111 protein-coding genes, 1 pseudogene and 1 riboswitch (2 of these 113 cut by a window edge) are annotated in these 112297 nt (G+C 64.2%); of the genes and pseudogenes, 58 read left to right on the top strand and 54 right to left on the bottom strand.

The window, feature by feature from the left end:
• Together LB526_RS12865 and LB526_RS12860 are read right to left on the bottom strand one after the other, a co-directional pair.
• Positions 1-82: the 5' portion of a VOC family protein gene (locus tag LB526_RS12865; RefSeq protein WP_140841728.1), read on the bottom strand. It extends 311 nt beyond the left edge of the window; the window shows 82 of its 393 coding nt (coding positions 1-82); it begins with the start codon at positions 80-82; its stop codon lies off the left edge, out of view.
• A 44-nt stretch (positions 83-126) separates the two neighbouring features.
• On the bottom strand, positions 127-609 hold the full coding sequence (locus LB526_RS12860; RefSeq protein WP_224627903.1) for an SRPBCC domain-containing protein: 483 nt from the start codon (positions 607-609) through the stop codon (positions 127-129).
• Positions 610-660: 51 nt separating this feature from the next.
• Between LB526_RS12860 and LB526_RS12855 the strand changes: the two genes are divergently transcribed.
• The 3 genes from LB526_RS12855 (at position 661) to LB526_RS12845 (ending at position 2264) form a co-directional block, all read left to right on the top strand.
• Complete coding sequence (locus LB526_RS12855; protein ID WP_224602193.1) at positions 661-984, top strand: ArsR/SmtB family transcription factor; 324 nt, start codon at positions 661-663, stop codon at positions 982-984.
• Positions 985-1187: 203 nt separating this feature from the next.
• Positions 1188-1937, top strand: a complete 750-nt coding sequence (locus LB526_RS12850) for a YebC/PmpR family DNA-binding transcriptional regulator (RefSeq protein ID WP_224627901.1) — start codon at positions 1188-1190, stop codon at positions 1935-1937.
• Positions 1938-1955: 18 nt separating this feature from the next.
• Entirely contained in the window at positions 1956-2264 is a 309-nt protein-coding gene (locus tag LB526_RS12845) for a SelT/SelW/SelH family protein (protein WP_224627899.1), read from the top strand.
• Positions 2265-2316: 52 nt separating this feature from the next.
• Here LB526_RS12845 and LB526_RS12840 read toward each other — a convergent pair whose 3' ends face one another.
• Positions 2317-2793, bottom strand: a complete 477-nt coding sequence (locus LB526_RS12840; RefSeq protein ID WP_224627896.1) for a DUF1772 domain-containing protein — start codon at positions 2791-2793, stop codon at positions 2317-2319.
• A 126-nt stretch (positions 2794-2919) separates the two neighbouring features.
• On the opposite strand from LB526_RS12840, the gene LB526_RS12835 reads away from it, so the two are divergent.
• The gene (locus tag LB526_RS12835) at positions 2920-3561 is read left to right on the top strand and encodes a TetR/AcrR family transcriptional regulator (protein WP_224627894.1); all 642 of its coding nucleotides are present in this window, start codon (positions 2920-2922) and stop codon (positions 3559-3561) included.
• 298 nt (positions 3562-3859) lie between these two features.
• On the opposite strand, the gene rpmE is transcribed toward LB526_RS12835, so the two are convergent.
• Positions 3860-4081: a 50S ribosomal protein L31 gene (rpmE, locus tag LB526_RS12830; protein WP_027166741.1), complete on the bottom strand. Its 222-nt coding sequence runs from the start codon at positions 4079-4081 to the stop codon at positions 3860-3862.
• A 206-nt stretch (positions 4082-4287) separates the two neighbouring features.
• Here rpmE and LB526_RS12825 point away from each other — a divergent pair, with 206 nt between their 5' ends.
• A complete protein-coding gene (locus tag LB526_RS12825; RefSeq protein WP_224627891.1) occupies positions 4288-6090 on the top strand; it encodes an ABC transporter transmembrane domain-containing protein in 1803 nt (600 codons plus the stop codon).
• A 32-nt stretch (positions 6091-6122) separates the two neighbouring features.
• On the opposite strand, the gene LB526_RS12820 is transcribed toward LB526_RS12825, so the two are convergent.
• On the bottom strand, positions 6123-7607 hold the full coding sequence (locus LB526_RS12820; protein WP_224627889.1) for a carboxypeptidase M32: 1485 nt from the start codon (positions 7605-7607) through the stop codon (positions 6123-6125).
• Between the two features lie 144 nt (positions 7608-7751).
• Between LB526_RS12820 and LB526_RS12815 the strand changes: the two genes are divergently transcribed.
• Complete coding sequence (locus LB526_RS12815; RefSeq protein WP_224608810.1) at positions 7752-8105, top strand: DUF1304 domain-containing protein; 354 nt, start codon at positions 7752-7754, stop codon at positions 8103-8105.
• A gap of 91 nt (positions 8106-8196) precedes the next feature.
• On the opposite strand, the gene LB526_RS12810 is transcribed toward LB526_RS12815, so the two are convergent.
• From LB526_RS12810 to LB526_RS12775, 8 genes are all read right to left on the bottom strand, one after another.
• The gene (locus LB526_RS12810) at positions 8197-8625 is read right to left on the bottom strand and encodes a hypothetical protein (protein WP_224627888.1); all 429 of its coding nucleotides are present in this window, start codon (positions 8623-8625) and stop codon (positions 8197-8199) included.
• 250 nt (positions 8626-8875) lie between these two features.
• Entirely contained in the window at positions 8876-9904 is a 1029-nt protein-coding gene (locus LB526_RS12805; RefSeq protein ID WP_140841706.1) for a peptidoglycan -binding protein, read from the bottom strand.
• A 1-nt stretch (position 9905) separates the two neighbouring features.
• Positions 9906-10928 (bottom strand): MotA/TolQ/ExbB proton channel family protein, encoded by a 1023-nt coding sequence (locus LB526_RS12800; RefSeq protein ID WP_095767261.1) that lies wholly within the window; start codon positions 10926-10928, stop codon positions 9906-9908.
• A 111-nt stretch (positions 10929-11039) separates the two neighbouring features.
• Complete coding sequence (trhA, locus tag LB526_RS12795; protein ID WP_224627887.1) at positions 11040-11732, bottom strand: PAQR family membrane homeostasis protein TrhA; 693 nt, start codon at positions 11730-11732, stop codon at positions 11040-11042.
• A gap of 209 nt (positions 11733-11941) precedes the next feature.
• Positions 11942-12742, bottom strand: coding sequence for an inositol monophosphatase family protein (locus tag LB526_RS12790; protein ID WP_224627886.1), 801 nt, complete (start codon positions 12740-12742; stop codon positions 11942-11944).
• Positions 12743-12765: 23 nt separating this feature from the next.
• Complete coding sequence (efp, locus tag LB526_RS12785) at positions 12766-13332, bottom strand: elongation factor P (protein ID WP_095767538.1); 567 nt, start codon at positions 13330-13332, stop codon at positions 12766-12768.
• Between the two features lie 130 nt (positions 13333-13462).
• A complete protein-coding gene (locus LB526_RS12780) occupies positions 13463-14641 on the bottom strand; it encodes a tetratricopeptide repeat protein (RefSeq protein ID WP_224627885.1) in 1179 nt (392 codons plus the stop codon).
• A 1-nt stretch (position 14642) separates the two neighbouring features.
• Complete coding sequence (locus tag LB526_RS12775) at positions 14643-15290, bottom strand: thiamine phosphate synthase (RefSeq protein WP_224627884.1); 648 nt, start codon at positions 15288-15290, stop codon at positions 14643-14645.
• 229 nt (positions 15291-15519) lie between these two features.
• Between LB526_RS12775 and LB526_RS12770 the strand changes: the two genes are divergently transcribed.
• Positions 15520-16290 (top strand): sulfite exporter TauE/SafE family protein, encoded by a 771-nt coding sequence (locus LB526_RS12770; protein WP_224602202.1) that lies wholly within the window; start codon positions 15520-15522, stop codon positions 16288-16290.
• A 161-nt stretch (positions 16291-16451) separates the two neighbouring features.
• Here LB526_RS12770 and LB526_RS12765 read toward each other — a convergent pair whose 3' ends face one another.
• Positions 16452-17003: a DUF2269 family protein gene (locus LB526_RS12765; protein ID WP_224627883.1), complete on the bottom strand. Its 552-nt coding sequence runs from the start codon at positions 17001-17003 to the stop codon at positions 16452-16454.
• Positions 17004-17558: 555 nt separating this feature from the next.
• Between LB526_RS12765 and LB526_RS12760 the strand changes: the two genes are divergently transcribed.
• The 6 genes from LB526_RS12760 to LB526_RS12735 all read left to right on the top strand — a co-directional run bounded on the left by LB526_RS12760 (position 17559) and on the right by LB526_RS12735 (position 22807).
• Positions 17559-18089, top strand: a complete 531-nt coding sequence (locus LB526_RS12760) for a DUF1465 family protein (protein WP_224627882.1) — start codon at positions 17559-17561, stop codon at positions 18087-18089.
• A gap of 291 nt (positions 18090-18380) precedes the next feature.
• Complete coding sequence (locus tag LB526_RS12755) at positions 18381-19445, top strand: glycosyltransferase family 2 protein (RefSeq protein ID WP_224627881.1); 1065 nt, start codon at positions 18381-18383, stop codon at positions 19443-19445.
• A 104-nt stretch (positions 19446-19549) separates the two neighbouring features.
• Positions 19550-20059: a crossover junction endodeoxyribonuclease RuvC gene (gene ruvC, locus LB526_RS12750; RefSeq protein ID WP_224608830.1), complete on the top strand. Its 510-nt coding sequence runs from the start codon at positions 19550-19552 to the stop codon at positions 20057-20059.
• Positions 20060-20069: 10 nt separating this feature from the next.
• Positions 20070-20690 carry a Holliday junction branch migration protein RuvA gene (gene ruvA, locus LB526_RS12745; RefSeq protein ID WP_224627879.1) on the top strand — a complete coding sequence of 207 codons (621 nt, stop codon included), beginning with the start codon at positions 20070-20072 and terminating at the stop codon, positions 20688-20690.
• Between the two features lie 43 nt (positions 20691-20733).
• Positions 20734-21771 (top strand): Holliday junction branch migration DNA helicase RuvB, encoded by a 1038-nt coding sequence (gene ruvB / locus LB526_RS12740; protein WP_224528031.1) that lies wholly within the window; start codon positions 20734-20736, stop codon positions 21769-21771.
• Positions 21772-21904: 133 nt separating this feature from the next.
• On the top strand, positions 21905-22807 hold the full coding sequence (locus LB526_RS12735; RefSeq protein ID WP_224627877.1) for a metallophosphoesterase: 903 nt from the start codon (positions 21905-21907) through the stop codon (positions 22805-22807).
• 24 nt (positions 22808-22831) lie between these two features.
• On the opposite strand, the gene LB526_RS12730 is transcribed toward LB526_RS12735, so the two are convergent.
• Positions 22832-24082 carry a glycoside hydrolase family 5 protein gene (locus tag LB526_RS12730; RefSeq protein WP_224627875.1) on the bottom strand — a complete coding sequence of 417 codons (1251 nt, stop codon included), beginning with the start codon at positions 24080-24082 and terminating at the stop codon, positions 22832-22834.
• Between the two features lie 131 nt (positions 24083-24213).
• Between LB526_RS12730 and ybgC the strand changes: the two genes are divergently transcribed.
• The 9 genes from ybgC to ftsH all read left to right on the top strand — a co-directional run bounded on the left by ybgC (position 24214) and on the right by ftsH (position 34262).
• Positions 24214-24687, top strand: a complete 474-nt coding sequence (ybgC, locus tag LB526_RS12725; protein WP_224627873.1) for a tol-pal system-associated acyl-CoA thioesterase — start codon at positions 24214-24216, stop codon at positions 24685-24687.
• 306 nt (positions 24688-24993) lie between these two features.
• Positions 24994-25704, top strand: coding sequence for a protein TolQ (tolQ, locus tag LB526_RS12720; RefSeq protein ID WP_095767277.1), 711 nt, complete (start codon positions 24994-24996; stop codon positions 25702-25704).
• A 9-nt stretch (positions 25705-25713) separates the two neighbouring features.
• Positions 25714-26175: a protein TolR gene (gene tolR, locus LB526_RS12715; protein ID WP_411967501.1), complete on the top strand. Its 462-nt coding sequence runs from the start codon at positions 25714-25716 to the stop codon at positions 26173-26175.
• A 7-nt stretch (positions 26176-26182) separates the two neighbouring features.
• A complete protein-coding gene (locus LB526_RS12710) occupies positions 26183-27337 on the top strand; it encodes an energy transducer TonB (protein WP_224602211.1) in 1155 nt (384 codons plus the stop codon).
• A gap of 68 nt (positions 27338-27405) precedes the next feature.
• Positions 27406-28698, top strand: a complete 1293-nt coding sequence (tolB, locus tag LB526_RS12705; RefSeq protein ID WP_224528395.1) for a Tol-Pal system beta propeller repeat protein TolB — start codon at positions 27406-27408, stop codon at positions 28696-28698.
• Positions 28699-28959: 261 nt separating this feature from the next.
• Complete coding sequence (gene pal, locus LB526_RS12700; protein ID WP_095767281.1) at positions 28960-29466, top strand: peptidoglycan-associated lipoprotein Pal; 507 nt, start codon at positions 28960-28962, stop codon at positions 29464-29466.
• 232 nt (positions 29467-29698) lie between these two features.
• Entirely contained in the window at positions 29699-30853 is a 1155-nt protein-coding gene (ybgF, locus tag LB526_RS12695) for a tol-pal system protein YbgF (protein WP_224627871.1), read from the top strand.
• Positions 30847-32205 carry a tRNA lysidine(34) synthetase TilS gene (gene tilS / locus LB526_RS12690; RefSeq protein WP_224528019.1) on the top strand — a complete coding sequence of 453 codons (1359 nt, stop codon included), beginning with the start codon at positions 30847-30849 and terminating at the stop codon, positions 32203-32205. Before ybgF ends, tilS begins: the two co-directional genes overlap by 7 nt.
• 122 nt (positions 32206-32327) lie before the next feature.
• Entirely contained in the window at positions 32328-34262 is a 1935-nt protein-coding gene (gene ftsH, locus LB526_RS12685) for an ATP-dependent zinc metalloprotease FtsH (RefSeq protein WP_095767284.1), read from the top strand.
• A gap of 196 nt (positions 34263-34458) precedes the next feature.
• On the opposite strand, the gene LB526_RS12680 is transcribed toward ftsH, so the two are convergent.
• Together LB526_RS12680 and LB526_RS12675 are read right to left on the bottom strand one after the other, a co-directional pair.
• Positions 34459-34917 carry a hypothetical protein gene (locus tag LB526_RS12680; RefSeq protein ID WP_224528015.1) on the bottom strand — a complete coding sequence of 153 codons (459 nt, stop codon included), beginning with the start codon at positions 34915-34917 and terminating at the stop codon, positions 34459-34461.
• A 241-nt stretch (positions 34918-35158) separates the two neighbouring features.
• Entirely contained in the window at positions 35159-36007 is an 849-nt protein-coding gene (locus LB526_RS12675; RefSeq protein ID WP_224549289.1) for a hypothetical protein, read from the bottom strand.
• 368 nt (positions 36008-36375) lie between these two features.
• Here LB526_RS12675 and glmM point away from each other — a divergent pair, with 368 nt between their 5' ends.
• From glmM to serA, 5 genes are all read left to right on the top strand, one after another.
• On the top strand, positions 36376-37728 hold the full coding sequence (gene glmM / locus LB526_RS12670; RefSeq protein ID WP_224627869.1) for a phosphoglucosamine mutase: 1353 nt from the start codon (positions 36376-36378) through the stop codon (positions 37726-37728).
• Positions 37729-37947: 219 nt separating this feature from the next.
• The gene (locus tag LB526_RS12665) at positions 37948-38793 is read left to right on the top strand and encodes an outer membrane protein (RefSeq protein ID WP_224528009.1); all 846 of its coding nucleotides are present in this window, start codon (positions 37948-37950) and stop codon (positions 38791-38793) included.
• Between the two features lie 202 nt (positions 38794-38995).
• Positions 38996-39781: an outer membrane protein gene (locus tag LB526_RS12660; protein WP_224627867.1), complete on the top strand. Its 786-nt coding sequence runs from the start codon at positions 38996-38998 to the stop codon at positions 39779-39781.
• Between the two features lie 194 nt (positions 39782-39975).
• On the top strand, positions 39976-41151 hold the full coding sequence (locus tag LB526_RS12655; protein ID WP_224627866.1) for a phosphoserine transaminase: 1176 nt from the start codon (positions 39976-39978) through the stop codon (positions 41149-41151).
• 64 nt (positions 41152-41215) lie between these two features.
• Positions 41216-42817 (top strand): phosphoglycerate dehydrogenase, encoded by a 1602-nt coding sequence (gene serA / locus LB526_RS12650; protein ID WP_224627864.1) that lies wholly within the window; start codon positions 41216-41218, stop codon positions 42815-42817.
• 94 nt (positions 42818-42911) lie between these two features.
• Here serA and LB526_RS12645 read toward each other — a convergent pair whose 3' ends face one another.
• Positions 42912-43811, bottom strand: coding sequence for a DMT family transporter (locus LB526_RS12645; protein ID WP_224549297.1), 900 nt, complete (start codon positions 43809-43811; stop codon positions 42912-42914).
• A gap of 322 nt (positions 43812-44133) precedes the next feature.
• Here LB526_RS12645 and LB526_RS12640 point away from each other — a divergent pair, with 322 nt between their 5' ends.
• Together LB526_RS12640 and LB526_RS12635 are read left to right on the top strand one after the other, a co-directional pair.
• Positions 44134-45432, top strand: a complete 1299-nt coding sequence (locus LB526_RS12640) for an adenylosuccinate synthase (protein WP_224627862.1) — start codon at positions 44134-44136, stop codon at positions 45430-45432.
• A 69-nt stretch (positions 45433-45501) separates the two neighbouring features.
• Positions 45502-47337 (top strand): hypothetical protein, encoded by a 1836-nt coding sequence (locus LB526_RS12635; RefSeq protein WP_224627860.1) that lies wholly within the window; start codon positions 45502-45504, stop codon positions 47335-47337.
• 24 nt (positions 47338-47361) lie between these two features.
• On the opposite strand, the gene LB526_RS12630 is transcribed toward LB526_RS12635, so the two are convergent.
• Genes LB526_RS12630 through LB526_RS12615 form a run of 4 tightly spaced genes read right to left on the bottom strand, consistent with a single transcriptional unit; the run spans position 47362 to position 50419 of the window.
• Positions 47362-47661 carry a CcdB family protein gene (locus LB526_RS12630; RefSeq protein ID WP_095767294.1) on the bottom strand — a complete coding sequence of 100 codons (300 nt, stop codon included), beginning with the start codon at positions 47659-47661 and terminating at the stop codon, positions 47362-47364.
• Complete coding sequence (locus LB526_RS12625) at positions 47661-47903, bottom strand: type II toxin-antitoxin system CcdA family antitoxin (RefSeq protein ID WP_095767295.1); 243 nt, start codon at positions 47901-47903, stop codon at positions 47661-47663. Before LB526_RS12625 ends, LB526_RS12630 begins: the two co-directional genes overlap by 1 nt.
• Positions 47904-47958: 55 nt before the next feature.
• Complete coding sequence (locus tag LB526_RS12620) at positions 47959-49773, bottom strand: ABC-F family ATP-binding cassette domain-containing protein (RefSeq protein ID WP_224627858.1); 1815 nt, start codon at positions 49771-49773, stop codon at positions 47959-47961.
• A gap of 1 nt (position 49774) precedes the next feature.
• The gene (locus LB526_RS12615) at positions 49775-50419 is read right to left on the bottom strand and encodes a thiamine diphosphokinase (protein WP_224627856.1); all 645 of its coding nucleotides are present in this window, start codon (positions 50417-50419) and stop codon (positions 49775-49777) included.
• Positions 50420-50554: 135 nt separating this feature from the next.
• Positions 50555-50660: riboswitch (TPP riboswitch) on the top strand.
• A 45-nt stretch (positions 50661-50705) separates the two neighbouring features.
• Between LB526_RS12615 and thiB the strand changes: the two genes are divergently transcribed.
• The 4 genes from thiB to LB526_RS12595 all read left to right on the top strand — a co-directional run bounded on the left by thiB (position 50706) and on the right by LB526_RS12595 (position 55976).
• A complete protein-coding gene (thiB, locus tag LB526_RS12610) occupies positions 50706-51716 on the top strand; it encodes a thiamine ABC transporter substrate binding subunit (RefSeq protein ID WP_224627854.1) in 1011 nt (336 codons plus the stop codon).
• Between the two features lie 244 nt (positions 51717-51960).
• Entirely contained in the window at positions 51961-53571 is a 1611-nt protein-coding gene (thiP, locus tag LB526_RS12605; protein WP_224627853.1) for a thiamine/thiamine pyrophosphate ABC transporter permease, read from the top strand.
• Positions 53568-54356, top strand: coding sequence for a thiamine ABC transporter ATP-binding protein (thiQ, locus tag LB526_RS12600; RefSeq protein WP_224627852.1), 789 nt, complete (start codon positions 53568-53570; stop codon positions 54354-54356). Before thiP ends, thiQ begins: the two co-directional genes overlap by 4 nt.
• Positions 54357-54509: 153 nt before the next feature.
• Positions 54510-55976, top strand: a complete 1467-nt coding sequence (locus tag LB526_RS12595) for a M48 family metalloprotease (protein WP_224627851.1) — start codon at positions 54510-54512, stop codon at positions 55974-55976.
• 168 nt (positions 55977-56144) lie between these two features.
• On the opposite strand, the gene LB526_RS12590 is transcribed toward LB526_RS12595, so the two are convergent.
• A complete protein-coding gene (locus LB526_RS12590; protein WP_224527962.1) occupies positions 56145-58241 on the bottom strand; it encodes a caspase family protein in 2097 nt (698 codons plus the stop codon).
• Between the two features lie 156 nt (positions 58242-58397).
• On the bottom strand, positions 58398-59261 hold the full coding sequence (locus tag LB526_RS12585; protein WP_095767541.1) for an RNA polymerase factor sigma-32: 864 nt from the start codon (positions 59259-59261) through the stop codon (positions 58398-58400).
• A gap of 302 nt (positions 59262-59563) precedes the next feature.
• On the opposite strand from LB526_RS12585, the gene LB526_RS12580 reads away from it, so the two are divergent.
• The 3 genes from LB526_RS12580 to LB526_RS12570 all read left to right on the top strand — a co-directional run bounded on the left by LB526_RS12580 (position 59564) and on the right by LB526_RS12570 (position 61951).
• Positions 59564-60337: an amino acid ABC transporter substrate-binding protein gene (locus LB526_RS12580; protein ID WP_095767302.1), complete on the top strand. Its 774-nt coding sequence runs from the start codon at positions 59564-59566 to the stop codon at positions 60335-60337.
• 160 nt (positions 60338-60497) lie between these two features.
• A complete protein-coding gene (locus LB526_RS12575; protein WP_140841602.1) occupies positions 60498-61178 on the top strand; it encodes an ABC transporter permease subunit in 681 nt (226 codons plus the stop codon).
• Positions 61175-61951, top strand: a complete 777-nt coding sequence (locus tag LB526_RS12570) for an amino acid ABC transporter ATP-binding protein (RefSeq protein WP_224527960.1) — start codon at positions 61175-61177, stop codon at positions 61949-61951. Before LB526_RS12575 ends, LB526_RS12570 begins: the two co-directional genes overlap by 4 nt.
• A 68-nt stretch (positions 61952-62019) precedes the next feature.
• Here LB526_RS12570 and LB526_RS12565 read toward each other — a convergent pair whose 3' ends face one another.
• From LB526_RS12565 to LB526_RS12540, 6 genes are all read right to left on the bottom strand, one after another.
• On the bottom strand, positions 62020-62601 hold the full coding sequence (locus LB526_RS12565; protein ID WP_040991750.1) for a CarD family transcriptional regulator: 582 nt from the start codon (positions 62599-62601) through the stop codon (positions 62020-62022).
• A gap of 373 nt (positions 62602-62974) precedes the next feature.
• Positions 62975-63313: a ferredoxin FdxA gene (gene fdxA / locus LB526_RS12560; protein WP_095767304.1), complete on the bottom strand. Its 339-nt coding sequence runs from the start codon at positions 63311-63313 to the stop codon at positions 62975-62977.
• A gap of 202 nt (positions 63314-63515) precedes the next feature.
• Positions 63516-63902: an RNA-binding S4 domain-containing protein gene (locus LB526_RS12555; RefSeq protein WP_095767305.1), complete on the bottom strand. Its 387-nt coding sequence runs from the start codon at positions 63900-63902 to the stop codon at positions 63516-63518.
• 151 nt (positions 63903-64053) lie between these two features.
• On the bottom strand, positions 64054-67362 hold the full coding sequence (locus LB526_RS12550) for a helicase-related protein (RefSeq protein ID WP_224627996.1): 3309 nt from the start codon (positions 67360-67362) through the stop codon (positions 64054-64056).
• A 719-nt stretch (positions 67363-68081) separates the two neighbouring features.
• Entirely contained in the window at positions 68082-68804 is a 723-nt protein-coding gene (locus LB526_RS12545; RefSeq protein WP_224545542.1) for a beta-ketoacyl-ACP reductase, read from the bottom strand.
• Positions 68805-68923: 119 nt separating this feature from the next.
• On the bottom strand, positions 68924-70111 hold the full coding sequence (locus LB526_RS12540; protein WP_224545543.1) for an acetyl-CoA C-acetyltransferase: 1188 nt from the start codon (positions 70109-70111) through the stop codon (positions 68924-68926).
• A 304-nt stretch (positions 70112-70415) separates the two neighbouring features.
• On the opposite strand from LB526_RS12540, the gene phaR reads away from it, so the two are divergent.
• Entirely contained in the window at positions 70416-71009 is a 594-nt protein-coding gene (gene phaR / locus LB526_RS12535) for a polyhydroxyalkanoate synthesis repressor PhaR (RefSeq protein WP_095767308.1), read from the top strand.
• A gap of 253 nt (positions 71010-71262) precedes the next feature.
• Here the strand turns inward: phaR and LB526_RS12530 are convergent, their stop codons facing one another.
• Complete coding sequence (locus LB526_RS12530; protein WP_224545544.1) at positions 71263-72408, bottom strand: citrate synthase family protein; 1146 nt, start codon at positions 72406-72408, stop codon at positions 71263-71265.
• Between the two features lie 89 nt (positions 72409-72497).
• Here LB526_RS12530 and LB526_RS12525 point away from each other — a divergent pair, with 89 nt between their 5' ends.
• The 7 genes from LB526_RS12525 to LB526_RS12495 all read left to right on the top strand — a co-directional run bounded on the left by LB526_RS12525 (position 72498) and on the right by LB526_RS12495 (position 81554).
• Positions 72498-73598 (top strand): citrate synthase/methylcitrate synthase, encoded by a 1101-nt coding sequence (locus LB526_RS12525; RefSeq protein ID WP_224627850.1) that lies wholly within the window; start codon positions 72498-72500, stop codon positions 73596-73598.
• Between the two features lie 203 nt (positions 73599-73801).
• Positions 73802-74932, top strand: coding sequence for a patatin-like phospholipase family protein (locus tag LB526_RS12520; protein WP_224545546.1), 1131 nt, complete (start codon positions 73802-73804; stop codon positions 74930-74932).
• A gap of 123 nt (positions 74933-75055) precedes the next feature.
• Positions 75056-76477: a coniferyl aldehyde dehydrogenase gene (locus LB526_RS12515; protein WP_224545547.1), complete on the top strand. Its 1422-nt coding sequence runs from the start codon at positions 75056-75058 to the stop codon at positions 76475-76477.
• A 62-nt stretch (positions 76478-76539) separates the two neighbouring features.
• Entirely contained in the window at positions 76540-76758 is a 219-nt protein-coding gene (locus LB526_RS12510; RefSeq protein WP_224627849.1) for a hypothetical protein, read from the top strand.
• Positions 76759-76844: 86 nt separating this feature from the next.
• Positions 76845-78047 (top strand): efflux RND transporter periplasmic adaptor subunit, encoded by a 1203-nt coding sequence (locus tag LB526_RS12505; protein WP_224627848.1) that lies wholly within the window; start codon positions 76845-76847, stop codon positions 78045-78047.
• 74 nt (positions 78048-78121) lie between these two features.
• Positions 78122-81298 carry an efflux RND transporter permease subunit gene (locus LB526_RS12500; RefSeq protein WP_224627847.1) on the top strand — a complete coding sequence of 1059 codons (3177 nt, stop codon included), beginning with the start codon at positions 78122-78124 and terminating at the stop codon, positions 81296-81298.
• Positions 81299-81395: 97 nt separating this feature from the next.
• Complete coding sequence (locus LB526_RS12495) at positions 81396-81554, top strand: DUF3309 family protein (protein ID WP_040991775.1); 159 nt, start codon at positions 81396-81398, stop codon at positions 81552-81554.
• 51 nt (positions 81555-81605) lie between these two features.
• Here the strand turns inward: LB526_RS12495 and LB526_RS12490 are convergent.
• The 4 genes and pseudogenes from LB526_RS12490 to LB526_RS12470 form a co-directional block, all read right to left on the bottom strand.
• A pseudogene (locus LB526_RS12490) lies at positions 81606-81820 on the bottom strand (oxidoreductase); the annotation flags it as partial.
• A gap of 137 nt (positions 81821-81957) precedes the next feature.
• Positions 81958-83139, bottom strand: a complete 1182-nt coding sequence (locus LB526_RS12480; protein ID WP_224627846.1) for an MFS transporter — start codon at positions 83137-83139, stop codon at positions 81958-81960.
• Positions 83140-83503: 364 nt separating this feature from the next.
• Positions 83504-83812, bottom strand: a complete 309-nt coding sequence (locus tag LB526_RS12475; protein WP_095767315.1) for a DUF1244 domain-containing protein — start codon at positions 83810-83812, stop codon at positions 83504-83506.
• Between the two features lie 23 nt (positions 83813-83835).
• Positions 83836-84633, bottom strand: a complete 798-nt coding sequence (locus LB526_RS12470) for an N-formylglutamate amidohydrolase (RefSeq protein ID WP_095767316.1) — start codon at positions 84631-84633, stop codon at positions 83836-83838.
• 235 nt (positions 84634-84868) lie between these two features.
• Here LB526_RS12470 and LB526_RS12465 point away from each other — a divergent pair, with 235 nt between their 5' ends.
• Both LB526_RS12465 and pyk read left to right on the top strand, forming a co-directional pair.
• Positions 84869-85357 carry a DUF1036 domain-containing protein gene (locus tag LB526_RS12465; protein WP_095767317.1) on the top strand — a complete coding sequence of 163 codons (489 nt, stop codon included), beginning with the start codon at positions 84869-84871 and terminating at the stop codon, positions 85355-85357.
• The gene (gene pyk, locus LB526_RS12460) at positions 85354-86781 is read left to right on the top strand and encodes a pyruvate kinase (RefSeq protein WP_095767318.1); all 1428 of its coding nucleotides are present in this window, start codon (positions 85354-85356) and stop codon (positions 86779-86781) included. Before LB526_RS12465 ends, pyk begins: the two co-directional genes overlap by 4 nt.
• A gap of 73 nt (positions 86782-86854) precedes the next feature.
• Here the strand turns inward: pyk and LB526_RS12455 are convergent, their stop codons facing one another.
• The 3 genes from LB526_RS12455 to ykgO all read right to left on the bottom strand — a co-directional run bounded on the left by LB526_RS12455 (position 86855) and on the right by ykgO (position 88951).
• The gene (locus LB526_RS12455; protein ID WP_224627843.1) at positions 86855-87916 is read right to left on the bottom strand and encodes an alpha/beta fold hydrolase; all 1062 of its coding nucleotides are present in this window, start codon (positions 87914-87916) and stop codon (positions 86855-86857) included.
• A 157-nt stretch (positions 87917-88073) separates the two neighbouring features.
• On the bottom strand, positions 88074-88697 hold the full coding sequence (locus LB526_RS12450) for a tetratricopeptide repeat protein (RefSeq protein ID WP_224627841.1): 624 nt from the start codon (positions 88695-88697) through the stop codon (positions 88074-88076).
• A gap of 128 nt (positions 88698-88825) precedes the next feature.
• Positions 88826-88951 carry a type B 50S ribosomal protein L36 gene (ykgO, locus tag LB526_RS12445; RefSeq protein WP_040974291.1) on the bottom strand — a complete coding sequence of 42 codons (126 nt, stop codon included), beginning with the start codon at positions 88949-88951 and terminating at the stop codon, positions 88826-88828.
• A 235-nt stretch (positions 88952-89186) separates the two neighbouring features.
• On the opposite strand from ykgO, the gene LB526_RS12440 reads away from it, so the two are divergent.
• Positions 89187-89612, top strand: coding sequence for a lysozyme inhibitor LprI family protein (locus LB526_RS12440; RefSeq protein WP_224627839.1), 426 nt, complete (start codon positions 89187-89189; stop codon positions 89610-89612).
• Positions 89613-89619: 7 nt separating this feature from the next.
• On the opposite strand, the gene LB526_RS12435 is transcribed toward LB526_RS12440, so the two are convergent.
• From LB526_RS12435 to LB526_RS12400, 8 genes are all read right to left on the bottom strand, one after another.
• Entirely contained in the window at positions 89620-90696 is a 1077-nt protein-coding gene (locus tag LB526_RS12435) for a 5-(carboxyamino)imidazole ribonucleotide synthase (RefSeq protein WP_224627838.1), read from the bottom strand.
• A complete protein-coding gene (gene purE / locus LB526_RS12430; protein ID WP_224627836.1) occupies positions 90693-91190 on the bottom strand; it encodes a 5-(carboxyamino)imidazole ribonucleotide mutase in 498 nt (165 codons plus the stop codon). The genes LB526_RS12435 and purE overlap by 4 nt, the downstream gene beginning before the upstream one ends.
• A gap of 78 nt (positions 91191-91268) precedes the next feature.
• Complete coding sequence (locus LB526_RS12425) at positions 91269-92474, bottom strand: aminotransferase class V-fold PLP-dependent enzyme (RefSeq protein ID WP_224627834.1); 1206 nt, start codon at positions 92472-92474, stop codon at positions 91269-91271.
• A gap of 19 nt (positions 92475-92493) precedes the next feature.
• On the bottom strand, positions 92494-92955 hold the full coding sequence (locus LB526_RS12420; RefSeq protein WP_095767324.1) for a RidA family protein: 462 nt from the start codon (positions 92953-92955) through the stop codon (positions 92494-92496).
• A gap of 37 nt (positions 92956-92992) precedes the next feature.
• Positions 92993-93784, bottom strand: a complete 792-nt coding sequence (locus LB526_RS12415; protein ID WP_224545559.1) for an amino acid ABC transporter ATP-binding protein — start codon at positions 93782-93784, stop codon at positions 92993-92995.
• 3 nt (positions 93785-93787) lie between these two features.
• A complete protein-coding gene (locus tag LB526_RS12410; protein WP_140841555.1) occupies positions 93788-94438 on the bottom strand; it encodes an amino acid ABC transporter permease in 651 nt (216 codons plus the stop codon).
• 1 nt (position 94439) lies between these two features.
• Positions 94440-95105, bottom strand: a complete 666-nt coding sequence (locus tag LB526_RS12405) for an amino acid ABC transporter permease (protein ID WP_140841553.1) — start codon at positions 95103-95105, stop codon at positions 94440-94442.
• 117 nt (positions 95106-95222) lie between these two features.
• Positions 95223-96053, bottom strand: coding sequence for a transporter substrate-binding domain-containing protein (locus LB526_RS12400; RefSeq protein WP_210200001.1), 831 nt, complete (start codon positions 96051-96053; stop codon positions 95223-95225).
• A 164-nt stretch (positions 96054-96217) separates the two neighbouring features.
• Between LB526_RS12400 and LB526_RS12395 the strand changes: the two genes are divergently transcribed.
• On the top strand, positions 96218-97018 hold the full coding sequence (locus LB526_RS12395; RefSeq protein ID WP_224627832.1) for an IclR family transcriptional regulator: 801 nt from the start codon (positions 96218-96220) through the stop codon (positions 97016-97018).
• 18 nt (positions 97019-97036) lie between these two features.
• Here LB526_RS12395 and LB526_RS12390 read toward each other — a convergent pair whose 3' ends face one another.
• Positions 97037-97240, bottom strand: coding sequence for a YdcH family protein (locus tag LB526_RS12390; RefSeq protein WP_040985243.1), 204 nt, complete (start codon positions 97238-97240; stop codon positions 97037-97039).
• Between the two features lie 239 nt (positions 97241-97479).
• Between LB526_RS12390 and LB526_RS12385 the strand changes: the two genes are divergently transcribed.
• From LB526_RS12385 to LB526_RS12365, 5 genes are all read left to right on the top strand, one after another.
• Positions 97480-97659 carry a YdcH family protein gene (locus tag LB526_RS12385; protein WP_042641511.1) on the top strand — a complete coding sequence of 60 codons (180 nt, stop codon included), beginning with the start codon at positions 97480-97482 and terminating at the stop codon, positions 97657-97659.
• A gap of 239 nt (positions 97660-97898) precedes the next feature.
• Complete coding sequence (gene ispG, locus LB526_RS12380; protein ID WP_224627831.1) at positions 97899-99149, top strand: flavodoxin-dependent (E)-4-hydroxy-3-methylbut-2-enyl-diphosphate synthase; 1251 nt, start codon at positions 97899-97901, stop codon at positions 99147-99149.
• A gap of 4 nt (positions 99150-99153) precedes the next feature.
• Positions 99154-100014, top strand: coding sequence for a lytic transglycosylase domain-containing protein (locus LB526_RS12375; RefSeq protein WP_224627830.1), 861 nt, complete (start codon positions 99154-99156; stop codon positions 100012-100014).
• Positions 100015-100042: 28 nt separating this feature from the next.
• Complete coding sequence (locus LB526_RS12370) at positions 100043-100159, top strand: hypothetical protein (RefSeq protein ID WP_224545660.1); 117 nt, start codon at positions 100043-100045, stop codon at positions 100157-100159.
• Positions 100160-100396: 237 nt separating this feature from the next.
• Positions 100397-101533: a sterol desaturase family protein gene (locus LB526_RS12365; protein WP_224627828.1), complete on the top strand. Its 1137-nt coding sequence runs from the start codon at positions 100397-100399 to the stop codon at positions 101531-101533.
• A gap of 233 nt (positions 101534-101766) precedes the next feature.
• Here the strand turns inward: LB526_RS12365 and LB526_RS12360 are convergent, their stop codons facing one another.
• The 3 genes from LB526_RS12360 to LB526_RS12350 all read right to left on the bottom strand — a co-directional run bounded on the left by LB526_RS12360 (position 101767) and on the right by LB526_RS12350 (position 104842).
• Complete coding sequence (locus LB526_RS12360; protein WP_224627826.1) at positions 101767-104100, bottom strand: response regulator; 2334 nt, start codon at positions 104098-104100, stop codon at positions 101767-101769.
• Positions 104101-104285: 185 nt separating this feature from the next.
• Complete coding sequence (locus LB526_RS12355; RefSeq protein WP_141245343.1) at positions 104286-104504, bottom strand: hypothetical protein; 219 nt, start codon at positions 104502-104504, stop codon at positions 104286-104288.
• Between the two features lie 14 nt (positions 104505-104518).
• Positions 104519-104842: a hypothetical protein gene (locus LB526_RS12350; RefSeq protein WP_224627824.1), complete on the bottom strand. Its 324-nt coding sequence runs from the start codon at positions 104840-104842 to the stop codon at positions 104519-104521.
• Positions 104843-104943: 101 nt separating this feature from the next.
• Between LB526_RS12350 and LB526_RS12345 the strand changes: the two genes are divergently transcribed.
• A complete protein-coding gene (locus LB526_RS12345) occupies positions 104944-106941 on the top strand; it encodes a PAS domain-containing sensor histidine kinase (RefSeq protein ID WP_224627823.1) in 1998 nt (665 codons plus the stop codon).
• Here LB526_RS12345 and LB526_RS12340 read toward each other — a convergent pair.
• Positions 106932-107531: an HXXEE domain-containing protein gene (locus tag LB526_RS12340; RefSeq protein ID WP_224627822.1), complete on the bottom strand. Its 600-nt coding sequence runs from the start codon at positions 107529-107531 to the stop codon at positions 106932-106934. The two genes, LB526_RS12345 and LB526_RS12340, sit on opposite strands and share 10 nt — an antisense overlap.
• A gap of 244 nt (positions 107532-107775) precedes the next feature.
• On the opposite strand from LB526_RS12340, the gene LB526_RS12335 reads away from it, so the two are divergent.
• Positions 107776-108750, top strand: a complete 975-nt coding sequence (locus LB526_RS12335) for an alpha/beta fold hydrolase (protein WP_224627821.1) — start codon at positions 107776-107778, stop codon at positions 108748-108750.
• A gap of 75 nt (positions 108751-108825) precedes the next feature.
• Here the strand turns inward: LB526_RS12335 and LB526_RS12330 are convergent, their stop codons facing one another.
• Entirely contained in the window at positions 108826-109044 is a 219-nt protein-coding gene (locus LB526_RS12330; protein ID WP_095767338.1) for a tautomerase family protein, read from the bottom strand.
• A 212-nt stretch (positions 109045-109256) separates the two neighbouring features.
• Complete coding sequence (locus LB526_RS12325) at positions 109257-110174, bottom strand: polyprenyl synthetase family protein (RefSeq protein ID WP_411967486.1); 918 nt, start codon at positions 110172-110174, stop codon at positions 109257-109259.
• Positions 110175-110250: 76 nt separating this feature from the next.
• On the opposite strand from LB526_RS12325, the gene LB526_RS12320 reads away from it, so the two are divergent.
• The 3 genes from LB526_RS12320 to LB526_RS12310 all read left to right on the top strand — a co-directional run bounded on the left by LB526_RS12320 (position 110251) and on the right by LB526_RS12310 (position 112117).
• A complete protein-coding gene (locus LB526_RS12320) occupies positions 110251-111009 on the top strand; it encodes a transglycosylase domain-containing protein (protein WP_095767340.1) in 759 nt (252 codons plus the stop codon).
• 294 nt (positions 111010-111303) lie between these two features.
• Complete coding sequence (gene rpmF / locus LB526_RS12315; RefSeq protein ID WP_006203806.1) at positions 111304-111486, top strand: 50S ribosomal protein L32; 183 nt, start codon at positions 111304-111306, stop codon at positions 111484-111486.
• A gap of 229 nt (positions 111487-111715) precedes the next feature.
• Complete coding sequence (locus tag LB526_RS12310) at positions 111716-112117, top strand: hypothetical protein (RefSeq protein ID WP_224627820.1); 402 nt, start codon at positions 111716-111718, stop codon at positions 112115-112117.
• Here LB526_RS12310 and LB526_RS12305 read toward each other — a convergent pair.
• Positions 112109-112297 carry the final stretch of a winged helix-turn-helix transcriptional regulator gene (locus tag LB526_RS12305; protein WP_224627819.1) on the bottom strand. The gene runs 330 nt beyond the window's last position, so the window shows 189 of its 519 coding nt (coding positions 331-519); its start codon lies beyond the right edge, outside the window — the gene reads right to left on this strand; it ends in the stop codon at positions 112109-112111. The two genes, LB526_RS12310 and LB526_RS12305, sit on opposite strands and share 9 nt — an antisense overlap.

Below are 112297 nucleotides of genomic sequence, written 5' to 3'. Positions count from 1 at the left end.
TCTCCGGAATGGTCTCGCAATAGAGGGTCATGGCCTCCTCGGCCTTTCCCTCGAACATCAGGAATGGCGTTGCTTTCGTCATCGGGCGACCTCCTCCTGCCGAATATCGGGACCTGAATCTCGGCCTCAGATGTTGGTCTCGTTGGCCGGCTCGCCGCGCAGCTCGCTGCGGTAATAGCCGTCGCGCAGATTGATGCCATATTCGAGATAGGCCTTCATGCAGGCCAGCATCTGCGACCAGCCCTCGCAATTGAGGTAGGATTTCTTCAGGCCGGCCTCGCCTTCATGCCAGCCGGACTCGGCGATGGTGACGAAAGTGCCGCCGTCTTCCAGCGGCTCGAAATTCATTTCGATACGGGTCTTGTAGGCGGGCTTGCCGTCGGCGTCTGTCGCGTCCCAGCGCAGCACGATGCGCTCGTCCTTCGTCACCTCGTCGACTTCGACCGGTACAGACTTCCACCAGGTGACGGTGGTGCCCGACACAAGCGGCGCCGAAGCGCCGCCGATGGTGGTGAAATAGCCGCTGAGCTTTGTCGGGTTCACGACGGCATCGAAGACCTCGCCGACCGGTCTGCCGATGCGTCCGGAAATCCTGAAACCAAGGGACATATCCACAGCTCCTTCCTTGCTGCTTGAAACGATATGTTATAGAAATATAACATGTCAAGCCAAACCTCCGACGACCATGTTTTCAAGGCCTTGGCGCATGCGCGCCGGCGCGAATTGCTGGATCGCCTGAAGGATCAGCCGCAGACCACCGGCGCGCTGTGCGAGGCGTTCCCGGACATGGACCGCTGCACGGTGATGATGCACCTGAAAGTGCTGGAGGAGGCCGATCTGGTGGTGGCGAAGCGTGAGGGGCGCGAACGCTGGAACCACCTCAATGCCTTGCCGATCCAGCAGATCCACGACCGCTGGATCAGCCAGTATGCCGGCCACGCCATCAGCATTCTCGATCGGCTGAAGTCCGATCTGGAGGGGTGAACGGCCCTCTTCGGCGTTGGCATGACGGTTCGTCTGGACGAATTGAGCCGATTTATCTATAAGCCGGCCATTCCGACAAAGAGCGCCGCGCGCCTTCGCAGGCATGCCCGGGGCGTTCTGAAAATTTGAATTCGAGCATTTTGCGGATGGCGAGCGATCTCGCTTGGCGCCGCGGTGCTCTAGCCGAACACGACAGGGGTGCCATGGCTGGCCATTCGCAGTTCAAGAACATCATGCACCGCAAGGGCCGTCAGGACGCGGTGCGGTCGAAAATGTTTTCCAAGCTGGCGCGCGAGATCACCGTCGCCGCCAAGGCCGGGACGCCCGATGTATCGATGAATCCGCGGCTTCGCCTGGCCGTGCAGAACGCCAAGGCGGTGTCGATGCCGAAGGACAACATCCAGCGCGCCATCAACAAGGCTTCCGCAGGCGACGCCGAAAATTACGAGGCCGTGCGCTATGAGGGCTACGGCCCCGGCGGCGTGGCGCTGATCGTGGAAGTGCTGACCGACAACCGCAACCGCTCGGCCTCCAATGTGCGCGCCGCCTTCACCAAGGCCGGCGGGGCGCTCGGCGAAACCGGCTCGGTGTCGTTCATGTGGAACCGTGTCGGCGAGATCTATTATCCGGCCTCGGCCGGCAGCGCCGACAAGGTGATGGAAGCAGCGATCGAGGCCGGCGCCGATGACGTGGAATCGGACGAGGAAGGCCACACCATCTATTGCGCCTTCGAGAATCTCGGCGACGTTTCGAAGTCGCTCGAGGCCGCGCTCGGCGAGGCGGAATCGGTGAAGCCGATCTGGCAGCCGCAGAACAACGTCCCGGTCGACGAAGAGCGGGCGCAGTCGCTGATGAAGCTGGTCGCCACCCTCGAGGACGATGACGACGTGCAGAGCGTCTACGCCAATTTCGAGGTCGACGACGAGACGATGGCCAAGCTCAGCGCGGCCTGACCGGCCACGCGATACGATATGAGCGAGAAGCCGCTGCCCGTCATCCGCATCACCTATTGCACGCAGTGCCAGTGGCTGTTGCGGGCCGGCTGGATGGCGCAGGAGCTGCTCTCGACCTTCGGCACCGATCTCGGCGAAGTGACGCTGGTGCCGGGCACCGGCGGCATCTTCACCATTTCCTGCAACGACGTGCTTGTCTGGGAGCGCAAGCGCGACGGCGGCTTTCCGGATGCGGCAAGGCTCAAGCAACTGGTTCGCGATGTCATCGATCCCGACCGCGACCTCGGCCACGCCGATCGCAAGGATCGCAAGAAAGACCCCACCTGATTGAACTGACCCCTGGACACAACCTTCGGGGGTTGCATTCGCGGGCCGTTTTTCAGATCAATGCCATGATGAAGCAAGCCATCGCCACGATCGCAGTGACGGTGCGGACGTGATTCCACATCACCCACTCGCTCAGATGGTTTGCCCACACGGCGGCGCCCTTGGCGCTGGCAGGATCGACGGCGGCTAAGGCGTCATTGAGCGGCACGTTGAAGACCATGGTCACGATCGGATTGCCGACGAAATAGATCACGGCACCGGCAAGCAGCCAGTAGGAGCCGGACTGGCTCCAGCCGAAGAAAACGCCGGCAATCAGCACGAGGCAGATGAGGCCGGTGCCGAACAGCGCCGTCATGAAGGTCGGCGTGATCACCGTGACGTTGATCGAATTCATCGCCGCGATGCCGCTTGGGACGGGCAGCCGGGCAAGTGCTGCCATGACGAAATTCGAGAACGCGAAGAAGACGCCGCCGACGACGCCGGAGCCGATCGCGGCGACAAAGGTGAGGGTAGGAAGAAGTTTCATCATCTCAGTTGCTCCAATGCCGGGTTTTGCTCGATTCTAAAATGCGAGTAACCCTCACATTTGCAAAACGTGATAAACCCTCGTATTTTGTGAGTCAAGCCGGTTTCGGAAAATCGCCTGGAGAGAGCCATGGATGAGAAAACCGCCGCGAGGCCAAACCAGGCGGATATTGCTTCGCCGCGCCGGTCGCCGAGCCAGCAACGCAGCCGCGAGCGGGTCGAACGCATGCTCTCCGCCGCCTCGGCGCTAATTGCCGAGCAGGGCAGCGGCGCCATGCGCATGGGCGAGGTGGCGGAACGGGCCGGGGTGTCTATCGGCTCGCTCTACCAGTTCTTCCCGGACAAGCGGGCGATCGTCTGGGCGTTGGCCGAGCGCTACACGGCAGAGAGCCAGGCCTGCATTTCCGCGGCGCTGAAGGATGTCAGCGATGCTGAAGGCCTGCGCAGGTCGTTTTCGGAACTGGTCGATATCTATTATCGGCTGTTCCTGGCCGAGCCGGTGATGCGCGACATCTGGTCGGGCACGCAAGCCGACAAGGCGCTGCGCGAATTGGAGCTCGCCGACAGTCGCGCCAATGCCGGTTTCCTGGTCGCGGTGCTGAAGCGGATTCGCCCCGATGCCGATCCGATCGAATTGGAGACGGCCGCGTTTCTCGTCTGGCAGATGGGCGAGGCGGCGGTGCGGCTGGCTATCTCGGTCGAGCGGGACGAGGGCGACAGGCTGGTTGAGGCCTACAAGCGCATGGCGCTGAGAGAGCTGGTGGGCGGGTAGGAACGATTTCCGCAGCGTCGCAAGGCTTGGGTTCCTCGCCCCCGCCAGGGGCGGGGGAGAGGTGTCCGCGAAGCGGACGGAGCGGGGGCCTCGTAGGGCGCTCCCCTCTCCGTCTCGGCTTCGCCGAGCCACCTCTCCCCACTTCGTGGGGCGAGGAACCTTGAACTTTCAAGCGCCGGCGCTGCCCCTCATCCGCCCTTCGGGCACCTTCTCCCCGTAGAACGGGGAGAAGGACGAAACTGGCAACAAAAAACCCGCCTCGAAGGCGGGTTTCTTGAAATCTGCCGATGTATCCGGCTTAGAGGCCGAAACCCTCGAAACGCTTCTTGAACTTTGAGAGGCGGCCGCCGCGGTCGAGCAGGGTCTGCTGGCCGCCGGTCCAGGCCGGGTGCGTGGTCGGGTCGATGTCGAGGTTCATCGTATCGCCTTCCTTGCCCCAGGTCGAACGGGTCTGGTATTCGGTGCCATCGGTCATGACGACCTTGATGGTGTGGTAGTCGGGATGGATATCGGCCTTCATTGTCGTTCTTCCTGGCTGCCGGCGCTGGCAACGGGCCTGAAGGCCTGCGTCGATGCGCCCCTTTTTAAAACTCGAAGCCGCAGCTAATGAAAAGCCACGGCTTCTAAAACGGTCGGCGAGCCTATACATCAGCCGGAATTGAATCACAAGGCCGCGGCGGGCGCATATTGGAGCGCGGTCCCGCCAAGCGGCCAGAGGAAACGCTCATGGCGGAAATCGGTGGCAGCGCAAGCGAGCGCAGACGCTCGGTCCGGCCGCTTCGCAGCCTCGTTCCGTACGTTACCCGCTACCGGAAGCTGGTAATAGGCGCCGTCATCTCGCTGATCGTGGCGGCGGTGACGACGCTTGCCTTGCCGATGGCCGTGCGGCGCATGATCGACCATGGTTTCCAGGCCGCTAGCTCCACCTTCATCGCGGAATATTTCGCGGCGCTGGTTCTGATGGCGGCTTTGCTGGCTGCCGCTTCGGCCAGCCGCTACTATTTCGTCATCACGCTCGGCGAGCGGGTCGTGGCCGACATTCGCCGCGACGTCTTTTCGCATGTCACCACGCTGTCGCCGGCGTTTTTCGATCGCGCGCATTCGGGCGAGATCGTGTCGCGGCTTGCCGCCGACACCACGCAGGTGAAGTCGGCGGTCGGCGCAACCGCCTCGGTCGCGTTGCGCAATGTCATTCTCGGCCTCGGCGCGGTGGCGATGATGGTGGTCACGAGCCCGAAACTTTCCGGCCTGGTGATTGCAGCCATTCCGGTGATCGTGCTGCCGCTGGTCGCCTTCGGCCGCTCGGTGCGGCGCAAGTCCCGGCAAGCGCAGGACACGCTCGCCGAGGCCACCGCCTATGCCAGCGAGCAGATCGGCGCGGTGCGCACGCTGCAGGCCTTCACCAACGAAAAGCTCGTCACCGGCCGTTTTGCGGACGCTGTCGACGCCGCCTTCGAGGCGGCGCGCGCATCGGTGTTCGCGCGCTCATTCCTCACCTTCTTCGCCATCTTCATGATCTTCTCCTCGGTGGTCGCGGTGCTGTGGTTCGGTTCGCGCGACGTGCTTGCCGGCACGCTGTCGCCGGGCACGCTCGGCCAGTTCCTGCTCTATTCGGTGTTTGCCGCCGGCGCGCTCGGCGCGCTGTCGGAGGTCTGGAGCGAGCTGTCGCAGGCGGCGGGCGCCGCCGAGCGGCTGACGGAGATCCTGGCAGAGACGCCGGCGATCCGGCCGCCGGTCGATCCGCTTCCCTTGCCGGCAACGGCCAAGGGCGCGATCAGCTTCGACGACGTCTCCTTCTCCTATCCGGCGCGGCCGGACCGCGCCGCGGTGCATGGCCTGAGCTTCCAGGTGAAGCCGGGCGAGACGGTGGCGATCGTCGGGCCTTCGGGCGCCGGAAAAAGCACCGTCTTCTCGCTGATCCTGCGCTTCTACGACCCCGAGAACGGCCGCGTCGTCATCGACGGCGTCAATGTACGCGAGGCTGACCCGGCCGCCATCCGCCAACGCATCGCGATCGTGCCGCAGGACGTCACTATCTTCGCGGCAAGTGCTGCCGACAATATCGGCTTCGGCAGGCGAGGCGCCAGCGACGCCGAGATCGAGGCCGCGGCCAAGGCAGCCCTTGCCGACGAATTCATCGCCAGGCTCGACAAGGGCTATGACAGCCAGGTCGGCGAACGCGGCGTGACGCTGTCCGGCGGGCAGCGCCAGCGCATCGCGATCGCCCGCGCGATCCTGCGCGACGCGCCGATCCTTCTGCTCGACGAAGCGACCTCGGCGCTCGATGCCGAAAGCGAGACGCTGGTGCAAAGAGCGCTGGAGCGGCTGATGCGCGGCCGCACCACCATCGTCATCGCGCACCGGCTGGCGACAGTGCTCAAGGCCGACCGCATCCTCGTCATGGACGGCGGGCGCATTGTTGAGGAAGGCACGCATCAGAGCCTGGTCGCCAAGGGCGGCATCTACACGCGGCTCGCCAAGCTGCAGTTCGAGACCGGAGCCAGCGCCTTCAAGGGCGCGGCGGAGTAGGCACGCCGCACCCAGCCGGTTTCGACCCGCGGTCAGTTGCCGTAGCGCCTGCTCAAGTGCTCGGTGAAGTAAGCAGCGTTGAGCTTCTCGCCGGTGGCGCGCTCGAGCAGGTCCGGCGTCGACCAGCGCGAGCCCTGCGACCAGATCTTTGCGCGACGCCACTCGTTGATGGCGGTGAAATCGCCCTTGGCGAGATCCTGGTCGGCGGACGGATGCTCCCTTGTCAGAGCCGCCCACTGCTGCGCGGCCATCATGGCGCCCAGCGTGTAAGAGGGGAAATAGCCGAAGGCGGCACCCGGCCAATGCACGTCCTGCATCGGGCCGTCAGCCGGATTATCGATGGTCGAGAGCCCGAGATAATCGCGCATCTTGGCATCCCAGGCCTGGGGCAGATCGGCGACCTCCAGCTGGCCGGACACGAGTTCCTGCTCGAGCTCATAGCGCAGGATGACATGCAGCGGATAGGTGACTTCGTCGGCGTCGACGCGGATCAGGCCGCGCTCGACATGGTGGACATGCGGCAGGATGTCGTCGATCGACCAGGCTTCGCCGAGATGTTTTTCGACCACCGGCAGCGCCCAGCGCCAGAAAGCCGGGTTGCGGCCGATCTGCTTTTCGACAAACAGGCTCTGGCTCTCATGCACGGCCATGCCGCGTGCTTTGCCGAGCGGCCAATGCGACCAGGCTTTCGGCAGGTTCTGCTCGTAAAGGGCGTGGCCGGTCTCGTGCAGCACGCCCATCAGCGCCGACAGGAAGTCGGAGGTCTTGTATCGGGTGGTGATGCGCACATCGGTCGGCACGCCGCCGCAGAAGGGATGATGCGATACCGAGAGCGAGCCGTGGGTCAGGTCGAAGCCGACGGCAGCCATCATGGCAAGGCCGAGCTCGCGCTGGCGCTCGACGGCATAGCTACCGGAGAGCGGCTTCAGCGGGTGCTTCGCCAGCCGGGCATCCTGCACGGCCAGCGCATGCGGCAGGAAGTCGCGCAGGAAGGCCTTCAGCTCCGCAAACACCGGCGTGATGTCGGCGGCGCGGTTGCCGGGATCGTACTGTTCCATCAGCGCGTCATAAGGGGCGAGGCCGAGCGCGTCGGCGCGCAGCGCCGCTTCCTCGCGCACCAAGGTCACGACGCCTTCCAGCGCCGGCAGGAAGCCGGCCCAGTCGTTCTTGGCGCGCAGGTCGCGCCAAAGCTGCTCGGAGCGCATGCGCGCCACCGTCTGGCGCTCGACGAATTCGACCGGCAGACAGGTGAGATTGGTGTATTGGCGGCGCAGTTCCCGCACCGCCGCCTGCTGCTCTTCGCCGAGCGGCTCGGCTTCGGCCGCTGAAATCCAGTCGCCGATCTCGGGCGCGGTGGCCTGGCGGTGCAGCATGCCGGCAAGCGAGGACATCGCCTCGGCGCGCTTCTCGCCGCCGCCGACCGCCATATGCGTTGCTTCGTCGGCGCCGAGGATCGCCAAGGCATGCTCCAGCGCTTCGAGCTTGTGGCCGAGTTGGTCGAGTTTCTGGAATGACATGGCGGGTTCCGGCTGCAAAGGGGCTGGCGCGAAAAGATACCAAGGCGCGAAGCTTGGCAACCCTGGTTGGCGATCCAGGGTCAGCCTATCTTGCGCGGCGGCGTCGACGTGTGGTCAATGCTTGTCCGAAGGGCGGAGGGGACAATGGTCGGCGATATCCTGGTCGGGCTGGTGGCGCTGATCCACTGCTATATCGTCTATCTGGAGATGGTGCTGTGGGATACGCCGCGCGGCCGCAAGGCGTTCAGCCTGACGCCGGAATTCGCCAGCGCCTCGAAGGTGCTTGCCGCCAACCAAGGCCTCTATAACGGCTTTCTCGCCGCGGGCCTGATCTGGGGCCTCTATCTCGGCGCTGGCGGGTTCCAGATCAAGATGTTCTTCCTGCTCTGCGTCGCCATCGCCGGCCTCTACGGCGCCGCGACCGTCAGCCGCAAGATCCTGTTCATCCAGACGGCGCCGGCGGTGCTCGCCATCGTCGCGCTTTGGCTCGGTCTGTAATCGAAGCAGGGCGCGATCGAAAAAGGGCGCCCTCGGGGCCAGGTCCCGCGGGCGCCAGGTCGTCCCTTCCTCTGCGATCGGAGCAAATGCTCTAGCCGTTCGGGTAATTCCCGCCGTCGGAACCGTCGCCCATCATGAAGCTGCTGCCGGTGTCGTTCATCAGTCTCTGGTCGACATTGTCGAGCCTGCGCAGCAGCTCATGGTATTGCGGGGACGGTATCCTGCCGTGATCCGAAGCCGCGACATGTTCCGCGGCCTTGCTGATATGCGCGGCGCGCATATGCAGGTGCTGCGCTTCCGAGGCCGAGATGCTGTTCGCTTCGCGGGCGTCGGTGATGCCCTGGTTCACGCCCTGGATCTGCTCGATCAGGCTCGTCACGCGTGGTCCGGTCATAACGGTCGGATCGGGCGTGTCCAGGGCGCCGCCCCTGTGATGTCCGGCCGCATAGGCGCCGGCGAGCGGAGCCGCGATCAGAACCGCAGCGAGGGTTGCAGTCTTGAGAGATGTTGAAACGCGCATGGCGGCGCATCCTCCTACCAGGAAGAGAGCGGCCGCGCCGCTTCGTCTTCCGACCTTACGGGCCGTCCAGTTCCGTCGCGTCGCGATGCGGGGCATCGCCGGCGGACCCCGGCCCTGCGCGGCAAGTTAGGTGCGTCGATTTGCGATGTGTAATTAAAAAAAGATAATGTTTTCGGCGCTTGTCGCGGCGACTTGGCGCTCTAAGTATTCAGCCGACGAACAACTTCCTGTGACTTGGCGTGATAATATCTCACCGTTCGGTGAGCTTCAGTTCAATGCGGCGGTTCTTGCTGCGCGCCTCGTCGGTGTCGGCGGGATCTAGCGGCTGGAACTCGCCGAAGCCGGCGGCCACCAGCCGGTTGGCCGGTACGCCGTTCTCGATCAGGAACTTCACCACCGAGGTGGCGCGGGCGGTCGACAATTCCCAATTGTCGCGATAACGACCGGTGCCGGACAGCGGCTTGTTGTCGGTATGGCCGTCGACGCGCAGCACCCAGCTGATCTCGGGCGGGATTTCCTTCTGCAATTCGATGATGGCGTCGGCGAGCTTCTTCATCTCGACCTTGCCGGCGTCGTTGATCACGTCGGAGCCGGTCGGGAACAGCACCTCCGACTGGAAGACGAAGCGGTCGCCGACGATACGAATGTTCTCGCGGTCGGCGAGGATCTCGCGCAGCCGGCCGAAGAAGTCGGAACGGTAGCGGTTGAGCTCCTGCACGCGCTGCGCCAGCGCGACGTTCAGGCGGCGGCCGAGATCGGCGATCTTGGTGTTGGAGTCGCGGTCGCGCTGCTCGGAGACGTTGAGCGCGTCTTCCAGCGCGCCGATCTGCTTGCGCAGCGCCGCGATCTGCTGGTTGAGGATCTCGACCTGGCTCAACGCCTGCTGGCTGATCTGGCGCTGGTTGCTGAGCTCGCCCGAAAGCTGGTCCGCTCGTTTGTTGGCCGCGTCGCCGGCGCCGGCGCCCTGCGCCAGCAGTTGTTCGAGGCGGCTTTTTTCGGCTTGCGCCGCCGACAGCGACGCCTGCAGGTTGGCGAGCGAATCCTCCTTGTCCTGGCTGTTCGTGCGTTCCAGGGCGAGCAGCTGGGTCAGCTCGTTGATCTGCGAGTTGAGGCGGTTCAGCACCGCGTCCTTGCCGGAGATCTCGCGGCTGAGCAGGAACTGCGCCAGCACGAAGACGGTAAGCAGGAACATGATCGCCAGCAGCAGCGTCGACAAAGCGTCGACAAAGCCCGGCCAATAGTCGATGCGGCGGTCGGCGCGCCGTCTTGCCAGCGCCACGTCAGTGGACCCCTTGCTTCTTCAGCGCGTCGGCGATCTTTTCCAGCGTGTTGCGCATGGCCTTCTGCTCGTCGGACTGGGCTTCGACCCAGTCGCGCATGATCTGCTGCTCGGAGCGCATGTTCTTCACCAGCCCCGAGATGCCGTCGGCAAGATTGGCCATGGCGGTGGCGACGCGCGGATTGGAGCCGCCGCCATTCTCCTGCAGGCTGCGCAGCCGCTCCGACAAGAGCCGGATGTCCTCGGAGGATTCGGCTGCTTTCGACGTCTCGGACACAACAATGTCCGACGACAGATCGGTGACCGAGGACAGCCAGTTCTCAAGCTCGGTGTAGAAGCGGGTCTGGGCGCGGCCGGCCTGCAGGTCGAGGAAGCCGAGCACCAGCGAGCCGGAAAGGCCGAACAGCGAGGACGAGAACGCGGTGCCCATGCCGGCGAGCGGCGCCGACAGGCCTTGCTTGAGCGCGTCGAGCACGGCGGCAGCATCGCCGGTGCCCGGGTCCAGCGCCTCGATCGTCTCGCGGATCGAGGCGATGGTGTTGAGCAGGCCCCAGAAGGTGCCGAGCAGGCCGAGGAACACAAGCAGGCCGACCAGATAGCGCGAGGTGTCGCGGCTCTCGTCGAGGCGGGTGGCGATGGAATCCAGCATCGTGCGCATCGACGAGGTCGAAAACGCGATCGTCGACGAGCGGCCGATCATCGCCTTCATCGGCGCCAAAAGCACCGGCTCGGTGGTTTCGGAGCCGGCGCGGAAGGAATTGACCCAGCGCACCTCGCGGAACAGTCGCCCGACCTGGGCGAAGGCAAGCAGGATGCCGACCGCCAGCACGCCGACGATCAATCCGTTGAGCCCCGGATTGCTGGAGAAGGCGGTCGAGATCTGGCGGGTGAGGATGGCGGCGATGAAAGCGACGATGATCAGGAAGATCACCATGGTGAGCAGGAAGACCTGCGGGCTCGACAGCTTGTGCGGATCGTAGACCAGGACGTCCGATCGCCTGCCGAAGGATCTGAGAAAAGCCATCCGTGCCCCGTTTCCGATGCCACCGCCGCAGAATTGCCGCGACTCTAAACGGAATTGTGACCAAATTGAATGGTGCTTGGCAATATGGCCCGATAGGCCCGGGCCACAGGCCTAGAACCGGTTGACGACCAGGCAGTCTACCATGGCGGCCAGATGGAGGCCGGCGCCGGTGACGACGAAGCCGTGCCAGACGGCATTGTGAAAGCGCAGGCCCTTCCAGGCGAAGAAGACGACGCCGCAGGAATAGACGATGCCGCCGGCGACAAGCAGCGCGACCGAGGTCGTCGGCAGCGTCTCGACCAGCGGTCCGGCCAGCACGACGCCGCTCCAGCCGATGGCGAGATAGAAGACGATCGCCAGCCGGTCGTAGCGGCCGGGCAGGAACATCTTGATGGCGATGCCGGCCGCTGCGGCGCTCCACACGATGACGATCATGGGTAGCGCCAACGGCGAGTTGTCGAGCTGGGCGAGGAAGGGCGTGTAGGTCGCGGCGATCAGCAGATAGATCGCGGCATGGTCGAAGCGGCGCAGGATCCATTTCGCCGGCCACGAAACCGGCCACAGATTATAGGCCAGCGAAACCGAGAGCACGGTGAGCAGCGACACCACGTAGAACACCGCGGCGACATATTCGCCGGGGCCGGAGTGAAAGGCGGCCAGGGCCAGGAGAGTCGAGCCGGCGGCGATCGCCAGCACGATGCCCACCGCGTGAACGATGCCGTCGGCGATCATTTCGGCGCGCGAATAGTGCCAGCGCCCGACAAAGGGGATCTCAAGCTTTGTATCTGGATGCGCGTCGTTCATGAATGATCCTGCAACGCCTAATCTGGGCAGTCGCGGACCAGTATTTCAAGCTTCGGTTGCGGTTTTGCGACCAAAGCCGCGCGTCGTTTCGACGCAAAGAACGCCTTAAAGCGCGTCGCGCTGGACCGGATTCAGGCGACGCGCTTTAAGTCTTCGTTTTGATGTCGTTGTCCCAGAACCGCTGCACAGTTCTGGGCGACATGCATTAGTCAGCGAGCAGCCAATGGCTTCTTCACGGTTTTCAGCAACGCGCGCTGGATGAGCTCGTTGCCGGCGACGACCTCGCCGCTGTCCAGCATGTCCAGTCCGCCATCCATGTCGGAGACGAAGCCGCCGGCTTCGCGCACCAGAAGGATGCCTGCGGCGATGTCCCAGGACGACAGGCCGGTCTCCCAGAAACCATCCATGCGTCCGGCCGCAACATAGGCAAGGTCGAGCGCCGCCGAGCCCAGGCGGCGGACGCCGGAGACTTCGGCCATGACGTTGCGCAGCTCGATCAGGAAATTGCCGTGCTGGCCGCGGCCGAGATGCGGCACGCCGCAGCCAATCACCGCGTCGGTCAGCTTGGAGCGGCCAGCAACACGCAACCGCCGGTCGTTCATGAAGGCGCCGCCGCCGCGCTCGGCCGTGTAGAGCTCGTCCATCGCCGGATTGTAGACGACACCGGCGACGATCTGGCCCTGGCGCTCGAGCGCGATCGACACCGAGAAGAGCGGAATGCCGTGCAGGAAGTTGGTGGTGCCGTCGAGCGGATCGACGAGCCAGCGGTGCTGAGCGTCCTCGCCTTCGACGGCGCCGCGCTCCTCCATCAGGAAGGCATAGCCCGGCCGCGCCTTGGAAAGCTCGGCGAAGACGATCTCTTCGGCCTTGCGGTCGGCCTGGCTGACATAGTCGCCCGGTCCCTTCATCGAGACCTGCAGGTTCTGCACCTCGCCGAAGTCGCGCGACAACGAGCGGCCGGCCTTCATCGCAGCCTGGACCATGACGTTGAGGAGAGCGGAACGCGCCATTTTTTCTTCCTGCTTTCTTGCCGTTAATCCGCGCGGCGCACGTAGGTGATTTCGTTGGTGTCGACGATGATGCGCTCGCCGGCCGAGATGAAGGGCGGCACGAGCACGCGGATGCCGTTCTCCAGCACCGCCGGCTTGTAGGAGGAGGCGGCCGTCTGGCCCCGCACCACCGGGTCGGCCTCCGTGATGGCCAGCGTCACCTGGTCGGGCAGCGAAATGCCGATCGGGCGCTCCTCGTAAAGCTGCACCGTCACCATCATGCCGTCCTGCAGGAAGGCGGCGCGCTCGCCGACGAAGTCTTTCGCCAGCTCAAGCTGCTCGTAGCTTTCGGTATCCATGAAGACCAGCGCGTCGCCCTGCTCGTAGAGGAACGAAAAATCCTTCAGGTCGAGCCGGATCTGCTCGACGGTCTCGGCCGAGCGGAAGCGCTCGTTGAGCTTGGTGCCGTTGATCAGGTTCTTCAGCTCGACCTGATTGTAGGCGCCGCCTTTGCCCGGCTTGACGGTGTTGGTCTTGACCGCCACCCAAAGCCCGCCATCGTGCTCGATGACATAGCCGGGACGGATTTCGTTGCCACTGATCTTGGCCATGATGAACTGATCCGGAATGAGATTTTTCTGGCGCGGGTCGCGATTTGGCGCCTCCAAGACCACAAATTGCCCGGGGAGGCAAGGGAGGGAGCCCAAGGCGGCCCGGACATGCTGTCCGTGACGCCATGCGTCAAGGCAGGCGATTTGCCTTCTGCAGCGCCTGCTTGGTCTGATCGTCGTCGAGGCCCTGCAGGAAATCGTCCATCTGCGGATCGATCAGCCCGGCGCGGCGGGCGACGATGTACCAGGCGCCGGCAAGGATCAGGTCCGGATCGGTGCCGATGCCGCCCATATAGAGCTTGGCGAGACGGTTCTGGGCGGCGACGTTGCCGCCTTCCGCCGCCTGTTTCATCCAGGCAAAGCCCGATTTCAAGTCGCGCCCGCCGCCGCGCCCCTCGATCATCCAGGCGGCGAGGTCGATCTGCGCGGTGTCGTAGTTCTGTCTTGCGGCCTGTGCCAGGAGAAGACGCGCCTGGGCGTCGTCATGCGGCTTGCCACCGACGCCATTGGCGTAGAGCTGCGCCAGCGCATATTGCGCATCGGCAAGTCCGGTGGCGGCGGCGCGTTCGTAATAGGCGGCGGCCTTCACAAGGCCGTCGTCGCCGGGATCCTGCTGGACGAGCAACTGGGCGAAGTTGAACTGGGCAAGCCGGTTGCCGGCCTCGGCCGCGGCCTGCATCAGCGCGAAAGCGGCCTTTTCGTCCTTCTTCACGTAACGGCCGTCCAGCAGCGCCAGCGCGTATTGGAACTGGGCCTCCGGCACGCCCTGTTCGGCGGCCAGCGCATACCATTTCGCGGCCTCGGCCGGATTGAGCGGCACACCCAGCCCACGCGACAGGATTTCGGCCACGAGCGTCTCAGCCGCCGGATCGCCGTTTTTGGCGCGCTCCATGGCGAGGTTGTAGGCGGTCTTGTAAAGCCCGCGCTGGAAGGCGCCGTAGGCGGCGTCCGGCTGCTTGGCGCCGAAGCGGTCGGGATTGATGGCGTCGGCCGACGGCGGCGTCATGGTCGCCGGTTGCGGCAAGGTGTTTTGGATCGGCTTGTTGATATGCGCGCCGGTGCCGAACCTGCTCGGATCCGGCGCGCCGGCGTCCGGCGCGGCTGTGTCCGGTTTGCCCTTATCCGGCGTGCCCTTATCCGGCGTGCCAGTATCGGGCGTGCTTGCATCCGGCTTGGTTGCGTCGGATGCGCTCTTGTCCGATGCGCTCGTCTCCGGCCGCGGCTGCGGCAGCGGGACGGTCTCAGCCCCCATCGCGGCCTGCGCAAACAAGCCGGCCAGAACCGTCAGGCAAAGGCCACGCAGGCGCATGTCAGTCCTCGAAACGCGGCGCGGTTTCATCGAGCAACGCGTTGGCGGCGGCGATCGCGGCGCGCGGGTCGCGTCCGTCGGCAAAGACGGCGCTGGACAGCGCCACGAACTCGGCGCCGGTCGCGGCCACCGTCTCGACAGAGGCAAGCTCGGAGCCGGCCATGACGATGCAGGGGATCGAAATCATCTCCGCCCACCATTCGCCCAGCGCGAGGTTGCGGTGGTGCGGCTCCGGCTTGTTGTCATAGCCGAAACGGCCGAAGAATATATAGTCGGGCCGCTCCTCGCCGAGCCCCAGCGCCTCGTCGCGCGTCTTGGCGCCGCCGGCGCCGACCATCATCTTGCCGGCCACGCGCTCGATCGTCTCGGCGAGTTCCGCGGGCTTCACTTCGACATGGATGCCGTCGGCCTGGACACGCCCGGCGATGCGGCTGTCGCCGGCGATGATGACGGCGACGCCGGCGCTTTGAGCGATCGGCACGATCCTTTCGGCGAAGGCCTGGAAGGAGGCATCGTCCATGCCATTGTCGGGCAGGATCAACGAGGCGACGTCGCCACCGTCGAACGCCGCGCAGATTTGCTCCGCCGGCACGAGCGGCGGCGCGATCAGCACGATGCGGCAGCGGTTGGGAGGAGTTGCTTCGTTCATTGGCCTTCGATCCCGGTTTCGCCTATGCCGGGCGAAGATGGTTGCATTGCGGCATAGAGCAAAGGGAGCGGCTTGAACAGTCGGCTATGCGGCGGATGAGGTCCGGTCGAGCATCGTCGCGCACGTCGATATCGGGCCGGCAATAGCGGCGCCGGCATTAAATGACTATCCCGGCGGCGCCGTTCTGCGCTATGGCTGAATTCCCGCCCTCTCCAACCTTCCTTTGCCGATGTCAGGCCTGCTCAGCGACCCGTGGTTCTATGCTGCCGCCATTCCGGCGGTAATCCTTGTCGGCCTATCGAAAGGCGGCTTCGGCGGCGCCGTCGGTTTCGTCGGCGTGCCGTTGATGGCTCTGACCATCCCGCCGGTTCAGGCGGCCGCCATCCTGCTGCCGATCCTGTGCCTGATGGACGTGGTTTCAGTGTGGGCCTGGTGGGGCATCCACGACCGCAGGATGCTGGTCGACATGATGCCCGGCGCCGTCATCGGCATCGCGCTCGGCTGGCTGACCGCGGCTTTGGTCACTGAGGAGATGGTGCGGCTGATCGTCGGGGCCGTCGCGCTGGTGTTCGTGCTGCGCTGGATCTACCTGCAGTTCCGTCACGGCGCCGACCATGTGGCGGAACCGAACCGCATTGCCGCCGCCTTCTGGGGCACTGTCGCAGGCTTCACCAGCTTCGTCGCCCATGTCGGCGGCCCGCCCTTCCAGGTCTATGCGCTGCCGATTCGGCTCGATCCGAAAGTGCTGTCGGGCACCGCGGCAATCTTCTTTGCCGCCACCAATGCGCTGAAGCTCATCCCCTATTTCGCGCTCGGCCAGTTCGACACCACCAATCTCACCGCTTCGGCGGTGCTGATGCCGCTGGCGCCGCTGTCGACCATCGCCGGCGCGTGGCTGGTGCGGCGCATGCGGCCGGAGATCTTCTATCCGTTCACCTACGCCACCGTCGCGGTGGTCGCCGTCAAGCTGCTATGGGATGGCATTATCGGCCTGATGTGAGGCGCGTCGATATTCAGGTGAGGCCGGCCTGCAAATGGGAGATTTCCTGCGCTTCCGGTGCTCACGTACTTTAAGTACGCTCCGCTCCGGTTCTCGGAAATCACCATTTTCGACTCGGTCTGACCTGAATCTCAACGCGCCTTCGGGCGAGCGCCTTAATGTCACGCGGCGCTCGGCACCATCTGGCGGCTGCCGCCGAAGGCGAGCGCGGCGCCCAGCGCGACCACCATCGCCATGCCGGCAAGAATGCCGACGTCGTGCAAAGTGGGCTTCAGCACCATGTCGGCGATGATCACCAGCATCACCGCATAATCGAGGCGCGCCCAGTTCATCATGCGCTGGCCGATGGAGAGGGCGGCCGGCGTCACGCCCTGCTCGGCGATCATGGCGCCCATGCGCTCGCCGGTCGGCTTGAAGATCAGCATGCCGATCGAGAAGGTCGTGGCATAGCCGACGAGGCCGATGACGATCCACAGGTCGGCAAAGCCGACCCAGAAGCCGCACATGATGAGGCCAAAGACCAGCGTCAGCATCGACGTCGGCGCGAAGAACCGGCCGCCGAGCTGTCCGCTGGCGCGTATAGCCAACAGCTTGTCCTCGATGTTGCCGGCGCGCTCGGCCAGTACGCCGAGCAGGAACAGCACGAAGCCGCCGCCGACCCACAATATAGCCGAGACGACGTGAAGGAATTTGACGATCGAATACCAATCCATGGTTTGCTCCGGATATCCTGCCTGATTTCAAGCGGCGCGGATTTGCGCGCCGCCTTTGTGGAGCGGCCTTTTGCGTGGCGCGTGTTTCGGAACGATGCCGCGGCAGCAGCAAACATGTTACGGCCGCCACGATCGGCGCCCGAAATCCGGTGCTCGGACGATCCCGGGCGGCGAATCCGCTGTCCTGTTCCGGCACAGGACAGCGCGTTCGCTTAAAAAATCGGCGCCGCGTTAAGGGTTCATTAAGCTTTACAGGCGTTTACTACACCCATCCAGTTTTGCTGGATTCTTACCGAGTGGTTGGAGCCACTTTGTTTGACGCCTCCCTGTTAAACTCCTGAGAGCCGCCTTATCCGCGGCTCTTTTTTTATCCGCTGCCGGCTGGCTGATGTCATCCGCTTGCGGATGGCTGGAACCGGCGCGGCGTTAACCGTTTGTTAAACATGCGCTTGCCTTCATTTGCATCGAAGCGCATTTTCAAGCCTCAGTCATTTAGGGTGCGGGCCGCGTCGGCAAGGATGCCGAATCGGCTTGCGGCAGTGCAGGGGCGTATCGATGAACGAGCCTTCGAAGGGCAGCGCGAAAACCATCAAATTGGCGGAGCGCCGGGTTTTCTCCCAATCCTTCAAGCCGCTTTACCAGGAAGGCATGGGGCTGGTCGAACAGGCCGCCGAATATCTCGATGGCAAGGGCAGGCTCGAAGCCAAGAAATTGTCGCGCACGGCGGCGACGCTCTATGCGGCCGAATCGATGCGGCTGACCACAAGGCTTATGCAGGTCGCCTCCTGGCTGCTTTTGCAGCGGGCGGCGAATTCCGGCGAGATGACGCGTGACCAGGTGGCTTCGGAGAAATCCAAGGTGCGTCTCGACACCGCGTCCGCGCATGACGAGGCGCTTGGCTGGAACGAGCTCCCCAAGGATTTTCTGGATCTCGTGGGGCGCTCGCTGCGCCTGCAGTCGCTGGTGCGGCGCATGGACGAGGAAATCTATGGCGGCGTCATCAGCGAGACGCACGCGCCCAGCCGGCGGGCCAACCCGGTGTCCGACCAGATCAGCCTTTTGAATACCGCGTTCGCGCGCGGCTGAAACCGCGTTTGCAAAAAACGATAGCGGTAGCGGCATATCCTTGATCGGGCCGTGGTTTGGCGAGTCGTGGCTTTGGCTGCAAGTTCAACGCTTGCGACTCCGGCCGCTCGTCGAAACTGCGGCAGCCATCGCCGTATTGGAGGCTGTGCCGGCCTTCCCGACAAAGATCACACTTGCCTTGAAGCGATAGGCCCCTAGTTGGAGCCGTTCGCCGCAGCCGGGTCGACCCGAGCCGGTTCTGCAAGAAAACCACCGTCACTGTGACCAAAGCAGATTGCGAGGCTTGATCCCGTGCATTCGCCATTGGACCGCATCCCGGTATCGATCATTATCCCCAACTACAATTACGAACAGTTTCTAGGACGCGCCATCGACAGCGCGTTGGAGCAGGACCACCGAAATGTCGAGGTCGTGGTCGTCGACGACGCATCGACGGATGCATCGGTGGCCGTGATCGAATCCTACGGCGACAAAATACGTCCGTGCCTCAGGCGCAGGAATGGCGGACATGCGGCTGCGTTCAATACCGGGTTCGAGGCGAGCACCGGGCAGATCGTCCTTTTCCTCGACGCCGACGACTATCTCTATCCGAACGCCGTCTCCGAGGTTCTGGACGAGTGGGATGCGGATGTCGCCCAAGCGCAATTCAGATTGCATCTCGTTGATGAGGACCAGCATATCAAGGATGTCTTTCCACCGCCGGAACAGCCGTTCGATTCAGGCGACGTCGTGCCGGAATTGCTGCGCAAGGGGCGGTACAGGACGACGGTGACAAGCGGGCTGGCGTTCGACCGCGAGGCGCTGGAAACGATAATGCCGATGCCTGAAAGCGATTTCCGGCAAGGCGCCGACGGCTATCTCGCGACGCTGGCGCCGCTGCACGGAGAGGTGAAATCCATCGATACCTGCCTTGGCGCCTACCGCATCCACGGCGCCAATCATTCGATCTTTGCCGAAAAGCTTGCCGAGCGGGCGCGTTGGCGCGTGCAGCATGATTTCCGGCGCCTCGAAGCCTTGTCCGGCCGGGCGGCCGAGATCGGCTTGACCGTGCCGCCCGATGCCGGCCTTCGCGATCCGGTGCATCTGGAAGAACGGCTGGCTTCGCTCTGCGTCGACGAGCCCCAGCATCCGGTCGCCACCGACTCCCGGCTGGGACTGGCAAAAGCGGGCGCCGCCGCCAGCCTGGAAATGGATGCATCCTGGCGGCGGCGGGCAGCTCTGGCGGCCTGGTTCCTTTGCATCGGAATCCTGCCGCGGCGCATGGGCAATGCAGTCCTGGCGTGGAAGCTGGTCGCATCGTCCAGGCCGGCATTTCTCACGCGACTGTCGAAAACCATCCGCCGCGTGACGAATTAGGGATCTCGCTGTTTTACGGAAACGGCGCATAGCCGAGATTGCAATTGTTTCCGGTTTGTTCACATTTTGCTGACATCGCTTGCCGCCACGGCTAGACTTGGCGCATGGGGGAAGCGATTCGCATCATCGGCATCGATCCGGGCCTGAGGCGCACCGGTTGGGGTATTATCGACAGCGTGGGCAATTCGCTGCGCTTCATCGCATCCGGCACGGTGCGGTCCGACGAGAAGGAGTCGCTGGCGACAAGACTCTGCCAGCTGCATGACGGCTTGGCCGAGGTGCTGCACCAGGCCATGCCGCACGAGGCTGCGGTCGAGCAGACTTTCGTCAACAAGGATGCCACGGCGACGCTGAAGCTCGGCCAGGCGCGCGGCATCGCCATGCTGGTGCCGGCGCGCGCCGGGCTGGTGGTGGCCGAATATGCCCCCAATGCGGTCAAGAAGGCGGTTATTGGCGTCGGTCACGGCGAGAAGAAGCAGATCCACATGATGGTGAAGGTGCTGATGCCGAAGGCTGTCTTCGACACCGACGACGCCGCCGACGCTCTGGCCATCGCCATCTGCCATGCGCATCACCGCCCGAGCACAGCCTACCGCATGGCCGCGCTGGCGTGAGGGGACAATCATGATCGGCAAGCTGAAAGGCACGTTGGACGAGATCGACGAAGATAGCTGCGTCATCGACGTGCATGGCGTCGGCTACGTCGTCCATTGCTCGGTGCGGACGCTGGCCGCGCTGCCCTCGCTCGGCGAGGCGGTGGTGCTGTTCATCGAGACCTATGTGCGCGAGGACATGATCCGCCTCTATGGCTTCCAGACCGGGCTGGAGCGCGAGTGGTTCCGCCTTCTGATGAACAATGTGCAGGGCGTCGGCGCCAAGGTGGCGCTGGCCATCCTATCGACGCTGGCGCCGGCCGACCTCGCGAACGCGATCGCGCTGCGCGACATTGCCATGGTTTCCCGCGCGCCCGGCGTCGGCAAGAAAGTGGCGGAACGCATCGTCACCGAACTGCGCACCAAGGCGCCAGCCTATGCGGGCGCGGCCAGCGGTACGATCGGGCTCAAGCAGGAGCTTGGCGAAGGCGTCGCGGCCGCACCGATCACCGATGCGGTCTCGGCGCTCGTCAATCTCGGCTATTCGCGCGACATCGCGGCGAACGCGGTTGCCGCGGCGCTGAAATCGGCCGGCGAGGGCGCGGATGCGTCCAAGCTCATCCGCTTCGGCCTGAAGGAACTGGCGCGGTGAAGCGACGCTTGTCCCGCCATTGGTCCTATGCAAGGAAGGCGGCATGACCCTTTCGCCCCGCCTCATTGCTCCCGACAAGCGCGGCGAGGATGCCGACCAGACGCTGCGGCCGCAGTCGCTCGATGAGTTCGTCGGCCAGGCGGCGGTGCGCGCCAACCTCAAGGTCTTCGTCGATGCCGCCAAGAGCCGCGGCGAGGCGCTCGACCATGTGCTGTTCGTCGGGCCGCCGGGACTCGGCAAAACGACGCTGGCGCAGATCATGGCGCGCGAGCTTGGGGTCAATTTCCGCTCGACCTCGGGTCCGGTCATCGCCAAGGCCGGCGATCTCGCCGCGCTGCTCACCAATCTCGAGGAGCGCGACGTCCTTTTCATCGACGAGATCCATCGCCTCAATCCGGCGGTCGAGGAAATCCTCTATCCGGCGATGGAGGATTTCCAGCTCGATCTGATCATCGGCGAGGGACCGGCGGCGCGCTCGGTCAAGATCGACCTTGCCCGTTTCACGCTGGTCGCGGCGACGACGAGGCTCGGGCTCTTGACCAATCCGCTGCGCGACCGTTTCGGCATTCCGGTCCGGCTCAATTTCTACACGGTCGAGGAGCTGGAGCAGATCGTGCGCCGCGGTGCCCGCATCCTGTCGATGCCGCTCGGCGACGATGGGGCGGTGGAGATCGCGCGCCGCGCGCGCGGCACGCCGCGCATCGCCGGCAGGCTGCTGCGCCGGGTGCGCGATTTTGCTTCTGTCGCGGGGGACGGTCATGTCGACAGGAGGATCGCCGACGAGGCGCTGACCAGGCTGGAGGTCGACGCGCTCGGCCTCGACGCGCTCGACCGCCGCTATCTGTCGATGATCGCGCGCAATTTCGGCGGCGGCCCGGTCGGCATCGAGACGATCGCGGCCGGGCTCTCCGAGCCGCGCGACGCGATCGAGGACATCATCGAACCTTACCTGATCCAGCAGGGCTTCATCCAGCGCACGCCGCGCGGCCGCGTGCTGACCGCCAACGCCTGGCGCCATCTCGGCCTCGACCCGCCGAAGGATATCGCCCAGCAGCAGATCAGCCTGTTCCAGGAAGAGTAACGCAGATTTGTTCGCGTTTCGGCGGCGCAATGGCCCATCTGCGCAGAATCTGCGCGGCTCGGCCCGACTGAGGGCGCAATTGCATCCTTTAAGATAGGCGTATCTGACGCTATCCTAGGGCTTGGGGCGACCTATGATCACCAGACGCGCTTTCCTGCGCCTTGTCGGCGGCTCGGCCTTCAGCCTGGTGTCGCTTGGCGCCTATGCCGTCGGCATCGAGCCGATGCTGCTGACCCATGTGAAGCGCTACACGCTGACGCCGCCGCACTGGCCCGCCGGGCTCAAGCTGCGCGTCGTGGCGCTGGCCGACATCCATGCCTGCCGGCCGTGGATGACGCCGGAACGGATCGCGGCACTTGCCGAAGAAGCCAATGCGTTGCAGCCGGACGTGATCGTCATGCTTGGCGACTACCCCGCCGGGACCCGGCTGGTGACCGGCTGGGTAAACGCGTCGGAATGGGCGCCCGCGCTGTCCGGGCTCAAGGCGCCGCTTGGCGTGTTCTCGATCCTCGGCAATCACGACTGGTGGGAGGACCGCACCGCGCAGGCAGCCGGGGCAGGGCCGACCATTTCACGCAAGGCGCTGGAGGCCGTCGGCATTCCGGTGCTGGAAAACGACGTCGTGCGCCTGGAAAAGGACGGACAGGTTTTTTGGATCGCAGGCCTGGCCGACCAGATTGCGCTGTTGCCGAACAAGGCCAAGGGCCGCAGGGGCCTCACCGGCCTCGACGATCTTCCCGGCACGCTGGCCAAGGTCGGCGACACTGCGCCCATCATCCTGCTTGCGCATGAGCCGGACATTTTTCCAAAGGTGCCGTGGAGGGTTTCGCTCACCTTGTCCGGGCACACGCATGGCGGACAGGTGCGGCTGTTCGGCTATTCGCCAGTCGTGCCTTCGGCCTATGGCAATCGCTACGCCTACGGCCATGTCGTCGAGAACGACCGCAACCTGATCGTCTCGGGAGGACTGGGCTTCAGCATCGCTCCGATACGTTTCGGGGTGCAGCCGGAGATCTTGCAGATCGATCTCGGCTGAGGCGCGTCGCCCCGGCCCGCCGTCTCAGCGCAGCGACCTGATCACGTCCATCACGTCAGGTTCCGCCTTCTCGCCATCGAAGGCGTCGACCACGCCGAAGGCGCCGCCATAGCTCCACACCGACCATGAAAAGCCATGCGCCTCGGCGCGGACGATCATGTCGCGCATATAGGCTGCGCGATATGCGGCCGGCATGACGAAGCTGTTGCCGTATTCCTTGCGGATCATGCCGAATTCACCGAGCGTGATGTCCTGCGGCTTGACGCCGTTGGCCTTCGCCCAGGCGTCGACCGTCGCGAACGGCGCATCCATCACGCCAAGCAGCTTTTCAGGACTGTCCGTCGTCGCCACCTGCTCGTCGAGATAGCTAAGTAGGCCGCTTCGCCGCGCCCAGGGCGCCTCGGCCCTGATCCGGTCGCGGATCGCGTCCAGCGCCATGTCGAGTTGCGCCTTCGGGACAGCCGTCAACGGATAGGGCAGGCCGGTTACGTAGGGGATGAAGTCGCCGGCCCAGCTTGCGCCCTGATGCGTCAAAAGGAACGGATCGTAGGAATGGAAGGTCCAGATGATGTTGTCATCGGCGATCGTCTTGGGGTCGATCCTGGCCAGCGACTCCGCGTTCGAATAGCAGCCGCCGGTCAGGATCAGCGTCAGCCTGGTGGCGGAGGCGCGCGCGGCGGCGAACAGCTGCTTCTGGCGGTCGGGCCAAAGGTTGGTGCCGTTCGCCTCGCAATCGGCCAGCGGCTCGTTCATCAGTTCCAGCGCGACAAGCTTCGGATCCTCCTTGGCCAGCGTCCGCGCCATCTTGCGCACCAGCTCGGCATAGGCATCGAAGACGGCCGCGTCATGCATCACCTCGCTCATGCCGATCTTGCGGTTGCCGCCGGCGGGGATCAGATGCAGGTCGACGATCACCTTCAGGCCGGCACGGTTGATCATGCGCGCGGAGGCCAGCACGCTGGCATAGAGGTCGTCGCGAAGGGCCGTGGTGCGGTCCGAAAGAAAGGGCGAGGGATCGACCGGCATGCGCAGGAAATCGAGACCGGCACCCTTGAGTGCCTTGAGGTCGCCCTCCTTGAGGAATTTGCGCCACTCCGGATAAGGCAGGATCGCCTGGCGCTCGCCCCATCTATCCTCGACCGGCCAGGTGACCCACTGGTCGAGATTGAGGCCGCGCTTCATCGAGAAAGTCGCCGCTGCGGCGGGCAACGCCAATGGGCCAAGCGCAAGCAGCGCCGCCATCAAGGTCTTGATCATCGTGCCCAACAGTGCCATCCCGTTCCCGCGCGAAAACAGTGCGTGTCGCCCAAAAGTGTGCAGCGGTTTTTGGGACAACGACACGCATAGAAAAATGCCTAAAGCCCGAGGGCTTTAGGTGCCTGTTCGGGCCTGAAAAGGAAAGCGCGATGGACGATCATGGTGAATCGGCGGCGCTCGGCGCCGGGCTTTCCGGCGCGCTGACGGAGTTCGGCCACCGGCTGATGGCGAGGGTCTACTATGCCGACACGGATTTCTCCGGCGTCGTCTATCATGCGCGCTATCTCGAATTCCTCGAACGCGGCCGCTCCGACTATCTGAGGCTGACCGGCGTCCACCACACCGAACTCCTGGACGGCAAGCATGGCGAGCGGATCGTCTGGGTGGTGCGGCGCATGGAGATCGACTTCCGTTCGCCGGCGCGCATGGACGATATCCTCACCATCGACACGCGCACCGACGATATTTCCGGCGCCCGCATCTTCATGGGCCAGCAATTGAAGCGCGGCGGCGACGTGCTGGTCGAGGCCAAGGTCGAGGCGGCGATCGTCGGCGAAAGCGGCCGGCCAAAGCGTTTCCCAAAGGAATGGATCGCGGCTTTCATGCCGAAGGCAAAAGCCTGAAGCTTCCACGCGAGGCCCATCTTGAAGGCTTCAACCGGACGGCTCCGGTTGCCGGCCGCCCCAGCCATGCGCGGCAATGCGCCGCGCCTGATCCCCTAACCCATCCTTAACCATAACGGTTCATGAAGGAATTGGCGAAGATTGGCGCAATCCGTGCGCCTTCCTTTCACCAATATTTGCCTCGAAAAGGCCGCGAAACGGTGCATTCGGGGCTATCCGCAAGCTTCTAGCTTCGCGCGATCGGACCAAAGGAATGCCCATGGGCCAGCCGCCAGCGATGCCCGGAAAATCTTAAGGACGTAAGTCATGGAAAATATCGCACTCGCCGAACCGGGCGCGCATCTGTCGCTCTGGGCCCTATTCATGCAGGCCGGCTGGGTGGTCAAGCTGGTCATGATCGGCCTGCTCTGCGCCTCGATCTGGACCTGGGCGATCATCATCGACAAACTCGTCGCCTATAGCCGCATGCGGCTGGCGCTCAACCGCTTCGAGCAGGTGTTCTGGTCGGGCCAGTCGCTGGAGGATCTCTACCGCACGCTGGCCGATCGCAAGACCACGGGGATGGGCGCGATCTTCGTCGCCGCCATGCGCGAATGGAAGAAGAGTTTCGAAAAGGGCGCAAAATCGGCGCTGGCGCTGCAGACCCGCATCGACAAGGCGATGGACCTGGCGCTGACGCGCGAGATGGAGAAGCTGGAGGGTCGGCTCGGCTTCCTCGCCACCACCGGCTCGGCCGCACCCTTCATCGGGCTGTTCGGCACCGTCATCGGCATCATGACGTCGTTCCAGGCGATCGCCGCCTCGAAGAACACCAGCCTTTCGGTGGTGGCGCCCGGTATCGCCGAGGCGCTGCTCGCCACCGCGATCGGCCTGCTCGCGGCCATTCCCGCGGTCATCGCCTACAACAAGCTGTCATCGGACGCGAACAAGATCGGCATGCGCATGGAAGGCTTCGCGGACGAGTTCTCCGCCATACTCTCGCGCCAAATCGATGAAAAAGTAGCGCAGAAGGGCTGAGGATCGACAATGGGGATGTCTGCTGCAGGCGCAAGTGGCTCGGGGCGAGGCGGACGCGGCCATAGGCGGCGCGGCCGTCACCATGCCCTGATGTCCGAGATCAACGTCACGCCGATGGTCGACGTGATGCTGGTGCTGTTGATCATCTTCATGGTCGCGGCGCCGCTGCTCACCGTCGGCGTTCCAATCGACCTGCCGGACACGCAGGCCAAGGCGATGAATGTCGACACGCAGCCGATCACCGTCTCGATTGACTCGACGGGCAAGATTTTCCTGCAGGAGACCGAGATCCCGATCGAGGAGCTGGTAGCCAAGCTGCAGGCGATCTCGAAGACCGGTTACGACGAACGCATCTTCATCCGCGGCGACAAGGCGACCGATTACGGCACGGCAATGAAGGTGATGGCCCGCATTTCGGCGGCCGGCTACAAGAATATCGGCCTGGTCTCGCTGCAGGAACAGGATCAGTAGACGCCAAATGCGGACCGGCCTCACCTCATCGGTGATCTTGCATACGGTGGCGCTGGCCTTCGGGCTGTTCACGCTGTCGTCGCCACCTGCCATGCCCGCGGCCGACGTGGAGTCGGTGGCGGTCGACATTGTGCCTATGGAAGCCGTGCCGCAGACGCTGCAGGGTGACAAGAAGTCGGTGATGCATGAAAAACCGGCGCCGCTGCCGACCAAGCGGCCGGACGTCGTGCCCAATGCACAGAAGGTCGGCGAGAACACCGTCGACACCGATAAGCCGGTGACGGACGAAGCCAAGCCGAAGCCGGTCGAGAAAACGGCGGCGCCGCCACCCGCGCCGACGCCGACCGAGAAGCCGGCGGTCGAGGACGTGCCGAAGCCGCAGGAAAAACCGAAGCCGACCCCGGCGACGGAAGTTGCGCCGACGCCGACGCCGAAGGAAGAGGTCAAGCCCGAGCCGGTCAAGCAGACGGAGCCCAAGCCGACGCCCGCCAAGCAGCCGACACCGACGCCGCCGAAGGACACGACCGCCGCTATTTCGAAGGACGAGGTGAAGCCCGACGCCGTCGCCGAGGCGATCGCCCAGCAGCAACCCACCGACGAGGCCAAGCTTCCGGACTCCGCGCCTGCGCCGGAAGCGCGGCCGAAGCCGCAGCCGGCCCAGGCCGAAAGCGCCAAGGCGCCGGACCGCAAGGACGCCGACAAGCCGGTGAAGGAAGCATCTTCCAAGCCGAAGTCGGACGACAAGCAGTTCAATGCCGATGAGATTTCCGCCCTGCTGGACAAGCAGAAGCCGTCCGGCGGCGGCGCCAAGCGCTCGACGCAGCAGGCTTCGCTGGGCGGCGAAAAGGACCAGGGCCAGAAGCTGTCGAAGTCGGAGGAAGGGGCCCTGCGCGATCAGCTTGCGGGTTGCTGGACCTTCCCGGCGGGCATGGAAGCCTCGGACGATCTCATCGCCGTGATCTCGTTCAACCTCGACGCCTCAGGCAAGCTGGACGGCCGGCCTGTCGTCGAGAAATCGAGCGGAAACCGCCAGGTCGACGAAAGCGCGGTGCGCGCTATCCAGAAATGCAACATGGCCGGCCTGCAGGTTCCTCCCGGAAAACAGGACATCTGGGCGCAGATCAAGGTCACTTTCGATCCGAGGGAAATGCTTGGCCTCTGAGGCCTGCCCTCCGCACAATCAGCGAAGAGAAGCGAGAAGATATGAAATTCACCCTCAAGCCGCTCCTGATGGTCGCGACAATTGCACTGGGTTCTATCGTTGGCGCGGCCGCGCCGGCATGGGCTCTCGTCGAGATCAACGTCAACAAGGGCAATGTCGAACCGCTACCGATCGCCATCACGGATTTTCAGTCGAATGATGCGCTGGGCGCGCAGATCACCGAGATCGTCACCGCCGACCTGAAGCGCTCCGGGCTGTTCGCGCCGATCGACAAGAGCGCGTTCATCGAAAAGATTTCCGGTCCGGACGCCACACCGCGCTTCGACGACTGGAAGGTGATCAACGCGCAGGCGCTGGTCACCGGCAGCGTCGGCAAGGAAGCCGACGGACGCATCCGCGCCCAGTACCGGTTGTGGGATACTTTTGCGGGCCAGCAGATGGCGGGCGAGCAGTTCTTCGCCAACGACGCCAACACCAGGCGCGTCGCCCATATCATCGCCGACGCCATCTATGAGCGGATCACCGGCGAAAAGGGCTATTTCGACACGCGCGTGGTCTTCGTCGACGAGTCCGGCGCCAAGAACGCCCGCAAGAAGCGGCTCGCCATCATGGACCAGGACGGCGCCAATATACGCTACCTGTCGGACGGCCGCGCGATCGTTCTGACGCCGCGTTTTTCGCCGAACCGGCAGGAAATCACCTACATGTCCTATGAAAGCGGGCAGCCGAAGGTCTATCTGCTGCAGATCGAGACCGGACAGCGCGAGCTGGTGGGCAACTTCCCCGGCATGACCTTCGCACCGCGCTTCTCGCCCGACGGCCAGAAGGTGATCATGAGCCTGCTGCGCGACGACGGCAACTCCAACATCTTCGCCATGGATCTGAGGAGCCGCTCGACGACGCGGCTCACCGATTCGACCGCGATCGACACTTCTCCCTCCTATTCGCCGGACGGCTCGCAGATCGTCTTCACCTCCGACCGCGGCGGCGGCAGCGGCCGTTCGCAGATCTATGTCATGGGCGCGGACGGCTCCAATCCGCACCGCATATCCTTCGGCGACGGCGTCTATTCGACGCCCGTCTGGTCGCCGCGCGGCGATCTCATCGCTTTCACCAAGCAGAGCGGCGGCGAGTTCCAGATCGGCGTCATGAAGACCGACGGCTCGGGCGAGCGCATCCTGTCCTCCGGCTTCCAGCAGGAGGGTCCGACCTGGGCGCCGAACGGCCGCGTGCTGATGTTCTTCCGCGACTCCGCCGGCGGCCCCAAGCTGGTCTCGGTCGATCTCACCGGCCGCAACGAGCAGCAGATTCCGACGGCGAACTATGCTTCGGACCCGGCTTGGTCGCCGTTGCTTGAGTGAGGGGCGGGGAACTGGGGAATTGAAGAATTGAAGAAATGAAGAAAGCGGGCGGCTCAAAATCCTGCTTTCCCCTTGGTCGCGTTTTGGCCGCATTTCTGCCTAGTGTCCGCGCGCAGTCTTGCCCTTGGTAAATGCGTGGGACCAGAAGAGCCGCGGGGGCGGCTCGAAACCAAAAATTAACCGTGTTTCTTGAATGCCGGTTAACCCAAACGTGGTTACTGGGTGATCAACGAAATCACTCATATGCGAAGGAGAGGCGGCATGGGCCGTATCGCAGCACTTACCAGAAACCCAGCGATGATCGCTCTCGTGATGGCGCTCGCCATTACCGGTTGCGCCTCGAAGAAAACCCCGAACAGCGCGGCCGATCTCGGCCTCAACGGTGCCGGCGCCGCGACGCCCGGTTCGGCGCAGGACTTCACCGTCAACATCGGCGACCGCATCTTCTTCGATACCGATTCCTCGTCGATCCGCGCCGACGCACAGACCACGCTGGCCCGCCAGGCGCAGTGGCTGAACCAGTACCGCCAGTATGCGATCGTCATCGAAGGCCATGCCGACGAGCGCGGCACGCGTGAGTACAATCTGGCACTGGGCGCCCGCCGCGCCGCCGCCACCCGCGACTTCCTTGTCTCCAAGGGCGTCTCCGCCGGCCGCCTGAAGACGATCTCTTACGGCAAGGAGCGTCCGGTCGCGGTCTGCGACGACATCTCCTGCTGGTCGCAGAACCGCCGCGCCGTCACCACGCTTTCCGGCGCCGGCTCCTGACGCATGATACCGAAGATCGGGGTCGATTTTCGGTAACGGCGCTCGGCGTCCCAGGCGACAAAAATACAACATCCCAAAAATGAAAGGCGGCCTCAGGGCCGCCTTTTTCCTTTGCAACAAACCGAAACAAAATTTGGCCGAAGTCTCGCGTCCTGCTATGAGCGCGAGGGCGCTTCCTCCCTTGTTTGATTTGGAAAGGCGCATCAGGCCAACACCCACCGCGAGAGACAGAATGCACTTCAGAACGGTCCTGAGCGGCACGCTTGCGCTGCTGCTCGTATCAAGCCTCCCAAGCCTTGCCGCGCCGGCCGACAGTGCCGGGCCGGCCGCCGACAGCGGGTTCACCTTCCATCTGCCCACGCTCGGCATCTTCGGCGACAAGATGAAGCCGGAACAGGCGCAGGTCGCACAACAGGAGGGCGGCGCCGGCGTGACTGGCCTGGAAGACCAACTGCGCCAGCTGAACGGCAAGATCGAGGAGATGAATTTCCAGATCCTGCAGATGCAGGAACAGATCCGCAAGCAGCAGGAAGACAATGAGTTCCGTTTCCAGCAGCTCGAGGGCCAAGGAGGCGCCAAGCCGGCCGGGCAGAAGAAATCGGAAGCCGCGCCCCAGGACAACAATAACGGCAACACCAATCTCGGCGATGCCGGCACCGGTCAATCCGGCACCGGCGACGCCGGAGCCGACAATAGCGTCGCCCAGGCCCCGGCGACGCAGCCGCCGGCTGGCACCGGTGCGCAAAACGGCGGCAAAAGCGTTGGCGACGTCATCGTGGAATCGCAGACCGGCGATCCCGGCAAGCTGATCACCGGCGCGCCGCCGAAGAATTTCGGCACCATCACCGTCGACAAGAACGGCAACGTGGTCAATGCCGAGACCGGCCCGCAGGCCAGCGCGCCGGCGGAAGCTCCCGCGGCCACGGCAAACGCTCCTTCCGCCGAGACGCCGGCCAAGAAGAGCAAGTCCGGCGGCACCGAAGTGGCGGCACTGCCGTCGACCAACAATCCCGACGAGCTCTATCGCAATTCCTACCAATTCATCCTGTCGGGCGATTATCCGACCGCCGAGCAGGGTTTTCGCGACCATATTTCCCGCTTCCCCAAGGACGCCAAGGCGGCTGATGCGCATTACTGGCTAGGCGAGTCTCTGCTCGGGCAGCAGAAATACCGTGACGCGGCCGAAGTCTTCCTCGCCGCCAGCAAGGACTATCCGAAGGCGAAGAAGGCGCCCGACATGCTGCTCAAGCTCGGCGTTTCGCTGGTCGGCCTGAAGCAGAACGACGTCGCCTGCGCCACCTTCAGTGAAATCGGCAAGCGCTATCCCGATGTTTCCGGCGCCCTCAAGGAACGCATCAAGCAGGAAAGGGCCCTGGCGTCGTGCTGACGCCCGACAGCAAACCTGACCTTTTGGACTGCCTTTTCTCCGACCTGGATCTTTCGACCGGCGCCATTGCTGCCGTGTCCGGCGGCAGCGACTCGACCGCCCTTCTCCTTCTCCTCAAAGATCACCTCGACCGGACGGCATCGGCCGCCAGGCTGCTCGCGGTGACCATCGATCATGGCCTGAGGCCGGACTCGGCCACTGAGGCGCGGCTCGTTCAACGCTTCTGCGCCGAGCGCGGCATCGCGCATCGCATTCTTGCCTGGCGCGGCGACAAGCCCGCGACCGGTCTGGCGGCCGCCGCGCGCGAGGCGCGCTACCGGCTGCTTGCCGAAGCTGCCGGCGCCGAAGGCATCAAGCTGATCCTGACCGGCCACACCGCCGACGACCAGGCCGAGACGGTGCTGATGCGGCAGGCGCGCGACGATGAGGGCCGGGGCCTCGCCGGCATGGCGCCCGCCACGCTGTTCGACTGGCGGACATGGATCGTCCGGCCGCTGCTTGGCACAAGGCGCGCGGCACTGCGCGAGATGCTGCGGGCTCGCGACATCGGCTGGATCGAGGATCCGACCAATGCCGATGCCCGCTTCGAGCGGCCGCGCGTGCGGGCGAAGCTCGCTCAGGGCGACGGCGAACAGCGTGTCGCGCAGGCGCTGGTACGGGCGGGCCAGGCGGCTCTCGAGCGCCGGGAAATCGGCCGCCGCGCCGCCATGCTCATCGACGCCTTTGCCGCCAGGCCGGTTCCGGGCCTCATCCGCCTCGATCGCAAGTTTGCCGGACATGAGGATGGCCAAGCCGCCATCCATGCGCTGCGCATCCTGTTGGCCACCATCGGCGGCGTCTCGTTTCTTGCCGACGAGACGCGCTGCGCTGCGCTGCTTTCGCGCCTGCGGTCCGCTCCGTTTCGCGCCACATTGTCGCGGACGGTTATCGACGCGCGACGAACCGGCATTTTCCTTCGCCGCGAGAACCGCGGCCTGCCTGCCGCCGCGCCACCGCAGCACAACCGGCTCTGGGACAATCGGCGGCGCATCACTTTGAAAGACGGGCCTGGCGACTTGGTGATCGCGCCGCTGGGGGCGGCCGCCGCCGGGAAAGCGCCCTTGAGTGAGGATATCCCGCCGAGCCTTTCGCGCGCCGCGCTTGCCGCGGAGCCCGCGCTGTGGTCCGCCAGCGAATGCCTTGGTTTTGCGGGCGGCAATGCCGGCTCGCGATCGGTCTCGATCGCTCCGGCGGTGGCTCCTTTCGCGCGCTTCCTGCCGTCCTTCGACATCGAGCCCGCCGCCGCCGCGGCGGCCCTGGTCGGCGCGCCGCCGTTGCCGGCACTGCCATTCCGCCGCCATGATGGTGGTTGAGGGTGGGCGAAAGCTTAACCGATACGTGCTGTTCTGCTTGGCAAGGGGGGGCGCTCTCCCTATGTTAGGCCCAAGCTAATCCATCATCGCGGGTCCGCGCGCGGACGCCAACGGGACAATAGATGAATCCGAATTATCGCAACCTCGCGCTCTGGGCGATCATAGCGGTCCTGCTCATAGCCCTGTTCAATCTTTTCCAGACGCCGCAGACGCGCGGCGCCACCACGGATATCGCCTATTCGCAGTTCCTGCAGGACGTCGCGTCGGGCCGGGTCAAAAGCGTGACCATCGCCGGCGCCCGCATCTTCGGCAACTACACGGACAACGCCAACGGCTTTCAGACCTATTCGCCCGGCGACCCGTCGCTAGTCTCCAGGCTGCAGGACAAAAACGTCACCATCACCGCAAAGCCCGAGACCGACGGCTCCAATTCGCTGTTCGGCTATCTGATCTCGTGGTTGCCGATGATCCTGATCCTCGGCGTGTGGATATTCTTCATGCGCCAGATGCAATCGGGCTCCGGGCGCGCCATGGGCTTCGGCAAGTCGAAGGCCAAGCTTTTGACCGAGGCGCATGGCCGCGTCACCTTCCAGGACGTCGCCGGCGTCGACGAGGCCAAGGAAGATCTCGAAGAAATCGTCGAGTTCCTGCGCGATCCGCAGAAGTTCCAGCGCCTCGGCGGCAAGATCCCGCGCGGCGTGCTCCTGGTCGGCCCGCCCGGCACCGGCAAGACGCTGCTCGCCCGCTCGGTTGCCGGTGAAGCCAACGTGCCGTTCTTCACCATTTCCGGCTCGGATTTCGTCGAGATGTTCGTCGGCGTAGGCGCAAGCCGCGTGCGCGACATGTTCGACCAGGCCAAGAAGAACGCGCCCTGCATCATCTTCATCGACGAAATCGATGCGGTCGGCCGCCATCGCGGCGCCGGCCTCGGCGGCGGCAATGACGAACGCGAGCAGACGCTGAACCAGCTTCTGGTCGAGATGGACGGTTTCGAGTCCAACGAGAGCATCATCCTCATCGCCGCCACCAACCGGCCCGACGTGCTCGACCCGGCGCTGCTGAGGCCCGGCCGTTTCGATCGCCAGGTCGTGGTGCCGAACCCCGACATCGTCGGCCGCGAGAAGATCCTCAAGGTGCATGTGCGCAACGTGCCGCTGGCGCCCAATGTCGACCTCAAGGTGGTTGCGCGCGGCACCCCGGGCTTTTCCGGCGCCGATCTGATGAACCTCGTCAACGAATCCGCGCTGATGGCGGCGCGCCGCAACAAGCGGCTCGTCACCATGGCCGAGTTCGAGGACGCCAAGGACAAGATCATGATGGGCGCCGAGCGCCGCTCGTCGGCGATGACGCAGGCCGAGAAGGAGCTGACCGCCTATCACGAGGCCGGGCACGCGATCCTGGCGCTCAACGTGCCGTCGGCCGATCCGCTGCACAAGGCAACCATCATCCCGCGCGGCCGCGCGCTCGGCATGGTCATGCAGTTGCCGGAAGGCGACCGGTATTCGATGAGCTACAAGTACATGATCTCGCGGCTTGCGATCATGATGGGCGGCCGCGTCGCCGAAGAGTTCAAGTTCGGCAAGGAGAACATCACGTCGGGCGCCTCCTCCGATATCGAGCAGGCGACCAAGCTGGCGCGCGCCATGGTCACGCGCTGGGGCTTCTCCGACAAGCTCGGCCACGTCGCCTATGGCGACAACCAGGAAGAGGTCTTCCTCGGCCATTCGGTGGCGCGCACCCAGAACATCTCGGAAGAGACGGCGCAGATCATCGACGCCGAGGTGCGGCGCCTGATCGACGACGCCTATTCGACCGCCAAGACCATCTTGACCAAGAAGAAGAAGGAGTGGATCGCGCTCGCCGAAGGACTGCTCGAATACGAGACGCTGTCCGGCGACGAGATCAAGCAGCTGATCGCGGGCAACAAGCCCGCCCGCGACCTCGGCGACGACACCCCGCCCAGCCGCGGCTCGGCCGTGCCGAAGGCCGGCACCGGCGGCCGCCGCAAGAAGGGCCCCGAGCCCGAAGGCGGCATGGAGCCGCAGCCGTCAAGCTGAGGTAGTGCGCGAAAGACTGATCGAGAAACGCCGCGGCTTGCTCCGCGGCGTTTTTGTTTGCATTGGAGACGAGGCAAGGCTTCCCTCGTCCTGGCGCGTAGATATCGCCCAACAGCAGATCCCAGATACTCCCGAGGATGATGGCTCAACGTCTGCGGGAAAAACGGTGAACCGCTTTATCCGCCGTATTTGATTTTTATGATTCAGCTTTCAGCCGCGCATTGCAGAGGCTGTAGTAACCGCCGCCTTTCTGGATCCAGCGAAGGCCGTTCAACGTACCCGCTTCCTTGTTGTTGTGGTAACCCTGCAGGCAGGTCTTCATCCGGGCCTTAGCGGGCTTTTCGGTCTTGAACTCGGCGGCGAGGGTGGTTGGGAATGTCACGCCCGCCGGCGCTACCGTGGGGACGACCGCCGCGCTGGTTTCCGTTTTCTGCTGCTCCGCGGATGTGACCGGATCCGCGCTGACGCTCTCCGCGGCGGACGTCGCGCATTTCTCCTTGCGGAAAGCGGCCCAGTCCATGCCGTTCAGAGTGCCGCCTTCCTTGGCCGCCCGATAGGTCTCGCTGCATTCCTTCATCGTCAGCGCGCTCGCAGGTGAGGCGTTCCAAGCGACCAATGCCGTCACAGCCAACGCCGCCAATTTCAAACTGAACATTGAGACCCTCCTGATTGATGATAAGTTGGACATCTTTTGTATACTGTTTGTTCCATATATGTTCAACTGGAATCTTTGCGAGCTCCCGACAAAACCTGGCGATGGGCAGTGTGGGCAAATCGACGATACCGACAGTCCCGCCATATGCAGATGCGAGCAAGGCCGCGGGCGTTTTCGCCTGCAACAAAAGGCCCGCGCATCTTGCGACGCGCGGGCCTTTTTCCTTCGAATAATTAGGCGATCAGCTCTTCAGCTTGGCGTTGCACAGGCTGTAGAAGCCGCCGCCTTTCTGGATCCACTTCAGGCCGTTCAGCGTGTTGGCATCCTTGTTGGCATAGTACTGCTCGAGGCAGGTATGCATGCGGCCCTTGGCCGGGGTCTCGTTGGCGAATTTCGGCGAGATGGCGGCCGGGAAAGTGACGCCCTTCGGGGCGGTCACAGTCGGCTTGGCCGGTTCCTTCGTGAAAGTCGCCTCAGTCGGCGCAGGCACGGTGTCGTCATCGTCGGCACCTGCGCCGCATTCGGCCTTGCGGAAGTCGTTCCACTTCATGCCGTTCAGCTTGTTGGCGGTCTTCGCAGCCTGGTACTTGGTGCTGCACTCGGCCATGGTCAGGCCCTTGCCGCCATCGGCAGCGGCGGTCGAGGTCTTGGTCGTCGTGGCGGTTTTGGTGGCGGGGGCGGTGGCAGCCGCAGCGGTTGCGCCAGGGCCGCACTCGGCCTTGCGGAAGTCGTTCCACTTCATGCCGTTGAGCGTGCCGGCGGATTTTGCGGCCTGGTATTTGGTGCTGCACTCCTTGGAGCTCAGGCCCTTGGCCGCGTCGTCGGCAGCGGCGGCCGCCTTCGTCTTCTTGGCGGGCTTGGTGTCGGCGGCCTTCGTATCGGTCGCGGCCTTGGTGTCGGTCGCGGTGGCGTCGCTGCCGCACTGGGCCTTGCGGAACTGGTTCCAGGTCTGGCCGGCGAGCGTTCCCGCATCCTTGGCCGCGTTATACTTGGTGCTGCACTCGGCCATGGTCAGCGCGTTGGCCGGCGCCGCCAGGAACAAGGTTGCGACGGCGATACCCGTCAAAGCTGCAAGTCTATGAATAAGCATGGCGTTTTCTCCCTTGCTGCCGCCAATAAGTGTCCCTATGCCAAATCAATAGCTCTCAATGTCCGGTTGCGCCAGATGCTTCCGGCACAGGCGCTCTCACAAAGTGTGTTATTCGCGATAAGGTGATGAATTGCCTGCCGGTTCGCCGCCAGCCAGGCTTTGCCGGGAACAGGGCGCCGACAAGCCTCGCACCGGCAGGTATAGCGCCGCCACGTCAAAGGTGGTGACAGGCTGTCGAATCGCTTGCATCGCCCGCTACAATGTTTTTCTAAGAATTGGTAATATACAATCACGAAATTTGATGATCGGATGCGGCTCAATTTGTGGCAAAACGGGCGGCTGAAAAACCGACGGGGACTTTGAGACACATGGCAGGTCAGTATTTCGGCACCGACGGTATCCGCGGACGCGCCAACAAATTTCCGATGACGGCCGAGGTCGCCATGCGCGTCGGCATGGCCGCCGGGCTCTCCTTCCAGCGCGGCAATCATCGACACCGTGTCGTGCTCGGCAAGGACACGCGGCTTTCCGGCTACATGATCGAGAACGCCATGGTGGCGGGCCTGTGCGCCGCCGGGATGGACGTGTTCCTGCTCGGCCCAATACCGACGCCCGCGGTCGCCATGCTGGTGCGCTCGCTGCGCGCCGACATCGGGGTGATGATCTCGGCCTCGCACAATCCTTACTACGACAACGGCATCAAGCTGTTCGGTCCCGACGGCTACAAGCTTTCCGACGAGATCGAGGAACGCATCGAAGGCATGCTCGACAAGGACATCGAGCTGGCGCTCGCCGATTCCGATGGGCTCGGCCGCGCCAAGCGCGTCGACGGCGTGCATGACCGATATATCGAATTCGCCAAGCGCACGCTGCCGCGCTCGATGTCGCTTTCTGGGCTGAGGATCGTCGTCGACTGCGCCAACGGCGCGTCCTACAAGGTGGCGCCCGAGGCGCTGTGGGAGCTCGGCGCCGAGGTGGTGGCGATCAATGTCGAGCCGAACGGCTTCAACATCAACAAGGAGTGCGGCTCGACCCATCCGGCCGGCCTGCAGAAGAAGGTGCACGAGGTCCGCGCCGATATCGGCATCGCGCTCGACGGCGACGCCGACCGCGTCGTCATCGTCGACGAGAACGGCACCATCGTCGACGGCGACCAGATCATGGCTCTGATCGCCGAGTCCTGGCACCAGAGCGGGCGGTTGGCCGGCGGCGGCGTCGTCTCCACCGTAATGTCCAATCTCGGGCTGGAACGCTTTCTTGGCGACATGAAGCTGCAGCTGCACCGCACCAAGGTCGGCGACCGCTATGTGGTCGAGCACATGCGCGCACATGGCTTGAATGTCGGCGGCGAGCAGTCCGGCCATATCGTGCTGTCCGATTTCTCGACCACCGGCGACGGCCTGGTCTCGGCGCTGCAGGTGCTGGCCTGCATCAAGCGGCAGAACCGGCCGGTCAGCGAAGTGTCGAAGAAGTTTGAGCCGGTGCCGCAGCTCTTGAAGAATGTCCGCATCTCCGGCGGCAAGCCGCTGGAGGAAGCTGCGGTCAAGGCGGCCATCGAGGATGCGCGCAACCGGCTTGGCAAAGCCGGCCGCCTGGTGATCCGTCCCTCCGGCACCGAGCCGCTCATCCGGGTCATGGCCGAGGGCGATGATCCACAGCTGGTCGAAGCGGTCGTCAACGATATCGTTGGCATCCTGCAGGACACCCGCAGCGCCGCCTGAACGCCGTCCCGCAGTTCCTCTAAATCCGCAAGCCCGCTGCCAGGCGGGCTTTTGGTCGCCGGGCGGGCCGATCGGACAACGACCTACCCTCTAAAATTGTATAGATTCGTGGTTAATCGGTACGGTTAAACGGCTTTTAACCTTTGCAATTCATTATCCAAACCCGAGGTCAATCATCTTCGGGCGGGAGTCGTCCCGAGGCTTCTTAGGGGTGACAGAATGTTCAAGACAGCAAGAATGGCATTGCTTGCCGCGCTGTTCGCGGGGATAGCCGGACCGGCTCTCGCCGCCGATCTCGCGGAACCGCCTCCCGTCGAGCCGGCACCGCCGCCCATCGCCGAAGTGCAGCCCGTCGATGTAGGCGGCTGGTACATCCGCGGCGACATCGACTATCACTGGTCGCGCTTCGGCGGCGGCGATTACATCACTTATGGTGCCGCACCTCAGACCCAAGGCAGCTTCGCCAGCGGTTCTCTCAAGGGTGCGTTATCTGCCGGCGCCGGCGTCGGCTACCAGGTGAACCAGTATTTCCGCACCGATCTCACGGCCGACTGGATGGGCAAATCGAACTTCCGCGGCTCAACCGACGGCTTCTGCGCCGGCGGGGTGCCTTGTACTTCTGTCGACACTTCCTCCTACTCGGCCCTGCTGCTGTTGGCCAATGCCTATATCGACATCGGCACATGGCATGGGGTTACACCTTACGTCGGCGCCGGCATCGGCGGCGCCTGGGTCAAGTGGGACACGCTTCACAACAGCGATCTCGACGGAGACTTCTTTCATCGCGGCGGCAAGGGCTGGCGCTTCGCCTATGCCCTTATGGCCGGCGCCTCGTACTGTCTGACCGATCGCGTCAAGCTGGACGTCGGCTACCGCTACAGCCACATCAATGGCGGCAAGATGTTCGAATACGCTTCGGACAGCAATGTCGGCCCTGGCTACGACCGTGGCATCAACGTGCATGAGGTACGCGGCGGTCTCCGCTACCAGTTCGGCGGCCAGTCCGATTGCGCCCCGCCGCCGGAGCCCTACGTGCCGGAACCGGAACCGATCTACACCAAGTAATCGCTTCCTGAATCCTGGAATTTCAAAGCCGCCCGGCGCTAGCCGGGCGGCTTTCGTTTATGCGTCGCTGATAAATGTTGATTGAAATCAATTCGGTAACCGGCCGTTATCCTTAACCGCCACTTAACCACTATGGTTAACAATGGCTCCTTGAAACGGCGCCCGCGTTCGCGGTTGGCGCCAATTTCAGGAGCCGGGGACCATGATATCCAGATCGCGTATCGCGTCAGCGCTTGCCGCAATCATCCTGTTGCCGATGACGCCGGCGCTTGCGGCCGATTACGATCCGCCGATCTATGTCGATCAGGCGCCGGACTATCAGCCGGTCGAGATCGGCTCGGGCTGGTACCTGCGCGGCGATGTCTCGTATCTGGCGAGCAAGAGCTTCAAGAACGGGGATTTCACCTTCCCGTCGACGATCGCCAGCGAAAGTTTTAGCGAGAGCGAGGACGCGTATTTCGCGAGCATCGGCTTCGGATATCATTTCAACGATTACCTTCGCGCCGACATCAACCTCGGCTACCTGCCCGGCAACAAAGCCAGCTTCAGCTATGACGACACAGCAACCGTGGTGGCACCGGCAACGGCGACCGTGGGAGATGGAAACCTCAAGAACTATGCCTTCTCAGGCATATTGAACGGCTATGTCGATCTTGGCACATATGTCGGCATCACGCCCTATATCGGCGCGGGTATTGGTATCGTTCAAAGCAAATACAGTCTTTCGGCGGATTATTTCACCGACAACGGGGATGCAAGCGACGACTTCTCTCGGCGCAGCAGCAAAACAAAATATTCCTTGGCCTACACATTGAACGCCGGCCTTGCCTACCAGGTCTCGAAGAATGTTCTGATCGACCTTGGCTATCAGTATTTCTCCGCGCCCGAGGCCGAATATGTCACGGCCGCAAGCCTGAATTCCTTCCCTGTCCACAAGGGCATCAGCAATCATCAGATCAAGCTTGGGCTGCGTTACGATCTCTGGTGAGCCACGCAGGCTGAGAGGTTTCGACGGCGGGTCCTAAGGGCCCGCCGTTCTCCTTTCGGATCGAGCGCGAGTTGGAGCGAATATCCCGTCCGCGACAAAAACTTTGCTCTTGACGCCGAAGCTCTGAGCGCATATCGCCGTCCGTGGGCCACCCCTCCCCAACGAGGGGCCACTATCTGGAAGGATAGACCACGATGACGACGCTTACCAAGCCCGGACTCCGTCCGGCAAACCCCAATTTCTCTTCAGGTCCCTGCGCAAAACGCCCCGGCTGGTCGGTCGAGGCGCTGAAAGCCGCCGCGCTCGGGCGCTCGCACCGCGCCAAGATCGGCAAGGCGAAGCTCGAGCAGGCTATCGAGCTAACGCGCGAAATCCTCAAGGTTCCCACAGATTATCGCATCGGCATCGTGCCGGCGTCGGACACCGGCGCGGTCGAGATGGCGCTCTGGTCGCTGCTTGGCGAGCGCGGCGTCGACATGGTCGCCTGGGAGAGCTTCGGCTCGGGCTGGGTGACCGATGTCGCCAAGCAGCTCAAGCTCGCCGATGTTCGCAAGTTCGAGGCCGGCTACGGCGAGCTGCCCGATCTGGCGCAGGTCGACTTCGACCGCGACGTGGTCTTCACCTGGAACGGCACGACCTCGGGCGTGCGCGTGCCGAACGGCGATTTCATTCCCGCGAGCCGCAAGGGCCTGACCATTTGCGACGCGACATCGGCCGCCTTCGCGCAAAGGCTCGATTTCGAGAAGCTCGATGTCGTCACCTTCTCCTGGCAGAAGGTGCTGGGCGGCGAGGGCGCGCATGGCATGCTGATCCTGTCGCCCCGCGCCGTCGAGCGGCTGGAGACCTACAAGCCGGCCTGGCCGCTGCCGAAAATCTTCCGCCTGACCTCGGGCGGCAAGCTGATCGAGGGCATCTTCAAGGGCGAGACCATCAACACGCCGTCGATGCTGTGCGTGGAGGATTATCTCGATGCGCTCCGCTGGGCGAAGTCGATCGGCGGCCTGGAAGCGTTGATCGCCCGCGCGGACGCGAATGCCGCGGTGCTCGACCGGTTCGCTGAGAAGTCGACGTGGCTCGGCCACCTCGCCGTCGATCCGGCGACGCGCTCGAACACATCAGTGTGCCTCTCCTTCACCGACGCGCAAGTGGCGGCGCTCGACGCCGATAGCCAGGCGGCTTTCGCCAAGGGGATCGTGTCCGCGCTCGACAAGGAAGGCGTCGCCTACGACATCGGCTCCTACCGCGATGCCCCGCCCGGCCTGCGCATCTGGTGCGGCGCCACCGTCGAGACCGCCGATCTCGAAGCGTTGCTGCCCTGGCTCGACTGGGCCTTCGCCACGCAAAAGGCGTCGCTCAAGGCAGCGGCCTGAGTTTCATGGCGGCCCGCGGGCCGCCATTTCCCGACACATCCATTCCCACGTCAAGGAGGCCGCAATGGCGCCCCGCGTTCTCGTTTCGGATAAACTTTCCACCACCGCCGTGCAGATCTTCAAGGATCGCGGCATCGACGTCGACTATCTGCCCGATCTCGGCAAGGACAAGGAAAAGCTCGCCGAGGTGATCGGCCAATATGACGGCCTCGCCATCCGCTCGGCGACCAAGGTCACCGAGAAGCTGATCAATGCGGCAACCAGGCTCAAGGTCGTTGGCCGCGCCGGTATCGGCGTCGACAATGTCGATATTCCGGCCGCCAGCCGCAGGGGCATCATCGTGATGAACACGCCCTTCGGCAATTCGATCACCACGGCCGAGCATGCGGTGGCGATGATCTTCGCGCTGGCGCGGCAGATACCGGAAGCCAATGCCTCGACCCATTCCGGCAAGTGGGAAAAGAACCGCTTCATGGGTGTCGAGATCACCAGCAAGACGCTGGGCGTGATCGGCTGCGGCAATATCGGCTCGATCGTCGCCACGCGCGGCGTCGGCCTGAAGATGCATGTGATCGCCTTCGATCCGTTCCTGTCGGACAGCCGCGCCGAGGAGCTCGGCGTTCAGAAAGTCGAGCTCGACGAGCTCTTCGCCCGCGCCGATTTCATCACGCTGCACACGCCGCTGACCGACAAGACGCGCAACATCATCGATGCGGCGGCGATCGCCAAGATGAAGGACGGCGTGCGCATCATCAATTGCGCCCGCGGCGGATTGATCGTCGAGGCGGACCTGGTCGCGGCGCTGAAGAGCGGCAAGGTGGCCGGGGCCGGCATCGACGTGTTCGAGGTCGAGCCGGCCGAGAAGAACCCGCTGTTCGGCATGGAGAATGTCGTGGCAACGCCGCATCTCGGCGCCTCTACCACCGAGGCGCAGGAGAATGTCGCGCTGCAGGTTGCAGAGCAGATGAGCGACTACCTGATCAAGGGCGCGGTCTCCAACGCCATCAACATGCCTTCGATCACAGCCGAGGAGGCGCCGCGGCTGAAACCCTTCGTCAAGCTTGCCGAAGTGCTCGGCGCCTTTGTCGGCCAGGTCACCGAGGATCCGATCAAGGAGGTCGAGATCCTGTTCGACGGCTCGACCGCGACGATGAACACGCGCGCCCTGGTGAGCGCTGCCCTTGCCGGCCTCATCCGGCCGCAGGTCTCCGACGTCAACATGGTGTCGGCGCCGATCATGGTGAAGGAGCGCGGCATCATCGTCGCCGAGGTCAAGCGCGACAAGTCGGGCGTGTTCGACGGCTATATCAAGCTCACCGTCAAGACCGAGCATATGACGCGCTCGATCGCCGGCACCTGCTTCTCCGACCACAAGCCGCGCTTCATCCAGATCAAGGGCATCAATCTCGATGCCGAGGTCGGCCAGCACATGCTCTACACCACCAATGCCGACGCGCCCGGCATCATCGGCCTGCTCGGCACGGTGTGCGGCGAGAACGGCGTCAACATCGCCAACTTCCAGCTCGGCCGCAACCGACCGGGCGGCGATGCGATAGCGCTGCTCTATCTCGATGCGCCCTTCCCGGAAAGTGTGCTGGAGCAGGTACGCGCGCACAAGTCGATCGACTCGGCGAAGCGGCTGCGCTTCGACGTCGGCGGCGAGTAACGTCCGGACGTGAAAACGCCCCGCTTGCATCAGCAGGCGGGGCATTCATGAGGTGGCTGTCACCCGATGGCCGCTTGCCGGGAAGTTGAGATATTCACCCCGTCTGCAGCGCTGCTCGGCTGCCGCTGTACTCGGCAAGCGCAATGCCGCCGAGGACAAGCGCCAGCGCGAAGGCCTGATACGCCTGAAACTGCTCGCCGACGATCAGCACCGAAAGCAACGTGCCGAAGATCGGCACCAGATTGATGAACAGGCCGGCGCGGTTGGCGCCGATCAATTCGTTGCCCTTGATGTAGAGGACCTGCGAGACGACCGAAGCGCCAAGCGCCGTGTAGAGCGTGAGCGCCCAGCCACGGGCGTCCGGCACGATGACGCGGCCAGACGCGACCTCCCAGACGAAGAAGGGCAGGGAAACCAGCAGCGCGGCAATCGACAGCGCCAGCATGAAACTTTGCCAGCGGATTGCCGGCCTGAGGCGCAGTCCCACCGAATAGAGGCTGTAGCAAAGCACCGCCACAAGCATGATGGCGTCGCCAAAATTGAGCTCGAGCTTCAGCAGCTGGCCGAGGTCGCCATGACTTGCCGTCAGCGCGACGCCGGCGATGGTGAGCACGACGCCGACGATCTGCAGAGGCTGCACGCGCAGCCTGAACAGCACGAAATTGGCAAGAATGATGACGATCGGGATGGCTGCCTGCTCGATCGAGACATTGATGGCGGTCGTGTAGTTGAGCGCGGTGTAGAAGATGACGTTGAAGATGGTGAAGCCGCAAGCGCCGAGCCCGGCAAGCAGCCTCCAGTGCCTGCGCACTTCGGGCCAATCCTCACGCAGCGTCCGCCAGCCAATGGGCAGCAGGATCAGCACCGCCATCACCCAGCGCAGGAACACCAGCGTCATCGGCGAGACATGGCCGACGGCAAGCTTGCCCGCCACCGAATTGCCGCCCCACAAGAGCATGGTCGACAGAAGGAACAGATAGGCGGCTCGGTGCATGGAGGTTCCGGCCCTGCGGGTGCTCGAGGGTTCGGCCCGGCCTAGAGTGGCGGCGGCGGCAAGTAAATGATGCGAAAGCCGGAATTTGTTGTGCCTGGACCAGGTTGAGGTCTCGGCGTTGGCGTCATTTTGATCCAAGTCCTTGAGGGGCATGGTCACTTGCGGAAGCCGGTTCCCGCTTTTTGGGTTCGCCGGCCTTCGGTTCGGGGTCATGCTCCAACGGTGGTTTCGGCGGCAAAGAAAGGGTCGCGCCAGCCTCCGCTTGACGCTATAGAGGCCTGTCGTTTCAGGCCGCCCGCGCGGCATTTCAAGGGAAAAGAACATGGCCAATGTGGTGGTCGTCGGCTCGCAATGGGGTGACGAAGGCAAGGGCAAGATCGTCGACTGGCTGTCGGAACGGGCCGATGTGGTCGTGCGCTTCCAGGGCGGCCACAATGCCGGCCACACGCTGGTCGTCGACGGCAAGGTCTACAAGCTGTCGCTGCTGCCCTCCGGCGTGGTCAGACAGGGCAAGCTTTCGATCATCGGCAACGGCGTGGTGTTCGATCCGCATGCCTTCGTCGCCGAAGCCAAGAAGCTCAAGGAGCAGGGCGTGGAGGTCACGCCGGAACGCCTGAAAATAGCCGAAAACACCGCGCTTATCCTGTCCCTGCACCGGGAGCTGGACGGATTGCGCGAAGACGCAGCCTCGAATTCAGGAACCAAGATTGGCACGACACGACGCGGCATCGGCCCCGCCTATGAGGACAAGGTGGGCCGGCGCGCGGTGCGGGTGATGGATTTGGCGGATCTGGAAACGCTGCCCTTGAAGGTCGACAGGCTGCTGACGCATCACAATGCGCTGCGCCGCGGGCTCGGTCATGCGGAAGCGACGCATGAGGCGATCATGCAGGAACTGACCTCGGTGGCCGCCGAGATCCTGCCTTATATGGACCGCGTCTGGAAGGTGCTCGACGACAGGCGTCGCGCCGGCGAACGCATCCTGTTCGAGGGCGCGCAGGGCACGCTGCTCGACATCGACCACGGCACCTATCCCTTCGTCACCTCGTCCAACACCGTGGCCGGGCAGGCCGCAGCCGGTTCGGGCGTAGGCCCCGGCGTCATCGGCTATGTGCTCGGCATCACCAAGGCCTACACGACGCGCGTCGGCGAAGGGCCGTTCCCGACCGAGCAGATGAACGAGATCGGCGAGTTCCTCGGCACGCGCGGCCACGAGTTCGGTGTCGTCACCGGCCGCAAGCGCCGCTGCGGCTGGTTCGACGCCGTGCTGGTGCGCCAGGCCGTCGCCGTCAACGGCATCAAGGGCATCGCTCTCACCAAGCTCGACGTGCTCGACGGGCTCGACGAGATCAAGGTCTGCACGGGCTATCGCCTCGACGGCGAGACGATCGATTACCTGCCGGCCAGCCAGGGCGCGCAAGCGCGGGTCGAGCCCGTCTACGAGACGCTCGAAGGCTGGAAGGGAACCACGGCCGGCGCCAGAAGCTGGAACGATTTGCCGGCGCAAGCCGTCAAATATGTCCGCCATATCGAGGAGCTGATCGGTGCCCCCGTGGCGTTGCTCTCCACCAGCCCCGAGCGGGACGACACAATACTTGTGACCGACCCATTTCAAGACTAGTTTCACAGCCCTTCCCGGCGCTATGGCTGATTTGCGGCCGGCGGGAAAAGAATGCAGGTCACCTGACGCATGGCAGATTTCGTTAGTGTTCTGAAAAAGCAGCTCGACAAGAAGGCCGACCCTTCGTTCGAGGTGCGCAAGCAGATATACGACGGCGCCCGCGCCGTGCTGGCAAAGAAACTGGCCGAGTATTCCCCGCCGCTTGCGCCCGATGTCGTCAGCAAGCAGAAGCGCTCGCTGGAAGACGCCATTTCCAGTGTCGAGCGCGAGTATGTCAAACGCGTTCCGGCCGAGGATCCGCTGGCGGAGCTGGAGCATATTTTCTCCTCCATCGACCGCAACAAGAACCAGCCGAGCCATTCCCGCCAGCCGGCGGCGCCGGAGCCCGCCAAGCCGGATCCGTTCAAGTCTGAGCCGTTCAGGCCGTCGCCCGCGCCCGCCAGGACCGAACCAAGTTGGCAAGGCGGGCCGAAGGCGGAACCCGCGCGGCAAACCCCTGCGAAGGACGAGCCAGCCTGGCAGAACACGGCAAGGACGGAGCCGAACTGGCAGACCGTGCCAAAGGCGGAACCAGCCTGGCAGAAGGCGCCGCCGCCGATGCCGTCGCCGCGCGAAGACGATGTAGGCCTGGCGGGCATGGACGATGCCGATGACGGCAGCGATGTCTTCGCCAATGACGAGCAGCCGGCGGCCGATACCTTCCAGCGCCTGCGGCCACAGCCGCAAAAGCGCAAGCGCAGCTATGGCGGCTTGATCGCCGCCGTCGTCGCGCTCCTGGTGCTGGCCGGCGGCGGCTACGGCATATGGCTGAACAAGAATGCGTTCGGGTCGCTCTTCGGCCTTGGCGGCGGTGGCAGCAAGACGGCCTCGACAGAGCCGCTGGTCAAGCCGGCTCCGGCCAAGCCGGCGACGGAGACGGCGGCCGCGCCGGCTGCGTCCGGCACCGGCGAGGCGGCCGACACCAACAAGTTCACGCAACGCCTGACGCCCGAGGGCAAGGAGACGGATCCCGGCCCGGCCGGCGGACAGCCCACGATCGGCGAAGGCGAATCCGTCGCGGCGCTGACCTCGCGGCCGCCGGCTACGCCGGCGACGACCCTGCCTGCTCCGGCTACGCCCGCTCCGGTCACGCCTGCTCCGGCCACGCCGACGCCTGAGACGCCTGCGGCCGGAGCGCCGGCGACCGAAGCGGCCAATCCAACGCCGCCCGCAGCCGGAACCACGCCGCCGCCGGCTAACGCGGCAACGCCGCCCGCGGCCGGCGCCACGCCACCTGCGGCAGCGACAACGCCGCCGCCCGCGGGCTCGACACCGGCTGCGCCGGCGCCGGCGACCGCCGAGGCAACCGTGCCGGTCGGGCAGAAGGCGATCTTCTATGAGGAGCGCACCAGCACGCAGCAGGGCACGGCCGAGCCAGGCAGCATCGTGTGGTCGCTTGTGCAGGAATCGCCCGGCGGCGACCTGCCGCCGGAACCGGCGATCCGCGCCGAGGCGACGATCCCGGGCAAGAATATCCAGCTGCGCATGACGATCCGGCGCAACACCGACCAGACACTGCCCGCCAGCCACATCATCGAGATGATCTTCCTGACGCCGGAAGGGTTCGACGGCGGCGGCGTCGACAACATCCTGCGCATCGCCATGAAGAGCTCCGAACAGGATGCCGGCAGCCCGCTGATCGGCATCCCGGCCAAGATCGCCGACGGCTTCTTCCTCGTCGCGCTCAACGACACCAAGGCCGACGAGGACGCCAACCTGACGCTGCTGAGAGGCCAGGCCTGGATCGACGTGCCAGTAGTCTACAAGACCGGACGCCGCGCCCTGCTCACCATGGAAAAGGGCATCCCCGGCGAGAAGGTTTTTGACGAGGCGCTGAAGGCCTGGGCGGCGAAGACATCGGGGTGATGGCAGCGGCGGTTTTAAGCCGCCTCAGAAGCCCTGAAACAGCATGTCGAGAGCGGCGACGATCTCGTCATGATGCCTGCCAAGGTTTCCTTCTGCCGCCCGCAATTCGGAAGCCGTCACAGCCGAAATGAACTGAGTGACCATAACGTGTTCCTTGCCATCGATCCTGAAGATCGGGTTCAGCCTGCGTGCCGGCAGCGGTGCGATGTTGGGGGGCAGAAGGGGAACGACGACGTTGGTATCGAGCTGTTCTAGTATGTCGGACTGAACATCGAGGAGATAACCGTCGCTTCCCGTGCTTCGGTAGAAATCGTAGCGAGCCATCAAAACAGCCGGTACTTGGCCAAAGGCAGACCGTTACGCTTGACGTATTCGTTAGAGCTTTCGAGCGCTTCCTTGTTCTCCTCCTGCCAGCGACGGATCTTCTCGGCAGAAATTGCCTTGGCGATTCCTTGCTCGGCGGCGCGGGACATATTGATACCCAATGCCTTGGCCTCCTCGATCAATCTCGAATCGATCGAGGTGTTTACCGATTTGCGTTGCGGTTTCGCAGTTGATTGGAGCACGGCAGCCTCTCTATTCCATGCGCATAATATAAGCGCATAGAACGTGCAGGCAAGCCTACCCTTCCATCTCTTCGCGCAGCATCTCCAGTTCCAGCCACTCTTCCTCCAGTGCCGCCAGCGTCGTGCGCTCCTTGTCGAGCGTGGCGATAGTCTTCTGGAACGAGGCGGGGTCGCGCTCGTAGAAGGAGGGGTCGGCGATGTTGTTCTCCAGTCGCGAGATCGAGGCCGTCACCGCTTCGATCTTCTTAGGCAGCGACTCCAGTGCGAATTTCTGCTTGAACGAGAGCTTTTTCGCGGCGCCTTTGGGCGCCGCCGGTTCGGCTTTCGGTCCAGCCTCGCTCGCCTCGATCTTGGACCTTGCCTTGCGGTCTTCCAGCCTGGAGCCGCCGCGCTGCGCCAGCATGTCGGAATAGCCGCCGGCATATTCGGTCCAGCGGCCGCCGCCGTCCGGCGCGATCACGCTGGTGACGGTGCGATCAAGGAAGTCGCGGTCGTGGCTGACCAGTATCACGGTTCCGGCAAAGCCCGCGACAAGCTCCTGCAGCAGCTCCAGCGTCTCCATGTCGAGATCGTTGGTCGGTTCGTCGAGCACCAGAAGGTTCGCTGGCCGGGCCAGCACGCGGGCCAAAAGCAGCCGCGCGCGCTCGCCGCCGGAAAGCTCGCGCACCGGCGTGCGGGCCTGCTCCGGCTTGAACAGGAAATCCTTCATGTAGGAGACGACATGACGCTGCTCGCCGTTGACGACAAGGTTCTCGCCGCGTCCGTCGGTGAGGTAATGCGCCAGCGTCTCCTGCGGATCGACGGCCTCGCGCTTCTGATCGAGCATCGCAATCTCGAGATTGACGCCAAGCCGCACGGTGCCGGCGTCCGGCGCCAACTCGCCGGTCAGCATCTTCAACAATGTCGTCTTGCCGGCGCCGTTCGGGCCGACCAGGCCGACGCGGTCGCCGCGCTGGATGCGGGTCGAGAACCCCTTGACCACGGTGAGATCGCCAAAGCTCTTGTCGATGTTCCTGGCCTCGATCACCAGCTTGCCGGATTCGGCGGCGTCGCTGGCCACCATCGTCGCGGTGCCCTCTGCGCCGCGATGGCTGCGGAAGCGCTGGCGCATGGTTTGCAGCTCGCCGAGGCGGCGCATGTTGCGTTTGCGCCTGGCGGTCACGCCATAGCGCAGCCAATGTTCCTCGCGCACGATCTGGCGGCCGAGCTTGTGCTGGTCGCGCTCTTCCTCTTCCAGCACCTGGTCGCGCCATTCCTCGAAATGCGCAAAGCCCTTGTCCAGCCGCCGCGTCTGGCCGCGGTCCAGCCAGACAGTGGCGCGCGTGACGCGCTCGAGAAACCGGCGGTCATGCGAGATCAGGATCACCGCGGAGGAGGTACGGGCGAGCTCTTCTTCCAGCCATTCAATCACCGAAAGATCGAGATGGTTGGTCGGCTCGTCGAGGAGCAGGATGTCGGGTTCCGGCGCCATGACGCGGGCAAGGGCGGCGCGGCGCGCCTCGCCGCCGGACAGGTCGTTCGGCCGCTCCTCGCCGGTCAGGCCAAGATGGTCCATCAGATAGGTGGCGCGATGCGGATCGTCGGCTGGGCCAAGGCCCGCCTCGACATAGGCGCGCACGTCGGCGAAGCCGTCCATGTCCGGCATCTGCGGCAGATAGCGGACCGTGGCCGAAGGCTGGCGGAACACCTCGCCATCCTGCGGCTCGATCATCCCAGCGGCGATCTTGAGCAGCGTCGACTTGCCCGAGCCGTTGCGTCCGACCAGCGCGATCTTCTCGCCGGCGGATGCGCTGAGCGCCGCGCCGTCGAGCAGCGGGGTGCCGCCGAAAGTCAGTTTAATGCCGTCGAGGTTGAGGAGTGGCGGCGCCATGTCAACTTTCTGGAAGAGGATAGGGGTGGGCCAGAAGCAGGGCCCGGCCGCGCTCCAGCGCGATGCCAAGCTGCCCTTTGATCTCATTTGATATAGTGAGCGAGGAACCGAACGCCACCTCGACGCGGTCGAGCGGCCATTTGGCGCCGGTGACCGTCAGGCCGGACAGGTCGGAAAAGCCGAGCACCGAAAACAAGGTGCCGTCGTCATAGTCGAAGCTGGCCTTGCCGCGCAGGATGGGAGCGCCTTCCTGCGCGCCACTGGTCAGCAGCACGGTCGTGCCAGCCTCGGCCAGCCGCACGGCCAGCGCCAGATGCAGGAAGGCATGGTCGGCGCGCTTGCCGCCAAAGGCGCCGGCCAACACGAGGCTGGTGGCGCCACGCTGAAGCGCTTCCGCTATGGCGAGCTCGCCATCGGTCATGTCCTTCTCAGCCGGAAAGACTTTTCGCGGCACGGCGGCGAGATCATCCGGCAGGTTCGCCGGCACCGAGTCGAAATCGCCGACCCAAAGTTCGGGGACAAGTCCAAGCATGCGGGCATGGCCGATGCCGGCATCGGCGGCGATGACGCGCGAGCCTTCGATCTGGCGTTCGAGCCGGGGCGTGCGGATAAGCTCGCCGCCAAGCAGGATGGTGAATGTGCCCATGGCCGTCGCCCTTACCAGCCCGTCGGGCGAAACGGAAGCGGGATGCCGTGCGCTTCGGCTGCGAGGGTACCGGCGAACATTAGCTGCCCGGCAAACTTCCGCTTGCGCGCTGCTTCGGCCGGGCCTATCTGTCGAAACGCTCTAACGGGGTGCCGGACGTGATCCGGCTGAGAGGCGATCAAGCCAACCCGCTGAACCTGATCCGGTTTGTACCGGCGGAGGGATTAGACGTTTCGGACCATCCGGCGCCTCAATTCCTTGTCACTCGAACGAAGGAGGCGCCGATATGCGCGCAATACTGTCCCATCTCATTCTCGCAACCGGCTTTGTCTCGCTTCTGGCGGGCGTCGCGCCTGCCGCTGCGAAGGACAAGCTCACCGTCTATACCTATGAAAGCTTTACCGCCGATTGGGGCCCCGGCCCGGCGGTGAAGAAGGAATTCGAGGCCGAATGCGGCTGCGATCTCGAATTCGTCTCGGTGGCCGACGGCGTGGCGCTCCTCAACCGCGTCAAGCTCGAAGGCGCCGGCACCAAGGCCGACATCGTGCTCGGCCTCGACACCAATCTCACCGCCGACGCCAAGGCGAGCGGACTGTTCGCGCCGCATGGCGAGATCTCCGCCATCGACGTGCCTGGAGGCTGGAGCGACGACACTTTCGTGCCTTTCGACTACGGCTATTTCGCCGTCGTCTATGACACGCAGAAGCTTAAAGTCCCGCCGAAGAGCCTGAAGGAGCTGGTCGAAGGCGCCGGCACGGACAAGATCGTCATTCAGGATCCGCGCACCTCGACGCCCGGTCTCGGGCTGCTTTTATGGGTGAAGTCAGTCTATGGCGACAAGGCGCCGGAGGCCTGGGCAAAGCTCAAGACCAAGGTCCTGACGGTGACGCCGGGCTGGAGCGAGGCCTATGGCCTGTTCACCAAGGGCGAGGCGCCGATGGTGCTGTCCTACACCACCTCGCCGGCCTACCATATGGTGGCCGAGAACACCGAGCGCTACCAGGCCGCCTCGTTCGAGGAAGGCGAATACCTGCAGATCGAGGTTGCCGGCATCACCACGACGGGCGCGAAGAACCCGCTGGCGCAAAAGTTCATCGCCTTCATGACCGGACCGAAATTCCAGGATGTCATTCCGGAAACCAACTGGATGTTCCCGGCCGGCAAGACCGACAAGCCGCTCAACCCGGCCTTCGACAAACTGGTGAAGCCGACCAAGACCTTGCTGTTCAGCCCGCAGGAGGTCGCCGCCAACCGCAAGGCGTGGGTGGATGAGTGGCTGGCGGTGATGAGCAAATAGGATCGCTATTCGCGCAAGATGATCGCTCTACGGCGCCCCCCTCTGTCCTGCCGGACATCTCCCCCACAGGGGGGGAGATTGGCCGTCATCGGCGGTTTCGCCAACTGGCGACGTTGCAGTGATGAGCGAAGCGCGGGCGCTGCTGATCTCCCCCCTTGTGGGGGAGATGTCCGGCAGGACAGAGGGGGGCGCGAAGGAACACGGCGTTTGCTGAATTCCACCAAGGTGCAACGTGCAAGCCGCCGTGCACCCTGACTCCCGCGTCACCGCCGGCGTCGTCGCGCTGGCGGCCATCGCCCTCCTCATCGGCGGTGCCTTCGCCGGCCTCGCCGTCGAAGGCGCGCACGATCTCTCCGGCGCTGCCGCCGCCTTCGACAATTATCTCCTGCGCGTCGCCCGCTTCACGCTGTGGCAGGCGGCTCTGTCGACGCTGCTGTCGGTCGCGCCGGCGCTGCTCGTGGCGCGCGCGCTGTCGAGGCATCCGGCCTTTCCAGGTCGCGGCCTGATCCTGCAATTGTTCACCCTGCCGCTGGCGTTGCCGGCCATCGTTGCCGCGCTCGGCATCCTGGCGCTCTACGGTCGGGCTGGATATTTTGCCGGCGTCTTCGCCGGACTTGGCGGTGGGGATTGGCCGGGGATCTACGGCCTCTCCGGCATCCTTGTCGCTCATGTCTTCTTCAACCTGCCCTTGGCGACGCGCCTGTTCCTCGAGGCGCTGGGCACCGTTCCCGCCGACCAGTGGCGGCTGGCCAGTCAGCTCGGCATGGGTGCCTGGCCGGCCTTCCGGCTGATCGAATGGCCGGTGCTGCGCGCGGCCCTGCCGGGGATTGCCGGGCTGGTCTTCATGCTCTGCATCACCTCCTTCACCATCGTGCTGACGCTCGGCGGCGGTCCGGCCGCGACGACACTGGAAGTGGCCATCTACCAGGCGCTGCGCTTCGATTTCGATCCCGCGCGGGCCGTAACACTGACGTTTCTTCAGATCGCGCTGACCTTCGTCGTGGTCGCAGCACTCACGCGGCTCGGCGCCAACACGGTCGGTGATGCCAATCTGCCGGTGGCGCCGCGCCGCTACCTTTCAGCGGGCCGGCTCGAAACCGTGCTGAATGCCGGCCTCATCGCGCTTGCCCTGCTGTTCGTCGCCGGACCGATGGCGGCGACGCTGCTTTCAGGCCTGGAGGCCGATCTCGGCCGGCTGGCAGGCGAGGAAGCGGTGCGCCGCGCCACCCTCACCAGCGCGGGCCTTGCCCTGCTTGCAGCGCTTCTCAGCGTGACGCTGTCGCTGGCGCTGATCGCGGCGCGGCGCGCGCTGGCCCTACGGCGCCGGGCAGGCGGGGCCATGGGCCTGCTCGAACATGCCGCCGACACCGGCGCCGGCTTCGTGCTCGTCGTGCCGCCGATCGTGCTTGGCGCCGGCTGGTTCCTGGCGCTGCGCCACGTCACCGATGTCTTTGCCATCGCGCCGGTCATGGTCGTCGCCGTCAACGCAGTGATGGCGATGCCCTTCGCGATCCGCGCCGTTCGCCCGGCCTATGACGCGGCGAGCGAACGCCATGAGCGGCTTTGCCTGGCGCTCGGCATAGCCGGCTGGAACCGGCTCAGCCTGATCGACTGGCCGTCGCTGAGGCGGCCCTTGGCCACCGGCTTCGCCTTCGCCATTGCGCTGTCGCTCGGCGATCTCGGCGTGATCGCGCTGTTCGGCAGCGATTCCGTGCAGACCTTGCCCTATCTGCTTTTGGCGCGCATGAGCAGCTACCGGACAGCCGACGCCGCGGGACTTGCCTTGCTGCTCGGCCTCGTCTGCCTGATGCTGGTGGTCGCCGCGGACTGGCTGGGGCGGGAAGGAAAGTCATGACGACGACCATCGACGGCACCGCCGCGCAAAAGGGCCTCGCCGTCGCGCTGGATGGCGTCTCGTTCAGCTATGGCGAATCTTCCTTTCGCTTCGACGCCGAATTCGCAGCCGGCAGGATCACCGCCATCATGGGGCCGAGCGGCTCCGGCAAGTCGACGCTGCTCAATCTGATAGCCGGCTTCGAAGTGCCCGATGCGGGCAAGGTCCTGATCGGCGGCGTCGGTCTCGGAAACACGCCGCCTTCGACGCGGCCGGTGTCGATGGTGTTCCAGGAAAACAATTTGTTTGCGCATCTTTCCGTCGAAGCCAATGTCGGGCTCGGCCGCTCGCCGTCGCTGAAACTCGGCGACGCCGATCGCGCCGACGTCGCCGAGGCGCTGGCGCGGGTTGGTCTTGCCGGCAAGGAAAAGCGGCTGCCGCGCGAGCTGTCCGGCGGCGAGCGGCAGCGCGTGGCGCTGGCGCGCGTGCTGCTGCGCGACCGGCCCGTTTTGCTGCTCGACGAACCTTTCGCGTCGCTCGGCCCGGCGCTGCGCGACGATATGCTGGACCTTGTGGCTGGCATTCATGCCGAGCGCGAAATGACGGTGTTGTTCGTGACGCATCAGCCGGAAGATGCGCGCCGCGTCGGGCAGGACGTGGCATTTCTCGACGAAGGCACGATCGCGGCAGCCGGGCCGGCCGAGGATTTCTTCGATCGGTCTGGACCGGATGCGTTCCGGCGCTATATCGGCGATCGAGGCGGCACCGTTGCCGGATCACAACATGTTGCCCGGAAGCGGACATAATTTATGGCCAAACCGGCAACGGGCGATCCGGCGTTTGCTTGCCTTGTCCGGGGGAGTATGGCTAGGTCCGGCCATGCTGGTCCGGAGGGGCCGTGATTTGCCGAAAGATTTGGAAAGGAAGCCGACCTGTCGAGCGGCGCTGAGAAGGTGTGGATGAAGCCGCTGGCACGATTTCTCGCGCTGGCGAGCGTCGCCTTGCTGGCGAGCTGCCAGATGTTCACGCCGCCGGACGTGCAGGAGAGCGGCTTCCAACCTTCCGACAAGCCGATCACCGTCGACAATGTCGTGGCCAACGCCAAGCTCGCAGAGATGGCGAAGGCGCAGCACCCGCGGATTCTCGCCACCTATGGCGGCGAATATTCCGACCCAAAGCTCGAACGCATGGTGGCCAAGGTCGTCGGCAATCTGACGGTGGTGTCGGCCAACCCGACCCAGACCTATCGCATCACCATCCTCAACTCGCCCAACGTCAACGCCTTCGCGCTGCCGGGCGGCTATCTCTATGTGACGCGCGGCCTGCTGGCGCTGGCCAACGATTCCTCCGAGCTTGCCGCCGTCATCGCGCATGAGATGGGGCACGTCACCGCGAATCACGGCCTGCAGCGGCAGCAGCTCGAAGCCGAGGAGGGCCTTGCGACCAAGGTGGTTTCCGATGTGCTCGGCGACAGCCCGACCGCCAAGGCAGCACTGATCCGCGGCAAGCTCAGGCTCGCGCAATTTTCGCGCAACCAGGAACTGCAGGCCGACGCCATCGGCATCAAGTCGATCGGCGAGGCGGGCTATGATCCCTATGCCGCCGGCCGCTTCCTGCAGTCGATGTCGGCCTATACGGATTTCCGCTCGGTGAGCGGCGCCACCGACGCCAGCCTCGACTTCCTGGCGACGCACCCGAACACGCCGCAGCGTATCGAGCTGGCGCAGCGGCTGGCGCGCAATTTCGGCCCGCCGGGCGTCGGCACGCGCGACCGCGACGCATTTCTGGCCGGCATAGACGGCCTGCTTTACGGCGACACGCCGGAAGAAGGCTATGTGCGCGGCCAGACCTTCATGCATCCCAATCTCGGCGTCTCGTTTACCGTGCCGGACGGTTTCGTCATCGACAATTCGGCGGCCGCCGTGACGGCGACCGGGCCGGGCGACATCGCCATCCGCTTCGACGGCGTGGCGATCGACAAGTCCGTCTCGCTCACCGATTACATCCGCAGCGGCTGGGTAGCGGGGCTGGAAGACGCCAGCGTGCGCCAGGACACGATCAACGGCAACGATGCGGCGACGGCGCATGCCAGCGCGCAAGGCTGGCAGTTCGACATCGCGGTGATCCGGGCCGGCGGGCAGGTCTACAGGCTGCTGACGGCCGCGCCCTCGGCCAGCACTTCGCTGGACCCTGTGGCGCGCTCGGTCAGTGGCTCCTTCCGCGTGCTGAGCCCGGCCGAGAAGGCGGCGCTGAAGCCGCTGCATATCAGGGTCGTCACCGTCCAGGCCGGCCAGACCATGGGCTCGCTTGCCGCGCAGATGGTCGGCGTCGACCGCAAGCTCGATCTGTTCCGCGTGCTCAACGCCATGTCGCCGGGCGCGACTGTGTCGTCCGGCGACAAGGTCAAGATCGTCACCGACAAATAAGACCGACACCCCGCTTTCCGGCGGCCGCTTGATGGTGACGGCGTTTCGTTGAATCGCCATCACGATCCTTGTTGGAGCATGATGTCGTCCGAAACCGGTTCCCACTTATCGGGATCATGCTCTCTCGACGCTGCCGTTCGGCTGGCTGCGTCCACGCCATCGATGCCGCTATCTGATCCCGTCAGAGCCGCCGGTGCTGCCAGTATCAGTGCCGCCGGAATCAGTGCTGCCGGTGCCGCCGGAATCAGTGCTGCCGGTGCTGCCGGAGTCAGTGCTGCCGGTGCTTCCAGTGTCGGTGCTGCCGGTGCTGTCACCGTCGGTGCTGCCGCTGTCAGATCCGCCGCCGCGGGGCTCGGGGTGATCGCCGCCATTGCCACGCCAAGATGCCGATCCGGTGCCGTTCGGTATGCGCTTGGCCGGTATCTTGGTGACCGGTGGCGGCGCTTTTGGCGCGGGGGTACGGACCACCTTTATCTTCGTGACCACTTTGGTCACCACCTTGGGCTTGCACACCGGGACCGTCTTTTCGCTTCGCTTGGGCGAGAGACCGAGAATGGCCATCGAATAAGCCTCCTGCCGGTCGATGCCGGCTCGGAGGAAAGCCAAGGCGCGGGCCGGGTCGGCGGGCACGCCGTTGCGGCCTTCCTTGAAGATCACCGCAAGGTCCTTGGTGGCATCGACATGCCCCATCGCCGCTGCCTGGAGCAGCAGGTCCAGTCCCTTGCCGGTGTCGCGCTGGACGCCGACACCGTCGAACAAAGCGCGCCCCAAGGCAGTCATGCCGTAGGGATCTCCCTTGTCCGACGCCTGTGCATAGAGGCTGTTGGCTTTGGTCAAATCCGGAGCCGCGCTCATTCCGGATGCGGCGATGTAGCCGAGCTCGTACACGGCACGGACGTGCCCCTTATCGGCCGCCTCCTGGATCACATTCCTGGCTTCGTCGATCCGGCCCGACGCCAGCAGTGCCCGCCCCAACTCGTAGCGGAAGCGCGCAATGTCGGGATAGGACTTCACCGCCGCCTCGCAAGCTTCGACAGCTCCGCCGCCGATCTCGTTCGGCAAGCGGCCCGAGACAACGCCCTGCAGGTCGAGCGGCTCGCCGGCGGCTTGGTCGCAAGGGTCGACGCTCGGCGAGAGTTGCATCGTCGATCGCTTCGCGGCGCTGCCCGCGCGGATATCGAAGCCGACTTCGACGGGCGCGACCGAACCGATCTGCGGCTCGTAGCGCAGTTTGTCGACCTCGGCGGCCGTCAACCTCGATTGCGGCGAAAGGACACGGTCGGGCAGGGACAGCGTGCCGGCCGCCGGGTAGCTCGCAAGCTTGAGGCTGATAGAGGCATCCTTGGCCGGAAGCTCCAGTTTCAGCGGAACCGGACCGACGCCGAGCGGGACCTGGATATCGCGACGTCCAATCGCTTCGGCGGCGTCGGCCACCTGGATTCCGCGTTCCGCCGTCTGCTGGTCCTGCTCAGCTTCCGGCGGCGGCGCCGGTTGCTCCGCCCCGCGCATCAGCACGACGTCGTCGATCAGCGAGGAGTTCTCCCACGGAACCTGCTTGCCGTTGGTGGCCTTGACCACGTCGCGGCGGACGGCCGCCATCACCGAGCGTATCTCCTGGCCCGGCGCCAGCGCACGGCGGGAGAAGGACGACGAAAACGGGCTGAGGTCGCCGGACCCGTCATAGGCGACCGCCCCCGGCTCGGTGGCAAAGGCAATCAGCGTGTTCTGCGAACCCGTTACCTGCGCAAGGCCGCTGCCGCCGGCGACGATCAACTGGTCGCGCAGCCAATAGTCCTTGCGCGGGAAAGGATCGTTGCGGCAAGCGTCGAGGATGATCATCTGGACTTTCGATCTCGAGCGCAGCTGCCGCAATATGTCGTCGACCTTGATGGCCTGGACCTCCATGTCGGCCGCATCTTTCAGCGACGCATCGACCGGGATCAGGAAATTCTCTCCGCCGATCTGGAAGCCGTGCCCCGAATAATAGACGACCGCCAGATCGGCGCCGTCCGCCGCCGCCAGATAGTTGCGGAACCGCTCTTCGAACTGAAGCTTGGTCAGGTCCTTGGCGGCGAACACCTCGAAGCCGGCCAGCCGGAATGTCCTCGATACGTTTTCTGCGTCCTTGTCCGGATTCTTGAGCGCCGGGATTTCGCGGTATTGCGAATTGCCGACCACAAGGGCAACCCTTCGCTCGGCATGCGCTTGAAACGTCGTGAGACCCACGAGGATCAAGAGTGCAATCAGCGCGCAGCATCGCAGCATGGCAAATCCCCCATGTGGTGTGATCTGGAGGAGTCAAAAAGCCGATTGCGGCGCAACAGTCTGTTAAAGAGCTCACAATCCTAGTTATCGTCGAGGAAAAATGGCCCCGATGACGGCGTGTTATTTCTTATCTTTGAGTTTGGTCCCGGACTGACTTCAGGCGGCTTCCGCCAGGAATTCAGGGTTTTGCTTCACCAGCGCCAGCTTCAGCTTTTCCATGGCGCGGGCCTCGATCTGGCGGACGCGCTCCTTGGAGATGCCGAGCTGTTCGCCAAGCGATTCCAGCGTGGCGCCGTCATCGCTCAGCCTGCGCTCCTCGATGATGCGGAGCTCCCGGGCATTGAGCGCGCCGAGCGCGCTCCGCAGCCAGATAGCGCGGCGCTGGACGTCGATCCTCTCGCCGACGATCTCGTCGGGAAGCGGATCTTCGGAAACCAGGAAATCCATCCGCTCGGCAGCGCCGTTCTCGTCGGCCAAAGGCGCGTTGAGCGAGCTGTCGGGGGAAGACAGGCGCGAATCCATCATCGCCACGTCGGCCTCCGGCACGCCCAGCGCCGCCGAGACCTCGCGGTAGAGCGAGGCATTGGAGAGAGGCTCGGCGCCGTTGGCGAGGCGCGCGCGCAGACGCCTGAGATTGAAGAACAGCGCCTTCTGCGCGGAACTGGTGCCGCCGCGTACGATCGACCAGTTGCGCAGGATGTAATCCTGCATCGAGGCGCGGATCCACCAGGTGGCATAGGTCGAGAAGCGTACTTCGCGCGCGGGTTCGAAACGGGCGGCCGCCTCGAGCAGGCCGACATGCCCCTCCTGAATGAGATCGCCGAGCGGCAGGCCGTAATGGCGAAATTTCGAGGCCATGGAGATCACAAGGCGCATATGGGCGACAGTGATCCTGTGCAGCGCATGCTGGTCGTTCTCTTCCTTCCAACGAAGCGCAAGGACATGCTCCTCGTCGCGCTCGAGGTATGGAGCCTTCATTGCCGCCCGGACCAATGTCCGTCCTGCCGCGTCTTCGATCATGCCGGCTCCTTTTGCGACGATTGCGCGTATAGCGGTTGAAAAGATGCCGCCGCGCCCTACAACAGCCATGCAACGTGTCAGGCGCATGGATGGTTCCGCCGCCCGAGTGGGTAGATGGTGCCGACGGAAGCATTCTGTTATCTGCCGGGAAGCCTTCTGGTGAATTCTCGGCGGTTTAGAGAATCAGATTTCTGGCAGAGCCGATTTTTGAAATCTGGTTCCTTATTTTGCAGCCTTCTATCTGCCAGTTTGCGGCTCGCACAGTCGCGCCGGGACACCGGTCAAAACGGGATCACAGAAAAATGAAATGGCTCAAACCGCTTCTTCTCGCCGGAACGCTGCAGGTTCTGGCGATCACCGCCGGCTATGCCGGCGCCAATCTCGACCAGATCAAGCAGGCCGGGGTGCTCAAGGTAGGCACTGAGGGCACCTATGCGCCCTTCACCTATCACGATGAGTCCAACGCGCTGGTCGGCTTCGACGTCGAGATCGCCAAGGCCATCGGCGACAAGCTCGGCGTCAAGGTTCAGTTCCTTGAAGGCAAGTGGGACGGCCTGATCGCCGGCCTCGACGCCAACCGCTACGACGCCGTCATCAACGAGGTCGGCATCACCGATGCGCGCAAGGCCAAGTATGATTTCTCCGATCCCTACATCGCCTCGAAGGCGGTGCTGATCGTGCGCGGCGACAACACCGACATCAAGACCTTCGCCGATCTCAAGGGCAAGAAGTCGGCGCAGTCGCTGACCTCCAATTTCGGCAAGCTCGCCGAGAAGAACGGCGCCGAGCTCGTCGGCACCGACGGGTTCGACCAGTCGATCCAGCTTCTGCTCACCGGCCGCGCCGACGCCACGATCAATGACAGCCTGTCCTTCCTCGATTTCAAGAAGCACAAGCCGGACGCCAATGTGAAGATCGCGGCGCAGGAAGAGAATGCCGATTATTCCGGCGTGATCGTGCGCAAGGGGGATCCGGAGCTGGTCGCGGCCATCAACAAGGCGCTGGCCGACATCAAGGCCGACGGCACCTACCAGAAGATCGCCGACAAGTATTTCGGCCAGGACGTTTCGAAGTAAGGCAATCGTCTCCTTGCTCGGATACCGGCGGGCCGTCTTCGACGGCCCGCTGTTTTTGCACGGCATTCATCGGGGTCGTCTTTGACGGCCCGCCGGGTTTTGCATGATAGTCGGTCCATACGGGGGACGCGCCGCCGTATCTGGAAGGGAGAAGCGCTTCGTGCCGCACTGGCTGCAATTGATGCTGGAATCGTTGCCGACGCTGTTGTGGGCGGCGCTGATCTTCACCGTGCCGCTGACGCTCCTGTCCTTCGCGCTTGGGCTCATCGCCGGACTGGTGACGGCGCTGATCCGGCTGTTCGGCCCGAAGCCGCTGGTCGCGATGGTGCGCTTCTATGTCTGGATTTTTCGCGGCACGCCGCTGCTCGTTCAGTTGTTCCTGATCTTCTACGGCCTGCCGTCGGTCGGCATTCTGCTCGATGCCTTTCCCGCCGCTCTGATAGGCTTCACGCTCAACATCGGCGCCTATACGTCTGAGATCATCCGGGCCGTCATCGGCTCGGTGCCGAAGGGGCAGTGGGAAGCTTCCTATTCGATCGGCATGACCTGGAGCCAGGCGATGCGGCGCACCATCCTCCCACAGGCGGGCCGCGTTGCTGTCCCGCCGCTTTCCAACACCTTCATCTCGCTGGTCAAGGATACCTCGCTGGCGGCGGCAATCACGGTGCCCGAGATGTTCCAGGCCGCGCAGCGCATCGTCGCGACCACCTATGAGCCGCTGATCCTCTATGTCGAAGCGGCCGCGCTCTATCTCGCGTTGAGCTCGGTTCTGTCGGCGCTGCAGGCGCGGCTGGAAGTGCGGCTAAACCGCTATGGCGGGTTCCTGGAGGCCAACGCATGATCGGCCTCAGCAACATCGAAAAGCGCTTCGGCGACAATCTTGTGCTGAAGGGCGTGACCGTCACCCTCGACGAGGGCAGCGTGACTGCGCTGGTCGGCCCTTCCGGCGGCGGCAAAAGCACGCTCTTACGCTGCATCAACCTGTTGGAAATCCCGACGTCCGGGTCCCTGCGCATCGGCGACGAGACGCTTGCGTTCCATCCGGGTGGCAAGGTGCCGGCCAAGCATATCCAGCGCATCCGCCTGCAGACCGGCATGGTGTTCCAGAATTTTCAGCTTTTCCCGCATCGCACAGCGATCGAGAATGTCATGGAAGGACTGGTGACGGTGCTGAAATGGCCTGAGCCAAGGGCGCGCGAGCGGGCGATGGCGCTGCTCGAAAAGGTCGGCATGGCGGAAAAGGCCGACGCCTGGCCGGCGACTCTGTCCGGCGGCCAGCAGCAGCGCGTGGCGATCGCCCGGGCGCTGGCGCCGTCGCCGCGCGTGCTGCTCTGCGACGAACCGACCTCTGCGCTCGATCCGGAACTGGCGCAGGAGGTAGTAGACGTGCTCGGACAGCTCGCACGCGAAGGCACGACCATGGTGATGGCCACGCATGATCTCAGGCTCGCCTCCAAGATCGCGCAGGAGGTGGTGTTTCTGGACGCCGGCTCGATCGTCGAGAAAGGCCCGGCTTCGGTCGTGTTCGACAATCCGGAGCGCGAGCGAACCAAGCGCTTCATCGCCTCGCTCAGGCAAGAGGAGGCGCAGAGGGAAGGCGGCAGCGGGGTGTAGAATTGGGTACCAGAAACAAAAAACCCGGCGCGACGCCGGGTTCTTCGTAAACTCAAAAGCGAAAAAGCTCAGGCAGCTTCTTCCTGCTCGGCTTCCTCGTTGTCGGCCTTGGCGCCGCGCTTCGGACCCTTGTTGAGGTTGACCTCGATGAGGCGCACCGCCTCGGTCTCCGACATGCGGTTCACCGCGGCGATCTCGCGGGCCATGCGGTCGAGCGCGGCTTCGTAGAGCTGGCGCTCGGAATAGGACTGCTCCGGCTGGTTGTCGGCGCGGTAGAGGTCGCGCACAACTTCCGAGATCGAGATCAGGTCGCCCGAGTTGATCTTGGCGTCATATTCCTGGGCGCGGCGCGACCACATGGTGCGCTTGATGCGGGCGCGGCCCTGCACGACCTTCAGCGCGCGGTCGACATAATCCTCTTCCGACAGCTTGCGCATGCCGATCGAGGTCGCCTTGGCGACCGGCACCTTCAGCCGCATCTTGTCCTTCTGGAAATCGATGACGAACAGTTCTAGCTTGTGACCCGCAACTTCCTGCTCGTCGATCGCCACGATCTGGCCGACGCCATGCGCCGGATAGACGATGAATTCGCCGGTCTTGAACCCGTGACGAGCCGCGTTGGACTTCTTCTGCGGGGTGATCGTTGCCATTACGCCCTGAACTCCTTAAGTTGTGCAGCCGGCATCATGCCGGCTCGAACCCACGAGGTCGGCAAAGCCGACCGTTAGCCGCGCAACAGGATGAACCCACCGGAAAAGCCAAGGGCCGGCATATCGCACGAATGCGACCGCCTGCCCCAGATCGCTCTGGTCCGGATCTAAAAGCTCACCTTTCAGTGATTTGGGGCGTTAGCGCCATAAATCGACGTTGTGTCACCGGCATGTTTCGTTGATGTAACACAAAAAGTCGGAAGAATCAAGGTTTTGCTGCATTCGCTAACGCCAAGCGGCAGCGCTGCCCGTCAAGACAGCAATTGTATCGGTCCGGTTACGCCGCGTCATGCCGGTATTCCCGGCCGCTATATCAATCGCCTTCGCCGGGCTCCGCCGAGAAATATTTCTCGAACTTGCCGGTCTCGCCGTCGAAGGTCTTGGCGTCCGCCGGCGGCTCCTTCTTGGCGGTGATATTGGGCCACTTCTCGGCGTATTCGGAATTGATCTGCAACCATTTGTCGAGGCCGCCCTCGGTGTCCGGCTTGATCGCGTCGGCCGGGCATTCGGGCTCGCAGACGCCGCAGTCGATGCACTCGTCAGGATGGATGACGAGCATGTTCTCGCCCTCGTAGAAACAGTCGACCGGACAGACCTCGATGCAGTCCATATATTTGCATTTGATGCAATTGTCGGTCACGACATAGGTCATTGCAGGCTCCGGAACGTCCCATTTTGCTGGGCTTTTCGGCTGAGGTAACGCCTTTGCCCGCCGCATGCAAGGGCAGGGATTGCAGGCGCAGCCGGTGTCGCGGAATGGAATTCCAGCCGGAAAGCTTCGGCCAAGTCCTCCAGCCCAACCGTTGCGCAGTTTTCCTGGAATTGCTGCAGCCGTGCCGCGGCCCGGCTATATCTCAGTCGTCGCCGAGCAGCCGGTCGGTCTGCCGCCGCTCGCGTTTGGTCGGGCGGCCGCTGCCGGCCTCGCGCAAGGCTGGAACGGCGTCCGGAACCGCCTCGCCTTTGGGTGCCGGCGCCGGCGACAGATCCTCGTAAAGCAGCCGCGCCTCGTCGGCCGGGCCGCGCCTGGCGCCACAGTTCAGCACCTTCCAGACGAGGATACGGCGCTCGAGCATGATGGTGAGCACGTCGCCGGGCTTGACCAGATCCGACGCCTGCGCTGCTTTGTCGCGATTGATGCGGACGCGTCCCGCGACGACGACCTTTGCCGCCAAGGACCGCGACTTCACCGCGCGCGAGAAGAACAGCCATTTGTCGATGCGTTGACGGCCTTCTCCAACCATCGCGGCTAGCTTTGGTAGAGCATGATCTTATCCGAAAATCGGTTCCCACTTTTCGCTGACGCGGTCCTTCGGTTCGGGATCATGCTGGTTCTTTGATGGAGCATGATCTCGCCCGAAAACCGGGTCCCACTTTTCGGGATCATGCTCGAACCTATTTCTTCAGCTGGTCGCGCAAGGCGGCGAGCTTGGCAAAGGGCGAATCCGGATCGAAGCGCTGCGGACGTTCCTCGCGCGGCTTGCCCTGGAAGGCAGGCTTGCCGCCCGGAGTGTTGCCCTTGTCGTCCTGCCTGCCGCCCTTCCAGTCCGGCCGGCCTTCGCGGCGTTCGCCTTGCGGCTTGCCTTCGCGCCGTTCAGCGCCCTCACGCCGGTCGCCTGTCTCGGGCCTCGGCTTGAACTTCGAGCGGTCGAAGCGCGGCTTGCCGGCGCCTTCGCGCTGCTCGCGGCGGCCTTCCTGGGCGGGCCGATCGCCGGGCTGACCGCTTGCGGCGCCTGCCTCGCGTGCGGGCTGGGCGCCGCGCGGGCGATTGTCGCGACGGTTGTCGTGGCGATGGCGCGGACGCTGATGGTCGAAACGCGCCTGGCGCCACAGGAGCACAGGTTTTGGTTCCTCGGCTTCGGCTGGCGGATCGCCGCCGGCACTATCCTCCACCTGGTGTTGGGGGGAGGTAAGAGCGTCGGCGCTTTCGGCCGACTCGGGCGCTGCCGCTATGTCCACCGCTGCGGCGCCTTCCACAGCGGCGGGCTCTTCCGTAACCGCGGCCGGAGCTTCTGCCGGCTCTGCCGTGGCAGGTTCCGCTGCCACTTCCGCGACGGCTTCAGCCGGAGCTTCGGCGGCAGCCGGCTCCGAGCCGTCGACCGTTGCCTCCGCGACCGTATCAGTTGCCGCGGCTTGTGCCTCTGCCTCGCGCGCGGCGCGCGCGGCATTATCCGCGGCGAGCTTGGCCGCTGCCGCTTCGCGGGCGGCGTCGTCCAGCGCGTCGAGCTTCGCCTTAACCTCGGCGGCCGGCTTGGCCTCCGAGCGATAGCCGAGACCTTTCAGGATCTCCTCCATGTCGTCGGCCGTGGCGCCGAGGATCGACATCATCGGCGGCGTCACTATGAAGGCGTGACCGTCATAGGCGCCGTCCGGACGCTGGCCGAGGCCGGGCTTCCAGTTGGTCGCCGGGCGGATGAGGTCGGCAAGCCGCTCGAGGATATCGACGCGCACGGCGCGGCGGCCGAGATTGCGGTAGCCGGCGAGCTTGTAGAAGGTCTTGTCGAAGGTCGGGTCGATAACGACCGAGGTGCGGCCGGAAGCCAGCGCATGCACCACATCGCCGAAGCCGGGCTTGTCCTTGCCGTCGTTCTTCAGCGCCCACAGCAACGTCACCAGGCCAGCCGGCGCCGGCTTGATCAGCGCCGGCACGAAGACATGGTAGGCGCCGAAGCGGACGCCGAGGCGGCGAAGCGCTGCGCGGCCTTCCTGGTCGAGCGACTTCATCTCCTCCGCGATGTCGCGGCGATTGATCAGGCCGAAATGCTCGACCAGCTGGAAGGCGATGCCGCGCGCGATGCCGGCGAGCTGGTCGGCATTCTTCAGGTCGACCAGCGGCTTCAAAAGCGTTTCGATCTGGAAATTGACGAAACGCTCGGCGCGCGCCGCGACCTTGTCGCGGGCGGGGCCGGTCAGCTGCTCGTCGGCAAGCAGAACCAGGCGCGGCTTCAGCGCCTCGTCGGCGGCGACCAGCGTGCCGATCGGCGCACCGATCCAGCGCAGGACGCCGTCCGAGCCCAAAGCCAGGTCGCCATTGGCGCAGGCGGCAAAGCGCTCGGCGCGCGCCTCGAACTCGGCCGCGAGCGCCTTCTGGGCGGCGGTGCGCACCGCCTTGGCGTCCTCGCCGCCGGCGCTCTGGTCGGCGGTGAAGCGGAACCCCTGCAACTCGCCGACGTGATGGCCTTCGACGAGGACGGTTCCGGACGGGCTGATTTCGGCTTCAGGCATGGTATTTTCTCTAAGGCGCCGCATGAGGACGGAAGTCCTGCGGTCTACGAAGCGTTTCGTCAACCGCTCATGCAGCGCATCCGACAATCTGTCTTCGATTTCGCGCGTCTTTTCCTGCCAGTGTAGCTGATCGGCCAGCCAGCCGGGGCGGTTGGAGACGAAAGTCCAGGTGCGGATCTGCGCGATCCGGTGCGACAGCGTGTCGATATCGCCTTCCGTCGTGTCGGCGCGCCGCACCTGCTCGGCCATGTAATTCTCATCGACATGGCCGTGACGCGCAAGGTCCATATAGATCGAGGCGATAAGATCGGCATGCTGTGCCGGCGCGATCTTGCGATAGTCGGGGAGCGCGCAGGCTTCCCAAAGCAGCGCCACGCGCTCCTTGCCGGTGGCCAAGCCGCGGATGTCGCCGTCGCGCGATAGCTGCTCCAGTGCCTGCGCATCCACCGCCGGCAACGCGCGGGTCAGCCCTTCGACAGGCGCATTGGCCTCGATCGAGCGCTTCAGCGCATCGAGGCTGGAAAAGTCGAAATCGGCGGTGCGCCACTGCAGCACCTTCACCGGATCGAAATCGTGTCCCTCGATCTTGGCGACCAGTTCCTCGTCGAATGGGTCGACCTGGCCGGTGACGCCGAACGTTCCGTCGCGCAGGTGCCGGCCGGCGCGGCCGGCGATCTGGCCAAGCTCGGCGGCGGTCAGGTTGCGGTATTGATAGCCGTCGAACTTGCGGTTCTGAGCGAAGGCGACGTGATCGAGATCGAGGTTCAGGCCCATGCCGATGGCGTCGGTGGCGACGAGATAGTCGACATCGCCGGACTGGAAGATCTCCACCTGGGCATTTCGGGTGCGCGGGGAAAGAGCGCCGAGCACGACGGCAGCACCCCCCTGCTGGCGGCGGATCAGCTCGGCGATCGCATAGACCTCGTCGGCCGAGAAGGCGACGATCGCCGTGCGCCGCGGCAACCGGGTGAGCTTCTTCGAGCCGGCATAGGCAAGGTGCGACAGCCGCGGCCGCGTCACCACCGACACGCCCTTCAACAGGCGCTGCAGGATGCCATGCATGGTGGCCGCGCCCAGGAGCAGCGTCTCCTGGCGGCCGCGCAGATGCAGGATACGATCGGTGAAGATATGGCCGCGCTCGAGATCGCCGGCGAGCTGCACCTCGTCGATGGCGACGAAGGCGGCGTCGGTCTCGCGCGGCATCGCCTCGACGGTGCAGACCGAATATTTCGCGCCGGCAGGCACGATCTTCTCCTCGCCGGTGATCAGCGCCACCTTGTGGGCGCCGACCTTCTCGCAGACGCGCGCATAGACCTCGCGGGCGAGCAGCCTCAGCGGGAGGCCGATGACACCGGTCTCATGCGCGACCATGCGCTCGATGGCGAGATGCGTCTTGCCGGTGTTGGTCGGGCCCAGCACGGCCGTCACGTCGCGGCCCGAAAGGATCAGCGGGTGGGAGTGTTTCGGCTGGATGTTCATCGGCTCGGAAATAAGGTTTCTGCCGCCCGTAGTCTGAAGCACGGCGCTGCCGCCGCGTGTGACAGGCGACACATAGGGACTTCGGGCGTGAAGCGAAAGCGGAATGTTCCCTCGCGAACTGGCTATGCCGGAGGGGGCAGCCAAAATCGGCCGCTTGTTAACAGCTGGAACGAGTCTGGAACGAATCAGCGACGAATCGGTGACTCGTTCTGATTCAGGGTTTGTTCACGGCTATATGTGGATTTTTTGACGGTGAGTCTCACCACATGCTGAATCGCTGAATTGGCCCGATTCCTGCTTTGCCTCGGCCGGACCCGGGTCGTCGTTAACCTTTGCCGGGCAATGGTCAGACCCGACCTGGGCGCAGACTTCAAGTTTATGAAATTGTTGATTTTTCTTAATCGCCTTTAACGAGTTCGGTGACGTTTGCACCGTCCACTGTTAACTTTCCGGCCAAAGCCGGAACGAATCGGCGACGAATCAGCGATCCGACGGCTTTCCCGGTTTGTTCACCCCTAGATATGGTGTTATCCACAGCTTGCCCACCGAGGATTCACAGCTTGTCGCAGCGGTTATGCACAGAGCGTGGCTGCGGCCGTTAACTTTTGCGTGCCGAATTGAGGCAAGGTGTCGCGCCGGCGTGCCGGCGAACAAAAAAGGCGGCTTCGGTGCCGGAGCCGCCTTTGGCGGTAAACGGTGTCGGGCGACCTACTGGGGTGTCAGGCGAAATACTGACCGCCATTGGCGGTGATGGTCGAGCCGGTGATGAAGCCGGCCTCATCGGAAGCCAGGAAGGCGACGCAGCGCGCGATCTCTTCCGGCTCGCCGAGGCGACCGACCGGGATCTGAGCGATGATCGACTCCCGTACTTTTTCCGGCACGGCCATGACCATGTCGGTGGCGATGTAGCCGGGGCAGACGACATTGACTGTGATGCCGGCGCGAGCCCCCTCTTGAGCCAGCGCCTTGGTGAAGCCGATATCGCCGGCTTTCGAGGCCGAATAATTGACCTGGCCCATCTGACCCTTCTGGCCGTTGATCGAGGAAATGGTGATGACGCGGCCGAACTTGCGGTCGCGCATGCCGCTCCACAAAGGATGCGTCATGTTGAAGACGCCGGACAGGTTGGTGTCGATCACTTCCTTCCACTGTGCGGGCGTCATCTTGTGGAACATGGTGTCGCGAGTAATGCCGGCATTGTTGACCAGCACGGAGACCGGGCCGAGATCGGCCTCCACCTGCTTGATGCCTGCGGCGCAGGCCTCGTAGTCGGCGACCGACCATTTGTAGACGGGGATACCAGTCTCGGCCTTGAATTTCTGGGCCCCCTCGTCATTGCCGGCATAGTTCGCCGCGACCGAATAGCCGGCGGTCTTCAAGGCGACCGATATCGCCGCGCCGATGCCGCGTGTTCCGCCCGTGACGATTGCTACTTTGGTCATGTGTGCTCCTCCCTGTTGATCGGAGGAGCGAGTAGGGAGTAGCGAATAGCGAGTAGGGGATTGAAGCCTGCTGCGCCGACGCCGTTTTCCCTATTCGCTACTCCCTATTCGCTATTCGCTCAGTTCAGCGCTTCCACGCACATCGCAACGCCCATGCCGCCGCCGATGCACAGCGTGGCAAGGCCCTTCTTGGCGCCGCGGCGACGCATCTCGTAGACCAGCGTGTTGAAGACGCGGGCGCCCGAAGCACCGATCGGATGGCCGATGGCGATGGCGCCGCCGTTGACGTTGACGATCGAGGGATCCCAGCCCATGCCCTTGTTGACGGCGCAGGCTTGCGCGGCGAACGCCTCGTTGGCCTCGACGAGGTCGAGGTCCTTGACCGACCAGCCGGCCTTCTCCAGCGCCCGCTTCGAAGCGGGAATAGGCCCTGTGCCCATGATTGCCGGATCGACGCCGGCGGTCGCCCAGGAGGCGATGCGCACCAGCGGGGTAATGCCGCGCCGCACGGCCTCGGACTCGGTCATCAGCAGCGCGCCGGCGGCGCCGTCATTGATGCCCGACGCGTTGGCGGCGGTGACCGTGCCGTCCTTGTCGAAAGCAGGCTTCAGCTTGGTCATGGCGTCGAGCGTCGCGCCGTGCCGGATGTACTCGTCCTGATCGACTGTTGTGTCGCCCTTCTTGCCCTTGATGGTGAAGGCGACGATCTCGTCCTTGAACTTGCCGGCCTTCTGCGCAGCCTCCGCCTTGTTCTGCGAGGCGAGCGCGAACTCGTCCTGGGTTTCGCGGGTGATCTGGAACTGACGGGCGACGTTCTCGGCGGTGTTACCCATATGGTAGCCGTTGAAGGCATCCCACAGGCCGTCCTTGATCATGGTGTCGATCATCTTGTAGTCGCCCATCTTGACGCCGGCGCGCAGGTGCTCGGCATGCGGCGACATCGACATCGATTCCTGACCGCCGGCGACGATCACCTTGGCGTCGCCGGTGGCGATCTGCTGCATGCCGAGCGCAATGGCGCGCAGGCCCGAGCCGCAAACCTGATTGAGGCCCCAGGCCGTGGTCTCCTTCGGCAGGCCGGCATTGATCGAGGCCTGGCGAGCCGGGTTCTGTCCTTGCGCAGCGGTCAGCACCTGGCCGAGGATGACCTCGTCGACTTCCGCCGCCTCGACGTTCGCGCGCGCCAGCAATTCCCTGATGACTACGGCGCCGAGTTCATGCGCCGGCGTGGCGGCGAAACTGCCGTTGAAGGATCCGACCGCGGTGCGAGCGGCGCTGGCGACGACGATGGAATTGGAAGCGGACATTTTCTTCTCCAGACTTCGAGGTGTCGTGTTCTAGGCTATCCTTGAAGACTTTCTTGCCGGTTCAGGCAGCCGAGTCAAACCGGAAATGGGCATGGCCGCCATGCGCGGCAAGCAGAGCGCGCGCCGGTTGCGGCAACATGACGTTGACCGCGCGGCGAATTTTGTCATGCCCTGCAGCATTAATTGATGCCGCAGTGCACAAACCGCTTGGAATTGTGAGGCTTTTGCGCGTATCCTCGATAAAGGGCGCAATCGTTACCGGCCGCTTACTCCTAGAGGTGCCGGTGTCCTGGGGAGGATACGGATGGCCGCAAAAGACGACCCGATCGTCATCAAGAAGTATGCCAATCGCCGGCTCTACAATACCGGCACAAGCACCTATGTGACGCTCGAGGACTTGGCCGAGATGGTCAAGAAGGGCGAGGAGTTCACGGTCCAGGACGCAAAGACCGGCGACGACATCACGCATCCGGTGCTGACGCAGATCATCTTCGAGCTGGAGAACAAGGATGGGCAGAACATGCTGCCGATCCCGTTCCTGCGCCAACTCATCTCCTTCTACGGCGATCAGATGCAGATGATCGTGCCGAGCTTCCTCGAACAATCGATGATCGCCTTCTCCAAGGAGCAGGAGCGGTTTCGCGAGCAGCTCAAGGGTACCTTCGGGAAAACGCCGATCGACATGATGAAGACGCCGATCAAGGCGCTCGAGGAACAGACGCGACGCAATGTCGAGATGTTCCAGAACGCCATGCGCATGTTCACGCCGTTCCCGCCCGCCGGCGGCAATTCAGCGCCGGCCGCCGAGCCAGCGAAGAAGGAAGAGAAGGGCGACGATCTGCAGGAATTGAAGGCGCAGATTGCGGCGATGCAGCGCAAGCTGGACACGATGTCCTGACGGGTGTGCCGCCGTTTGGCGGCGATCGCGAACGCTGGAGATTGGCGCAAAGGCCCATCCCTTCGTCATCCTCGGGCTTGACCCGAGGATCCATTCTGTGACCGACGCCGTAGGGCGCAGCGGTGCAGAATTCTGTATACGTTGCAACGCCTTAGCGTCACGGCATGGATTCTAGGGTCTGCGCGCGTCGCTTCGCTCCTTACTCCGCCCTAGAATGACGACCTCAAACGCGTTCCGGCTAATCTGCAAGTCATCATCCCGCGCTAATTGGCCCGTCATAACGGGCGCGGGGCCTGATCGGCCTGTTGCTGGTCACCTGTTCGACAGCATGCGCCGTCCAGCCGACGCTGCGGCCGAGCGCGAACAGGCGGAACGGCGCATCGGCCGGCAGGCTGAGGCTGCGCGTCATCGCGGCCAGCGCAAAATCGATATTCGGATGCAGCCCGGTCGCGGCGAGCACGGCGTCGCGAAGATGTACGATCCCGTCATCGATCTCCAGGTCGGGCAGCAGTGCTTGCGCGCGCGGATCACCTTCCGGGTAAAGCGGGTGGCCGAAGCTTGGCAGCGGCCGGTCATGAGCGAGCCAGCGTGCAATCGCCTCGTCCGGACCCAGCCGCCCGGCATCCTCGACAAGCGTGATCGCCGCCGCGCCGGCGCCGCCGTGGCGCGGGCCGGTCAGCGTCGCAAGGCCTGCGAGCAGGCAGGCGGCGATCGGCGCGCCGGTGGAGGCCGCGACGCGGGCGGCGAAGGTCGAGGTGTTGAGCTCGTGATCGGCCAAAAGCACCAGCGCCTTGCGGATGAGATCGGCGCCGGCGGCTTCCACCGACCAGCCCTGCGCCAGCCTGATATGCACGGGTTCGGAGCCCGGCGACGCGCCGAGCGCGGTTGCCAGCGCGCTGGTCGCGGCGGCGCCGTCCTGCTGCAGCATCGCCGGCCTGCGTCCGAGCGAGGACCAGCCTGCGGCGGCGAGCGCCGAAAGCCTGGCGAAGGCGGTGGGCGTGCCGCTTTGCCGGGCGGCCGAAGGGGTCAGCGAGGCGAACGATACCGGACGGGCGGAAGCCCATAGCAGCTCGGCGGTCTCCTCGAGCGTCGCCGTCGCCGAAAGCTCCACCGCGTCCCTGCCGCGATAGATGAGACGACCATGCAGCACCGTGGAGATTGACGTGGGAATCGCCGGCTCGCCCCAGGCGATGGCGCTTTCGGCGATTGCCTGCGGGCTCCTTCCGCGGTCGCGGCGCGTGGCGAGCGCGGCGATGTCGTCGGCGCGGTACCGGCTGCGGCGCGGGTCTGCTTCGTCCGGCCTCATGCCGATGCGGCCGCGGCTGACATAGGCATAAAGCGTCTGCGGACGGACATTGAGCCGCTCCAGCGCCTCATCCCGGGTCAGCCATTCCGTCATTTGCCGCCTTACATTGATTATCTTGATCAAGATTGATGCATTGATTGCGCAGCATTAATTGTCATGCACCAAAGGTCAAGGAGACGGTCATGGCAAATGGGCTCGATGATGTTGTGGCGGCAGACACGGTGCTTTCCGATGTCGATGGCGCGGGTGGGCACCTCACCATCCGAGGCCATTCGCTGATGGAACTGGCCGGCCGCCGGCGCTACGCGCAGGTGGTGCGTCTGCTGTTCGACGGCTTCTTCGACGACCTTCCGAGCGATGCCGAACTGGAGGAGGCGATCGGCAAGGCTCGGGTGGAAGTGTTCGATCGCGTCCAGCCGATGCTTGCCCAGCTTGCGCCGCTCGACGTCTACAGCGGCATGCGCGCCGGCATGGCCGTCCTGCCGGACGGCGACAGGCTTGCCGATGCGCTGCGGCTGGTCGCGGCGCCTACGGTGCTGACGCCGGCCTTGCTGCGCCTTGGCCGGGGTAAGACGCCTATTGCTCCCGACGAAAAAGCCGATCATGCCGGTGACATGCTGCGCATGCTTTCCGGCTCCGCCTCGCCCGCGCTTACCAAGGCGCTCGACAGCTATCTGGTGACGGTCTGCGACCACGGGCTCAACGCCTCGACCTTCGCGACCCGCGTGGTGGCCTCGACCCAGGCCGGACTGACCTCGGCGATCCTGGCTGGGCTCGGCGCGCTGAAAGGTCCGCTGCATGGCGGCGCGCCGGGGCCGGTGATCGAGATGCTGGACGCCATCAAGGCCAGCGGCGACGCCACGGCATGGCTGCGCAACGAGATCGCCCATGGCCAGCGCATCATGGGTTTCGGCCATCGCATCTACCGCGTGCGCGACCCGCGAGCCGATGCGCTGAAGACGGTCGTGCGGCAGCTCGGTTCGCGCAACAAGACGAGCAGCAAGGAGATGGGTAGCAGGTTGGCCTTCGCCGAAACCGTGGAGCAGGCGGCGCTTGAGGTGCTCAGGATCGCCAAGCCGCAGCGCTCGATCCAGACCAATGTCGAGTTCTATACCGCGCTTCTTTTGGAAGCGGTCGGCTTCCCGAAAGAGGCGTTCTCCAACGTCTTTGCCGCCGGCCGCGTTGCCGGCTGGATTGCGCACGCCCGCGAGCAGCAGGCGACCGGACGGCTCATCCGGCCGCAGTCGCATTATGTCGGGCCGGTGCCCGATCTCGTGGCTTGAGAGGTTCGGTTCCTCGCCCCCGCAAAGCGGTCCCACTTCGTAGGGCGAGGAAAGATCTCTCCGAAATTTCATCCGATCACGCTTGTGTGTTCGTGTTCTTGCCTTGGTCCGCCCCTATATGCTGCACTGCAACATAGGCTGACTGCGCCGTCTCCGTGCAAAATGAGGCAGCGGTAGGCCGGCGCATCGAGACAAGGAACGCCATGGCGAAGAACGGCAAGGCGGAGGAAAAGAAGAAGATCAACATCGCGCTCCAGGGCGGCGGTTCGCATGGCGCCTTTTCCTGGGGCGTGCTCGACCGGCTGCTGGAGGACGGGCGGCTGGAGATCGCGGCGGTGTCCGGCACCAGCGCCGGCGCAATGAACGCGGTGGCGCTGGCCGACGGATATGTCCGGGGCGGCGTCGAAGGCGCGCGCAAAAAGCTCGACGATTTCTGGCGAGCGGTGGCCTCGAAGGGGCGTTTCAGCCCGGTGCAGCGCATGCCGTGGGACGTGGTCTGGGGCAATTGGTCGATCGAGAACACGCCCGGCTATTTTTTCTTCGACACGATGTCGCGGGTGTTCTCGCCCTATGTCGCCAATCCGCTCGGCCTCAACCCGCTGCGCGATGTGGTGGCGAAGGAGATCGACTTCGACAATGTGCGCGCCTGCAAGTCGATTGAGCTGTTCATCTCGGCGACCAATGTCGAGACGGGACAGCTGCGCGTCTTCTCCGACGGCGAGATCGACCTCGACACGGTGATGGCTTCGGCCTGCCTGCCGCAATTGTTCCGCGCCGTCGAGATCAAGGGCGTGCCCTATTGGGACGGCGGCTATGGCGGCAATCCGGCGCTCTATCCGTTCTTCAAGACGGCGGCGACCGAGGACGTGCTTCTGGTGCAGATCAATCCGGTGGTGCGCGAAGGCACGCCGAAGAGCGCCAATGAGATCCAGAACCGCATCGACGAGATCACCTTCAATGCCGGGCTGCTGCGCGAATTCCGCTCGATCGCCTTCGTCAAGGAGTTGATCGCGGCCGGACGCCTGCCGCATGGCGAATATCGCGACATCCGCATGCACCGCATCGATGCCGACGAGGCTTTCAAGGACCTCTCCGCGTCGTCCAAGGTCAACGCCGAATGGGCTTTCATCGCCTATCTGCGCGACCTCGGCCGCAGCGCCGCCAGCGACTGGCTGGAAGAGAATTACGACGCCGTCGGCCAGAACGCCACGCTCGATCTTTCAGGCGAGCTCGACGACGGCTTCAAGCCGCTGCGCGGCCCGGCACCCGGGCGTCGCGTCAAGGAGTTCCTGGCAGCGCACATTAAGCCAGAATCTGCGCGCCGCCGCGCCTGATGTCTTCCATACCTGTCAGCAAGTCCGCTCCGGCTGTCAGCATCTTCCCCAGCGGAACCGGGGCAATGCTGGATTCGGTTGTCGGGGCGATATAGCTTACCTGAACGTAAAGGGGAGGTCGCGATGCTGCAAACCAGACAAAACGCTCTCGGGGTCAGGTTTGAAGCGCAGTGCAGGGCCTTCGAGAAGGAGCCGTTCCCGACGCTGGACTTGCGCAAGGATCGGCTGAAGCGCCTGTTGGCGCTCACTGAAAAGCACGAAGCCGAGATCTGCGCGGCGATCGACAGCGATTTTTCCGCCCGCTCGGCTCAGGAGACGCGGCTTGCCGAACTGTTCGTCGTGCGCGCCGGCATCAGGCATGCGCTGTCGCATCTCGGCGCCTGGATGCGCGAGCGCCGCGTCGCCACCAGCCTGCCCTTCCTGCCCGGCCGCAACCGCCTCTTGCCGCAGCCGCTCGGCGTCGTCGGCATCGTCTCGCCCTGGAACTATCCTTTCCAGCTCGCCATCGCGCCGGCGACAGCCGCTCTGGCCGCCGGCAACCGCGTGCTGATCAAGCCTTCGGAGCTGACGCCGAAATTTTCGGACCTGCTCGCCAGCCTGGTCGAAAAATATTTCGCCGCCGACGAGATCAGCCTGGCGGTCGGCGACGCGGAGGTCGGCAAGGCGTTCGTGTCCTTGCCGTTCGACCACCTCCTGTTCACGGGCTCGACCGCCGTCGGCCGCCAGGTTGCGCTGGCTGCCGCTGACAATCTGACGCCGGTGACGCTCGAGCTCGGCGGCAAGTCGCCGGCGATCTTCGATCCCTCCTGCGATCTTGATGCGGCGGTCGCCAGCGTTGCCTACGGCAAATTGCTCAATGCCGGCCAGACCTGCATCGCGCCCGACTATCTGATGGTCCCGCAAGGCCAGGGCGCGGCGGTCGCGGCTAAGTTCGCGGCGGCAATCGCGAAGCTCTATCCGCGCTTCGGCGACAATCCCGACTATACGGCGATCGTCAGCGAGCGGCATCACCGGCGGCTGAGCGACATGGTCGCCGAGGCGCGCGACAGCGGCGCCGACATTATCGAGATCAATCCTGCGAACGAGAAGCTCGGCATCAGCGACCGCAAGATGGCGCCGGTGCTGGTGCGCAATGCCGGCGAGACTCTGCGGCTGATGCGCGAGGAGATTTTCGGACCGGTGCTGCCGATCGTCGAATATGGCAGCGTGGACGAGGCTCTCGATCATGTGAACCGGGGCGAGCGTCCACTGGCGCTTTACTGGTTCGGCAGCGACAGCGCCAATCGCCGCAGGGTCATGCGGGAAACCGTGGCCGGCGGCGTCACGGTCAATGACTGCATGATGCATCTGGCGCAGGAGCGGCAGCCCTTCGGCGGCGTCGGCGACAGCGGTATGGGCGCCTATCACGGCGAGTGGGGTTTTCGCACCTTCAGCAAGGAAAAGCCGATCTTCATCCAGTCGAAGCTCAGCGCCGGCGGCCTGCTGCGCCCGCCCTATGGCAAGACATTCGAGCGTCTTTTTCGGCTGCTGAAGCTCATCACTTGACAGCTTCAGCCCGGGAATGGCGGGGATGGAACCGCGGTCAACGCGGATGATCGGCGCTTCATATGGGAGCTTTCCGCATCATCCTGACGGCTGTTGCCAGTAACGTTAGGGAAGCCGTGGAAAACTATCGGCGCGCCGGAAAAAAGCGCAGCCGTCTGGCAGAAAAGCTTGGATTTGTCGAGGAACCACGTTCCACTTCGCAATGCTACCGCAACTTTTCCGACTATATTGCGCCGCAACTTTCAGGTAGAAGCTGCGCTTCGCCGATCACGGCAAATTGAACTAGGCCCCGCGCACACCCATATCGGCCGCGCGCCCGAAGTCGGAAGCGCCGACCTCGCCAGGTCCTGCAACGGAAAAAATGACGATGCCGAAAATCAGGTTTCACAAGCTTGCTGCCATTGTCGTGCTCATCGGATTCGCGGCCTGGATGGGCACGGGTGAGTTTTCGTCCGTCGGTAGCGCCGCCGACAAGTCGGTTACCACCGACAAGTCGGCCGCCACCGACAAGCACGCCGACGCCGGCAAGCCCGCTCAGCCGGAGGCCACCAAGCCGGACGCCGCGCAAGCCGAGCCCAAGGCCGCGTTGCGCACGGTCGCCGTAGTGACGCCGCCGCGCAAAACCTATGCGCGCGCCATCCGCATCTCCGGCCTGACCGAGGCCGACAAGCGGGCCGTGCTGGCGACGCGCGTCGCCGGCGTCATCGAGAAGTTGCCGGTCAAGCAGGGCGACCGGGTCAAGACCGGCGACCTCGTGCTGATGCTCGCGGCCGAGGAGAAGATCTCCAATGTCGACAATGCCAAGCAATTGCTGGCGCAGCGCAAAGCCGAGCTCGATGCTGCCGAGCGGCTGGCCAAGACCGGCAATCTGCCGAAGCTGCAGCTCGATACCGCCCGCTCCAACCTGACGCTGGCGCAATCGCAGCTCGACACCGCGCAGGCGGAGCTCGACCGCAACGAGGTCAAAGCGCCGTTCGACGGCGTCATCGACCGCATCCCGGTGGAACTCGGCAGCTCGGTGATGCAGGGCGGCGAGGTGGCGACAGTCCTGAAGCTCGATCCGGTCATCGCCCGCGGCGAGATCAGCGAGCGCGACCTGCGCTACGTCAAGATCGGCGACGAGGCCGATGTCCGCCTCGTCAACGACCAGAAGGTCACCGGCACCGTGCGCTACATCAGCCGCGATGCCTCGGCGCAGACCCGCACCTTCCGCGTCGAGGTGGCGATACCCAATCCCGACGGCTCCATCCCCGCCGGCATGACGGCCGAGATCGCGCTCAGCGCCGAGCCGACCAACGCGGTCATGCTGCCGCGTTCGGTGGTGACGCTCGGCGACAAGGGCGACCTCGGCATTCGCGCCGTCGGCAAGGACGACAAGGTGGCGTTCTTTCCGATCGACCTGGTCGACGACACGCCACACGGCTTGGTGCTGGGCGGCATTCCGCAAGATGCGCGCATCATCGTCGCCGGCCAGGAGCTGGTGAAGGAGGGCGATCCGGTGAAGCCCGTCGAGGCCGACCAGGCGACCATCAACAAGCTGATCGGCGAAGCCACCGCCGGCACGCAGTAAAGCAGGACGCGTCCGTCGCCGGACCAATCCGGCGATGGCAATCCGCAGCCCCCGAAGCATAACAGGCCGAAGTCATGGATATCGTCAGACTCGCCATCAACAACGCTCGCCTCACCATATCGGCGCTGCTGTTCCTGGTCGTCGCGGGCTGGGTCGCCTACCAGTCCACGCCGAAGGAAGCAGAGCCCGACGTTCCGATTCCGATGATGTATGTCAGCCTGATCTATCAGGGCATCTCGCCGGAGGATTCCGAGCGCCTGCTGCTCAGGCCGATGGAAAGCAAGCTCAAGAGCCTCAAGGGGCTCAAGGAGATGCGCTCAGCCGCCTTCCAGGGCGGCGGCTATGTGCTGGTCGAATTCCAGCCGCAGACGGATCTCGCGACAGCGCTGCAGGACACGCGCAGCAAGGTGCAGGACGCCAAGGCCGACCTGCCGCAGGCGGCGGAAGAGCCGACCGTCAACGAGGTCAACGTCTCGGAATTCCCGGTTCTGGTCGTCACGCTTTCCGGCGATGTGCCGGAGCGCGTGCTGACTTCGGCCGCGCGCGAGCTGCGCGACCGCATCGAGGAGGTGCCCGGCGTGCTCGAAGGCTCGCTGCAGGGCGCTCGCGACGACCTTGTCGAGGTTGTCGTCGATCCGGTGAAGCTTTCCTCCTACGGACTGCAGCTCGACCAGGTGATCCAGGGCGTCGCCTCCTCCAACAGCCTGGTCGCGGCCGGCAATCTCGAAGGCTCGGAAGGCAAATACGCGGTCAAGGTGCCGTCGCTGATCGAGACGCCCGAGGATGTCGCGAACCTGCCGGTGGTCGCCACGCCGAACGCCGTGGTCCAGGCCAAGGACATCGCGACCATACGCTCGACCTTCAAGGACGCCGAGACGGTCACTCGCCTCAACGGCAAGCCTGCGATCGCCATCGAAGTCAAGAAGCGCATAGGCGCCAACCTGATCGACACGTTGAACCATGTCAGGGAAGTGTCGGACACCTTTATCAAGACCATGCCCGAGGGCATGCATGTCACCTACACGCAGGACAAGTCGGTCTTCGTCAACCAGCTGCTGGGCGACCTGCAGAACCATGTGATGATCGCCGTCATCCTGGTGTTCATCGTCATCCTTTATGCGCTGTCGGGGCGGGCCTCGCTGCTCATCGGGCTTGCCATCCCGTCATCGTTCCTGATGGGCATCCTGCTGCTTGCCATGATGGGCTACACGATCAACATGATCGTGCTGTTCAGCCTGATCCTGGCCGTCGGCATGCTGGTGGATGACGCCATCATCGTCACCGAATTCGCGGAACGGCGCATGAGCGAGGGCATGCCGAAGGCGGACGCCTTCGCGCTGGCCGCCAAGCGCATGGCCGGCCCGGTCATCGCGGCGACGATGACGCGCATCGCCGCCTTCTCGCCGCTGCTGTTCTGGCCGGGCATCATCGGCGACTTCATGAAATATATGCCGATCACGCTGATCGTGACGCTGTCGGCCTCGATGCTCTACGCGCTGGTCTTCGCGCCGACTTTGGGCGCAATCTTCGCCAAGGCGCCGGAGCATCACGAGGAAGGCAGCCGCGACGGCTGGTACATGGCGGTGGTCAAGCAGGCTGTGCGCTTCCCGATCACGGTGATCCTGCTCACCGTCGGACTTCTGGTCGGCGTCGGCTTCGCCTATTCGAAATATGGCGCCGGCGTCGAGTTCTTCCCCAGCGTCGAGCCGGATTACGGCCTGCTCTATGTGCATGCCCGCGGCAATCTTTCGCTGGCCGAAATGGACGCCGCGACGAAGACGGCGGAGAACCGTCTGCTCGGCTGGCCCGGCGTGAAGTCGGTCTATACCCGCGTCGGCAAGACGCAAGGCGGCGGCCAGGACATTCCGGAAGACGTGGTCGGCGTCATCCAGTACGAGTTCGTCGATTGGCGCGAGCGCAAGTCTGCCAACCAGATCCTCGACGACCTGCGCGGCGTGATGGCCGGCATTCCCGGCGTCGATGTCGAAGTGCGCGTGCCGGAAGCCGGCCCGCCGACCGGCAAGCCGATCCAGATCAGGCTTTCGGCCGTCGACCCGGCCGGGCTCGACGATAAGGCGCGCGCGGTCGCGGCACGCATCGCCAAGATCCCCAATGTCATCGACATTTCGGACGGCCTGCCGCCGCCCGGTGTCGATTGGGCGATCGAGGTCGACCGCGCCAAGGCGGCGCAATACGGCATCAGCCCGACTTCGGTCGGCACGGTGGTGCAACTGGTGACCAACGGCCTCAAGCTGTCGGAATACCGGCCGGCCGGTGCCGACGATGCGGTCGACATCCGGCTCCGCCTGCCCGAGGATCGGCGCACGCTGTCGACGCTCGACGAGCTCAGGGTGCAGACCTCGCAAGGGTCGGTGCCGATCTCGAACTTCGTCGTGCGCAAGCCGGAGCCGACCGTCGGCATCCTGAACCGCATCGACGGCGCGCGCACCGTGGTCGTGCAGGCCAATGTCAGCGCCGGCGCGCAGGTCGCGGCGGTGCAGGAGCAGGTGACCAAGGCCGTCAGCGATATGGATCTCGGCAGCGGCATTCGCTGGAAGCTCGCCGGCTCCAACGAAGACAGCGCGGAAGCCAGCGCCTTCCTCGGCAAGGCCTTTGGCGCGGCGATCTTCCTGATCTTCCTGGTGCTGCTTGCGCAGTTCAACAAATTCACCAGCGTGTGGCTCGTCCTGTCCTGCGTGGTCATGGCGACGATCGGCGTGTTCCTCGGATTGCTTCTGACAGGCGAGGCCTTTGGCATCGTCATGTCGGGCATCGGCGTCATCGCGCTGGCCGGTGTGGTGGTGAACAACAACATCGTGCTCATCGACACTTACGACCGGTTGCGCGAGGAAGGCTGGGACAAGATGGATGCGGTGCTGCAGACCTGCCGCGAGCGCGCCCGTCCGGTGGTGCTGACGGCGGTGTCGGCCATTCTCGGCGTGCTGCCGATCGCCTTCGGGCTCGGTCTCGAAATCTTTCATCACGAGACGACGATCAACGCGCCGTCGACGCAATGGTGGATCTCGCTGTCCTCGGCGATCGTCTTCGGCCTGTCCTTCGCCACGCTGCTGACGCTGGTGGTGACGCCCTCGATGCTGATGGTGTTCACCCGCGCCAAGGTGAAGCCCGGCCAGCGCCGCGGCTGGTTCAGCCGCCTGTTGCGGCGCGGCAAAGGCAAGGTCATGACCGACGAGCCGGCCAGCGAGACGGGCGCGGGGTCGGCGGAGACCTTCCCGAAAGCCGCGGAATAGAGCGTTTCACAACCCCAAGGAAAAAAGCCGCCCGGGAACAACCGGGCGGCTTTTTGCATTGTTCCCTCGAAGTTCAACCAGACGGCGAGGGTTTTTCATGACGATCGGCACAATTCTCGTAATTATCCTTATCCTGATCCTGATCGGCGCCGTGCCGGCATGGCCGCATTCGCGATCCTGGGGCTACGGGCCGTCGGGGATCGTCGGCGTCATCCTGGTCGTGCTGTTGATACTCTTGTTGATGGGCAGGATCTGATCCAAACGAATTGCGGCCGGGCTTCAGCCCGGCCGGTTCATTTTGTCCTGATCAGGCGGCGAGGCGCGACGGCTCCGCGGCGACGCCGATATCCTGCAATGCTTCCTTCACCGCGTGGTCGAGCGGGGTGTGCGGGATTTCGCCGATGACCTCCTCAAGCCGCGTCGAGACCAGCCGGTGCGCTTCGAAGCGCAGATAGGACATCGAGACGATCTCGCGCCACATGGCCACGAACGGCTGCCGGCGCGCAGCACCCACCAGGGCATGCCGATCCGAACCTGGAAAAACTGTTGCCCGATTTGCCCCCGCCGGTTCTGCCGGTCTGACTCGCCATGCATCGCGACGTGCGCACCAGCATGCGCATCCGCCGCGTGGCGGATTTCCTGCATGAAGAGCTGAAAAGCTACTCCGCCGGCACCGGCTCGGGGGCGAATTCGGCCCGGTGAGCGAGGCCGGCCATCAAGAGCACGACGACCAGCAGCGCGGACAGCGCGACGAAGATCGGGCCGAAGCTCGAATGCTCTGCGACGAAGCCGATTGCCGACGGCGCCACCAATATGCCGGAATAGCCCATGGTGGTGACTACGCTCATGCCGGTGCCGGACGACATGCCTTCCTGGTTGCCGCCGGCCGAAAAGATGATCGGCACCATGTTGGCGATGCCGAAGCCGCAGAAAGCAAAGGCGGCTATGGCAAGGTAAGGCGAGGGCGAAAGCCCGGCGACAAGCATGCCGGCGGCGGCGACCAGCGCGGAGCCGCGCAAGGTCGACACCGCGCCGAAGCGGTTGCGCACGCCGTCGCCCAGGAAACGCATCAGCGCCATGACCCCGGAGAAGGCGGCATAGGCCAGCCCGGCGACCGCGAGATCGGCACCCAGCTCCTGGTGCAGGAAGAGCGCCGCCCAGTCGAGCACCGCGCCCTCCGAGATCATGGTGAGCAGCGCCATCAGCCCGACCAGATAGACGGCCATGTGCCGCGGCAGCGTGAACTTCTGGTGCTCGACCGCCTGCGGCCGGCCCTCGGCGATGAGATAGCGAACGGCAAACGCGATGACGGCAAAGGCGATCACCGTCACCGCGACGGCATGGGCAAGATAGCCGTAATTCTGGATCGAGTAGCCGCCGAGCGCGCCACCGGCGAAGCCGCCGAGGCTCCAGAAGCCGTGCGACGACGACATGATCGCGCGCGAAAGCCGCCTTTCCGCCACGACGGCATTCGAGTTCATCGCGACATCCATGCCGCCGATTGAGCCGCCGAAGACGAGCATGGCAATCGCCGCCAGCGGAACGTTAGGGGCGAGCGCCACGATCAGCAGGCCGAAGCTGCCGCAAACACCGAACCAGCGCGTCACGCTGCGCGAGCCGTGCCGGGAGATCAGATGGCCGCACCAGGTCATGGCGATGACCGCGCCGACGCCGAACAGGAGGATCAGCAGGCCGAGGGTGAATCGGGTGATGTCGAGCCGGGTGAGGAACACCGGGATCTGTGGCGCCCAGCTGCCGGTGAGAAAACCATTGGCAAGAAAAATGCCTGCGACGGCCCAGCGGCCGCGCGCCGCGGCCTGCATCGTGGTTTGCACGCTCATCGTCTGAAATCCGCAATGCGAAGGGGTTCGCGCGGCAAATTAGATCGATTCAATTCGTAGTCAAGGACCGCAGTGGGGAAGTGCTTGGACCAAGGGCGCGCTCGGGGGTCGACGCCTCTCCGTTCGTCATCCACGGGCGGAGCAAGGAGCGAAGCGACGCGCGTAGACCCGAGGATCCATTCCGTGCCTTAGGAGCGTTGCAGCGGTGCAGAAGGTCCCCGAGCGGCGCCGTTGCGATGATATTCTGGACCGCGGCATTCTTCGGCAGCCGTCCCGGAATGGATTCCAGGTCTGCGCGCTTCGCCTTCACTCCTTGCTCCGCCCTAGAATGACGAAGCCGCAGGGACGAGCCATACAAGGCGGTTTAGTGATCCTTTGGCCGTCGCGCCTCGAACTCGGCTTTCTTGGCTTCCGACGCCTCGGTCTGGTTGAGCGCCTGCCATTCGGCATAGGGCATGCCGTAGATGATCTCGCGCGCAGCGTCTTTCGACAATGCCACACCTTCGGCTTCGGCGGCTTCGCGATACCAGTTGGATAGGCAGTTGCGGCAGAAGCCGGCGAGGTTCATCAGGTCGATGTTCTGGACATCGCCGCGCTCGCGCAGATGCGCCACCAGCCGGCGGAAAGCGGCTGCCTCGAAGTCGCGTTTCTGGTCGTCGTTGAGCTCGGTCATGGGGAACTCCGCCGTCGGTCTCGTCACACAGGCCCGGTGCGCGAGCCGAACATTTTCACCTGATGTATATCGGGGCGCCGGTCGATGGCGTCAACGATCGGCGCCAGGCGTTCGGCCCAGGCCAAGGCGCCGGCGCGGTCGGCGATCAGGTCCTGACGGATCTCGATCAGCGCATGCGCGTAGCCGTTGACGATGGCATGGCGGAACATGGTGTCGCCGCGCAGCGCGCCGTCATAGGGCTCATTGTCGCCGACGACGAGGGACTTGTCCTCGGCCAGCATGTCGATCAGCGGCCGCGCCACGCGGTCGTCTCGGTCCCACAGGACGCCGACATGCCAGGGGCGGACAAAACCCTGCATCGCCGGCGTGAAGGAATGCACGGAGAGGATGAACGGCGCCTTGCCCGAAGCATGGGCGACGGAGGCGATCATCGCCCCGACGGCGTCGTGATAGGGCCGGTAGAAACGGTCGAGCCGGCGCTCGCGCTCCTCCCGGGCAATCGGATAGTTTCCCGGCACCACGGTCCCGTCATAGAGCTGGCGGATCATGGTTGGGTCGTCCTCGCCCCGGTTGGGATCGATCAGCAACCGCGAGAAGCCGGCAAGCACCGCCGGCACGTCAAGCGCAGCGGCGAGCTCGCGCGTCACCGTCTCGACGCCGATGTCATAGGCGATGTGACGATCGAATTCGGACGCCGGCAAGCCGAGACTGCCGTATTCGTCGGGGAGATCGCGGCGGGCGTGGTCGGCGAGAAGCACGACGCCTTTCTTGCGGTCGCCCTCGACTATGTCGAACGGCGTGAAAACTGTGGATCGGGTCATCGGCTGAAAAGGGGATGGCGGCTGCGATGTGCTATCGTCATTCCACGAAGAGGACGCCGGCGCAATGCCGTTGTTTGGCCAAGGTTTCCGCAAAAAATCCCCGACCGAGGGAGAATTTGCGCGACGGGCCCTTCTAAATCGATTGGAATTGAACAAAACGGCGCGTTGACATGCGCCCGGAGTTTGCTGAAAAGGGCTTCGAGAGATGCAAATGTGGTTCGCAAGGGGATCTGCGATGGGTTTTGCCGGTCGGTTGCGCAAGCGCCTGGCCGTGCCGTTGCTGATCGTCGGCGCGGGTTTTTTCGCGATAGCCGCGACCTCGCCGGCCCGGGCCGACTTTCGCGTTTGCAACGCGACGCAAAATCTGGTGGGCGTCGGCATTGGCTATCGCGCCAAGGCCGGCTGGATCACCGAGGGCTGGTGGCACATCGAAGGATCGACCTGCAAGACGCTGATCGAGGGTCCGCTGTCATCAAGGTTTTACTATCTTTATGCAGAAGACGCCGAACGCGGCGGGCGCTGGGACGGCCCGATCAACATGTGCGTCGCCGAAAAAGAGTTCAAGATAGCCGGCGTGAATGATTGCGTCGCCCGGGGCTTCCAACGCGCCGGATTTCAGGAATATGACACGGGCGAGCAGGCCAGCTGGATGGTCCAGCTGACCGACGAGCCCGCAACGGGAGGCGCGCCAGCGACCCCCGCTCCGGGAACAAACAGTCAATGAGACGTAGCCGCAAGGTCAAGATCCTCGCCACCATCGGTCCGGCTTCCTCCTCCGAGGAGATGCTGAGAAAGCTCTTCGAAGCGGGCGCCGATGTCTTCCGCATCAATATGAGCCATACCGATCACGAGCTGATGCGCACGCTGGTCGGCCGCATCCGCGCGGTCGAGGCGGCCGTCGGCCGGCCGATCGGCATCCTGGCCGACCTGCAGGGCCCGAAGCTCAGGGTCGGCAAGTTCGCCAACGTCAAGGAAGCGCTGGCTGTCGGCCAGACTTTCACGCTCGACGACAATCCCGAAGCCGGCACGTCGAAGCGGGTGTATCTGCCGCATCCCGAAATCCTGAGTTCGGTCGAGGCCGGTCACCGTCTTTTGATCGACGACGGCAAGCTGGAGCTGAAGGCGCTGAAGAGCGACGGCAAGTCGATCACCTGCACGGTGGTTGCCGGCTCGGGCATTTCCGACAAGAAGGGCGTCAGCCTGCCCGACACCGACCTGCCGGTCGGCGCGCTGACCGAGAAGGACCGCGCCGATCTCGACGCGGTTCTTGCCACCGGCGTCGACTGGGTGGCGCTGTCCTTCGTGCAGCGGCCGGAGGACCTGGCGGAGGCCCGCAAGATCGCGCGCGGCCGCGCGCTGATCATGGCCAAGATCGAGAAGCCGCAGGCGGTGGCCCGACTTCCTGAGATCATCGAGCTCTCCGACGCGCTGATGGTCGCCCGCGGCGATCTCGGCGTCGAGATGCCGCTGGAAGCCGTGCCCGGCATCCAGAAGCAGATCACGCGCGCGGCGCGCCGCGCCGGCAAGCCGGTGGTGATCGCCACGCAGATGCTGGAATCGATGATCACCGCGCCCGTGCCGACCCGCGCCGAGGTCTCCGACGTGTCGATCGCCGTCTTCGAAGGCGCGGACGCGATCATGCTTTCGGCCGAATCTGCGGCCGGCGCCTATCCGGTCGAGGCGGTCGCCATGATGAACCGCATTGCCACCAAGGTCGAAACCGACCCGACCTATGCCGGCATCATCAATGCGCAGCGCTCGGAGCCGGAAGCCACCGGCGCAGACGCCATCTCGCTGGCCGCGCGCGAGATCGCCGAGACGCTGAAACTGTCGGCGATCATCTCCTACACCGCGTCGGGCACCACCGGTCTGCGCGCCGCGCGCGAGCGCCCGCAGGTGCCGATCGTGGCGTTGTCGCCGATCGTCAACACGGCGCGCCGGCTGTCGCTCTTGTGGGGCACGCATTGCGTCGTCTCGCCGGACGCGACCGACCTCGACGACATGGTCGACCGGGCCTGCCGCATCGCGCTGGAGGAAGGCTTCGGCAAGCCGGGCGACCGCGTCATCATCACGGCCGGCGTGCCGCTGCGGACGCCGGGCTCGACCAATATGCTGCGGATTGCCTATGTGGGGTCGGAGACTCACTAGGGCGTAGTCGATATTCGGGTGAGGCCGGCCTGACCCGAATCTCAACACGCCCTTGGCGCTTGAACCTCCGAGTTCAGCCCGGCGCGAGTTCTGCGTCTGGCACCCGGAGCTCAGGACATTTGCCGGCGCCCTGCGCGTCGCCGGCGATCCGGCCTTCCGCGGTCTTGGCGATCGCCTGCAAATCGATCTGCGCGCCGGCCACTTTCGCAATCGCGCCGACCACGAGGTCGGGCGCGATCCAGTCCGGCTTGTGGCCGAGATTGTGGATCCAGACCAGCTCGGCGCCGGGAATGTCGCGTTCCACGCCGATGGAATGGATTGTCGCGTAGACCACCTTGTCGCGATCGCCCGAGATGACGACCGTCGGCGCCTTGATTGCGCGATAGCCAGGCGAGGCGGCGCGGACATAGTCGTAGAGCTGGGCGACATCGCGGGCGTTGGCGCGGAAGGCGGACGGCCGCAGCACCAGCGGGATCGAGGCATTGTCGACGTAGGAGTCCGGCACAGCGTTCGGCGAGAAGACGCAAGACGTCGCGCCGCCGATCTGCAGCATGCCGGCCGGATAGGCGAGCGTTTCGGAAAACAGCCAGCCGATCGCCGGCGTGGCCGTGAGCTTGTAGTACCAGGCGGTCGCGCCGCCCGGCCAGGGATGCGTGGCGGGCGAAAGGAAGACGAGGCCAAGCGTTTTTTCCGGATGCTGACGGGCGAAGGCCGTGGTGATCGCGCCGCCGAAGGAATGGGCGACGATGACTGCGTCGCGGATACTCAGCCGGTCCATCAGCGCGGCGATGGTATCCGCCTGCTTCGCCAACGTCTCATTGTCTCCGCGTTCCGACCAGCCGAGCCCCGGGCGGTCCAGGAACAGCATTTCGGCGCGACCCTCGACGAGGGGCTTCAGCGGCAGCATCTGGTCCTTGAGATTGGCGCTGGCGCCATGGATGAAGACGACCGGCGGCAGGTCGGCGCCGGCGGGCGCCGGGATATGGACGTAATGGATGCGCGCGCCATCGATCTCGGCGAAGGCGCCGATAGGCGGGCTGCGCCGCTCGACCAGCCAGACGCCGGCGCGGGTGACGCCGGCGAAGGCAAAGAGGAGAGCAACGAGGAAGAGGAGGGCGGCGCAGATGAGGTTCATGCGGAGGGATACTGTGGTAGGGCGGAATTAGTTTAGGGGAGTAGGGGAGTAGGGGAGTAGGCAGTAGGCAGTAGGCAGTAGGCAGTAGGCAGTAGGCAGTAGGCAGTAGGCAGTAGGTTGCTCTCTTTCCTATTGCCTACTGCCCAATTCCTACTGCCTAAATCCCCTCGCCGGCCAGCTCTTCCGAGAGCGTCGAGACCTGGTTCTGGGCGCTGCGCATCATCGGGTAGATCGCCAGCACCTTTTGCCAAGCCTCCAGCGCCGACTGCTTGTGGCCGGTTTCGGCCATGATCTGAGCGAGGCCCGAAAGCGCGCCGAAATGGCGCGGCTCGAGCTGCAAGGTGCGGTCGATGTCGGCCATCGACTTCCCGTAATTCTTCATCATGAAATGGACGGTGGCGCGGCGGTTCCAGCCTTCGGCATAGTCGGGCTGCAAGGTCACGACCTGGTCGAGGAAGTCGAGGGCGACGTCGAATTTCTGGTCTTCCGTCGCTTTTTGCGCCCATTGCATCATCAGGTCGATCGAGGCACTGCCCGACTGGTTCCACTCGTTCCAGATGCGGCCGGCGATGCGCTCGGCGGCCTTTTCATTGCGCTCGCGCTTCAACTCGGTGAAGAGCTGGTCGAGGCGGCCCTGTTTGGTCGGAGCAGCCGGCGGCGGCGTAGCGGCGGCTGGCGGCGCGGCATCTGGAGGCAGCGCGCCGGGCACCGTTTCTGCCCCTGCAGGCAAAGCCGTGCCGGAAAGCAAAAAGACGGTGAAAAATGCAAAAAGAATCCGCATCGCCGGAATCTAGTCCCGGACGGCGGATCGTCAAAGTGATTTTAGCGTGAGAGCGCCGGCGAACCGGCGTTCGACATCAGCGCGGCGTGGGCGCCGCGCAGCAAGCGACAGCAAGCTGCGCGCAAGGCTCAGCCCTGGCGCGCCTTGTAGCGCGGAGCGGTCTTGTTGATGATGTAGATGCGTCCCTTGCGGCGAACCAGCCGGTTGTCGCGGTGACGCGCCTTGAGCGCCTTGAGCGAATTCTTGATCTTCATGGTCTTGCCTGTTCGGTCAGGGCCCGTCCCGGGCCGAATTTTAAAAGGCGCGCCCGGAAAAAAGCGCGCCTTGAACTTGGCGTGGCTCATAAACGAGGAGTGTCGTCCATGTCAACCACGTGACGGTGCCCGATTAGGGCAATCGGCGCGATCCATCAAATATTCGCCAGCGCGGCATTGCGCGACTCATGGGTGGCTGGGATGGTGGCCCACGCCCAAGCGACTGGAGATTCCCATGCGCCGTCTGGTTTTGTCCGCCTGCCTGGCCCTTCTAGCGACCGCTCCGGCAGCCTTTGCCGAGGACTGCGACCGCAATGACGACAGCCAGTCGATGCTGAACATTTGCGCCGATGCCGACTACCAGGCGGCCGATGCCAAGCTCAACGCCGCCTACAAGAATATCGTCGGCAGCAACGATCAGGCTTCGAACAAGCTGCTGCAGACGGCGCAACGCGCCTGGATCGCCTTTCGCGACGCTGAGTGCGCCTATTCGACCGCCGACAGCGAGGGTGGCTCCATCCACCCGATGGAGGTTTCGCAATGCCTGACCAAGCTCACCAACGAGCGCATCAAGCAGCTCACCTCCGGCGCCAACTGCAAGCTCAGCGATCCGAGCTGCGCCGGCTCGGACGCGGGCGACGACGACCAGGACATGCAGTAAGCGACGGTTATCGGGGTCTGATGAGGCGCGTGAAATGGCCCATCTTGCGGCCGGGGCGCGACTCGGCCTTGCCGTAGAGATGCAACATCAGGTCGGGCTCAGCCACCAGCGCCGGCACTTTCAGCATGTCGTCGCCGATCAGGTTTTCCATCACGCAGTCAAAATGCCGGGCGGGCGAACCCAGCGGCAGGCCGGCGACGGCGCGGATATGCTGCTCGAACTGCGAGACGACGCAGGCAGCCTCCGTCCAGTGGCCGGAATTGTGCACGCGCGGCGCCAGCTCATTGGCCAGAAGCGCGCCGTCGGCAAGGACGAAGAACTCGACGCCGATGACGCCGACATAGCCGAGCGCCGAAAGGATTTTCGCGGCGGCATCCTTGGCGGCGGCGGCCGTTTCCGGGCGGATGGCGGCCGGCAAGGTCGAGGTCCGCAGGATGCCTTCGCGGTGTACATTCTCGGCCGGATCGTAAGCCGCGACCGAGCCGTCCAACCCGCGCGCGGCGATCACCGAAATTTCGCGCTCGAAGGCGACCAGCGATTCCAGGATCAGCGGCACATTGCCCATCGCCTCCCAGGTGCCGGCAAAGCCGCCGGTCTGCATGTTGCGGAAGACACGCTGGCCCTTGCCGTCATAGCCCATGCGGCGGGTCTTCAGCACGCCGCTGCCGTCGAACTGGCTCAACGCCTCGGTCAGTTGGTCGTCATTGTCGACCGGACAGAACTCCGCCGTCGGGATGCCGATGCCGTTGAGAAAGCTTTTCTCGGTGAGGCGATCCTGCGCGACTTCGAGCGCGCGGGCCGGCGGATAGACCGGGACCGTTGCAGCCAGCGTTTGCGCCGCGGCGACCGGAACGTTCTCGAATTCGTAAGTGACGATGGCGGTGGCGCTGGCCAGTTCGGCAAGCGCTGCCGGATCGTCATAGGCGGCGACGATCTGCCGGTTGGCGACCTGGGCGGCCGGGCAGTCGGGCTGGGGCTCCAACACGACGATGCGATAACCGAGGCGCGCCGCGGCCATTGCCAGCATGCGGCCGAGCTGGCCGCCGCCGATGATGCCGATGGTCGATCCGGGCGCCAGACTCACGGCGTGTCCGTCGGCTCGGCGGCGACCTTGGCGGTCTGCGCCGCGCGCCAGGCGTCGAGCCGGGCAGCGAGCTTATCGTCGTTCAGCGCCAGCACCGCCGCTGCGAGAAGCGCTGCATTGGCTGCCCCCGCCTTGCCGATCGCCAAAGTGCCGACTGGAATGCCGGCCGGCATCTGCACGATGGAGAGCAGCGAATCCTGTCCCGACAGCGCTTTGGATTCCACCGGAACGCCGAAGACGGGCAGCGGCGTCATCGCCGCCGTCATGCCGGGCAGATGCGCCGCTCCGCCGGCGCCGGCGATGATCACCTTGTAGCCGGCCGCCTTGGCGCCCTTGGCGAATTCATAGAGACGGTCGGGGGTACGGTGCGCGGAGACGATCAGCCTCCTGTGCGGGATGCCAAGCGCTTCCAGCGTTTCCGCGGCCTGGCGCATCGTCGCCCAGTCGGACTGGCTGCCCATGATGATGGCGACGTCGGCACGCTGATCGGTCAAGGCTTCGCTCCCGGCGGCAAAGGCGCGCCTTAGCGGAATTCGCGGCGAGCCGCAAGGATGTGGCGAATGCGCACCGAGCTAGTCCGGCCAACGCAAAGAGCCCGAAGAGTCCTTGCGCGCGATTTTCATCGCATCGGCCGGACGCTCCTTGGCCGTCAACACGGCGCGCAGCTGCTCGGCGACGATCTCCGCCTCGCCGGGATGCAAATTGCAGGGGTCGAGGAAGAAGTGGCCGCGCTCGACCTCGTGGTTGCGGACGATCACCGGCGGCGAGCCGGCAGCCAAAGCGGAAGCCAGGCCGGCGGCGGTGAAGCGGCTTTCCGGACGCACGAAGACCTGCAGGCGGTCGAGCGGATTGTTGGTCGGGTCGGGAATGATCTCAGCACCGATGCCGGGGATGCCTTGAAGCGAATCCTTCCACAGATTGAGCGCCGCCTCCTCGCGCCGGCGGATGCCGGCATGGTCGCGTTTCTCCCAGGCGTCGAGCGCCGCCATGGTACCGGCAATGCTTTCCTTGCCGACCTTCATGGCGCGCGCAACGCCGCGGTTCTGCAGATAAGCGGCGCGTACCAGGTCCTTGCGGCCGGTGACGATGCCGCTGGTCGGGCCCGAAAGGAATTTGTGGCCGCTATAAACGACGATGTCGGCGCCGCGCGCCAGGAAGCTGCGCAGGTCATATTCGGACGCGGCGTCAACGATCACTGGAATGTTCTTGGCATGGCAAATCTCGCAGAATTCCTCCAGCGAGAGCATGCCGTATTGCACCGTATGGTGGGCAACGACGTAGAGAGCCGCCGCCGTGCGCTCATTGATCGCTTCGCGCACGTGATAGTCCTGGGTGACGCTGACGGTGCCCGCCGGAATGACCTTGGCGCCGGCGACGCGGATCGACTGGTCGATGGGCGCGCCATAGTTGACGATGTGGCCGAGCTGGATGACGACCTCGGACTTCAGCCCTTCGGTGTCGTCCGGCAGGCGTTCGATCGCGAGAAGATTGGTGCCTGTCATTGCGCCGGCGATGGCCATGGTGATGCCCGAGGCGCAGCAGGCGGTGATGAAGCCGGCCTCGCCGCCGGTGAGGCGTGCGACCACCGCGCTCGCGGCGCGCTGCAAATCGTCCATCTCCACCCATTGCGAAGCGATTTCGGCCATGGCGCTGATCGCTTCGGGAACGATGATCGAGGCGCCCAGCGCCGTCATCGTGCCCGAGACATTGATGATTGGCCTCAAGCCCAGCCGCTCGCGGATGGTGGTGTTGGAGCCGGTGTCGGAATAGGTCTTCATGTGAGTGGACTCCGTTAAGTCAGGCGGCGATCTCCACGACCGCTTCGATTTCGACAGTGATATTGCGTGGCAGCGAGCCGACGCCGATGGCCGAGCGAGCATGGCCGCCAAGCTTGTCGAAAACATCGGCGAAGAGGTCCGAGCAGCCATTGACCACTTTGGGGTGGTCGCTGAAGGTCGGCGTGGCGTTGACGAAGCCGAGCAGCTTCACGACCCGCACAATGCGGCCGAGATCGCCCGCCGCAGCATGCATGACGGCTAGCAGATTGAGGCCGGTGAGGCGGGCATGCTCATAGGCCTGCTCCACGGTCACGTCATCGCCGACCTTGCCGGTGCAAAGCGTGCCGTCGGCACGCAGCGGCCCCTGTCCCGAAAGAAAGATCAGCCGGCCGCTCTCGGCATGGGTGACGAAATTGGCGATGGGCGTCGGCGGCTCCGGCAACGTCAGGCCGAGCTCGGCGAGCCGTATGTAAGGCGACATGGAAGGGTACTCCCTGGATGGCCGAGGCCATCCGCTTTCAGAAATGCGAGGCGCGGAAACGCGCCAGAAATGCGCGGAGGCGCTCGTTGGTCGTTTCCGCCGCGAGCACTTCTTTCGGCGGACCGACGGCCGAGACACCGCCATCGGCCATGAAGACGATGCGGCTGGAGGCATCGCGGGCGAAGGCCATCTCGTGCGTGACCATCACCATGGTCATCCCGTCTTCGGCGAGGCTGCGGACCACCGCCAGCACCTCTCCGACGAGCTCCGGGTCGAGCGCCGAGGTGATCTCGTCGAGCAGCAGGATTTTGGGCTCCATGGCGACTGCGCGGGCAATGCCGACTCGCTGCTGCTGGCCACCCGAAAGTTCGGCGGGCAGGCTGTCTGCCTTGTGGGCGAGGCCGACGCGGCTCAGCCAATGCTCGGCGATCGAGCGCGCCTCCGTCTTGCTCTTGCCGCGCACCTTGGTCAGGCCGAGCATAATGTTGCCGGCGGCGGTCAGATGCGGGAAGAGGTTGAAGCTCTGGAACACCATGCCGGTCTCGGCGCGCATGGCGGCCAAATCGCGTTCGCTGCGCCGCTGGCGCGCGCCGCCGTCGCGAAAGCCGACCTCCTTGCCGTCGATGCGAATCGAGCCGCTGTCATAGCTTTCGAGGAAGTTGACGCAGCGCAGCAGCGTGGTCTTGCCGCTGCCCGAAGGGCCGATAATGGTCACCACCTCGCCCTTCGCCACCTGCAAGCTGACCGAGCGCAGCACACTGACCGAGCCGAAGGATTTCGAGACCTCGGCAATGTCGAGAAGCGCTGGGTTGTCGTTCGAACTGGCCATCACTTAATCCCGGATGAAAGCGAAGCGCCGTTCCAGCCGCCGGCTGGCATAGGAAAGCGCATAATTGACGGCGAAATAGATGAGAGCGCCGAGGATATAGAGCGGCATCGCCTCATAGGTGCGGCCGATGACCTGGTTGATCGCCTGCATCAGATCGGTGATGCCGAGCAGCGAAACCAGCGCACTGCCCTTCACGGCATCGGTGACGCCGTTGATCCAGGGTGGCAGGAAGCGGCGGAAAGCCTGCGGGAAGATCACCGAGGTGAGGCGCTGGCGGAAGGTGAGGCCGATCGCCATCGCCGCTTCCGACTGGCCTTTCGGGATCGAGGCGACGGCGCCGCGCAGATATTCGACGACCTGCGCCGTCTTGAACAAGGTCAGCGCCAGCACCGCCGCCCAGAAGGACTGAAGGTGCACGCCGACCGCGGGCAGGCCGTAATAGACGAAGAACATCAGCACGAGGATCGGGATGCCGCGGATGGTGTCCGAGAAGATGCGCACTGCCCAACGCAGCGGCGCTGGCCCATAGACCAGGCCGACGCCCAGCAGGACCCCTGCGACCAAGGACAGGACCACGACCAGCAGCGAGACCCATAAGGTCACGGCGAAGCCTTCGGCAAGGAACGGCAGGGCGTAGAGGATCTGGCTCAGCATCTCAGCGCGCCGCCCTGAATCGGCGTTCGACCAGCCGCAGCGCAAACAGCAAGGTGTAGCCGGTCACCAGATACATCGCCGTCGTCACCAGATAAACCTCGACGATGCGGAACGTGTTGAAGTTGATCCACTGGGCGCCGTAGGTGAGCTCGGGCACCGAGATCACCGAGGCGATCGAGGTGTCCTTGAACAGTGAGATGAAGGTGTTGGACAGTGCGGGCAGCGTGATGCGCAGCATCGTCGGCAGGCGTACGTGGATCAGGCGCTGCCATGGAGTAAGGCCGATCGCCTTGCCGGCATCGAGCTGACCGCGCGGCACCGCTTCCAGGCCTGAGCGGAACACCTCGACGAGATAGGCGCCGCTATAGACCGATAGCGTCAGGACAAACGAGGTAGGGGCGCTGTAGGCAAGGTCGACGACCGTCGGCAGGCCGTAGAAGACCAAATAGACCAGCAGGATCAGCGGTACGTTGCGGATGAATTCGACATAGGCGGCGATGATGGCGCGCACCACGCGTCCGGCCGAGACATACCAGACGGCCAACACCAAGCCGATGACGATGCCGATGGCGATCGAGATCACGGCAAGCTCGAGGCTGAGCAGCAGGCCGCCCCATAGCTTGTCGAAATGCCGCCAGATCAGGTTGAAATTGAGCGTATAGCCCATGCGTCCGTCTCAATGGCCCGCGGTGAACATAGCATTCATCATTCGCATGGGCCGGTGTGAGGAGAACAGGCGGAAGAACGGTTGCCCCGCCCTTCCGCCGGTTGGTCGTGTGGCGCGTCAGATGACCGGGAAGCCCGGATGGCGCGGCGGCGGCTCCTGACCGAAATATTCCTTGAAGGCGGCATCGTAGAGCGCCGTCTCATGGCCGAACATGGCGATGGTGAAGGTCTGGTTGACGAAGGTCAGCCAGTCGAGGTCGCCTTGCCGGACCGCAGCGCCGTAAAGCATCGAGTACCAGCTCTTGCCGGCGTCGAAATACTTGTCGGGATTGCGCGAGGCGAGCCAGCGCACCGTCGACAGATCGACAGCGGCGGCATCGGCGCGCTTGGATTCCAACGCCTGCAGAACGTTCGCCTGGGTATCGATCTGCAGCACCTGCGCCTGCGGCAAGGCAAAATGCACCGAGCTTTCGGCATCGACATTCTGCAGGATCGAGATGCGCGTGGCGGAACCGTTCGCCAGGAGCTTGTCGAAGGTCTTGTTCTCGGAGCCGGGCAAAGTCAGCAGCGCGACGCCTTCAACGTAATATGGCCGCGAGAAGTGGATCAGCTGCGAGCGCTGCGCCGTCATGGTCATGAACTGGATGGTGATGTCGACCTTGTTGGTCGTCACGTTCGGAATACGCTGCGCCGGATCCTGCATGACGAACTCGACCTTGGTCGGGTCGTCGAAGAGGCCCTTGGCAAGGATGCGGCCCATGGTGATGTCCATACCGACCAGCTCGCCGGCATCGTTTTCGAAATGCCACGGCGCGTTGGTGCTGCCGGTGCCGACGATCAGCTTGCCGCGATCGAGCGCGGTGCGCAGGACGCTGTCGGACGCGGCTTGCGCCGCCGCCTTCTCGGCGCTGATGGCGGTGAGCGCGCCGGCGGTAGCCAGGCCCGCCATTCCCAGTTTCAGAAAATCACGTCTGCCGGATGTGTCGTTCACGGCGACCTCCTTTGATGGTGTGTTCCCCAATGCAGCAGAGATACGCGTCGCAATCAGCGATTGTCTCTTACAAGAGACGTGTGTATCCTGTACAAGACAGATACTAGCACTAGGAATCGACAATGCAAGAGAGTGAAACGCTGACCGAGTGGCCAAGCGACGGTGCGGATGAAGAGCGGCCGGCGGGCTCGCGCGAGAAGGGGCTCAACAGGGCGTTGAACATCCTGGAATTCCTGCACGCCAACCAGCGTGCGATCGGCATCGGCGACCTGGCCAAAGGGCTCAATGCGCCGCGCTCGACGACCTATACGCTTGTGCGCGAGTTGGTCGAAGCCGGGCTGCTGGAAATGGCTGGCGACGGCAACCGCGTCTATTTCGGCAATAAGCTCTATCTCTATGGAATGGCTTATATGCGCGGCAACGACCTGCTCAGGCGCGGCCGCCAGGAGGTCGACACGCTGTCGCGCGAGACCGGCGAGACCTCCGAGCTCTGCATGCTGCAGAGCGGCCGCTACACGATCGTCCATTCGAGCCCGGGCACCAGGCCATTCCGCATCAGTTCGGCCACCGGCCTGCAGATTCCGCTGCCCTGGACTGCTTCCGGCCGGCTGCTGCTTGCCGGCCTCGACCGCGGCGGGATCGAAGCGATGGTCACGCGAGACGACCTCGTGCTGCCGGACGGCCGCAAGCTCGAACTCGATGATTTCATCGACGATATCGCGCGGGCGCGCGTCACCGGCTATTGCGTCACGTCAGGCCTGGTCGATGCCTACACCAAATGCCTTGCGGCGCCGGTGTTCTCTGCGCCAGGCAAGGTCGAAGCGACCATGTGCCTTGTGGTGCCGATCGACACGTCCGAAGAACGGACCGGCGAACTTCTCGCGCTGCTGCGCGAACGCGCGGCACGGCTATCGATCTCTTGACGGTGCGGGGCGATCCGCTCAGGCAATGATGTCGGGAATGATGCGGTCTTCCAGCGCCGACAGCCGGTCCTTCAGCATCAGCTTCTTCTTCTTCATGCGCTGGATCTGAAGCGGGTCGCAGCCGGTGGCGATCATCGCGTTGATGGCGGCGTCGAAATCGGCGTGTTCTTGTTTGAGCCGGGAATATTCGAGGCGTATTTCAGCCTGTTCCTGTTCGGACATTATCTACCGTCTGCGTATGCATCGCCCAATCGGGCTGTTTGGGCGGGGCCGTGACTTGCGGGTTTGCGACCGGCGCGCAGCCCTTACCACATTTCACTTTGTCGTGGAATGCTACCACGTGGCATTCGACATCGAGATCGGTTGGTGGCAAACTGTCATGGTGCCGTCACAGTCGCAACCTGCGGTGGAGGCTCCTGCGACGGCTGCAATCGAGGAAACCATGAAAGGGAGAACCATTCATGTCTCTTGCATCCCATCTTGACGAGTTGCAGCGGAAACACGGTGATATCGAGCGCGAGCTCACCGATGCGATGAACCATCCTTCGGTCGACGACCTCGAAATCGTGAATCTCAAGCGACGCAAGCTGGCAATCAAGGACGAGATTGAAAAGCTGAAAGCTAGTCCGACGACACACTGAAGCTCTTCCAGGCACCATCATCGCAACCCGCCGCGGTGAATTTCCGGTGGCAAGAAATGCCACCGGGCCGGTGCTTTTAACTGAAATTGACGGAAAGCTGGCCGCAAATCTTGCGGTCGGGCCGGTTATTATTTCCCGCACGGCTCTAGCCGATTTGCAGGCTGGCTCGCCGGTTGCCATTGACAAGCCATCTTTGCTCCGCCACCTCATGCCGAAACTCCCAAATGAAGGCGACCGGCATGACCGGATATTTTTCTTCTCCCTTCCCGCGTCGCCGGTCAGTCGGCGTATCGGTCGGTGGCGTGATGGTCGGCGGCGGCGCTCCGGTCGTCGTGCAATCGATGACCAACACCGACACCGCCGATGTCGACCAGACCGTCGCCCAGGTCGCGGCGCTGCATCGTGCCGGCTCCGAGATCGTGCGCATCACGGTCGACCGCGACGAGAGCGCGGCGGCGGTTCCGCGCATCCATGAGCGGCTGTTGCGGCTCGGCATCGACGTGCCGCTGGTCGGCGACTTCCACTATATCGGGCACAAGCTGCTTGCCGATCATCCGGCCTGCGCCGAAGCGCTGGCCAAATACCGCATCAATCCAGGCAATGTCGGCTTCAAGGACAAGAAGGACCGCCAGTTCGCCGCGATCGTCGAGATGGCGATCAGATATGACAAGCCGGTACGCATCGGCGTCAATTGGGGATCGCTCGACCAGGAGCTTTTGACCCGGCTGATGGACGACAACCAGGCGAAGGGCTCGGCGCTCACCGCGCAGGAAGTCACGCGCGAGGCGATCGTGCAGTCGGCGATCCTGTCGGCCGAGATGGCGGAAGAGATCGGGCTTGGCCGCGAAAAGATCATCCTGTCGGCCAAGGTCAGCGGTGTGCAGGACCTGATCGCCGTCTACACCGAGCTTGCCACCCGCTCCGATCATGCGCTGCATCTGGGCCTCACCGAAGCCGGCATGGGCACCAAGGGCATTGTCGCTTCTTCCGCCGCGATGGGCATCCTGTTGCAGCAGGGCATCGGCGACACGATCCGCATCTCGCTGACGCCGGAGCCGAATGGCGACCGCACGCGCGAGGTGCAGGTGTCGCAAGAACTTCTGCAGACCATGGGCTTCCGGCAGTTCGTGCCGATTGTCGCAGCCTGCCCCGGCTGCGGCCGCACCACCTCCACTGTGTTCCAGGAACTTGCCCAGAGCATCCAGGCCGATATCCGCAAGAACATGCCGGTGTGGCGCGAGAAATATCCCGGCGTCGAGAACCTCAAGGTCGCGGTGATGGGCTGCATCGTCAACGGTCCCGGCGAATCCAAGCACGCCGATATCGGCATATCGCTGCCCGGCACCGGCGAGACGCCGACGGCGCCTGTCTTCATCGACGGCAAGAAGGCTGCTACGCTGCGCGGGCCCTCGATCGCGCAGGATTTCGAGAAGATGGTCGGCGACTATATCGAGCAGCGGTACGGGCACGGCAAAGCCGCCGCGGAATGAACCGATGCGGCGTTTCCTAAAGGCAACGCTGCTCTTGTTTTTCGTGCTGATCCCGGCGACACACGCATTCGCCGATCCGCCGCAGTCGAAGTCGGCCGCCAAGCGCCTGATTTCCCGCGTCTGCGATCTGATCGAGACCCAGGCCCAACAGAACGGGCTGCCCAAGGATTTCTTCGCCCGGCTGATCTGGAAGGAGAGCCGCTTCGATCCGGGCGCGGTGAGCCCGGTCGGCGCCGAAGGCATCGCGCAATTCATGCCGGGCACCGCGAAGATGCGTGGGCTCGCCGATCCCTTCGACATCGGGCAGGCCATCCCGGCCTCGGCGAAATATCTCGCCGAGATGAAGGTCAGCTATGGCAATCTCGGGCTCGCGGCCGCGGCCTACAATGCCGGCGAGAACCGCGTGTCGCGCTGGCTGAGCTCGGGCGGCTTCCTGCCAATGGAGACGGAAAGCTATGTCTTCGACGTTATGGGCGAGCCCGTGGATAAGTTCTCGGACAGGTCCTATGCCGGCACCGTCCAGCCGCTCGACCCGAAGATGAGCTTCGCGCTTGCCTGCCGCAGGCTGCCGGTGATCATGTCGCGGACCGTCGCCATGGCTTCGATCAACGTGAAGCCGTGGGGCGTGCAGGTGGCGGGCAATTTCCGCCGCTCGGCGGCGATAGGCCAGTGGCTGCGGGTCAGGGGCCGGTTCCCGGCTTTGCTCGCCAGCCGTGATCCGGTGGTGAGCCGGGTTCGCACGCCGATCGGCCGGCGCGGCATCTACGCGGTCAGGATCGGCGCCGACTCGCGCGGCGAGGCCAACGGTATCTGCGACAAGCTGCAAAGCGTCGGCGGCGCCTGCGTGGTGTTGCGCAATCGGTGACGCAACGCCAGGACAGGGGCCGCAAGAGGTGCTCGAAACGCGCGAAAGCCGGCGTGCAGACCGACTGCCCGGACTTGCCCGCTGGCAATTCGAACGCGTGCACCGGGTGTCGCCTACGACCTTGAGCTCGACACCAGCCGGCTGATGCCGGCGAATGCGCCCGCCTCATCCAGCAGCGATTCGGACTGTAGCGACTTGCATTCCTTGCGACGGCTCCGGCTTCCGGGTCGTCAACAATGCCGATAGCCAATTGCTAATGTTGCGACGAGAATCCGCTTGTCAGGGCAGTGGCGTTCAAATCTTAATGCGCTTTGCCATAGTAAGGGTGGGTTCAGTATTTCCAGGGCCCATTTTTATTCACGATCTTATAAGGGGGAGAATCATGCCGGAGGAGAATTTCCTAAAAAAGGTTGTCGGCGAACTCGAGACGCCGCGCACCAAGCGGCCATTCGGGTCCGGCTGGCTGTCCGGCTCGATCGCATTGCTTGCGGGCATCACCGCCCTCTTGATGGTCATCGTGTTGCGCTATCCATCGCTGACCTCGATGCCGGACCTGGCTCCGATCCACCAGATGCTGTTCTTCAAGCCGGTCCTCTATTTCGTGCTTATCTCGGGCTACGTCCTGGCCATCCTGAGCATGATGCTGCGCCGGGAAAAGACGCTCGGCGTGGCGGCTATGGTCACGGTGCTGTTGGCCTCGCTCATCGGCATGCTCCCGGTGCGTCACGAGTTGCATGTCGACGGCGTGTTCTTCGGCCTTGATTTCTTCATTCTCAATGTCCTGTTCATGGGCGTGCTGTTCGTCCCGCTCGAACGCATCTTTGCCCGCAACAAGAGCCAGACCGTGTTCCGCGACGAATGGCGCGAGGACCTGTTCTACTATTTGGTCTCGTCGCTGCTGGTGCAAATATTGACCTACCTGACGCTCGCGCCGTCCAATTTCGTCAATGCGCAAGGCGGTCTTGGGTCGGTGCGCGCCTGGGTCCACGATCTGCCTTGGATCGTGCAGCTGCTGGCGGTGATGTTCCTGACCGATCTTGCCCAATATTGGGTACACCGGGCCTTCCATCGCATCCCGTTCCTGTGGAATTTTCATGCCGTGCATCATTCGGCCAAGTCGATGGACTGGATTGCCGGCGCGCGGATGCATTTCCTGGAAATCATCGTTCTTCGCAGCCTGACGGCGACGCCGATGTTCGTGCTCGGCTTCGATGAATCGGCGATCCAAGCCTATATCCTGATCGTCTACGTTTATTCGTCCTTCATCCATTCCAACATCGGAACCAGTTTCGGTCCGGTCGAAAAGATGCTCGTGTCGCCGCGCTTCCATCATTGGCATCACGGCCTCGAGAAAGAGGCAATCGACGTCAATTTCGCCATTCATTTCCCGCTGCTCGACCGGCTATTCGGCACCTACCATCTGCCCGAGGGACGCTGGCCGAAGGGCTATGGCATTCACGGCCATCCGGTGCCGAAAGGCTATTGGCGGCAATTCCTGTATCCGTTCCGGCGGGGCTGAAGGCTCGAAAAGAGCTGGTTCAGAGTCGGCGGGACAGCGCCCCCCTCTGTCCTGCCGGACATCTCCCCCACAAGGGGGAGATTGGCCGTCACGTTTGCTTTCGCCAATCTCCAACGGACGGACGAAGCGCCGGAACTGCCGATCTCCCCCCAAGTGAGGGAGATGCCCGGCAGGGCAGAGGGGGGCGCGAAGGAACTCGGCGGTGGCCGCCGAACGCACCTGGCGCCTGACGCTTAAGCCGTCTTCGCCGCCACGGTCTCGCTGAGCCAGGTGCCGATCTTGGCGCCGAGGCGGTCGGGCGAGACCGGTTTCGGCAGATAGTCGTCCATGCCTGCCTCGATGCATTTTTCACGGTCGCCCTTGAGCGCATGCGCGGTGACGCCGATGATCGGCGTGTGATCGCCGTTCTGCTCTTCGATGGCGCGGATGGCGCGGGTCGCCTCATAGCCGTTCATCTCCGGCATGGAGACGTCCATCAGCACCAGGCGCGGGCGCAGCGAGCGGTACATCTCGACAGCCGTCCGACCATTGCCGGCTATGCGATAGCTGAGGCCAAAACCGTTGAGGATCTGGCCGAAGACCAGCTGGTTCACGTCATTGTCCTCGGCGATCAGGATATCGATCGGGCCGCTCGGCGCTGCCGTCGATTCCGGTGCCGCCGGCACCGACACCGACGGGCCGCGGATGACGGTGAAGGCCGGCGGGGCCGCCTGGGCCGCGACCGGCTCGCGCACGAAATGCGCCTTGGCGCCTTGCGTGCGCGCCTTCTGGATGGCGGCGATCACGGTGCCCAGCAGCACCGCCGAACGCGCCGGCTTGGTGAGATGCGCGACGATGCCGAAATCGATCACCATGCGGCCGAAATCGACTTGGTCGACCGAGGTGAGCAGCACGACGGGGATGGAGGAGAGGCGGCTGTCGGCGGCGATGGCTCTGGCGACGTCGGCGCCGTTCATGCCGGGCATCTGGTAATCGAGGATGATGCAGTCGACCGAGGCGCCGAGCTGGCAGGCGCGGTCGAGGAAAGCGAGGCCGACCGCGCCGCTTTCGGCGGCCGCGCAGTCGAAGCTCCAGCTTCTGAGCTGCTCCAGCAGGATCTCGCGGTTGACCGGATTGTCGTCGATGACCAGCACACGGGCGCCGGTGACATCGACCGGCACCAGCTCGTCACGCGCCTGCTGGCTATGCGCCGGCAGCGGCACGGCGAACCAGAACACGGAGCCGCGGCCGATCTCGCTTTCGACGCCGATCTTGCCGCCCATCAGGTCGACAAGCCGGGCGCCGATCGCGAGGCCAAGGCCGGTGCCTTCATGGCGCCGGGTCGAGGAGCCGTCGACCTGGGCAAATTTCTCGAACACGCTTTGCAGTTTTTCGGCCGGGATGCCAATGCCGGTGTCCTCGACGCGGACCTTGAGCTGGACAACACCGTCGACGACATCGCCGCCGACATCGATCAGGACATGGCCCTTCTCGGTGAACTTCACTGCGTTGCCGAGCAGGTTGGTGACGATCTGGCGGAAGCGCCCGGCATCGCCGACGACGAAGGCCGGCAGGCGCGGGTCGACGCGCACGATGAGCTCGAGGTTCTTTTCGGCAACGCGCGCCGACACCAGGGTCGCCACATCCTCTACCGCCTCCGCCAGGCGGAAAGGGGCGGGGTCGAGCGTCAGCTGGCCGGCGTTGATCTTCGAGAAATCGAGGATGTCGTTGATGATGGTGAGCAGCGCGTTGCCGGATTTGACGATGACGTCGGTGAAGGTCTTCTGGCGCGGCGTCAGCTCCGTCTTGGCAAGCAACTCGGCCATGCCGAGCACGCCGTTCATCGGCGTGCGGATCTCATGGCTCATATTGGCGAGGAATTCGGATTTGGCGCGGTCGGCGGCCTCGGCCTTGAACAAAGATGCGGCGGTCTCGGCGAAGGCGCGGCGGATCGCATTCTCCATCGGCCGGAATATCAGAAACGCCGCGATGGCGAGCACAGCGAACAGCAGGCCGCTCGCCCACAGGAGCAGCCGGTCGCTGGAAGCATCGGCGAGGCGGCGCTCCTCGTCGAGCGCGGTGCGCACCTTCACCAGCATCGGCTGGGCGAAAAGGTCGTTCTGGTTACGGATCTCGCGGTAGCTCCACTCGTCGACCTTCTGGGCGACTGCCATCAAGTTGAAGTTGCGCACCATATCGCGCGCCGACCAGAACAGGTCGTCATTGACCGAAGCGGTGTCCAGCGCGTTGACGGTGTTGTTCGACAGGCGCGGCCTGATCGCGGCAAGCTGGGCGTTCAGGATCCCGATCTCGCCCATCAGGCGTTCGGAATGGCCGCGCGCGGCGGTCGCCAACGCATCGCGCGTCTCGCTGCGCCAGGCGGTGCCGGTGGTTTCGGCGAAATTGGTGGCGTTGCGCAGGTCGCGGGCGAAGATGACGAAATTGCCGCTGAGAGCATCGACCTCGTGGCGGTACGAATTCACACGGTTGAGCGCGAACATGACGGCGGCCGAAGCCAGCGCGAAGACAAGCAATCCCGAAATGTAGCGGATCCGGATCGAACGGAGAAAGGAAGAATATTCCGGCATGCGCAACCCCAACACATACGCACAATTTTAATGGTCGGGATTACGCTCGATTTACATTAAGATTTCGTTGGAGGGAGGATGGCCTTGTCGCAGCTTCCAATGCAAAGGCGACGTATCGCTGTCCGTGACAGACAGGGTAAGCGCACTCGAGTTCCGGACAGCGCCGCGAACCGAACGGCAGATCGTCAATCCGATGTATCGGAGAGGATCCCGTTTCCCTTGCGCAGCGTGATCCGCCGTCGAGGATGCTCGTCTCTCGCGGCTTGAAAAATGGCGCGGGCAAGCTGGGCCGTAGCGGCGCGTGCGAGGACCCGTTCGATGATCTCATGGCTATCGGCCCGCCAGAGTTCGATACGATAGGGCAGCGCTTCGGCCGAACGGGAAGAATTGGCGCTCCGTGTCATAGACCGGCCTCTGCCTAGTTCGCCGGACCGTTCCATCTCGAAACGAAATTGTTCTTGTGCCGCAAGGTGACGTAGCGATCCGGATGCTCACGCGTCGCTGCATAATAGGCAGCGTAGCCGATACTGGCATTTGCCGTGACGGCGAGGACTTGTTCGACACCATTCTTGGCGGCGTTCCACAACTCGACCCTATACGGAAGTTCATCATGCTCGGCAGAGCCGAGTTCGTGAGAGACGGGATTTTCCTCGTCATCTCCAGGCTCGTTTTCCGGAGCAAAGCTGTACAGATGGCCCGGATTTCTGAGATTGGCCGCGAGAGTGGATGAATATGTCGCCATTGGTCCAAGCTCGTTGCTATGCAAGATAGGCACGTTTATGTTGCAGAGGTGTCACCGGACGAACTGCCTAATGCGAACGTAACGCGGGTTCGACAATGCCATTGACCACAGCCGACGCGCAACACCTTTCCGACAGCCGGCGCCTTGAACTCTTCATCGACGCTGTCGCCGACTACGCGATCTACACCCTCGATGCAGATGGCCTCATCACCAGCTGGAATGCCGGCGCCGAGAAGATAAAGGGCTACGCGGCTTCGGAAGTCCTGGGGCAGCATTTTTCCCGATTTTTCACAGTCGAAGATCAGGCGAATGGGGTTCCGAGCAGGATGCTTGCCGCGGCAAAGGCGGAGGGAAGATACGAGGCCGAAGGATGGCGGGTGCGCAAGGACGGAACCAGGTTCTGGTCGAGCGGCCTTGTCCAACGGGTACTGGACCGCAACGGCGTTCTTTTGGGTTACGCGAAGATCACGCGAGACATCACGGAGCGCGTCGCCGCGCATGAATCGCTGCTGCAGAGCGAGCGGCGCTTCCGCATCCTTGTCGACGGCGTGACCGACTATGCCATCTACATGCTCGATCCAAGCGGCGTGATCACCAATTGGAACGCCGGCGCCGAGCGGCTGAAAGGCTACGCTGCCGAGGAAATCGTGGGCCAGCATTTTTCCAAATTCTATACTCGTGAAGAACGCGCAAAAGGCGCGCCGCTCCGGGTCCTCGAAGCAGCCGTGCAGAACGGGCGATATGAAGGCGAGGGTTGGCGCGTACGCAAGGATGGCAGCCGTTTCTGGGCATCGGTTGTCGTTACCCCGATCCACAACGACGCAGGCCGACTCGAAGGATTCGCCAAGGTCACGCGCGACATCACCGAACGCCGTGCGGCGCACGAAGCTTTGCGCCAAAGCGAGCGCCAGTTCCGCCTTCTGGTGAGCGGCGTGACCGACTATGCGCTCTTCATGCTTGACCCCAACGGGCTGGTGACCAGTTGGAACGCCGGCGCGGAGCGCATCAAGGGCTATGCGGCCGAAGAAATCATCGGTCAGCACTTCTCACGTTTTTACACCGAGCACGACCGTGCCGCCGGTTTACCTGGCCGCGCGCTCTATACGGCAACACGGGATGGACGCTTCGAGACCGAGGGCCATCGCGTCCGTAAGGACGGGACGCTGTTCTGGGCGAATGTCGTGATCGATCCGATCCGCGACGAGCGAGGAGAGCTGATCGGTTTCGCCAAGATTACGCGCGACATCACCGACCGACGCGACGCTGAGATCGCACTCCGGCAGGCGCAAGCGCAACGCGTTCATACGCAGAAAATGGATGCGCTCGGCCAACTGACCGGCAGCATCGTGCATGATTTCAACAATCTCCTGACGGTGGTCGAAAGCTTTGTTCGATTGGGGAAGAAAGTCGGCGCCGATCCCGAAATGAAGCGGGCGACCGAATCCGTGGAACTTGCACTCCAGCGCGGCGCCGCATTGACACGCCAGTTGCTGGCCTTCTCGCGCAAGCAGGCTGCCCGCGCCGAGGTCGTCTCGCTGGCAGAGCGCGTGGAAGCCGTCCGCGCAATGATAGCGGGCTCCATGCGCAAATCGGTGAAATTGGTCGCCGCTGTCGGACCCGAAACCTGGCCAGTCAAGGTCGACCCCGGCGAACTGGAGCTTGGTCTCGTCAACATTGCCTTCAACGCGCGGGACGCCATGCCAGACGGTGGCCTGGTAACGATAACGGCGGAGAACGTGCTGTTGTCGAGCGAGGATAACGCAGCCGGCCTGCAAGGTGAATTCGTCGCGTTGCGGGTGACCGACACAGGCATCGGCATTGCGGCAGACGTGCTTCCGCAGGTTTTCGAACCGTTCTTCACGACCAAAGGGCCCGAGAAGGGTACAGGTCTCGGCCTCGCCCAGGTCTACGGCTTGGCGCAGCAGTCCGGCGGCGCGGTCACAATTGACAGCGAAGTCGGCAAGGGCACGACGGTGACGATCTATCTGCCCCGGGCCGATATGGCAGTCGCCGCGCAGAGCGCCGAGCTGGAACAGCCGGCCAGCGCGAATGTGGTGCGGTTGAGGACAAAGGGCCGTTTTGCCGATGGTCAAGACTGATGACGTCGCCGCCGATGCTGTGAGGTGACGACGAGAGAGCGGTATCGGGCGGCCACGACCGCAATGATCGCCAGGTGAAGCAGGATCGCGAGAGCTGCGCCGATCAATTGCGGGACAAGACCTCCCGTCCGGCCGATCATCCAGATCGTGACGACGCTCAGCGGCAAAAACAAAATGACGCTGGTGACGAGGCCGGGATTGTATTTGCCGAGCCGCGCCGATGTGACGAGGTGCGCGAGCGCGTTCACGATCATGACATACGGGGCAACCAGGCCCCAGGCGGGTCCCCACAGGAATGCCGCATAAAGAGCCAGCAGGTTGATGCCCCAGACAAACGGCAGGTTGATGACGAGAACCGAGGCGACGGTGAGGGCGTCACGGCCGCCGAAGACATTTTCGTTCGCGAATTTGCGGAATCGGCCGCCGGCGTGCTCTTCGACCTGATGGACCATGTAAAACGGGCTGTGCAGGAAGATCAGGAACACCGGCAGCGGAAGCGATACGACCGGCGCGGCCGCTATGAGCGATGCTGCCATGAACCCTGCACCGATGACCCAATAATCGGCCAGCCAGGCTTGCAGCTTAAGCATTGGTTCCCCGCCTCCTCAGTCAGCGATCCTGCACGAATGGACGCGCATCGCCACTACTATTCAAGTGCGTGGACGCCGTGGCGCTACGTGACCATGTCGGATATTGACTGCCGCGACCGCCCCTGAGACAGTCAATGGAAGATGCGCGCCTCCAAAACTTGGCACCCCGCTGGCTCGGCCACCCGTTGCGGCGTCTGGCCTTTCGCCATTGATCAGAGGTGGAACGCGAGCATGAGAAGCGGCCGTGAGCGAACCTATACAGCGGATAGTTGAGACCAACGGCATCCGCCTCAATATCGCGGAGCAGGGCGAAGGGCCGGTGGTGCTTTTGTGCCATGGCTTCCCTGAATCCTGGTATTCCTGGCGGCATCAGCTGGGCGCGCTCGCAGCGGCGGGCTTCCGTGCCGTCGCCCCCGACATGCGAGGCTACGGCAAGAGCGACCGGCCGGAAGCGATCGACCAATACACGCTCTTTCATCTGGTCGGCGACATGGTGGGTCTTCTCGACGCCCTCGAGGTCCCCAGCGCCGTCATCGTCGGCCACGACTGGGGTGCGGTGGTGGCCTGGCATGCCGCGCTGCTACGGCCGGACCGCTTCCATGCCGTCGTCGGCCTCAGCGTGCCGTTCCGGCCGCGCGGCAATGCGCGTCCGACCAGCCTCATGCCGCGAACGGCGGAGTCCCAGTTCTACCAGCTCTATTTCCAGCAACCCGGCGTTGCCGAGGCGGAGCTGGAACGGGACCCGCGGGCCACGGTGCGCGCCATGCTTTACGCGGTGTCGGGAGACGCTTCGGATGGCGGCGCCAGAATTGCCATGGTCCCGCACGGCGGAGGTCTCCTGCAAGCCGCCGAGGTTCCTGCAAGTCTGCCGCACTGGCTCAGCGAAAGCGACAGCGATTTCTACGCCGGCGAGTTCCAGCGCACCGGCTTTGCCGGAGGTCTCAACTGGTACCGCAACATCGACCGGAACTGGGAACTGATGGCGCCCTTTGCCGGCGCGCGGATCAAGGTTCCCGCTCTCTACGCAGCGGGCGACCGCGACCTTGTGGTCGCCTTCCCCGGCATGGATCAACTGTTGGCCAATCTCAGGAACTTCGTCCCGCAAATCCGCGATACGCTGATGCTGCCCGGCTGCGGGCATTGGACCCAGCAGGAGCGCCCAGACGAGGTCAACGCCGCGATGATCGATTTCCTGCGGAGCTTGCCGAAGCGGGGCTGATCCAAGGGAAAGCGAGTATCGGCTCCGACACGGAAAGTTGCGCGTGCGCTCGGCAAGCGACTCGCCCGGTTCAAGTCAGGCACTATCCTCGGCCCGGTAGGCGTCGGGAAGAATGAAGACCTCGTCGGCGCGGCCATAGCCTCCGTCGGGAACTTCCTCGATCAGCACCATGGTGTGGGGGCGTACACCTTCGCCGAAATAGTCGACGAACATCTGCGTGGTCTTGTGGACGAGGTCTTCCTTTTGCGCCTTTGTGAGGGCGGCCTCGGGCATCTTGAAGTTGGCAAAGGGCATTTCCAGGTTCCTTCCGGTGGATTTCACGGCTCTGGATGGAGGGCCGGGGAGGCGTCAGCGACCGGACCGATGATGTCCGTTCGTTGTCCTGGAGCGGATATAGACTGCTGCGGATGCCGGATAATCACCCGGCCATCGACAGCAGTATTCGAACATGGCGAACAATCGGAGCCGTTGTCGGCTTCCGCAATGGGCGCCCGCCGCGCCACAGTTCAGTTGCTGCGCGTCGCCACGAAGGTCGCCGCTTGCTTGAGCAGCTCAGCCCGCTCGCCATAGGGCTCGAGCAGCGCATGCGCCTGGTCGATGAGGCCGTGGAGCTGACCGCGCGCCCAGTCTGGTCCGTGCAGTGCTGCGAGCGTCGCCTTGCCGGCGGCCGCATCCTTGTTCGTCGCCTTGCCCATCTGCTTTGCGTCGGCGGTCAGGTCGAGCAGGTCGTCGGCGAGCTGGAAGGCAAGGCCGATCGCCGAGCCAAACTCCGCCAGCCGCTCGCGCTCGGCAGGAGGCGCGCCGGCGACGATCGCGCCGGCCTCGCAGGCGAAGCGGATCAGCGCGCCGGTCTTCATCGCCTGCAGCGTGATGATGCCCGCCTCGTCCGGCCGTTCGCGCTCGGCTTCCAGGTCCAGCATCTGGCCGCCGACCATGCCGCCGGCACCGGCCGCTCGGGCAAGGGCGAGAACCAGGGTGGCGCGGCGCTCCGCCGCCAGCAACGTCGCCTCGTCGGCGACGACGTCGAAGGCCAAGGTCAGCAACGCGTCGCCGGCGAGGATCGCGGTCGCCTCGTCGAAGGCCCTGTGCACCGTCGGCTGGCCGCGCCTCAAATCGTCGTCGTCCATGGAAGGCAGGTCGTCATGGATGAGCGAGTAGCAATGCACGCATTCGAGCGCCACGGCGACGCGCAGCGCCGCCTCGCTATCGGCCGAAAACAGCGCGGCACTTTCCATGACCAGAAATGGCCGCAGCCGCTTGCCGCCATTGAGCACGCCATGGCGCATGGCCGCCATCAGGCGCTCCGGCCGCACGATCTCACTGGTGAGCGGACGCGCGTCGAGGATCCGCCGCAGCTCGGTCTCGACCGCGGCGGCGCGCATGAAAAGCGCGGATTCGAAGGCGATCTGGTCGTCTTTGCCCATGGCCGGGACCGGTAGCCGACACTCAGACATTGCGCAAGCAGGCTCGCGCCTTTATGCCGGAGGAGGCGAGGCACGGGTGGACGGCTTGACGGAACCGATCGTCGAATATGAAAGCGAAGGGCTGGACATGGCGCGACGTCGGCGCCTGAACCGCGCCGGTCTCAAGCGGCTTGGCCGGCGTTGTCTGGTCGTGGCGCTCGTGCTGGCAGTCATACCGGTCGTGCTCACCTTTCTTTATCTGCCACCTTTCGTGCATCCGGTCTCGACGCTAATGCTGAAGGACCTCGTGACTTTTTCCGGCTACGACCGGCGCTGGGTTTCGATCGATGACGTGGCGCCGGTGCTGGCGCATTCGGTGATCATGTCGGAGGACGGGCAGTTCTGCTTTCATCGCGGCGTCGATCTGGGCGAGTTGCGCGGCGTGGTCGACGACGCGCTGGCCGGCGAGGCGACGCGCGGCGCCTCCACCATCACCATGCAGACGGTGAAGAACCTTTTTCTGTGGTCGCGCCCATTGGGCAGCGTGCGCAAGGTGGTCGAGCTGCCCCTGGCCGTCTATTTCGATGCTGTGATGTCGAAGCGGCGGATCATGGAAATCTATCTCAACATCGCCGAATGGGGGCCGGGCATCTATGGCATCGAGGCCGCCGCCCGGCATCATTTCGGCGTCTCTGCCAAGCAATTGTCGCGCCGGCAGGCGGCGCTGCTCGCCGTCAGCCTTCCCAACCCGATCGCGCGCAATCCCGCCAGGCCGGGGCCGGGCCTGCGGCGGCTGGCCTCGCTGATCGAGCGGCGCGCGAGCAGGTCAGGCGCCTATGTCGGCTGCCTTGACTAGGTGCATCGATATTCAAGTGAGCCCGGCCTGCGAACGGCGGCTACCTGCGCTTCCGGTGCTCACGTATTTTAAGTACGCTCCGCTCCGGTTCTCGGTGGCCACCGTTCTCGGCTCGGCCTGACTTGAATCTCGACACACCTAGTTCCTGTCCTCCTGCGGCAAAAAAATTCGCGCCGGCGCTGGCCAAAACGGCGCAAGGCGTGTATAGGCACCCGACTTTCTCAGATTATGGCCTCGATGCGGCCCTTTCGCGAGGGTTGCCGGGGCATTTTGACCATGTAGTGGAGCATATCCATGGCCGTTCCAAAAAGAAAAACCTCTCCGTCGAAGCGCGGCATGCGCCGCTCGGCCGACGCGCTCAAGGCCCCGACCTATGTCGAGGACAAGAATTCCGGCGAAATGCGCCGCCCGCATCACATCGACCTGAAGACCGGCATGTATCGCGGCCGCCAGGTTCTTGAGCCGAAGGAAAGCTGAGAGGCTTCCGCGGTTCGTGACGTTTCAAAAGACCGGCCTCTGGCCGGTCTTTTTGCGTGCGGCCCTTGGTTGATGGAGGCCTGGGCCTCGCAGGCTGCAGAAAAGCCGGACAACCGGCTGACATTGTTATTTCATTAGGTCTTAGAGCGTGTTCGCCGCCGCCGGCGAAAAGCCTTGACGGCGCGCCTGCCGCGGATTTTACAAAAGGGGTGCCCATGGAGTCGCCCAGATGTTCGGTGCCGTCCCGCTGCTGATCGTGCCCTTCGTCCTCTACAATCTCGGCCTGCTGGGATTGTTCGGCGGCGGCGACGATCCCTGGACGACCGAGATGTTCTCCTTCCGCATGATGTCGGGCGGCGTGTTCTCGATGACGCTCGGTGGCCTGATGGTGCTGATCGGGCTGATCTTCCTGTTCGTCGAGATCTCAAAATCGGTGCGCACCACCAATGCCTCGATCCTCGATCATCTTTTGTCGACGCTGGTCTTCATCGCCTTCCTGGTCGAATTCCTGCTGGTGAAGGGCGCGGCGCACTCCGTCTTCTTCACGCTGATGGTCATCGCGCTGTTCGACGTGCTGGCCGGCTTCTCGGTGTCGATGCGGTCGGCCAGCCGGGATATAAACTTAAATTGACGTTGCCTCAGCCTTTCGTGCGACCACTTCCTCGTAGGCAGCGCGCAGTTGCTGGCGCACGGTTGGCGTGCCCGGCGGCGTCTTGGATGGCGCGCCCAGATGCTCGTGACGCAGTTCGTCCATGAATTGGTCCCATAGCGGTGGGCCGCCCTTTTCGAGCAGCTCGGCGCGGATCGACAA

The sequence above is a fragment of the Mesorhizobium sp. CA6 genome (assembly GCF_020165035.1).
Taxonomy (GTDB): Bacteria; Pseudomonadota; Alphaproteobacteria; order Rhizobiales; family Rhizobiaceae; genus Mesorhizobium.
Note: the sequence above shows the minus strand (reverse complement) of the source record. Positions and strands in the feature narration are given on the sequence as shown.

Coding starts and splice junctions, on each gene's coding strand:
- LB526_RS12630 (WP_095767294.1), bottom strand. CDS start 47,661: ATGGCTCGCTACGATTTCTACCGAAGCACGGGAAGCGACGGTTATCTC.
- ruvC (WP_224608830.1), top strand. CDS start 19,550: ATGGGGGAAGCGATTCGCATCATCGGCATCGATCCGGGCCTGAGGCGC.
- LB526_RS12730 (WP_224627875.1), bottom strand. CDS start 24,082: ATGGCACTGTTGGGCACGATGATCAAGACCTTGATGGCGGCGCTGCTT.
- LB526_RS12400 (WP_210200001.1), bottom strand. CDS start 96,053: ATGGCGGGCCTGGCTACCGCCGGCGCGCTCACCGCCATCAGCGCCGAG.
- LB526_RS12450 (WP_224627841.1), bottom strand. CDS start 88,697: ATGCGGATTCTTTTTGCATTTTTCACCGTCTTTTTGCTTTCCGGCACG.
- rpmF (WP_006203806.1), top strand. CDS start 111,304: ATGGCCGTTCCAAAAAGAAAAACCTCTCCGTCGAAGCGCGGCATGCGC.
- ruvB (WP_224528031.1), top strand. CDS start 20,734: ATGACCCTTTCGCCCCGCCTCATTGCTCCCGACAAGCGCGGCGAGGAT.
- LB526_RS12310 (WP_224627820.1), top strand. CDS start 111,716: ATGTTCGGTGCCGTCCCGCTGCTGATCGTGCCCTTCGTCCTCTACAAT.
- pal (WP_095767281.1), top strand. CDS start 28,960: ATGGGCCGTATCGCAGCACTTACCAGAAACCCAGCGATGATCGCTCTC.
- LB526_RS12640 (WP_224627862.1), top strand. CDS start 44,134: ATGGCCAATGTGGTGGTCGTCGGCTCGCAATGGGGTGACGAAGGCAAG.
- LB526_RS12855 (WP_224602193.1), top strand. CDS start 661: ATGTCAAGCCAAACCTCCGACGACCATGTTTTCAAGGCCTTGGCGCAT.
- LB526_RS12495 (WP_040991775.1), top strand. CDS start 81,396: ATGACGATCGGCACAATTCTCGTAATTATCCTTATCCTGATCCTGATC.
- LB526_RS12675 (WP_224549289.1), bottom strand. CDS start 36,007: ATGCTTATTCATAGACTTGCAGCTTTGACGGGTATCGCCGTCGCAACC.
- LB526_RS12545 (WP_224545542.1), bottom strand. CDS start 68,804: ATGACCAAAGTAGCAATCGTCACGGGCGGAACACGCGGCATCGGCGCG.
- LB526_RS12790 (WP_224627886.1), bottom strand. CDS start 12,742: ATGGCGCGTTCCGCTCTCCTCAACGTCATGGTCCAGGCTGCGATGAAG.
- tolB (WP_224528395.1), top strand. CDS start 27,406: ATGGTCGCGACAATTGCACTGGGTTCTATCGTTGGCGCGGCCGCGCCG.
- LB526_RS12845 (WP_224627899.1), top strand. CDS start 1,956: ATGAGCGAGAAGCCGCTGCCCGTCATCCGCATCACCTATTGCACGCAG.
- LB526_RS12525 (WP_224627850.1), top strand. CDS start 72,498: ATGGCAAATGGGCTCGATGATGTTGTGGCGGCAGACACGGTGCTTTCC.
- LB526_RS12735 (WP_224627877.1), top strand. CDS start 21,905: ATGATCACCAGACGCGCTTTCCTGCGCCTTGTCGGCGGCTCGGCCTTC.
- LB526_RS12520 (WP_224545546.1), top strand. CDS start 73,802: ATGGCGAAGAACGGCAAGGCGGAGGAAAAGAAGAAGATCAACATCGCG.
- LB526_RS12505 (WP_224627848.1), top strand. CDS start 76,845: ATGCCGAAAATCAGGTTTCACAAGCTTGCTGCCATTGTCGTGCTCATC.
- LB526_RS12530 (WP_224545544.1), bottom strand. CDS start 72,408: ATGACGGAATGGCTGACCCGGGATGAGGCGCTGGAGCGGCTCAATGTC.
- ybgC (WP_224627873.1), top strand. CDS start 24,214: ATGGACGATCATGGTGAATCGGCGGCGCTCGGCGCCGGGCTTTCCGGC.
- LB526_RS12425 (WP_224627834.1), bottom strand. CDS start 92,474: ATGAAGACCTATTCCGACACCGGCTCCAACACCACCATCCGCGAGCGG.
- LB526_RS12365 (WP_224627828.1), top strand. CDS start 100,397: ATGCCGGAGGAGAATTTCCTAAAAAAGGTTGTCGGCGAACTCGAGACG.
- LB526_RS12405 (WP_140841553.1), bottom strand. CDS start 95,105: ATGGGCTATACGCTCAATTTCAACCTGATCTGGCGGCATTTCGACAAG.
- LB526_RS12350 (WP_224627824.1), bottom strand. CDS start 104,842: ATGGCGACATATTCATCCACTCTCGCGGCCAATCTCAGAAATCCGGGC.
- serA (WP_224627864.1), top strand. CDS start 41,216: ATGGCGCCCCGCGTTCTCGTTTCGGATAAACTTTCCACCACCGCCGTG.
- LB526_RS12815 (WP_224608810.1), top strand. CDS start 7,752: ATGGTCGGCGATATCCTGGTCGGGCTGGTGGCGCTGATCCACTGCTAT.
- LB526_RS12710 (WP_224602211.1), top strand. CDS start 26,183: ATGCGGACCGGCCTCACCTCATCGGTGATCTTGCATACGGTGGCGCTG.
- glmM (WP_224627869.1), top strand. CDS start 36,376: ATGGCAGGTCAGTATTTCGGCACCGACGGTATCCGCGGACGCGCCAAC.
- LB526_RS12590 (WP_224527962.1), bottom strand. CDS start 58,241: ATGCTGCGATGCTGCGCGCTGATTGCACTCTTGATCCTCGTGGGTCTC.
- LB526_RS12860 (WP_224627903.1), bottom strand. CDS start 609: ATGTCCCTTGGTTTCAGGATTTCCGGACGCATCGGCAGACCGGTCGGC.
- LB526_RS12395 (WP_224627832.1), top strand. CDS start 96,218: ATGCAAGAGAGTGAAACGCTGACCGAGTGGCCAAGCGACGGTGCGGAT.
- LB526_RS12360 (WP_224627826.1), bottom strand. CDS start 104,100: ATGCCGGAATATTCTTCCTTTCTCCGTTCGATCCGGATCCGCTACATT.
- LB526_RS12540 (WP_224545543.1), bottom strand. CDS start 70,111: ATGTCCGCTTCCAATTCCATCGTCGTCGCCAGCGCCGCTCGCACCGCG.
- LB526_RS12655 (WP_224627866.1), top strand. CDS start 39,976: ATGACGACGCTTACCAAGCCCGGACTCCGTCCGGCAAACCCCAATTTC.
- LB526_RS12585 (WP_095767541.1), bottom strand. CDS start 59,261: ATGATCGAAGACGCGGCAGGACGGACATTGGTCCGGGCGGCAATGAAG.
- ybgF (WP_224627871.1), top strand. CDS start 29,699: ATGCACTTCAGAACGGTCCTGAGCGGCACGCTTGCGCTGCTGCTCGTA.
- LB526_RS12850 (WP_224627901.1), top strand. CDS start 1,188: ATGGCTGGCCATTCGCAGTTCAAGAACATCATGCACCGCAAGGGCCGT.
- LB526_RS12595 (WP_224627851.1), top strand. CDS start 54,510: ATGAAGCCGCTGGCACGATTTCTCGCGCTGGCGAGCGTCGCCTTGCTG.
- fdxA (WP_095767304.1), bottom strand. CDS start 63,313: ATGACCTATGTCGTGACCGACAATTGCATCAAATGCAAATATATGGAC.
- phaR (WP_095767308.1), top strand. CDS start 70,416: ATGGCCGCAAAAGACGACCCGATCGTCATCAAGAAGTATGCCAATCGC.
- LB526_RS12455 (WP_224627843.1), bottom strand. CDS start 87,916: ATGAACCTCATCTGCGCCGCCCTCCTCTTCCTCGTTGCTCTCCTCTTT.
- LB526_RS12820 (WP_224627889.1), bottom strand. CDS start 7,607: ATGTCATTCCAGAAACTCGACCAACTCGGCCACAAGCTCGAAGCGCTG.
- tolQ (WP_095767277.1), top strand. CDS start 24,994: ATGGAAAATATCGCACTCGCCGAACCGGGCGCGCATCTGTCGCTCTGG.
- LB526_RS12645 (WP_224549297.1), bottom strand. CDS start 43,811: ATGCACCGAGCCGCCTATCTGTTCCTTCTGTCGACCATGCTCTTGTGG.
- LB526_RS12825 (WP_224627891.1), top strand. CDS start 4,288: ATGGCGGAAATCGGTGGCAGCGCAAGCGAGCGCAGACGCTCGGTCCGG.
- LB526_RS12665 (WP_224528009.1), top strand. CDS start 37,948: ATGTTCAAGACAGCAAGAATGGCATTGCTTGCCGCGCTGTTCGCGGGG.
- trhA (WP_224627887.1), bottom strand. CDS start 11,732: ATGAACGACGCGCATCCAGATACAAAGCTTGAGATCCCCTTTGTCGGG.
- ftsH (WP_095767284.1), top strand. CDS start 32,328: ATGAATCCGAATTATCGCAACCTCGCGCTCTGGGCGATCATAGCGGTC.
- LB526_RS12340 (WP_224627822.1), bottom strand. CDS start 107,531: ATGCTTAAGCTGCAAGCCTGGCTGGCCGATTATTGGGTCATCGGTGCA.
- LB526_RS12775 (WP_224627884.1), bottom strand. CDS start 15,290: ATGAACGAAGCAACTCCTCCCAACCGCTGCCGCATCGTGCTGATCGCG.
- LB526_RS12480 (WP_224627846.1), bottom strand. CDS start 83,139: ATGAGCGTGCAAACCACGATGCAGGCCGCGGCGCGCGGCCGCTGGGCC.
- LB526_RS12385 (WP_042641511.1), top strand. CDS start 97,480: ATGTCTCTTGCATCCCATCTTGACGAGTTGCAGCGGAAACACGGTGAT.
- LB526_RS12565 (WP_040991750.1), bottom strand. CDS start 62,601: ATGGCAACGATCACCCCGCAGAAGAAGTCCAACGCGGCTCGTCACGGG.
- LB526_RS12570 (WP_224527960.1), top strand. CDS start 61,175: ATGATCGGCCTCAGCAACATCGAAAAGCGCTTCGGCGACAATCTTGTG.
- LB526_RS12770 (WP_224602202.1), top strand. CDS start 15,520: ATGTCAGGCCTGCTCAGCGACCCGTGGTTCTATGCTGCCGCCATTCCG.
- LB526_RS12580 (WP_095767302.1), top strand. CDS start 59,564: ATGAAATGGCTCAAACCGCTTCTTCTCGCCGGAACGCTGCAGGTTCTG.
- ruvA (WP_224627879.1), top strand. CDS start 20,070: ATGATCGGCAAGCTGAAAGGCACGTTGGACGAGATCGACGAAGATAGC.
- LB526_RS12635 (WP_224627860.1), top strand. CDS start 45,502: ATGGCAGATTTCGTTAGTGTTCTGAAAAAGCAGCTCGACAAGAAGGCC.
- LB526_RS12390 (WP_040985243.1), bottom strand. CDS start 97,240: ATGTCCGAACAGGAACAGGCTGAAATACGCCTCGAATATTCCCGGCTC.
- thiQ (WP_224627852.1), top strand. CDS start 53,568: ATGACGACGACCATCGACGGCACCGCCGCGCAAAAGGGCCTCGCCGTC.
- LB526_RS12465 (WP_095767317.1), top strand. CDS start 84,869: ATGGGTTTTGCCGGTCGGTTGCGCAAGCGCCTGGCCGTGCCGTTGCTG.
- LB526_RS12780 (WP_224627885.1), bottom strand. CDS start 14,641: ATGCGCCTGCGTGGCCTTTGCCTGACGGTTCTGGCCGGCTTGTTTGCG.
- thiB (WP_224627854.1), top strand. CDS start 50,706: ATGCGCGCAATACTGTCCCATCTCATTCTCGCAACCGGCTTTGTCTCG.
- LB526_RS12765 (WP_224627883.1), bottom strand. CDS start 17,003: ATGGATTGGTATTCGATCGTCAAATTCCTTCACGTCGTCTCGGCTATA.
- LB526_RS12760 (WP_224627882.1), top strand. CDS start 17,559: ATGAACGAGCCTTCGAAGGGCAGCGCGAAAACCATCAAATTGGCGGAG.
- efp (WP_095767538.1), bottom strand. CDS start 13,332: ATGGCCAAGATCAGTGGCAACGAAATCCGTCCCGGCTATGTCATCGAG.
- LB526_RS12440 (WP_224627839.1), top strand. CDS start 89,187: ATGCGCCGTCTGGTTTTGTCCGCCTGCCTGGCCCTTCTAGCGACCGCT.
- LB526_RS12680 (WP_224528015.1), bottom strand. CDS start 34,917: ATGTTCAGTTTGAAATTGGCGGCGTTGGCTGTGACGGCATTGGTCGCT.
- LB526_RS12840 (WP_224627896.1), bottom strand. CDS start 2,793: ATGATGAAACTTCTTCCTACCCTCACCTTTGTCGCCGCGATCGGCTCC.
- LB526_RS12515 (WP_224545547.1), top strand. CDS start 75,056: ATGCTGCAAACCAGACAAAACGCTCTCGGGGTCAGGTTTGAAGCGCAG.
- LB526_RS12415 (WP_224545559.1), bottom strand. CDS start 93,784: ATGGCCAGTTCGAACGACAACCCAGCGCTTCTCGACATTGCCGAGGTC.
- LB526_RS12420 (WP_095767324.1), bottom strand. CDS start 92,955: ATGTCGCCTTACATACGGCTCGCCGAGCTCGGCCTGACGTTGCCGGAG.
- LB526_RS12620 (WP_224627858.1), bottom strand. CDS start 49,773: ATGGCGCCGCCACTCCTCAACCTCGACGGCATTAAACTGACTTTCGGC.
- LB526_RS12330 (WP_095767338.1), bottom strand. CDS start 109,044: ATGCCCTTTGCCAACTTCAAGATGCCCGAGGCCGCCCTCACAAAGGCG.
- tolR (WP_411967501.1), top strand. CDS start 25,714: ATGGGGATGTCTGCTGCAGGCGCAAGTGGCTCGGGGCGAGGCGGACGC.
- LB526_RS12500 (WP_224627847.1), top strand. CDS start 78,122: ATGGATATCGTCAGACTCGCCATCAACAACGCTCGCCTCACCATATCG.
- LB526_RS12375 (WP_224627830.1), top strand. CDS start 99,154: ATGCGGCGTTTCCTAAAGGCAACGCTGCTCTTGTTTTTCGTGCTGATC.
- LB526_RS12355 (WP_141245343.1), bottom strand. CDS start 104,504: ATGACACGGAGCGCCAATTCTTCCCGTTCGGCCGAAGCGCTGCCCTAT.
- LB526_RS12660 (WP_224627867.1), top strand. CDS start 38,996: ATGATATCCAGATCGCGTATCGCGTCAGCGCTTGCCGCAATCATCCTG.
- LB526_RS12835 (WP_224627894.1), top strand. CDS start 2,920: ATGGATGAGAAAACCGCCGCGAGGCCAAACCAGGCGGATATTGCTTCG.
- LB526_RS12800 (WP_095767261.1), bottom strand. CDS start 10,928: ATGGCTTTTCTCAGATCCTTCGGCAGGCGATCGGACGTCCTGGTCTAC.
- LB526_RS12555 (WP_095767305.1), bottom strand. CDS start 63,902: ATGGTTGGAGAAGGCCGTCAACGCATCGACAAATGGCTGTTCTTCTCG.
- LB526_RS12325 (WP_411967486.1), bottom strand. CDS start 110,174: ATGGGCAAAGACGACCAGATCGCCTTCGAATCCGCGCTTTTCATGCGC.
- pyk (WP_095767318.1), top strand. CDS start 85,354: ATGAGACGTAGCCGCAAGGTCAAGATCCTCGCCACCATCGGTCCGGCT.
- LB526_RS12810 (WP_224627888.1), bottom strand. CDS start 8,625: ATGCGCGTTTCAACATCTCTCAAGACTGCAACCCTCGCTGCGGTTCTG.
- ykgO (WP_040974291.1), bottom strand. CDS start 88,951: ATGAAGATCAAGAATTCGCTCAAGGCGCTCAAGGCGCGTCACCGCGAC.
- LB526_RS12615 (WP_224627856.1), bottom strand. CDS start 50,419: ATGGGCACATTCACCATCCTGCTTGGCGGCGAGCTTATCCGCACGCCC.
- LB526_RS12510 (WP_224627849.1), top strand. CDS start 76,540: ATGGGAGCTTTCCGCATCATCCTGACGGCTGTTGCCAGTAACGTTAGG.
- LB526_RS12470 (WP_095767316.1), bottom strand. CDS start 84,633: ATGACCCGATCCACAGTTTTCACGCCGTTCGACATAGTCGAGGGCGAC.
- LB526_RS12550 (WP_224627996.1), bottom strand. CDS start 67,362: ATGAACATCCAGCCGAAACACTCCCACCCGCTGATCCTTTCGGGCCGC.
- LB526_RS12410 (WP_140841555.1), bottom strand. CDS start 94,438: ATGCTGAGCCAGATCCTCTACGCCCTGCCGTTCCTTGCCGAAGGCTTC.
- LB526_RS12475 (WP_095767315.1), bottom strand. CDS start 83,812: ATGACCGAGCTCAACGACGACCAGAAACGCGACTTCGAGGCAGCCGCT.
- ispG (WP_224627831.1), top strand. CDS start 97,899: ATGACCGGATATTTTTCTTCTCCCTTCCCGCGTCGCCGGTCAGTCGGC.
- rpmE (WP_027166741.1), bottom strand. CDS start 4,081: ATGAAGGCCGATATCCATCCCGACTACCACACCATCAAGGTCGTCATG.